Raw genomic sequence first — 82861 nt, 5'->3', positions numbered from 1 at the left:
GCCACACAGACCCTTGCCCAAGCAGACCAACCAAACTACCAATCACGACACCGCAGACTCTCGAATTGAACGAGGGACGCAAGGGGGGCAGGTCAGAACCAATAAGTGCGCCCGGAAAAAAGGCGGCCAATCTGGTATCGGCGCTTGCTGTCACGGGCGAAGCGCGCTGGAGTGGACGTTCATATGGCGCGCTTGCACGCGAGGGCTTTATGCGCAACCCGGTCGCGCACCGCGCCGTGCGTCTGATTGCAGAGGCCGCCGCAAGCATTCCCTGGCTGCTCTATGAAAGTGAAACCGCGATCAGCGAACATCCTATGCTCGTGCTGTTCAGAAAGCCCAATGCGCGGATGAGCGGAACCGATTTCCTAGAAAGTCTTTTCGGGCATCTTCTCCTGTCCGGCAATGCCTATATCGAGCCGGTTATCCTGAATGATGCTTTGCGTGAGTTACACCTTTTGAGGCCGGATCGTGTGCGGATCATCGAAGGGCGCGACGGCTGGCCGGAGGCTTATGAATATCGTGTTGGCAAGCAGGCCACGCGTTTTGCTGCAGATGGTGAAGGGCTTTCGATCCTGCATTTGCGGCTGTTCCACCCGCTGGATGATCATTCAGGATTTTCTCCGCTTTGTGCCGCACAAATGGCGCTGGACCTTCATAATGCAGCATCGGTCTGGAACAAGGCCTTGCTGGATAACTCTGCCCGCCCATCCGGGGCACTGGTCTATCAACCGCGCGATGGCGGCAACCTGACCGAAGAGCAGTATGAGCGACTGAAGCAGGAGCTGGAAGAGGGCTATACAGGCCCGGTTCGCGCTGGCCGTCCGCTGCTTCTTGAAGGCGGGCTCGACTGGAAGTCGATGGGACTTTCGCCGCGGGAGATGGACTTTACCGAGGCGCGAAACGGTTCAGCCCGGGATATCGCACTTGCCATTGGCGTGCCGCCAATGATGCTCGGCATTCCCGGAGACAATACCTATTCCAATTATCAGGAAGCCAATCGTGCCTTCTACCGCCTGACTGTGTTGCCGCTGATAGCCCGCACTGCCGCTTCGCTGACGGCATGGCTTGCTCCGGCCTATGGCGACGGGCTGACGCTGAAACCCGATCTCGATCAGGTCAGCGCACTTTCCGGTGAGCGGGATGCGCTTTGGAGCAGGGGTGCCGCCGCCGACTTCCTCTCTGATGCCGAAAAGCGTGAAGCCGTTGGATACTGAACGGACGCGATGAGGCCAGGTGTTTTCAAGACAACCATGACGGAGTGACCATGAGATATGGTGATAGCCGCAGCATGCCACGTGCGGAGAAGAAATATGCGGATCTGGCACTGACGGAAATTTCCGGTGACGGCAGTTTTTCCGGTTATGCCAGTTTGTTCGGCGAGGTCGATCTTAGCAAGGACATGATTGAACGCGGGGCGTTTTCAAAGTCGCTGAAGACGCGTGGCGCAAAAGGCGTGCGGATGCTGTTTCAGCACGATCCTTCTGAGCCGATTGGCCACTGGACCAAGATCCGTGAGGATGCCCGCGGACTTTATGTTGAAGGCGTCCTGTCCGAAGACGTGGCGCGGGCCAGAGAGGTTCATGCGCTCATGAGGTCCGGCGCGCTGGATGGACTGTCCATCGGCTTTCAGACCGTGCGCGCCAAGAACGACCCGAAATCCGGTGTGCGCCGCGTGTTGGAGGCCGATCTGTGGGAAATTTCTGTCGTGACCTTTCCGATGCTGCCTTCCGCACGCATCGCACAGGTGAAAGCGGCGGACGGTAACTTCCCGACAATTCGGGAATTCGAGCGATGGCTGACGCGGGATGCCGGCCTGAGCCGAAAGGCAGCGCGCCGGTTTTTGACTGGCGGCTATGACGCGCTCGTCAGCCGGCGGGATGCCACTGACGACGATGATAAGCAGGATGCACAGCTGCTCGGACTTTTGCGCCGGGCCAATCGGCTGCTGGCATCCTGAAAAGTGATACCCGAAACACAGGTAGCTATGAAAGAGGTTACTATGGTGAGAGCGATTTCTTTGCAGACGGCGCCGGAGATCAAATCCACGCCGGACACGATCCATCAGGCATTTGAGGACTTCATGTCAGGCTTCGAGGCCTTCAAGGATGCCAATGACCGTCGCCTTGACGAGCTGGAGAGCAAAATGGGTGAGGATGTCGTCACCCGCGAAAAGGTTGAGCGGATCAATCGGGCGATGGATGCTCAGTCCCGTTTGATAGACGAGATGCATCTGAAGAAAGCCCGACCTCAGTTGGGGCGGGGCATGAGCCTTGCTGCCAGCGAACACAAGATGGCCTTTGAAAACTACATTCGCCGCGGCGATGAGCAGGGCCTGCGCGCACTGGAAGAAAAGGCGATCTCAGGTGCAAGCGACGGTGATGGCGGCTATCTGGTGCCGGATGAAACCGACACGGAGATCGGACGCCGCCTGACAGCTATTTCGCCGATCCGCGCGCTTGCGACGGTTCGACAGGTTTCTGGCGCGGTGTTGAAGAAACCCTTCGTTGCATCCGGATTTGAAGCGGGCTGGGTTGGTGAAACCGCGACGCGGCCAGAAACCACAGCCCCGGAAATTTCTGAGCTGACCTTCCCGACAATGGAGCTTTACGCCATGCCGGCGGCCAGCGCCTCGCTGCTGGAGGATGCTGCGGTGGATGTTGAGAGCTGGATTGCCAGCGAAATCGATACCGCTTTTGCCGAGCAGGAAGGGGCTGCCTTCATCAATGGCAATACGGCTGCCACGCCGAAGGGAATTTTAAGCTACCCGACGGTTTCTGATGCGGCCTGGGAATGGGGGAAGCTTGGCTATATCGCCACCGGCGTTGACGCTGGCTTTGCCGCTGCTGCCCCTTCCGACGTGCTGATCGACACGATTTACGCATTGAAAGCCGGGCATCGGCAGAATGCGCATTTTCTGATGAACCGTAAAACGCAGGGTATCATCCGCAAATTCAAGGATGACGATGGTAACTATCTCTGGCAGCCTCCGGCTGGTGTCGGGCAGAAAGCCTCGCTGATGGGCTTTCCCGTTGCCGAGGCAGAAGACATGCCGGATGTGGCAAGCGACGCCATGTCGGTTGCCTTTGGTGATTTTGCGGCGGGCTATCTGGTTGTTGACCGCACCGGTGTCAGGGTTTTGCGCGATCCTTATTCTGCCAAACCCTACGTCTTGTTCTACACCACCAAGCGTGTTGGCGGTGGGGTGCAGAATTTCGAGGCCGTCAAGCTGATCAAGTTTGGCGAGAGCTGAGCGTAGAGACTTTACATCGACGTTTTCAAGAGCTCACCCCGGTGCATTGCGCCGGGGTTTTTGATTTGGCCGGAGGGGTTAAAAACATGACCTATGCGCAAATAACGCCGCCTTCCCAAGAGCCTGTTTCGCTGGAGGATGCAAAAGCCTTCATGCGGTTTGAAGGCACAGACGAAGATGATCTGATCACAGGATTAATCGCCACGGCGCGCCACTACCTCGAAACTGTGACGGGTGTTTCGCTGGTCACACAAAACTGGCGGCTATATCGTGACGGCTGGCCCCAAAGCGGGTTGATTGCACTGGCGCATGGCCCCGTTCGTTCGGTTGATACCGTGCGGGTTTTCAGTCGTGACGGCACTGCTTCGGAAGTCGATCTTTCTGCAGCCCGGCTGGATGGCGAAGCCCGACCGGCACGGTTTTATCTTCGGGAAATCATAAGCCGGGCAACTGGTTTCAATGGCATCGAAGTTGACTTTACCGCTGGCTACGGTGACGCGAGCGATGTCCCCGCCGCGGCAAGACAGGCAATTCTGCGCCACGTAACCCATATGTTTGTGTTTCGGGGTGCTATCGGTCCGAACCAGCAGCCGGCCGGTGTACCTGACGGTTATGAGCGGCTGATCGCACCATTGAAAACCTGGAGGCTGTGATGGCGGTTCAACCACTTGATCCTGGCGCATTCAGCAGCCGTCTGGACCTTCAGCGATCAGTTGCGACAGAAGACGGGCAGGGTGGCATCACGCGGTCATGGCATTCCATAACCAGCCTTTGGGCTGCCGTCCGGCCAATGACGGTTGCCGTGACTGAAGAGGCAGGCGGTGAGGTTTTCCGGTCCACACATGAGATCTGGCTCTACCGCCGCGAAGACCTTGAAAGTGGCCTTCGGTTTCGCTTTGGCGCACGCACCTTCAAGCTCAACAGCTGGCGCGACCCAGATGAAACAAAGCGATATACCGTCTGCCGCTGTGAGGAGGTTGGGGTATGATCTCAGCACAAAATGCTTTGCTATCGGCAATTTACACGCGGCTTGCCAGTGACGGTGACCTAACGGGTCTGATCGGCGCGAATGGAATATCTGACCGGCTTTTACCGCGTCCGAAACTCCCCGGCATTACCTTTGGCGAATGTACCAGCAGGGACTACTCCACCGATGCGACGTCTGGCGCGGAGCATCTTCTGACCATCGAAATCTGGTCAGACGCTCAGGGACGCAAAAAGCTGAATGTAATCGCCGAGCGGGTGCGCATGCTGCTGCACGATGCTCAACTGGAGCCTGAGGACACGGTGCTGGTCAACCTTCAGCACCGCTCTACCCGGATCCGGCGCGTGGTGAAGACCGGATATTTTCGGGCGGAAGCGCTGTTTCGAGCCGTCACCGAATGCAGCTGACACAGCCAAGTCTTTTAACACGCGCCTTGTGAATGCGCACAATAACGGAGTGTTCCATGACTGCCCAGAAAGGCAAGGACATGCTCGTAAAGCTGCACAATGGCAGCATTTACGAAACCGTGGCTGGACTGCGGGCCAAGCAACTGGCTTTCAACGAAGAAAGCGTGGATATCACCGATTCCGAAAGTTCCGGGCGCTGGCGCGAGCTTTTAGGCGGTGCCGGTGTTCGACGTTGCGGACTGACCGGTTCCGGCTTGTTCAAAGATCAGGCATCGGACGAGACCGTCCGTTCTGCTTTCTTTGCCGGTTCGCTGATCGAGGCACAGATTATCATCCCCGATTTCGGTTCACTGACAGGACCATTCCTGATGACTGCGCTGGAATATTCCGGCCAGCATAACGGTGAAGTGACGTTTGATCTGACACTGGAATCGGCCGGTGCAATCAGCTTTGGAGCGGTATCATGATGGAGTATTCAAGCGGACGGCGGGCCAACCGCCATCGAGGCGAGGTGGAGGCGGTGTTCGATGGTGAACGCCGCATTCTTTGTCTGACGCTGGGCGCTCTTGCCGAGCTGGAAACAGCTTTCGGGGCGGAAGGGCTCGTCGATCTCGGGCGGCGGCTTTCCTCCGGCAAACTCAAGGCGCGTGATCTCGTGATCATTGTGGCTGCAGGTCTTCGCGGCGGAGGCAATATTTTTGAGGATGATGAGGTTGCTGGCATGTGTCTCGATGGCGGAGTGGCAGGGTATGCCCGGCTCGTATCCGATCTTCTGAAGGTAACGTTTAACGGAGGGGATACGGTTTCCGCTGAAGAGGCGAAGTCTGTGCCGGACCCTTCCTAGCCGCAGCGGCAAACGCTCGCCCCACCGAAATCGTGCCGTTTCCCTGGTGCGCGGTTTTGCATACGGGGCTTTGCCAGCTGCGGCTTTCACCACTCCAGTTCTGGGCCCTGTCGCCGATCGAATTTGCGGCGATGGCCGGACACCTGGCACCTGCAACGACCTATCCGAACCGGCAGATGCTGAGCGAACTGATGAAGCGCTTTCCAGATGAAAGCAGGAGGTCTGACAATGGCGTCTGATGAATTTGATTTTTATGAGGTCACCGAGGGGGCATCCGCACTCTACGATGTTCTGAGCGACCTGGAGGCGCAGTCTGATAAATTTGCTGCATCCTTGACCGGTGCCATGAAAGACGCTGCGCTTAGCGGGAAAAGTCTGCAGAACGTTCTGAATGATCTGGGTAGGCGTCTCAGCGAAATTGCCCTCAATGCAGCACTCAATCCTTTGGAAAAAGCGATCTCGGGGCAAATCAGTGCGTTTTCTGAGCAGATGATCAGTGTCTTTGCGCATTCCAAAGGTGGAGTGCCGGGCAGGGTCACGCCCTTTGCTTCTGGAGGTGTGGTTTCAAGTCCGACCTATTTTCCAATGTCTGGCGGTCTTGGTCTGATGGGAGAGGCGGGCAGTGAAGCTATCTTGCCGCTAAAGCGGGGTGCAGACGGCAGACTGGGCGTTGCCGCATCCGGCGCTGGCGGCGGGCCTCAGATTGTCTTCAATGTCAACGCGCAAGATGTCGCGAGCTTTCAGCGCAGCGAAGGTCAGATCACCGCAATGCTTGCGCGGGCGGTGCGTTCAGGCCAGCGCAATATTTAGGAGAACTCCATGCCTCAGAGTTTCCACGAAGTCCGGTTTCCGCTGCGCCTTTCGCTTTCAACCAGCGGTGGACCGATGCGGCGGACGGACATCGTCAATCTTTCGAACGGGCGGGAGAGCAGGAACCAGCGCTGGCGTGACTCGCGCCGATCCTATGACGCGGGGTCGGCGGTACGGTCGCTCAGTGATCTTTATGAGCTGGTGTCGTTTTTTGAGGCGCGCAGCGGTCAGCTCTACGGTTTCAGATTTCGTGATCCCGTTGACTACAAGTCATGTGGCCCGCTTCAACAGCCCGGTGCTGCCGATCAGTGGATCGGTGTTGGGGATGGTGAAACCGGAAGCTTTCAGCTCATCAAAACCTATGGGGACGGTGCCGCTGCAAAGTCGCGAAAAATCGAAAAGCCTGTTGCGGACACTGTGAAAGTCACTGTCGATGCGGCGGTTATTCCGCCCTCATCCTACTCGGTCGATGAAACCACCGGCCTTGTGACCTTTCAGTCCGGAAACGTCCCGGCCTCCGGCGCGGAAATTTTTGCCGGTTATGAATTCGATGTGCCCGTTCGCTTCGATATCGATCAGATCAACATCAATATGTCTGCCTTCAATGCCGGGCATGTACCAAATGTGCCGCTGATGGAGATCCGGCCATGAGAACACTTTCACCAGGGCTAAAAACGCATCTTCAGGCCGATGCGACAACGCTTTGTTACTGCTGGCGGCTCATCCGGAAGGATGGGCATGTGCTCGGATTTACCGAGCATGACTGCGATCTTGGTTTCGCCGGAACAACATTCCTCGCGGCAAGCGGCTTTGCTGCTTCTGAAACCGTTCATGAGGAAGGATTTTCTGCCGTCAGCAATCAGGTTGCCGGAGGGTTTTCCAGCGCGGCTATTGATGAGGCTGAACTGGCAGCCGGTTCCTATGATGGTGCAAAGGTCGAAGTTTATCTCGTCAACTGGGCACGCCCAGAGGATCATCAGAGGCTCGACATTTATGAAATCGGCGAGGTGAGCCGTCAGGCGGGAGCATTCAAGGCCGAACTTCGGTCTGTCACGCATCGGTTATCACAGCCGCAGGGGCGCAGTTTCTCAAGGCGATGTGACGCGGAGCTGGGAGACAGTCGCTGTGGGGTTGATGTCGCGCATTCCGGTCTTCAGATGACGGGAGCGATCGCAGATGTTGACACTGAAACGCGACTGGTGGTCTCCGGTGGTGCGGTCTTTCCGAACGGCTTCTTCTCCTTCGGCGTTCTGGTCTTCGAAAGCGGTCAACTGGCCGGGCAGAAAGCGGATATCGAGGTCAACAAAACCGTTGGCGGGGCTATGCAGGTCGACCTGTGGCTTCCACTTGAAAGGGTTCCTGAAACTGGTGATGCAGTGCGCCTTGTCGCGGGATGCGACAAGGCATTTTCCACCTGCCGAAACAAGTTTTCCAACCAGCTGAATTTCAGAGGTTTTCCGCATATGCCGGGTGCGGATTTTGCCTATTCCTATGTGGATGGCGAAAGCACACATGACGGGAGCGTGCTGTTTAAATGATAACGCTTCAGCAATGCGTGGTGGCGGAGGCTGAAAATTGGCTTGGCACGCCCTATCGTCATCAATCCAGCTCTTGTGGTGTTGGTTGCGACTGCCTTGGACTGGTGCGCGGAGTTTGGAAAGCCGTTTACGGCGCCGCACCTTCAGTGGATTATCCCTATGCCGCAGATTGGGCCGAGTTCGGCAGTGAAGATCGCCTTCAGCAGGCCGCCGAGCTTTATTGCGGGATGCCCGTGTCACAGGACTTTATGATCCCCGGTGATCTGCTGCTGTTTCGCTGGCGACCGCAGTTTCCGGCCAAACATATCGGGATCCTGTCCGGGCCGGAGCATTTCATTCACGCCTATGAAAAAGCAGGTGTCGTTCGTTCGGCACTGGTGCCCGGTTGGCGCCGGAAGATTTCAGCAGTGTACCGGTTTCCCGTCCAGATTTAAGCATTGAGGTTTGTAATATGGCAACGATTGTCTTTCAGGCAGCAGGGGCGGTAATTGGTAGCGCCCTCGGGCCATTCGGCGCTGTTGCCGGGCGTGCGCTCGGAGCGATGGCTGGCAGCTTTGTCGACAGTCGCCTTTTTGGCTCGGCCGGGGCTTCAGTGCAGGGACAGCATCTTGCAACCGCCCGTGTTGGCGGGGTTGAAGAGGGTGTTGGCATTCCGCGTGTCTATGGCACGTCCCGGATTGGCGGAACGCTGATCTGGGCAACCCGATTTGAAGAAGAAGTTACCGAAGAACGTGCTGGCGGCAAAGCTTCCGGAACAACGGCTTCGAGCTTTGCCTATTTCGGCAATTTTGCTTTCGGAATTTGTGAAGGCCCGGTGGCTGCAATCCGTCGTGTCTGGGCGGATGGCCGGGAGCTGGATCTGAGCCATGTCGGGATGCGGTTTTATCGCGGCGATGATGAACAACTTCCCGATCCATTGATCGAGGCAAAACAAGGCGAGGGAAACGCGCCAGCCTATCGCGGGCTTTGCTATGTTGTCTTCGAGCGATTGCCACTGGATAATTTTGGCAACCGCATTCCCGTGTTGCAGTTTGAGGTACTAAGACCAACCGGAAGGCTCGAAAAACAGGTCAAGGCGATTGCAATCATCCCCGGCGCAACAGAACACGGTCTTTGCCCGTATCAGGTCACTGAATCCATCGGGAATGGCGCTCAGAGGATCATCAATCGCAATACACTGACGCGGGAGACCGACTGGGAAGCCTCCATCGATGAATTGATGGCACTGTGTCCGAACCTTGAGCGTGTCGCGCTGGTTGTAAGCTGGTTTGGTACCGATCTGCGCGCCGGAGAGTGCCGTATTTTACCGGGCGTTGAAACGGCGGCGAGAAATGCCGAGAGCAGCCCCTGGCAAGTGAATGGCATTACGCGTGAGAATGCCCATGTTGTGTCTCTCCATGAGGGTGGCCCGGCTTATGGCGGCACACCGAATGATGCCGGCTTGATCGCCGCGATTGCCGACCTTAAGGCGAGAGGGCTTAAAGTCTTTCTTTATCCCTTTCTCATGATGGACGTGCCGGAGGGAAACGGCTTATCGGATCCATATGGTGCAAGCGAGCAGGCGGCCTATCCCTGGCGCGGCCGGATTACCTGCGATCCTGCACCGGGTTTGCCCGGCACAACAGACCGGACTGCAGCTGCGCGTGCCGAGGTTGAACGATTTGTCGGAACTGCACAGGCTGGGCAGTTTACGCAGATAGCAGGTGGAATAGATTTTGATGGTCCGGAAACCGGCTACCGCAGAATGGTACTTCACTATGCGCATCTTGCCGTTGCTGCAGGTGGACTTGATGGCTTCATCATCGGCTCTGAACTTAAGGGACTGACATCGATCCGCGATGAGAATGATGCCTTTCCCTTCGTGGAGGCGCTGACCGATCTGGCGCATGATGTCCGCAGGGTTCTGGGCCCTCATACTGCTCTGACTTATGGCGCAGACTGGAGTGAGTATTTCGGCTATCACCCGAGTGATGGAAGCGGCGATGTTTATTTCAACCTTGACCCTTTATGGGCGAGCGATGCGATTACGGCCGTTGGTATCGACAACTATATGCCTCTTTCGGACTGGAGAGATGAGGATCTTGGCGCCGGAAACCCTGATGGCTTTCGTATTTGCGATGATCCCGATGGACTGGAAAGCCAGATCGCAGGCGGAGAGGGCTATGAATGGTATTATGCCAGCGATGCTGACCGGGCGGCGCGCCAGCGCACGCCGATCACCGATGGATCTGCGGGGAAACCATGGGTTTATCGCTACAAGGATATCGAAAACTGGTGGGCCAATCCGCATTTCAATCGTGTTGCCGGTGTCGAAGTTGGCGCGCCAACCGCCTGGCTTCCGAAGCAGAAGCCAGTCTGGTTTACAGAACTCGGATGTCCGGCTGTTGATAAGGGTGCATGTCAGCCAAATGTGTTTGGTGATCCCAAATCATCGGAATCCGCATTTCCCTATTTCTCATCGAGACGGCGCGCCGACGCCGAGCAACGCCGCTTTTTGGAAACGCATCTGAACTGGTGGGAAAACGGAAAACCGCCGGAAGGCATGCTTGATCCGGGATACATTTTTCTGTGGTGCTGGGATATCCGGCCATATCCGGCATTTCCGCGGAATGCTGAACTCTGGAGCGATGGTCGTAACTGGCTTACCGGCCACTGGCTGAACGGCCGGCTGGGGGCCACAACACTGGCGGATACGGTTGCCACAATTCTCCGGGATCACAGGTTTTCCGATGGTGATACGACGCTTTTGACCGGTGATCTTTCCGGATATCTGCAGGCCGATATTGAAACAGCGCGAAACCTGCTGGAACCGCTTTTGTTGCTCTATTCTGCTGATTGTATCGAACGCGATGGGCGCCTTATGTTTCGTTCGCGGTTGAGCGCCAGCCTGCCACCACGCGAGATCAGCATCGTTGCCGACCTTGATGATAAAGCACTCTGGCAGGAAACCCGTCAGCATGACAGCGATCTGGCAGGCGAAACGATTGTTTCGTATCTTGATGCCGACCATGACTATGAACAGGCCAGCGCCCGCTCGGCACGGATTGTCTCGGTCAACGACCGGATCTTGCGATATGGTCTTCCGGCTTCTCTGCCGGAAACGCAGGCGATGCAGCTGGCCGGCACTCTTCTTAGGGAAAACCGTATCTCTGCGCGCGGGATCACCTTCGACCTGTCGCCACAGGTTAAAGATCTGGAGGTCGGAGATGTCATTCGCCTGTCCGATGGTCCGGGCGGTCGCTTCATGGTTACAAAACTGGAGGCGGGTAAAACTATAGCCGTCGAAGCGCGGTCATTTTCACCTCTAAGCGGCAATGCTGTGCTACGCAATGACCGGCTCATGTCAGGCGAGACCGCTGCCGATGGCTTCGCGCCGCGCGTAGTTCTCATGGATCTGCCGCATTACACAGAAGGCGATGCAAGCGATTTTGCCCGAATTGCTGTTTTCGCAAAACCATGGCGACGGCTGTTTGTTTTGTCGTCTGCAACGCTTGAAGGCTATGCCGCTGATCGGTTCATTGAGCGACCCGCTTCTACGTCTACTCTTGTCTCGGATCTGAGGCCGGGTGCGACAGGGCGTTTCGATTTCAGCGTGTGTCTGGAGATCGATCTCGATTTCGGTGGGTTGGAATCTGCGCCAAAAGCTTCAGTGCTGGCGGGTGTCAACCGGATTGCCGTTGAAGCCAATAGTGGCGTCTTCGAGATCATAGGATTTCTCAACGCTACGGAGATTGCGCGTGGACGGTGGAGACTGGAAGGCCTGCTGCGCGGGCTTGCCGGGACAGAAGATGCGATGAATGCGCATGCATCGGCTGGCAGTCGCGCCGTCATTCTCAACGATGCTGTTGTCTCCATAGGCCTTAATCCGCGACATGCCGGACTGAGCCGGAACTATATCGTGACGACATCATACGGTGATATGGCGTCGGATGCGCCTTATGCATTTTCCGGCGGATTACGTGCGCAAACGCCCTTGGCGCCCGTCCATTTTCGGGCGAACCGTTCCGAAAACGGGGATGTTGCCTTCACATGGATCCGCCGAAGCCGGATTGATGCTGATGACTGGTCAGCCAGAGATATTCCGCTGGACGAAGATCGGGAACGCTACCGGATTGAAATTTTTAACGGCAATACGCCAATCCGGCAGCTCGAAACGGGCGAACCGAACTATCTCTATTCATCCGAACAACAGCAGGCTGATTTCGGCAGCCTGCCTGACGTGCTCTCGGTGAAGCTTTACCAGCTTGGCCGAAAGGTGCCGCTCGGCATTCCACAGAGCCGGCAATTTTTCCTCTGAAACTGACGCGACATGGAGATCCTTTATGGACGGTTCAAAGAAATGGTACTTTTCCAAAACAGTATGGGGCGCGCTGATCGCCGTTGCGGCTCCACTTTTGCAACTGGGCGGTGTTGAGCTTGACCCTTCCAGCCAGGGGCAGTTTGCTGAACTTCTGGTCGCCCTGACCGGTGCTGTCGGGGGGCTTCTGGCGCTTTTCGGGCGTGTTTCGGCGCGTTCGAGATTGTCTCGTTAGCTCCACAAGACGAAGTGGTCATGGGCTTCGGCTGGCCTGTGACCACAGTTTGTAGTCCAAGAAAAGCAATCTGTTCTCAGTTTACTTGTTTCGGCTATTCATCTTGCGTTAAGTCGGGTTCACCTAAAAATGCGCTAATAAAACGTCGATATACCGAGAGTGATTCCTATGAAATCCAGTCACAATGCGATCATCAGCTGCCTTCTTGCCGGTCTTTTGCTTTCGGCGACTGTTGTGATGGCAGATGCCGCAGATTGTGCAAACGCTGCTCGCCGGGTTGTCTCCAGCACCGGCGGCGAACTTCTTTCCGCCGTGCCTTCATCTGACGGAACGATGTGCACTGTGACTGTGATTGTAATGTCAAACGACGGAAAACCGCCCCGCAAGATAACCCGGCAGGTTCCTGCAAATTGAGCTAAGCTGCGATAAACTGCTTTTTTCTGGCCGATGAGAATGGAAGTGACGGAAGCCGAATGCGTATTCTGCTCATTGAAGATGACACCAACCTGAACAGGCAACTGGCGCAGATGCTCGCCGAAGCCGGTTATGTTGTCGATTGTGCCTATGATGGCGAAGAAGGGCATTTTCTGGGTGAAACAGAGCCTTACGATGCCGTCATTCTTGATCTCGGATTGCCCAGTCTCGATGGCGTTACTGTTCTGGAACGCTGGCGGGCGGCGGGGCGCAATATGCCCGTGCTCATTCTGACTGCGCGAGACAGATGGAGTGACAAGGTTGCAGGTATCGATGCCGGTGCTGACGATTATGTCTCGAAGCCGTTTCATATCGAAGAAGTGCTGGCGCGCATCCGTGCTCTGATCCGCCGTGCCGCCGGGCATGCATCCGCGCGGTTGCATTGCGGTCCGATCGAACTGGACGTCAAGGCATCCCGTGCGAGCATTGAGGGGCAGCTTTTGCGGCTGACCTCCCACGAATATCGCCTGCTGTCCTATCTGATGCATCATCAGGGTGAGGTGATTTCCCGCACTGAACTGACAGAACATCTTTACGATCAGGATTTTGATAGGGACTCCAATACGATAGAAGTTTTTGTTGGACGTCTTCGCAAAAAGATTGGCGCGGAGTGGATCGAAACGGTGCGCGGTCTTGGGTACCGTATGCAGGCCCCCGAATGAGACCCGCAAACTCGCTGACTTTCCGGTCGCTTGTGCTGACCACCGGCTGGTTTGTGATAGCGATTGTTGTCATCGCGGTTGTTATCTCGACGCTCTACCGAAATGCGGCAGAGCGTAGCTTCCGTAAACTGCTGGAAGCGGAAACATTCAATGTTGTGAACTCCGTTTCCGTGGATGAAAACGGAAAACTGCAAGGCTCGCCGCAGCTTGGCAACCTCAACTATCAGAAGCCCGGACAAGGTTGGTACTGGACAGTTGAGCCGCTCTATAATGGACCAAAAGACAAATTGACATCGCCGTCGCTCGGTGGCGCAATTCTGGATAAGAAGGACACGCAGAGCGTTCCTCTAGGAAAGGACTTCCGGCGGACTTACGTTATCAAAGACTATAACGGGAACGACCTTTCAGTGCTTGAGACCGTTGTATCCATGGATGAGAAAGATCGTCGGATTCTCATCAAGGTGACGGGCAATCGTCAGGCGATCAGAGATGAGGTTCGCTGGTTTTCCCGGCGTCTTTATGCCGCCTTGGCCCTCTTCGGTATTGCCAGCGTTCTCGTCAATGGCATTGTCATTCTATGGGCCCTTCACCCTCTTGATCTCGCGCGCCGCGCTCTCAGACAGATCTCTGAAAATGGTGAGGGTGAGATGCGTGGCACTTTTCCCGATGAAATCCAGCCGCTGGCCGATGAGATTAACGGTCTTCTTGCCAACAATCGCGCCATCATCGAACGTGCCCGCATGCAGGTTGGCAACCTGGCGCATTCTCTGAAAACACCTATTGCAGTTCTGCTGAATGAAGCACAGAGCCTGAATGATAGTGGCGGCAAGCTGATTGCTTCTCAGATCGCTTTGATGCAGGCGCAGGTGCAGGCATATCTAAACCGTGCCCGGATTGCTGCGCAAACCCAGTCTGTTCTGACACGTTGTGAAATTGACCCAACTTTGGAACGCCTTGTCAGGGTTATGCGTCGATTAAACCCTGAAACCCGGTTTGATGTGAAAATTGCGCCTGGCCTCATCGTAGCAACGGAGCAGCAGGACCTCGAAGAAGTCGTCGGCAACCTGCTCGAAAATGCTGCACGTTTTGCGCGCTCCAAAGTCAGGCTCACCGCCTGCAGGGTTGATGCTGACGATCTGGATGGTGACTGGATTGAGATCACGGTGGAAGACGATGGTCCGGGCCTTTCCCCCGACGAAATCAACCGCGCGATGAAGCGTGGTCAGCGTCTGGACGAAAGTGCATCCGGCTCGGGTTTGGGATTGTCCATTGTTGATGATATTGTGCAGGCTTACGGCGGTACATTTTCGCTCAAGGGTATGAAAGGCGAGGGCCTTCTTGCGCGTCTTCAACTGCCCGCGAAAGGCAAGGCTAAAAAAGGCCCAACTATGTAAAAGTGCCCAATCTTGCCATAAACTGGTTTTAGGCCGAAACAATTCGGAGCGGGTAGCAGCAGTGAAGCCGAGTTGGTCTTGTAGTGCGGATGTTTACGTGGACCGGTGTTCAGGTGCGGTGTGTAAGTCCATGAGATGTTTTTCTGGTGAGAAAGCAGGTTTGAAAGTGAGACTTAGTCTATTATCGATCACGTGTGTGATTTTGCTCGCTGGATGTGCATCCACAGTAGTGACGACTGTGAATGCCCCTGTCGAGAATACTTCGCAAGTCGTGACGGATGCGCCAGCAGGTCTCATTCAAAGAACGGGTGTACCGCTTTCTCCCAATGATGTGGCTAAAGCTCTTCAGGCTGAGCAGTATGCGCTTTCCACCGCTCCAGCCGGTGAAGTTGTAAATTGGCAAGGGCGCGACGCACGCGGCAGCGTGACGGCTGCCAGTCCATATCAGGTCGGCGAACAAAATTGTCGGCAGTATACGCAACGTATAATTGTCAATGGTGTTGAAAGCGTAGCACGTGGCGCTGCGTGCAGGGACGCAAGCGGTCGTTGGGCATTGCTTACCTGATGGCGTTGATTTGATTGTGCGGAATTTTGCGCAGAAACAGATCAATGAACCGTTTGTGTGTTGGAAAAATCGACATGGTCGCTTACGACAGCAAAATGGGTTTTGTTGTTTTAGCCATCATTGTCACGTTCGCGGTATCTTTTGCCGTGATTCTTCCGCTTGTTCTGCGCACACGAGATGTTTCTGAACAGCCGGAAGCACGCGGTGGCGACGTTTATCGCGATCAGCTAAGGGAGCTTGAGCGTGACAGGTCTGATGGACGAATTGATGATGCATCTTTTCAGGCTGCCCGTGCAGAGATCGCGCGTCGTCTGATTGCTTCAGAAAAGGACCGTCCGCAATCGGCCGGAGGTCTTTTGCGAGATCCTGCAGATCAGCATTTGAACACTGTCCGGGCACGATGGCTGACTGCGGGAACGATCGTTCTGGTTTTTATTGTCGCCGGAATCGCCTATCCGCTCATCGGATCACCTTTAGCGCGCGATCAACCGCTTTCTCAGCGTATTGATTCCGACAATCCTGATCTGCCGGTTCTTATTTCGCGTGTCGAACGTCATCTTGCGGAAAATCCGGACGATGGACGTGGATGGCAGCTGCTGGCACCGATCTATGCACGTCAGATGCGTCTTGAAGCAGCACGGAATGCCTATGTAAACGCACTCAGAATCCTCGGTCCGGATGCGGACCTGCTTGTTGGTCTGGGAGAGGTGATTGTCACCGAATCATCGGGTATTGTCACCGACGAAGCGCTTGAGGTTTTCCGGCGTGCTGATGCATTGGATCCACCTGATCCGCGAGCCGCGTACTATATCGCATTGGCAGCCGAGCAGTCCGGTCAATATGCAGAAGCGCTGGAGCGTTTCAAAGCGCTGCGTGCGCAGGCTCCCGTTGATGCGCCCTGGATTGAGACGGTCAATCTGCATATCGAACGAAATCAGGCCCGTCTCGTTGAAGACGGGCGGCCTGCCACAGGCCCGGATGCCGAGGCAGTTGAAAATGCTCAGTCCCTTTCACAGTCAGAACGCGACGATATGATCAGGGGTATGGTTGACGGCTTAGCAGCCCGACTCGCAGAAAACCCCAATGACCTGGAAGGCTGGATGCAGCTTATCCGCTCTTATGCCGTGCTTGGGCAAGAGCAGAAAGCGAACGATGCTCTGGAGGAGGCCATGCAGGTGTTCCAAAACGATAGTGAAGCGATTTCACGCCTGTCCGGCTTCGCCGGTCAGCTCGGTATCTCCGGGGAGCAGCCATGAGCCGTAAACAAAAACGACTGACCGTAATTGCTGGCGGTGTGGGATTTATTGCAGTTGCTGTGCTGCTTGTGATGTTCGCGTTGAGCAGGACGGTTTCCTATTTCTATATGCCATCCGATCTGGTGACAAAGCCTGTTGAACCGCAAACCCGTATCCGGCTCGGTGGTCTCGTGGAAAACGGTTCGGTCATTCGTGGAAATGGTACGGAAGTGCAATTTGCTGTGACAGATGGCAATGGAAGCGTTGAAGTGCGGTACGCTGGAATATTGCCGGATCTGTTTCGCGAGGGGCAGGGTGTGGTAACCGAAGGACGATTTGAAACAGATGGCGGACCTTTTATTGCCGACAGCGTTCTGGCGAAACACGATGAGAATTATATGCCGAAAGAGGTTGCTGACCGGCTCAAGGAAGAAGGCGTCTGGGAAGACACGGGGGGTAAGCAGCCGTGATTGTTGAGCTGGGGCTTTTAGCGCTTTTACTGGCTTTGGCGACTGCTGCGGTAACGGCCATAGTCCCGTTCATCGGAGCAAAACGTGAAAGCAGACCGCTGATGGCTGTCGGCGTCAGCGGAACACTGGTTTTGTTCGGCCTCGTTGCATTTTCTTTTGCTGCCTTGACCAGAAGTTACATTGTTTCAGACTTTTCAGTGCGCAACGTCTGGGCCAATTCTCACTCACTGATGCCGTTGATCTACAAGTTTTCAGGTGTCTGGGGCAATCATGAGGGATCGATGATGCTCTGGCTGCTGATCCTGACCCTGTTCAGTGCGCTTGTTGCAGCGTTTGGCAAGAACCTTCCTGCCGAACTGAGGGCTAATGTGTTGTCGGTTCAGGCTCTCATAGCGACGGCGTTTCTGCTTTTCATTCTGTTGACTTCCAACCCGTTTGAGCGGCTTTTTCCTGCTCCGGGGGAAGGGCGTGACCTCAATCCGATTTTACAGGATGTCGGACTGGCAGTTCATCCGCCCCTGCTTTATCTCGGCTATGTCGGATTTTCTGTCTGTTTCTCATTTGCGGTTGCCGCGCTGATAAGCGGTAAAATCGATGCGGCTTGGGCGCGTTGGGTTCGCCCGTGGACCCTGCTTGCATGGGCTTTTTTAACCGCCGGGATTACGATGGGGTCGTACTGGGCCTATTACGAGCTCGGCTGGGGCGGCTGGTGGTTCTGGGATCCTGTTGAGAATGCTTCCTTCATGCCGTGGTTGGCAGGAACCGCCTTGCTGCATTCAGCACTGGTTATGGAAAAGCGCGAAGCTTTGAAGATCTGGACCATTTTGTTGTCGATCCTCACCTTCTCACTGTCATTGCTTGGAACGTTCCTCGTACGGTCTGGCGTTCTGACATCTGTTCACGCATTCGCCACCGACCCAACCCGTGGCGTATTCATTCTCGCCATTCTCGCCTTGTTTATCGGTGGTTCGCTTGCGCTTTTTGCCTGGCGTGCTCCTCTCCTGAAGGCCGGTGGATTGTTCTCTCCGATTTCACGTGAAGGCGCGCTTGTCTTTAATAATCTGGTTTTAACAGTTGCGACCGGGACAGTCCTGGTTGGCACGCTCTACCCGCTGCTTCTGGAAACACTCACCGGAGACAAGATTTCCGTCGGAGCGCCGTTTTTTAATCTCACCTTCGGCGTTTTGATGATCCCACTTCTGCTTGCTGTTCCATTCGGGCCAATGCTTTCCTGGAAGCGCGGAGACCTGAAAGCGGCTTCTGAGCGGTTAATGATTGCGGCTTTTCTCGCGCTCGTTTGTGGTGGTGTTTTCGTCTACCTGCACTCTGGCGGACCGGTTCTTGCTGTCTTTGGTATCGCGCTGGGATTTTACCTTATTTTTGGTGCGCTCACGGACCTTCGCTTTCGCTCTGGTTTCGGGCGAGTTCCATTTTCCAAAGCCTGGCCGCGCCTGAAAGGTCTTCCTCGATCCGCCTTTGGCACAGCACTGGCGCATTTTGGAATGGGCGTATGTGTGCTGGGCGTTGTGGCCGTTTCACTCTACGAAACCGAAACTGTGCTTGAAATGACACCGGGAATGCAGGTGGAGGCTGGTGGGTATCAACTGACCTATGAGGGGCAGACATCGGTTCGTGGCGCCAATTATGTCGACGATCTCGGCACTTTCTCAGTCGCCCGAGATGGTGCGTCCGTGGGTGAAGTTGCTTCTGCAAAACGTGTTTATCTGGCCGATAATACGCCGACAACAGAAGCGGGCATCATGACCTTCGGTCTCAGCCAGCTCTATGTTTCGCTTGGCGATGAAAGTCAGTCCGGTGCTCAGATCGTACGTATCTGGTGGAAGCCTTTTATTCTCTGCATATGGCTTGGCGGCGTTTTTATGGCGGTTGGCGGCTTCGTCTCTCTGACCGATCGTCGCTTGCGAATTGGCGCGCCTGCGCGGAATAACAAGACCTCTCGTGTTCAGCGGGCCGCGGAGGCAGCTGGATGATAAGGCGTTTTGTCGCTGCCGGACTATTGGTTTTTCTGACCGCATTTTCAGCCTTCGCAGTGAATCCGGACGAGGTTCTGGATAACCCCGAACAGGAAGCGCGTGCCCGTGCGCTTTCAGCAGAACTGCGTTGTATGGTCTGCCAGAACCAGTCAATTGACGCATCGAATGCGGAACTTGCACGCGATCTGCGGCTGCTGGTCCGTGCGCGGATCAAGGCCGGTGATACTGATCGTGAAGTGCTCGATTATGTTGTTTCCCGATACGGCGAGTTCGTTCTTCTGAAGCCGAGGTTTGGTTCGAAAACGCTTCTCCTATGGGGGGCACCAATCCTTTTATTCTTACTGGCGGCTCTCGTCGTCTGGCGGTTTTTACGTTCCGCGCATGCACCGGACAGGCCGCTCAGCCGACAGGAAGAGGAAAAACTCAAGCATTTGTTATCAAAAAACGACGCGGATTAACAATCCGTCATCTTGCGGACAGTCTTCTGTAAGGTCAGTCAAACTATATTGCCTTTATCCGATTGAAAGCGACGATCTGAAATGGTCTTAAAGGAAAAGGTAAACCTGATGTTTGATCAGTCCGTTGGACAGAATAAGCTCAAGCCCGTTTTGAAAGCCTCTGCAGCTGTCGGCATGGCCGCCGTACTGTTTTCCGCTGGGGCCCCGCTCGCAGTGGCGCCTGCGTTCGCCGACCCGGTTCATGTTCAGGCGCCTGAAGTTCCCGGTTTTGCCGATGTCGTAGATGCCGTCTCGCCTGCTGTTGTCTCTGTTGTGGTCGAAAGTGACATGCAGCCAGTCGCGCAGAATGATCAGAACTTCGGATTTGGTTTCGGCGGACGAGGTTTTGACAATCTTCCTGATGATCATCCGCTGAAACGTTTCTTCAAGGATTTTGGTGCGCCTAATCCGCCTGCAAAACCGCCGGAAAGAAAGGGCCGTCCTCGTCCGATTGCACAGGGCTCAGGCTTTTTCGTGTCCAAAGATGGCTACCTTGTTACCAATAACCACGTGGTGAGCGAAGGAGACAAATTCTCCGTCGTCATGGATGATGGCTCCGAGCACGATGCCAAGCTGATCGGAACAGATCCGCGCACTGACCTTGCGGTTCTCAAGGTCGATGCCGACGAAGACTTTACCTATGTAAAGTTTGCTGATGACACCAATCTTCGTGTCGGTGACTGGGTCGTTGCTGTCGGTAACCCTTTTGGGCTGGGGGGAACCGTTACGGCGGGTATCGTCTCGGCTATGGGGCGGGATATCGCTTCTGGTCCTTATGATGACTACATCCAGATCGATGCGGCTGTTAACCACGGGAACTCCGGTGGCCCTGACTTTAACCTGAATGGTGAGGTTGTGGGTATTAACACTGCGATTTTCTCACCGTCCGGTGGCAATGTCGGTATTGCGTTTGCGATCCCGTCGCATCTGGCACAGGATATTGTCGCTGACCTCATTGATGATGGGCAGGTTCAGCGCGGCTGGCTTGGTGTTCGGATCCAGCCAGTGACGAAGGATATCGCCGAATCAATAGGCCTGGCCAAGGCTGAAGGCGCCTTGATTTCGGAGCCGACCGCTGACAGCCCCGGTGCCAAAGCCGGACTGCAGCAAGGCGATGTGATCACGGCTGTGAACGGTGAAGTGGTTGAAGATGCCCGCGCACTTTCCCGCAAGATTGGCATGATGGACCCGGGACAGGAAGTCGAGCTTTCAGTCTGGCGTGACGGGAAATCACAGACGATCAACGTGAAGTTGGGTGACTTCCCCAGCGAGGATGAACTTGCGGCTGCTGAAGGCAATGGTGGTGCTGCCGCCCAAAGCGCGCTGATGGAGCAGCTGGGCTTTGAGGTGCAGCCTGCAGACGATGGCAGAGGTGTTGTCATCACAGCTGTTGATCCAAATTCGGATGCTGCCGCCAAGGGCTTGAGCCAGGGGCAGAAGATCCTGAGTGTCAATAATAAAGATGTTTCTTCGGCCGATGATGTTCTTAATCAGGTGAAGGCTGCCGCTGAAAATGGTCGCTCACAGGCCCTTTTCCAAGTGGAAACCGAAAATGGCAATATGTTCACCGCTTTGCCGACGTCGAACGGTTCGGGAAGCGAAGAGTGATAATTTGAGAAGACAGACAAAGGCGCGCAATTGGCGCGCCTTTTTTTGACCGGAGTGTCAAAATGCCCGTGGAACAAACCAATACTCCAGCTTGTGCGTATGATCCCAAAGGCGATAGTGTCGCCAGTATGCGTATTCTTGTGATTGAAGATGATCTGGAGGCTGCGGCCTATCTGACCAAGGCTTTTCGCGAAGCTGGTATTGCCTGTGAGCATGCCGGTGATGGCGAGAGTGGTCTGTTTATGGCGTCGGAATATGAGTATGACGTTCTCGTTGTCGACAGGATGTTGCCGCGACGGGACGGTATCTCCGTCATATCTGCTCTAAGGGCGCGCGGTGTCCATACGCCTGTCCTGATACTGTCCGCACTTGGCCAGGTTGATGATCGTGTTGCAGGTTTGCGCGCAGGCGGTGACGATTATCTGCCGAAACCATACGCGTTCAGTGAACTCCTGGCCCGGGTTGAAGTGCTTGGCCGCCGCAAGGGCACGCCTGATCAGGATATGGTCTATCGTGTTGGCGATCTTGAGCTCGACCGCCTGTCGCATGAAGTTCGCCGCGCTGGTCGTGAAATTACGCTTCAGCCCCGCGAATATCGTCTTCTCGAATATCTTATGAAAAATGCCGGGCAAGTCGTTACCCGTACCATGCTGCTGGAAAATGTCTGGGACTATCATTTTGATCCTCAGACGAATGTGATTGACGTTCATGTATCCCGGCTGCGCTCGAAGATCGAGAAGGATTTCGATAAGCCATTGCTAAAAACAATCCGTGGCTCCGGCTATATGATCAAAGATGATGGATAGCAGAATCTGATGATTGCCCGCTTGCGGCTTATGTTCAAATCAACGGCCGTTCGGCTTTCGGCGGTCTATATCCTGCTGTTTGGCCTCTGCGCTGTGGTGATGGTGTTTTATGTCACAGCCGTGTCTGAGGGCCTTGTTATGCGTCAGATGCGCCATTCTCTCGACCGGGAGATTGCGCAACTCGATCTGGCTTTCAGCACCGGTGGTGTGCGCAAGCTGTTCAATATCGTCGAGCGACGCGCACGGCAGCCCGGGGCAAACCTGTATGTTCTTGCAAGTCCGCAGGGCGAAATCCTAGCCAGCAATGTTGCCTCGCTTCAGCCCGGCGTGATTGGCAATACCGGCTGGGTTCCCAGTTCTTTTCGCTATGAGCGTTTTGCCGAAGAAGACCGTCCATCCAGACAGAATGTCGCAACCGGCTATGTCATGGTTCTCGACAATGGCATGCGCCTTCTAATCGGCCGGGATCTTGGTGATCCTGAGCGGCTTCATATTGTGGTGCGGCAGGCTTTGTTGCTGGCGCTTTCGATTATGGGCGTCGGCGCACTGATCATCTGGTTTGCGATCGGTCGAAACGCGCTCAAGCGCATGGATAGAATGTCGCGTGCCAGCGCTCGGATCATGGCCGGTGACCTTGGCCAAAGACTGCCAGTGACCGGATCAGGCGATGAATTCGACCGGCTTTCGGATTCTCTCAATCAGATGCTTGACCGGATTGTGAAGCTCAATGAGGGACTGAGGCAGGTTTCTGATAATATTGCGCATGACCTCAAAACGCCGCTGACCCGCCTGCGAAACAAGGCTGCAGATGCGGCGATTATGGATGATGAGGCTGAGCGCCGGGTAGCGCTGGAGGGCATCATCGCTGAGTCCGATCAGCTTATCCGCACATTCAACGCACTTTTGATGATTTCGCGCGTTGAGGCCGGCTCACTCGCTGCCGAAATGTCGCCGGTTAGTCTTTCTGCCATCGTGGAAGACAGCGTCGAGCTTTACGGTCCCGTTGCGGAGGAAGCAGGGTTGACGCTTTCGTGTGACTTTGCCACCGATATCGTTGTGAACGGCAACCGTGAACTCATCGGTCAGGCATTGTTCAACCTTCTCGACAATGCCATAAAATATGCGGCGGATGGTGAAGAAACACGCGTTATTTGCCTACAGCTGAAACGTGAGAATGGTCAGGCGTTTTGCATTGTCGCCGACAATGGCCCCGGAATACCGGCCGATCAGATGGATGATGTCAAGAAGCGCTTCGTTCGCCTTGATGAAAGCCGCTCAAAACCAGGAACCGGTCTCGGACTTTCTCTGGTCGAGGCCGTAGCGAGCATGCATCAAGGTCATTTTGAGTTGGCCGAGGCTGCGCATTACTGTCCGGATATGAATGGACTCGCCGCGATTCTGTCTTTTCCTCTCGCTGAGGCAAAACAGTCCTGATGCTGATTTGTCTTCCTCGGTTGACGGCTTGCATTGGCTTTGAAACGCTTTATGCAGATCGATGACGCTTGGTACGGACGGAGGAGCGAGACCGGTCATGAAAGAATTCGCGCAACTTGATCTTTCGGCGCTCAGTGACGTGCCTGTGCATCCCTTAAATCAGGATGTTTTTGAACGTTTCCTCGCCGAGATCGTAGCCGCAGCATCAACTCATGCGCTTCCCGAAGCGTTGGAAAAGCCATCCGAAGTGTTGCCGCAGTTTCTGGCTGCCGCCTTTTCATTATCGCCTTATCTTGCAGACTGCTTTCGCGCGTCTCCTGCGCTTCTCGATGAAGTCGACAAGCCTCTTCTCCCGCAAGTGGAACAGCAGATCGATATCGCGCGCAATTCCTGGAAACAGGACAATGAAACGGCGCCAAGGTCAGACAGCGCGATCATGCAAACGCTGCGTCTGGCGAAGCGGCGTGTGGCTTTTCTGACCGCCCTTGCTGACCTCGCCGGATTGAGCTCGCCGGAGCAGACGACCGCACTCCTGAGCGATTTTGCAGAAGCCTCAGTCGCTGCGACCGTCGATCATCTTCTGTTTTCAGCCGGGGCCGAAGGTCATCTGGCGCTTCAGGACATGAAGAACCCATCTCACGCTTCGGGTGTCGTTGTGCTTGGTATGGGCAAGCTGGGTGCGTGCGAACTGAATTACTCTTCCGACATCGATATCGTCGTGTTCTTTGAGCCGGAAGCGCCAGTCGTCAAAGACAGTGATCGAGTTCGATCCTTGTTTCCGCGCCTGATGCGTCGTCTTGTCCATATCCTTCAGGAGCGAACAGGCGACGGCTATGTTTTTCGTACTGACCTTCGCTTAAGGCCTGATCCGGGTTCAACAGCGCTGGCGATCCCGGTTGAGGCGGCGTTGCTTTATTACGAAAGCCGCGGTCAGAACTGGGAACGCGCAGCCTTTATCAAGGCGCGACCCATCGCCGGCGATCTCAAAGCCGGTGAAACCTTCATGCGCGAAATGGTGCCGTTTATCTTCCGCAAGTACCTCGATTATGCGGCAATTTCCGACATTCATTCCATCAAACGGCAGATCCACGCCCACAAAGGATTTGGGCTTGTTGCTGTCAATGGTCACAATGTGAAGCTCGGCCGGGGTGGCATCCGGGAAATTGAGTTTTTTGCGCAGACCCAGCAACTTATAGCCGGTGGCCGCATGCCGCAGCTGCGCTGCCGGCGGACCGTCGATGCGCTCAACGCCTTGCGCGAAGCGCGCTGGATCGATGCCAAAACCTGTGAAGAGCTGACCGACGCTTACTGGTTCCTTCGGAGTATTGAACATCGTATTCAGATGGTTCGCGATGAGCAAAGCCACATTCTTCCCGACGATGATGCCGAGCTCCTGCGCATTGCACATATGAGCAGGTATGAGAGCTATGAAGCCTTCTCGAACGCCTTGCTGCATGCTCTGCACACCGTTGAGAGGCGCTACGCCCGTCTGTTTGAACGGGAGACGACACTTTCCGGTGAATCCGGAAATCTCGTGTTCACTGGTGAGGATGATGATCCGGGAACGCTGGAAACTCTCAAAGGCCTTGGGTTTGAACGGCCAGCCGATATCGCCCGGATCGTGCGCAGTTGGCACTACGGCCGCTATCGCTCCACGCAATCAACAAAGGCGCGCCAGCGGTTAACCGAAATCATGCCGGATCTCTTGAAAGCTTTTGGTGAAAGCCGCCGTGCTGAAGAAGCTTTTTCGCGCTTTGACCGGTTTCTTGCTGGTCTGCCCGCAGGCGTTCAGTTGTTCTCACTCCTGAAAAACAATATCGGAATGCTGCGTCTCGTCGTCGAAATCATGTCGGCGGCTCCAAGGCTGGCCGAGATCATTGCCGACAGAGCCCATATTGTCGACGGTATGCTTGACCCGGCTTTGATGACAGAGTTGCCGACGCGCGAATATCTTTCGCGCCGCCTTGATGCCTTTATGAGCGGGGTTGTGCTTTATGAAGAGCGGTTAGATCGGTTACGCATTTTCGCAGCTGAACAGCGCTTTTTGATTGGCATCCGGCTGATGACGGGCGCGATTAATGGTTTTGCTGCCGGTAAGGCTTTTACAACACTGGCCTCGCTGGTGATCGGTGAAGCACTCGATGGCGTCTTGGGGGAAATGAAGTCAGCCCACGGCGAGGCAGATGGACAGCGTGTTGCCGTGCTTGCCATGGGCAAACTCGGGAGCGGAGAACTGACTGCCGGTTCGGATGTTGATGTCATTGTTCTTTATGATTGTGACGATCCGCTGGGGCAGACTTCAGGACCCAAACAGCTGGAAGTGCCGCGCTATTTTGCGCGTTTAACCCAGAGGCTGGTGGCTGCCCTTTCTGCACCAACAGCCGAAGGTGTGCTTTATGAAGTCGACATGCGTTTGCGACCTTCCGGGAATGCCGGTCCACTGGCGACCCGGATATCCGCCTTTGAAAAATATCAAAGGAATGATGCCTGGACGTGGGAACACATGGCCTTGTCCCGTGCACATCCGATATGTGGCGATGAAGCGTTGATGGCCGATACATCTGCTGTGATCAAGGAAATCATGGCGTTGCCGCGAGAGCGCCCGAAGTTAATTGATGACATTTCATCCATGCGGGCCAGGATCGAACGCGATAAACCGGCAAAAAGTATATGGGATCTGAAGCTTATTCCCGGTGGATTGATCGATATCGAGTTCCTTGCACAGTATTGTCATCTGGCGGCTCCGGATGCAGTCAAGGCAGGACAGGCTGAACCACTCTCCACCGATGATGTGCTTGCAACCTATGGCGCGCAGGTCATGAGTGCGGGCGATATCGAAACATGCCGAAAGGCGTTGTCACTCTATACAGATATAGCCCAGTTGACGCGTGCATGTCTGACAGAAAGGTTCGATCCGGAAAACGCCCCGGCAGGCTTGCTGGAGCGGGTGTGCAGGCTGGGCGATTGCCCTGATGTGAAAGCTCTGGAGGCGCTGATCCGCGACACCTCCGGCGGGGTTCGGGCGGTTTTCAAGCGGATTTCGCCACTGGCTTCCAGTTCTTCTGAACACTGATGCGAACCGCTCAGACCGAAGACTGACCCGCTGCGGCCTGACGGCGGATGATGACACCGGGAGTGTGGTCGCACTTGAGGTCTGCTTCTGCCTCGAGTGTTTCAGCCAGAGCCTTCAGCCTGTTGCCGCCATCACGAATGCACTTTGCGTATTCGGTAACCTTGCCAGACGATACTTTCGCGCTTTCTGTTTCCACCAAGAGCAGCTCCGAAAAGCCGAGAATGGCTGTCAGGCTGGTCCGCAGATCTGCTGAATGTCGTGTAAGGGCGTTTTCCGCCAATCCTTCCTTGCCCCGTGCATGGCTATGCTTGAGCGAAAGGGTCAGCGCTGCGGTTTCCTGTTCCAGCGCACGGCGCGATGCTGCCAGTGTATTGACCTTGTCGCGCAGACGAACCTGTTCTGCCTGAAGCCGGATCTGGCAGGCTTTGAACTCTGTAATATCCATGCCGATAGCAAGTGTTTCACCGGAAGCAATGCAGACCTCAGAAACCCTGAGCCATCGGCCATCGGCGGTTTTGATTTCACAATCCGCGGAACCTTCACAAACCGAGCGCCGGACGAGTTGCTGCTCAGTCGAGTCTGATTTCTCGACATCACTGCGGCAAAGCGTGTCGATTCTGGCTGGCTGAAGGTCATGAATATCGCAGAAGCTTTTGTTCGCAGTCAGAAGTTTGCCATCAGGCTTCCAGAGCGCCAGAGCATGAGGAAGAGCGTCGAAGACGGACTTCAGCTGCGCTGCTTCATGCAGTGCGTTGCGTTCGCGGTGGTGAACCTCGCAGGCCCTGATCGCTGCACCAGCCAGCGTCATGACACCATTCTTCATTGATGCATGGGCACGCAGCTCAAACCGTGCATATCGACCATCATGCTGCCTGAGACGCAGACTGTGTTGCACCAGGCCTTCCGCTGACGGATGCAGGTGATGGGCAAGACCGATGCGGTCTTGCGGATGAATACGCTTTAGAAGAAAACGATAGGAATAGTATCCGGCTTTGATACCTTCACCAAGTACAGCGGCTGCAGAACTGTCCAGCCAGGCGCTCCTGTTTTCCGGCGAAAAGGCCCATAGCCCCGTTTCGCCGTTGGCAAGCATCAATCCGCGCTTTTCCGCTTCTGCGCTGACTTCATCCACAATGGAGCCATTCTTAGCCAGCTGCGCGTAATAGGCGTAGAGGACGACGAGCAGCAGAACGGCCGTGGCTGCGAATAATGTGACATTAAGATTGATTTCTGCACGCCAGAGGGAATGCATGTTCTGCAATGAATGCATCGCGATAATGAGGCTGCCGTCATCGCCCACTAGTCTTGGAACTACCTGATAGGACGTGCCCTGAAAACTGATTTCACTGGCATCTTTTTCCTCACCAGATGCATGGGGCACCATCAATCCGGGAAAAGCGCCGGAAAGTGTGCGGCCGATAAACGAGCGTGCCTGGCCGGTGGCAGCAAAGACAACACCGGAACTATTAACCAGAACCAAATCCGTTTCGCCGCCCATCCCAATCTCTGTGAGCGTATCTTCAAGGATGATTGTTGCCGCCTGCTGGTCGGGTTTGGAAGTCAGCGCTGTCTGTTCATCGAGCGCCAATGCGGCCAGTGCCGCCACCGCTTCAGTGGAGTGAAGCACCGCCGCTTCCATGCGAACGTGACTTGAGAGAAGCGAGAAGCCTCTCGTCAGCGCGACGCAAATCAAAAACATGATGATGAGAACAGGGATCGCTCTTCGGAGTATCGCTTCAATGCGACTCTTCTCCATTGCCACAGGCAACCGCCAGGTGGAAACGTGGCGATCATCTCCCGCAAAAATCTGCTCTCCACTGAATTGAGAGCGCAACTTCCCGTTGACTGTGGGCGTGCCCCACATGTCCGATCTCTTCATTTGTTTGATTCCCTCGTGTGATTCGCGAAGCCGCTCTTGCGAATCTACCCTAGTGAATCAAACGTGATTCGCCTTGTCCAGTGCCGGACGGAAAGCTTTTGTTAACCATATATCAAAAAAGGATTTTTTGTGATCTGAGCATTCTCTGTTTTAGCCCCTTCGCGCCATTTTGGGCACGAAGGGACATTTTATGCGGACTCAGAACGGTTGTATTTGCAAGTGCCGATTCACTTTTTCAACATGCGGTCGATAATATCGCGTAAGTTGCGTGAAAGGTCATCGTGGCTCGCTATACGTTCAAGCTCGATCAGGGCTTTTTCCCGGCGTGTCTTTTCGAGGGCAGAGAAGGAGCGCATGGCAGTCATCAGACGCGCCGTCAGGGTGGGGTTGCGCTTGTCGGAGGTCAGAATGAAATTCGCAAAGAAGCTGTAGGCAGCGCCATCAGGGCGATTGAACCCGCTCGGATTGGAAGAGGCAAAGGCGCCTACCAATGCGCGGACCCTGTTCGGGTTCCCGATATCGAATGCGGTGTCCGACATAAGGTTCTGCACACGTTCCAGCGCATCCGGTCCAGCGATTGTTGCCTGCGTGGTAAACCACTTGTCGAGAACCAGCGGTTCACGCGCAAAACGTTCGCGATAGTCCTCTAGCGCGGCCTTCGTTTCTGCCGCTCCGGTGAACTGGTGTGCCAGAATACGCAGAGCCGCGATGCGATCTGTCATATTCGTCGCACGGTCGTAAGCTTCTTTGGCCGGAGTTGCGTCGCCATTTGCAGCCGCCAGATAAGACAGAGCGATATTGCGAAGGGCGCGTTTTCCAGCGCTTTCAGCATCTGCGCTGAACGGTGCATCTTCCGCCGGGCTTACAGACAAGGCTGAAAAGGCTTTATGTCCGGCTTTGGCAACCGCATCGCGCACCGTGTTCCGAGCGAGGTGGATCGCGTCAGGATCGATATCCTGCCCGATCCTTCGGCCGATATCCAGCTCGGAAGGTAGCGTCAGTGCCAGCGCCTTGAATGCTGGCTCAAGAGCATCATCTTCTGCAAATCCAGTCAACGTGTCAGTCAGCGCCGGATCGACCGGGATTGTCTCGCCCGACTGGCAGGCGCGCGTCGCTGCGGCCAGCGTGTTGAGCGCAAGTGTGTTAACTGCATCCCAGCGCGCAACAAGATCACTTTCATGTTGTGCGATCCGAACGAGATCTTCTTTCGGAAGATCATATTCGATCTTCACAGGTGCTGAGAAATCGCGGTTCAACGACACTGCCGGTCTTGCGCCAAGGCCCTCGAAAACGAAAGTCTGATGCTCTTTGGTCAGATGAAGAACATCATCTCTGCGTTCACCACCGCTCACAGAGCTGGGTTCCATGTCATCACCGTTCGGGCCGATGAAACCAGTTCTGAGCGGAATATGGAGCGGCTTCTTCTCCTTTTGCCCTGGTGTTGATGGTGTTGACTGGCTGAGTGTCAGGGACAGCCGTCCCACCTTCTCATCATATTCACTGGATGCGGTGATTTCCGGCGTCCCGGCCTGATGATACCAGAGTGCAAAATGCGACAGGTCGCGTCCGGTGGCGTCCTCAAAGCATTTCAGATAATCCTCGATGGTCACAGCGCCGCCATCGTGACGCTCGAAGTAGAGGTCGAGCCCCTTGCGGAAATTATCCTGGCCAAGAATCGTGGCAATCATCCGAGAAACTTCGGAGCCTTTCTCGTAGACGGTGGTTGTGTAAAAGTTGTCGATCTCCAGATATTGCGTCGGGCGGACAGGATGCGCCAGCGGGCCGGAGTCTTCGGGAAACTGATGGGCCCTTAGAAACTTGACCTCCTCTACGCGAATAACGGAACGCGAACGCTGATCGGCCGAAAACTCATGCTCACGGTAAACTGTAAGCCCTTCCTTCAGGCTGAGCTGGAACCAGTCTCGGCAGGTAATCCGGTTTCCCGTCCAGTTGTGGAAGTATTCGTGAGCGACAACGGCTTCGATCCTGCCGTAGTCGTCGTCTGTCGCTGTTTCAGGGTCTGCAAGGATCAGCCGGTCATTAAAAATGTTCAGCCCTTTGTTTTCCATCGCACCCATATTGAAGTCAGAAACGGCAACGATCATGAAGATATCGAGGTCGTACTCGCGACCGAAACGCTCTTCATCCCACTTCATCGCGCGCTTCAATGAGTTCATCGCATAGCCCGCGCGGCCTTCTTTGCCGTGCTCGACGAAAAGCCTGAGTGTGACATCACGCCTCGACATGGTCGTGAACTTGTCTTCGATCATCCCCAGGTCGCCCGCGACGAGTGCAAAGAGATAAGCGGGCTTGGGGAAGGGGTCGTGCCACTTGGCCATATGGCGACCGTCTTCCAGCTCTTTTTGCTCAACAAGATTCCCGTTTGAAAGCAGGAGCGGACTGGTCGCTTTGTCGGCAATGATGGTGACGGTGTAAACGGCGAGAACATCCGGACGGTCGTAGAAATAGGAAATCCGGCGAAAGCCTTCTGCCTCGCACTGCGTGGAGTAAATGCCATTGGTGCGATAAAGACCCAGCAGTTGTGTGTTCTCTGCCGGTTTAATGCGCGTCTTGACCGTGAGAGTGAAAGGCTCATCGGTCGGCAAATCGTGGATAATCAGCTTGTCATGCTTTTGTTCATACCGTTCGGGCAAAAGAGGTTTACCATCAAGGGCCAGCCCTGAAAGCGCCAGACTATCGCCATCCAACACCAATGGCGCTGACTGATCGGCGCCACCCCGGCGATAAAACCTCATTTCACTCCCAACTGTGGTCAGGTTTTCACCAAGCTCAAAAATCAACTCGACCGTTTCAAGGACGAAATCAGTGGGGCGGTAGTCTTCCAGATAAACCGTCCGGTCATCGTCAGCACGCATGGTATTCCTCATTCTCTTTTCTGGGCGGGCTGCCCAATCAATTATGCCCTTCAGGTAGGCATTCATCGGCGCATAACAAAACGCCGATTGATGCGGAAAGCAAATTCTTAGCGGTTTTTCGGCGTAACCCTGCCAAATCCGCCAAAATAGGCGTAAGAGAGCCAGAGCGTGTTCCGGCTGTTTCTCTGATGAATGAAGTTTCCCCGATGCCAACAGATCCCAATCCAAGCCCATTGCGTGGAATCACTCTCAAGCTGATTTCAATCGTCGCTTTTCTCTGCATGCAGACCTTCATCAAGCTTGCAGGCAGCGGCATTGCGCCGGGTCAGGTCACTTTTTTCCGGTCACTTTTCGGGATCGTTCCAATCATCATCTATCTCGGGTGGCGCCACGAGCTTAAAGGTGCATATCGCACGAAACGGCCATTCGGGCATTTTCTGCGCAGTCTGATCGGGATCACGTCCATGGGTATGGGCTTTTATGGTCTGATGCACTTGCCATTGCCGGAAGTCATTGCGCTTGGATACACGACTCCATTGCTCTCTGTCGTTTTCGCCGCTCTTATTCTGGGAGAGGTTGTCCGGGTATACCGCTGGTCTGCCGTCGGGGTCGGGCTTTTTGGGGTGATGATCATTTCCTGGCCGAAGCTCACCTTGTTCAGACAAGGTGGTATGGGGGCCGAGGAAGCCTTTGCAGTCGTCATGGTATTGGTGGGTGCCGCGCTCGGGGCGATGGCCATGATCCAGGTCCGACGCTTGCTTGTTACAGAAAAAGGCCCGACGATCGTTTTGTATTTTTCGACCTTTGCCGCGGTACTTTCTCTGCTGTCATGGCCTTTTGGGTGGCAGCCGCTGTCTGCTCAGGCGATTTTCTGGCTGGTAGCTGCGGGGCTGTTTGGCGGTGCCGGCCAGATTCTCATGACGGAGTCCTATCGTTTTGCCGATGCCTCGACGATCGCACCATTCGATTACAGCTCTATCATCTTCGGGATCGTGATCGCGTTTTTTATCTTCGGCGAGATTCCGACGCTGAATACGCTGACCGGCTCTGTTTTTGTTGTTGGTGCGGGGATTTTCATTATCTTCCGCGAACACAGGCTTGGCCTTGAACGGCGCAAGCTGCGGCGCGTCACGCCATCGCAGACGCCGAACTGAGACGAAGCTTGGAACTCAGGCCTGCTTTTCCGGTTCGTCTTCCGTTTCGGCATAGACGTTCGGCTCGTACTCTTCTTCATAGTCGACAGCAAAACTGCCTGCCGGGTCTGTGCCGCGCATGGGAACCGCGACGGCCTGAAAGTCAGACCGCTCTTCCGGTGTCACCATCGGGTTGCCGTGCCAGACACGCCACGCGGCGAAGGCTCCATAGCCGAAGAAACCCAGCGCCAGATAGAGCATGAGGCCGCGCGGGCCGCCGATTTCCATGGCTGCACCACCAACCAGCGGACCGGCAATTGTTCCAAGACCGTATAGAATCATGAGTGAGCTGGAAATTGTTACGAATTCGCTTGGGTCTGCGCGGTCATTGGCGTGAGCGACGTTCAGAGCATAGATCGGGTACAGCATGGAGCCGACCAGAAACGCCGTCCCATAGAGAAGGTAAAGCGTCTCGGCCGACAAAAAGAACATAAACGTCGAGGCTAGCATGCCAATGATGCCGCAGGCGATCATGACATAACGGCGGTCGGTTCGGTCGGAAATGCGTCCGATCGGAACCTGACCTAAAGCACCACCGGCAAGGACAAAGGCAAGGAGTGTTGCGCCCTGTGCTGTCGTAAAGCCGCTTTCGGTGGTGTAAACGCCGCCCAAGCTGCCCCATGCACCGGCAAGAACACCTGCCAGAATGGCCCCGGCAAATGCAGCGGGCGACCGTCTGTAAAGTCTGCCAACACCAAACTGTGCCTGGGCAATCGGGGCTGGAGACTGGGCCGTTGACAGTGCTGTGGGCAGGATCGCGATGGCAAACACCATGCCGCAGACGATGAAAAGTGACGTGTTGAGCGGGTCTCCCAGCGGCACAAGATATTGCCCGCCAATCGAGCCGCCGAGCGAAACCACCATATAGAGCGCAAAGGCGGTTCCCCGCGTTTCATTGGTTACGCGCTCATTGAGCCAGCTTTCGATGACAAGATAGCATCCGGCAACAGCAAAACCTGAAACAGCGCGAAAAATGATCCATGCCTGCCACACGACGACCAGCGAACTGATCAGGATTGAAACGGTCAGGAGCGTGATCAGAGCGCCGAAAACACGCACATGACCCACTCTGAGGACGAGTTTCGGCGTGATAATACAGGATAAAGTAAAGCCGACCGTGTAGCCCGTCGCGGTCATCGAGATCAGGAAGGGAGACCAGTCTTCCGCAACGGCTCTGACTGGAAGCAGATAGTTCATAAGCCCGTAGCCGATCATCATCAGCAGAGTTGAAACCATCAGGCTTGTGACGGGGATCAGGCTGGCGAACATCGTGCCTCCAATTCAAACGCAGATTCGGTGTCTGCCGCTTCGGTATTCTCGGTAGACCGAACCGCAAAGAAGGTCTGACAGGGTGCTTCGATCTGTATCAATCGTTCTTTTGAAGCCCTAGCTTTTCCGGTGTTTGGGTTCAAGCGTGGAATTGTCATAAGTTTGTTTCGGGAATTTGGCAAAGGGCTTGCCTACATGCCAATTTCGTGATCCCGCTGAATATTCGGCCTATGCGCAAAGTACCAAAAGAAGAAAAATGTCGCTAACTGTCCAGCAAATTGCAAGCAATCCGGCATTTCTGCCAGCTCTTGCTTCATTCGGTATGCAGATGAAGGATGTTTATGTCCGAAATCAGAGGCTTGCGGGAAATTTCGGGTTTCACCGGAGATGGCTTATGAGCCAGGCAGCTTTGGCGCTTTACCTAGATCCTGCTGATACATTGACCGTTTCACGTCTCGTTGAAGTGTTGAAAGACCTCGGTGTGGCGAGCCCGAACACGATCCGTGATTTCATGACTGAGCTGGAGGCCTATCATTTTATCGAGCAGGATCCTGCATTCGAAAGCCGTCGACCACGATATTGGAGGCCGTTACCTGTCGTAATCGAGGTCCTGGTTGAATGGTTTGCCGCCAATCTCGCGATACTTGATCGGTTGGACGGCCAGGATCGCGTCCGTTGCTTCATCAGCGCGCCAGACCAGATTGCCTGTCTTCAGCCTCGCTTTGCCCGCAGTTGCATTGCGGACCGACGGTGGCTTGAGCCACCTGAACGCGTCGCCTTTCTGCAGAGATCGATTGCCGGTGGACTGGTTATGGACCATATCGCTCTTCTTACTGTCTGCGCGAAGCGCGAGGACGACCGGTTTATGGTTACGGCCATAGATGCTCACGCCATTGCGTCCGAAGTTCAGATATCCCGCACGCATCTGCAGCGCACACTGAAAAAGGTTATAGAAGCGGGCGGTTTGGGCTGGCAGGGAAAGGCTTTTGAAAGTGATATGTGGGTCGACGGTGCTTTCATTGACGAATATTGCGGCTGGCAGGCTGTCAAATCGCATCACCTTTCGGTTGCCTTTGCCGTGCTCAGCCAGAATTAGCTGAATATCGCTTCATCGCTGAAACTTTTCAAAGCGCAAATCCGTAATGCGTTTCGTCGCATCTCGGATTCTGTTCGGATGTGGTTTAAAGTGCATTTACCTGATTGCGCTAATAAAGCCTGATGGAGCCGCTGCTGTATCACCTGATTTTTGCAGATCAGCGGATTCCTCAAGTTTTCTGATGCGCACAGGGGCATAAACGGATGATGATGATGACGTTTGAGAAGCCACATATGCGAGAACAGACACCTGTGGTCAGAAAGGCGATCGATGGTCTGCCCGAAGCTGTCATTTTGACTGATAGCGCTGGCTTGATCGAACTCTCAAACGAGGCCGCTCTGCATCTTCTGGGTGCTGAGGCAAAGGATCTCGTCGGGCAGCCATTCACCTCTTGGCTTTCTGAAGACGATGCTGTGGCTTTTGAGGCGGCGATGGTGAATGTGCGCTCCGGTGAGCCCGGGCAGAATCTTGAAGAGATCTCCGCATTCATCAACCGCCCTACGATGAATCGCGTCAAACTCTCGGTTGCGCGGATGCGTCACAGAAAAGGCCTCTGTGTTGTCGCCCACCGTATGTTCTCCCATTCTGAAGAGGGGAAACCACAAGGGGTGGCAGACGAGGGTGTTGCTCAGAACGGAATGTCAGAGGTAACGTTACCGACACAGGTTGAGGAAGCGAAAGAGCCTTCTCGCTTGCGCATGCCCAGGATCACCGAAACGGATGAAAGCTGGGTTTCATTTTCTGCGATGCCTGAAGATGGTGACAGTGACAGGGTTCACCCGCACGAACCACAGAAAGCATATTCAAGTTCTGAACGAGATCTGTTCGCTGTCTTTGAAAGTGAGCGTGAGCGCAGGCAACGCCCTGAAGGCGTGCCAACTGTCTCGCCATCTGCCTGTCTGCGTCAGGTGGTTTCGAAGCGCCGTAAGGATGCGATATCTGAAGCAGTGCAGATCATGACGATGGTCGAGGAAGAGATTTCTGACGTCGCTCTGGATGAGGAATATCTCAGCCAGCTGTTCGATACGCTCGTGGAACGGCTGATTGTCGTCAGCCCTCCTTATTGTGATGCGGTGGTCGAGGTTTCCCGGGTCGGCGGGAACGGTTTCAGGGCTCGTTTTTCCGATATTGGGCGAGGTTTGACAGAGGATGAAATGCGCATGCTCGCAGAGCAGCCAGACCTTGTTCTATCCGCTTCCCACAGTCTGCTTTTAAAGGCCCAGCAATTGTCTGGCGACCTGGGGCTGGATATGCGTTACAGCACGTCCGTTGAGGCCGGCACATCGGTAGAGATCATTTTGCAGGACTAAGAGCGAACCACATTTCAAAAGAAAGCGTGTCTTCATCAATGCGCGGTTGCCGCGCGGCATTGAACAGGCGTATCGCGTCACGCTCTACCAAGGGTTCCTCTGCCTTGATAACAAGAGCCAGGGAGCGGTTGTGGCGTCTGATGAGACTATTGTTACCGATGAATAATGTGGAAAACCTTCCAGAAGAAGCGCGAGAGGCAGGCATATTGCTGGAAGCTCATGCGCGGTCGACACGCGACAAGACGATACGTTCTTTCCCGATTTATCAGGCAGAAACCTGTTGCGACAAACGCGAGTGTCCGGGACAACCACGACCAATCAGGCGCACAATGATGAGGCGCCTGAAAGAAGACTTTAATGTTTAGGCACCGACGGCACGCAGCGTCGGGCGGATAGCGCCGGCATCATGATGACGGTCAGAGCGGAAAAAGCCCTTCGCAATCGCGCGATCGATGCCGCGCTGGCCATGATAGCCATTGGTCGACCGTCCAAGTTCGAGAGAAAAGCGATTGTTCTGCATCAGAGAAGCGTCCATGTCTTCATAGGGTTTCATTTGCCTTGGATCCTGTTTTAAACATCCTCCCAAGACATGACCAAATATCGTTCATGCAAACGTTTTGAGCAATCGGGTTTGGCGTGAGGCAGCCATGCGCGGCGTGCATGGCACTGGGTTTCAGGAGAAAAACTCTGTCATTCCAGGCTTTTGCGAAAAGACTGCAAATCTTGCCAGGCGCGTTTTTTGTTCGCTGGAGCCGCCAGCAGCTCGGAAGGTGCGAATGAAACCAATGTCGGTATGGTCTGGCCCGAAACAGGAAGGCTGTGCCATTGTCCGCGGAGATCGAAGACGGTTTTCTGCCGGTCAATCAGCAAGCGACATGCAAAATTTCCCATCAGAAGCAGGACACGCGGACTGGCCAGTGTGATTTGCCGGCTTAGAAAGGGAACGCAGATATCCGCCTCTGAAATTGTTGGGCTGCGGTCGCCGGGGGTCCGCCATGGAATTGCTGTTGTCACGCCGATGGCTTCACGCGAAAGGCCAATCGCTGCGAGCATGCGTTCAAAGAGAACCCCTGCGCGTCCCGAAAGGGCCTGCCCTACGCGATCATCATCGCCTGATGGAAAGCCGCAAATCGCCAGAATTCCGCTTTCCGGCATTGTTTCCAGACAAATGGTTGATCGGGCATTGTGCTTGAGATTGCATCCGGAAAATGACGAAAGAACCTCTTTCAGTTCGCCGAGTGACCGTGCGCTTTCGGCAGCGAAACGGGCGTCGGAAACGGCTTTTTCATCCGGTATGGTCGCGGATGAAGCCGTCGCCGGTGCGGCAGGCTGCGCTGGCGTTTTTGCCGGAGCGCTCGCACGATTTTGCGATATCGAAGGTTGGGTTGTTTGCTGGCGCGCTGACTTTACGTCGCTCTGTGGCTCCACTTCAACGAGCCGGTTAACAGGCATGTCTTCGACAAGCGAATCAACACCCGCTTCTGCATAGAAGTGCAGAAGCGCAGCAGCTTCGCGTGGTGTCAGTTCGTTCGCCTTGATCATGGCCGGTTTCATAGCATGCGCAGTGACCAGCGCAAATGCTGCAATCAGATTGCGTGGGTTGCGCCACCATCGCAGCGGATCAGGCTGCCGGTGACATAGCTTGCCGGCTTTGAGCAGAGAAAGGCTGCAACGTTGGCGAACTCCTCCACGCGGCCGAGCCTTTGTGCAGGGATCGACGCAAGCGAAGTCTTCCGCACATCTTGCAGGCTTTTGCCACTGCGTTCTGCGTTGGCGTGATCCAGCTCATCAATCCGGTCAGTATGGATGCGGCCGGGAAGGAGGAGATTTGTCGTAATACCGGAGGCTGCCACTTCACTCGAAAGTGTCTTGTTCCATCCGACAAGAGCGGAGCGCAGTGTGTTGGAGAGCGCCAGATTCGGAATTGGTTCGACAACACCACCGGAGGCAATTGTCAGAACACGGCCCCATCCTTTCTGCTTCATTTGCGGAATCACCGAATTGGTCAGGGTGATCAGCGAAAGAACCATGCTGTTAAAGAAGTTTGTGAGCTTTTCAGGCGTCATCTCTGCAACAGTGCCCGGTGTCGGACCACCTGTATTATTGACCAGAATATCGATCCCGCCGAGCTTCTCCTCCGCGGCCTTCAGCAGTTTTTCTGTACAATCCGGAGCTGCAATGTCGGCGACCACAAAATCGGCCTTGCCCTTTGTCGTTTCATTGATGCTTTTGCAGTTGGCCGAAAGGCGATCTTCTGTGCGGCCACACAGGAGGACATGAGCGCCCTCTTTTGCCAGAGCTTCGGCGACGCCTGCACCCAGACCCCGCGACGACGCCAGAACGACGGCTTTTTTGTCTGCAATGCCAAAATCCATCAGAAAAATCCTTCGTTGAAAATGCCGCATGAGAGGTGAAAAGGCGGCGCTTTATGATTTGATGCTACATTAAACGCGCAAGGCGTCGCGTTTCAATCAATAACCGGCGCGTCGGCATGTGCCTGATCAAATGCGCCTGTGAAAAGTTGAGATATAAGGCTGGCGGCGTTACGACTATTTACAGACGTTCGTTTTTTGCACAATAGTGCAGAAACATAACCTATAGGGAAGGTGAGGAAAAGCATGGCAGAAGCTTTGCCGGAACGCGAAAGCATGGAAGTGGATGTTGTGATTGTCGGTGCAGGCCCTGCTGGTCTGTCAGCCGCTATTCGACTAAAGCAGATCAATGAAAATCTGGTGGTCGTCGTTCTGGAAAAGGGCGCAGAAGTCGGGGCGCACATTCTCTCCGGTGCGGTGGTTGACCCTGTTGGCATAGACAAACTTCTGCCCGGCTGGCGCGAGGAGGGGGGGCACCCCTTCAAGACGCCGGTCACAAAAGACAAGTTTCAGTTTCTTGGCCCGGCCGGTGCTTTGTCACTTCCCAATTTTCTTATGCCGCCGCTGATGAACAATCACGGAAACTATATCGTTTCTCTTGGTAATGTCTGTCGCTGGCTTGCCGAAAAGGCTGAGGCGCTGGGGGTCGAAATCTATCCCGGTTTTGCAGCCAGCGAAATCCTTTACGATGATAATGGTGCCGTTATCGGGATTGCGACCGGCGATATGGGCGTTGAGCGCGATGGCACGCCGGGGCCGAACTTCACGCGCGGCATGGCGCTGCTCGGGAAATATGTGCTGATCGGCGAGGGCGTTCGCGGGTCGCTTGCCAAGCAGTTGATCAGGAAATTCGGCCTTGATGAGGGACGCGAACCGCAGAAATATGGCATTGGCCTGAAGGAGCTCTGGCAGGTGAAGCCGGAGCATCATCAGCCGGGTCTGGTTCAGCACAGTTTCGGCTGGCCGCTGGATGGCAAGACGGGTGGTGGATCTTTCCTCTATCACCTTGAGGACAATCAGGTGGCTGTCGGTTTTGTGGTCCATCTGAATTACAAAAATCCCTACTTGTCTCCATTTGAGGAGTTTCAGCGTTTCAAGACCCATCCGGCAATTGCACCAACGTTTGAGGGGGCTAAACGCATTTCCTATGGTGCCCGCGCCATTTCGGAAGGCGGGTTGCAGTCCGTACCCAAACTCTCATTCCCCGGTGGCGCGCTGATCGGTTGCTCCGCTGGCTTTGTGAATGTGCCGCGGATCAAGGGGTCTCACAATGCTGTGCTTTCGGGCATGATGGCTGCGGATCGTGTTGCCGAAGCCATCGCGGCCGAACGTGCGAATGATGAAATCGCAGAAATCGAAAGTGACTGGCGTGATAGTGCGATTGGTCGGGATCTTAAAAAGGTTCGCAATGTCAAACCCTTGTGGTCGAGACTTGGAACACTTGCAGGAATTGCGCTTGGCGGTCTGGATATGTGGACCAATACGCTTTTCGGGTTTTCAGTATTCGGCACGATGAAGCATGGTAAAACGGATGCAGCCAGCCTGGAACCGGCAGACAAGTATCAGCCGATTGACTATCCCAAACCGGATGGCGTCCTGACCTTTGATCGCCTGTCTTCGGTTTTCCTGTCTAACACCAATCACGAAGAGGATCAGCCGGTCCATCTGAAGGTTGCCGATATGGATCTTCAGAAGGATTCTGAATGGGCTGTCTTTGCCGGGCCTTCCAGTCGCTACTGTCCCGCCGGAGTTTATGAATGGGTTGATGAAGGTGGCGAGAAGAAGTTCGTCATCAACGCGCAGAACTGTGTTCACTGCAAAACCTGCGACATCAAGGACCCGAACCAGAATATTAACTGGGTGCCGCCTCAGGGCGGTGAGGGGCCGGTTTATCCCAATATGTGATGTCTTCATCTTTTGGTATTCCGGGAGGCATGAAAGTGCTTTCCGGAACCATTGAATGCGATTAAGCGTTCCATCGCGGAAACCAACCCGAAGGCAGATCATGCGTCTTAAAGGTATTCTCAATCGCGATGGCGGCACATTCAAGACAACGGATATGGAGGCTTTCTGCAGTCTCGCTACCGATGTGTTTGAGCACAATAATCACACATTTGAATGCACGATCGTAAATGGCAGTGATGTTTCTGACGCGCTGCAACAGGTCGCCGGTGATGACGATTTTGATGGCGTTATCGTCGGTGGCGGTGACGGTACGATTTCGCTGGCAACCGGCAGTCTGAAAGGAACGAACAAAGTTCTGGGCGTGCTTCCAGCCGGAACCATGAATCTGTTTTCGCGAAGTCTCGGGCTTTCGCAAAATGTCGAGCAGGCGCTAAGAGAGCTTGCCGCCGGCAAGCTTGCGAAGGTGGATGTGCCGACCATGAATGGTCGCCCGTTTATTCATCAGTTTTCTGCCGGTCTTCATGCCGCGATGATCAAGAACCGCGATCGCCTCGACTATCAGTCGCGCCTTGGCAAAATTTCGGCGAGCACGCGCGCTTGGTTCGATGTGCTGCGCATGGTTCCGGAATTTGAACTCTCTTATCAAACGCTGGAGGTTTCTGGCGACGGGGCGTTTTCCATGGCGCTGATCGCCAATAACCGCATTGATGCGAACATGCTGCCGTTTACCAATCGCCCCAGCGGCGGGGTCCTAGGCGTTTATCTGGTGAAGGCACTTGCCGGTGAAACTGTCACGGGGATCGCGTTGGATATTCTGTCGGGGCAGCTTCAGGAAAGCGAGGCAGTGATCCGGCTTGAGGCGCCGGAAATAACCCTGAAATTTGGCAACAAGGCCTCGGATCAGGCGCTTGATGGCGATATGATAGATCCTGAAATGAACGTCGTGATCAAACAGAATCCGGGTGTCTTGAGCGTTATCGTTCCTGCGGGCAGCCAGTTGAACTGACTGCCCTTTCGGGTGGCTTACTGGAAAGCGGTTTCATAGAAGCTTCTGAGTTTGCGTGAATGAAGCCGCTCGGAGGGCATTTCCGAAAGCTTTTGTACGGCCTTGATCCCGATTTTCAGGTGCTGGCGCACCTGCGTTGTATAAAAAGCCGTCGCCATACCCGGCAGTTTGAGCTCACCATGTAGCGGCCGGTCGGAAACACAAAGAAGCGTGCCATAGGGCACACGGAAGCGAAAACCATTCGCCGCGATTGTCGCCGATTCCATATCCAGCGCGATAGCGCGTGACTGAGACAGGCGCTTGACCGGGCCACGCTGATCTGAAAGTTCCCAGTTGCGGTTATCGATCGTTGCGACTGTACCGGTGCGCATGATGCGTTTCAGCTCATAGCCTTCATAGCCGGTCACTTCCCCAACGGCAGATTCGAGCGCCTGCTGAATTTCAGCGAGCGCTGGGATCGGCACCCACACCGGCAGATCATCATCAAGCACATGGTCTTCGCGCACATAAGCGTGGGCGAGCACGTAGTCGCCAAGCTTCTGGCTGTTGCGAAGGCCCGCGCAATGGCCCAGCATAAGCCAGGCGTGGGGTCGTAAGACAGCGATATGGTCGGTGATGGTTTTGGCGTTTGAGGGGCCAACGCCGATATTGACCATCGTGATGCCACTATTGTCCGGGCGCTTGAGGTGATAGGCTGGCATCTGCGGCATGCGCACGCCTTCTCTTCCGCCTTCAGGTTCGTCTTGTCCCGGAAGCGTGATCACATTGCCGGGTTCGACAAACTCTGAGTAGCCTTCACCGCCATTAGCCATCACTTCGCGAGCATAGGCGCAGAATTCGTCCATGTAGAACTGGTAATTGGTGAACAGAACAAAGTTCTGAAAATGTGCAGCGCTGGTCGCGGTATAATGGCTGAGCCGCGCCAGCGAATAGTCGATCCGCTGAGCGGTAAACGGTGCGAGCGGCCTTGGCTCGCCGGCCTCCGGCTCATATTCGCCGTTCGCAATCAGATCGTCTGTGGTGTTGAGATCGGGCGTATCGAAAATATCGCGCAGTGGCACATCGGCAAGTGCGGCCAGATCCGCCTCGATATGCGTGTTTTCGCCAAATGCAAAATGCAGCGGGATTGGCGTTTCTGATTCTGAGACGATCACCGGCCCGCCGTGATTTTTAATCAGAAGGTCAAGCTGTTCGGTGAGGTATTTCTCAAAAAGAACCGGGTGGCTGATCGTGGTGGCGTAATGACCGGGTGATGCGACATGGCCAAAGGAAAGCCGGGAGTCGGTCAGGCCATAGCTTCCTGTTTCAATCATGACCTGAGGGTAAAAAGCACGATATCGGCCTTCAATGGGCGCACCGCCTGCCAGTGCCAGAAAAGCATCAATAACAAAACGCGTGTTCCGCAGGTAAAGCACCTGCAGTGCTTTGACCGCATCGTGAGCATTCGTAAAGCTCTTCGGCTCTGCCGGCTCTGGCGTAATGATCCTGGCGGTGATCGGTTCGTTTCTGCGCATAGCTTCCACCCTGCAATCGTTTGTCGGCGAAACCGGACTGTCATCCGTCTCACACCTTTTATCCTGATTATGTCACTCTATATGGGAGAGATATAGAGAAGGAGTTTTTCCATGACCACACCGATTGATCTTTATTACTGGCCTACGCCAAACGGCTTCAAAATCAGCATCTATCTGGAGGAAGTCGGGGCACCTTACAAAGTGCATTATGTCAACATCGGCAAGGGCGACCAGTTCAAGCCGGAGTTCCTGGAAATATCGCCAAATAACCGGATGCCGGCGATCGTCGATTCGGAAGGGCCCGGCGGCAAGCCGATCTCTGTCTTTGAATCCGGTGCGATCCTTCAGTATCTTGGCCGCAAGTTCAGGAAATTCTATCCGGAGAACGAGCGTGAACGTGTCGCGGTTGAAGAATGGCTGTTCTGGCAAATGGGTGGGCTTGGCCCAATGGCCGGGCAGGCGCATCACTTCCGCAATTATGCACCGGAAAAGATCGAGTACGGCATTAATCGCTATACCAACGAAGTAAACCGTCTTTATGGTGTCATGGACAAACGCCTGTCTGAGGTTGAGTATCTCGGGGGTGATTACTCCATCGCAGATATGGCCTGTGTCGGCTGGATAAAATCGCATGAAGCGCAGGGGCAGAATCTGAATGATTTCCCGCATCTGAAGCGTTGGTTCGAGGCTCTGATGGCCCGTCCTGCGGTGCAGGCCGGTCTTGCCGTTGGCAAGGATGAAAGCGCGAAGATGAACCTGGCTGATGACAAGGATGCCCAAAGTGTTCTTTTTGGACAAAAGGCACGCTGAGTTCGCCTATATCGCCGCCAGCTCGATTGACCTTATATCAGATTATTGTGCTGGCGTATGAAAACTGATGGCGGTCAAGGACCGCCATCCAGATGGTGCTAGACTTTAAAGATGGTCAGCGTGTTCTGTTATGACGTCTTTAACAGAAGGGGCAGCTTAAGGGACCGTTGCGATAAGGTAGCGCGGCTTAAATCCTGCCTCTGGCTGACGGCCGGTTCGGGAGGAAACCATGTCTGGCATCTTGCGAAAATGTACAATGCTTTCTGCGGCCGCGTTGTTGACGCTTGCAGCGCCAGCAAGCACAGGCGCTTATTCCGGTGAAGTTTATACGGTCTGCCATCTCGATCCACATGGCGACAATTATCTTTCTCTTCGCAGCTGTGGCTCTTCAAAATGCAATGAAATCACCCGGCTTGGTCCCGGCACTTTTGTCCTGACGCTGGAGCCGGCAGCAACCAAGGGCTGGCGTGAGGTCATGGTTATGCGTTCGCTTGCAGAAATGGATAACCCGACCGGACCGATGGGTTGGGTTTACGGAAAATATATCTGCTATGTGGATTTGACAGAGGGCTGAAATCTCTAGCCGATCTCAGAAACGACCTGCGGCAGGGTTTCGGCGAGAATTTCCATCTCCCGGTTCGGAGCCGCACTGATGCGAATGCAGCGGTTTAGCGGTGCAACGCCCGGCATACGAATAAACACACCGCGCGCGCCGAGCCTATTCACAATGGCACGTGCATAGTCGCCGTCGCGCCCACAGTCGACAGCCACAAAATTGGTTGCTGATGGCAAAGCCTTGAAACCATTTGCTTCAGCAATGCGGCCAATCTGGGCTCGCGATTCGTGTATGCGCGCAATCACTGTCTGAAGATAGGCCTGATCGGCAAGTGCGGCTTCAGCCGCGACCATGCTCAGGCGCGTCATACCAAAATGATTGCGAATCTTGTTGAATGCGGCAATTGTACCTTCGGTGCCGATGGCATAGCCCACGCGCGCGCCTGCAAGGCCGTAAGCTTTTGAGAAAGTACGGAAACGCAGCACATTTGGCATATTGATCAGTCGGTCAATGGATGGAAACGCTTCTGCTGGACCACATTCACAATATGCTTCATCCAAGATCAGAAGACAGGTTTCCGGCAGGGCTTGTGCGAAGCGCACAACATCGTCTTCGTTCCACCAGCTGCCCATCGGATTATCAGGATTGGCGAAGTAGACGACCGTTGCATCGTTTTTACGAACTGAGTCGAGCAGGCCATCAATGCTCTCACGATCTCCTTCATAGGGAACCGTGACAATACGACCGCCAAAACCGTCAACATGATATGCAAAAGTGGGATAACCGCCCAGCGGCATCACAACCGGGGTGCCCTGAGTGATCGTCAATCGGGCTGTCATGCCAAGCAGACCATCAACACCTTCGCCAACCATAATGTTCTCAGGCTTGCAGGCCAGATGCTCGGCAAGTTTATGGCGGAAGCTGAAATGTTCCGAATCACTGTACTTCCAGACATCTCCCGCAGCCTGCCGGGTTGCCTCAACAACAGAAGGAGCGGGTCCGAAAGCGCTTTCATTCGCTCCGATCCGCGCACGAATTTCAGTGCCTGTCTGACGTTCGAGCGCTTCCGGTCCGACAAAAGGGACGGTCGCTGGCAGGGAGTTGATAAGGTCGGTAATGCGGCTGAAAGCGTCCATGAAACATTCTGCTGTGCGGTTGGTTTAAAAGCGCCCAACATAATCATCGAACGCCCAAATGCAAACGGCGCCTTTCGGCGCCGTTGACAGTCATTCAACCTTTTATTTGGTGATCAACGAAAAGCGCGTGATGCGATGCGCTCGATATCGCCAGGGACCAGGCCGATATCCTTAAGTTCGTAATCAGTCAGGTCGCGCAGCTGCGCGCGTGTGCGACGGTAGCTCAACCACTGCCGTGTCAGGCGGATGGGGGACATGGGTGTTTCCTCGATTTTTTAGAAGTTCATACTTTTCTTTTGCGAAAGCATATATCGAGAAACGCCATGAAGGTGGAGTGCAAAGTTTAAGCAACTGATATGCATTTATACAGGGTGATGCATAAAATATGAGCTGCATATCAATTCTGCCTGTTTTGTGTCCTGTTTTAAGGGAGCACAAAAAAAGCCCGGCGCAGAGCGCGTAGGGCTTTTGAATGCAGGTCTGGCGCCTGCCGTCACTTGAAAGGCTGGTTCAGAATGCAGCCTTGCGAGCGACGCGGCGGATATCTTCACGGTTGATGCCGAGGTCGGCAAGCTCACGGCCGGACATACGGTCGAGCTCAGAAACGGTCTGACGGTACTTGATCCAGTTGTTGAAAGAACGTGCAACGCCCATAATTATTTCTCCTGTTTACTGATTTGCCGGACTGTTCCGGCGCTTCATCATCTGTTGAACCTGATATAGGCAATTCTGTTTGAGGCAGGCAGTGGGGTCTTGGTAAAGCGGCTATGCGTTAAGCGCATGGCATGCAACTGGCAGCTTTGTTGTGCCTGTCGCTGGCGAGAAACAGCTTCGGCTTAAGATCAAGATTTGAGGTTTTGGCCGGAAGAAAAGACAAAAAATAACGCTCACCGGGGGAGGAGGATCCGGTGAGCGTCATTTGCTTTGGTCGACGACTGGGAGGAGGAGCGTCGTCAACCGATCGAAGTGCGTTGGGAGGAGGAGTACGCATCTTCGAATTTCGTACCCGGTAGTCCGGGCTTCAGCGGCCTCGCCGCTTCGTTGATTTTTTTATAAACGCAGAATGCGAAAAAATGGAGTGTCATCTCGTCATATAAGACATGCATTTTGTGCATATCATCCTGAAGACCCATATATATAAGCGTCTTTAGTGGTCTTTCTGCCGGGAATCCGGTTGATTTCTCATGAAGTTGATAAAATGCTCTGCGCTCATCGGGCGGGAGAATAAATAGCCCTGGCCAATATGACAGCCAAGGTTTTTCAGAATTTCTGCATGTGCCTCGCTGGTGACCCCTTCGCAAATCACTTCTATCTCAAGAGAATTCGCTATGTTCACAATGGTCTGAATGACGAGTGAGCTTTCCGGCTGTGTTGTGATTGGTTCAATGAGCTGTCGCGCGATCTTGAGGCGGTCAGGGCGCACATTCATCAGGCCGACAAGCGAAGCATTGCCGGACCCGAAATCATCAAGATCGATACTGATCCCCTTGTTTCTGATCTCCTGAATTGTCTGCAAAAGGCTGTCATCGGCATGTTCGAATGATATCGATTCCAGAAGTTCGAAATGCAGCTTTTCTCTTGGAAGGTCACAACGTGATACCTGAGCCATGAGTTCAGGCATTTGCAAACGTTCTGCTGACACGTTGACCGACAGGCCTGGAATATTCACGCCGGTCTCCAGGCAGTCGCGAAGCAGATCCGTAGCCTGATTGAAGATGATCTCATCGATCTTTCGAATGATGCCAATACTTTGGGCAGCTTCCATGAAACTGTCTGGGGACAAAATTCCGCGTACTGGGTGCCGCCAGCGCGCCAGAGCCTCAACGCCGATGACATGCATCGTATTCATATCAAAGATGGGCTGGAAAAAGGCAGTGATCTGCCCCCTGTCGATGGCCTCCAGAAGCTCATCTCCCAGTTTTTTGCCAGCCAGCGTTTTAATCTTGAGATCTTCGGTAAAGAAGACAGTTCGCCCGCGCCCCAGCTTCTTGGCCTCGTATAACGCGATATCGGCCTTGATCAGCAGGTTTCCCGGTGTCTCTGTCGCATCCTGCACACTTGCAATCCCGATGCTTGCGCCGATGCGACAGGGGCGGTTGTTGATCTCGACCGGTTTGGCGAAAGCGTCGATGATGCTCCTGGCGAGTTGGTCAGCATTCGTCGTCGATGGAAGGATCATTATGAACTCGTCGCCACCCGTACGGGCGAGAAAGTCTTCAGGAGCGAGGTGGTTCGAGAAGGTCTGAGCGGCAAATTTAAGCACATCATCGCCGAAGAAATGCCCCATCGTATCATTGATGGATTTAAAGCCATCAAGATCAATGATCATGATTTTCGTGTCGTTGAGCAGGGCGCCAGTTGCGCGCATGGCTTCCAGACGTTCTTCAAACTGGCGACGGTTTGGTAGACCTGTCAGAGAGTCGTGATAAGCAATTTCTTCCAGTTGGTGCCAGGCATCTTCCAGATCTGCGTTTCTGGCTTCGGCCGTGGCCTTGGCTTCGGTCAACTCCTTTTGGAGCGCGACATCGGCGGTCACATCCCAGTTGATGCCGACAAATTGCTGGCGCCCACTGGCATCGCGAAAAGCATTGCCAGCAGACCTGATATATTTCTCCGTGCCGTCTGGCGTGATAATCCGGTATTCGCTGGTAAAACCGTTGTTGCGGGCCGTGTCCTTCCAACTGAACTGCCGGAACCGCGGCTGATCATCCGGGTGAAGGTAGGCCAGCCATTCTTCGAATGTTTGATGATCTCTTGTGCGTTCACGGCCGTAAATCTTCAGGATCTGGTCATCCCATGTCTGGGAGTTGGATTCGACGTCGTGCTGCCACATCCCGATCTCTGACGCCTTCAGTGCGACGTCCAGTTGTCTGGACAGCGTTTCGACCTCGCCTCTGGAGTCTTCAAGATGGCGGCTGTTGCGAAGGTGAGCGCGCGCCATAATAATAAGTCCGACAAACGGTGTCGTGTAGCCGATCAGCAGTAGAATAATGATCGTTTTGAGTGTCAGTGGCCAGTTATTGGGTCCATTGGCCAGCGCTCTTGGCGAAAGACGAATCGTCCATGTTGCATTGGCAGAGGTCAACTGTCGCGAAACCGGTTCTGCATCCGGCGAGACCGCGGAGCCGGTTGAGGCTGTGACGGTGGCATTTTGCCCCGAGCCGGTTGCTACCGTGAACTGCGCCCATTGTTCGAGTTCAAGAAAACCAACAGCCTCGAGAATTGGATGAACGCCGATGACAAGATTCAGGACATTTTCATTGTTGGCGAAACGGTAGACGAGAACTTCATTGCCATTTTGGAGCGTGTAAGGACCGAGAAAGACAGGGCCTGACGATCCACCAGATGACTGCGCCTCCAAATCGATGGGAACACCCGCGAAACCTGACGGAAATGTCATCGTCTGTCCGGCGTGCTGAATGATGACGGCACTTATCCAGGGCGTCGTTGACAACAGCTTATTGATATCGCTGCCGAATTGTTCCGGTTGATTGCGAGCGGCAACTTCAAGGCTTGCTGCCATTGACGAGCCGAGATTTTCGATCTGCCCCAAAACGGTACGCAGGGCTTTCTCGAACCCGGCTAGCTGGGTTTCAGCCTGTGCCCGCCGCTCGGCACGCAACGCGTCCCGCACAGCCAGCCCGCCAATCACAGTACCGGCAGCAAGCGTTATCATGAAAAGTGCCATCAGGATGGCGAAAACCTTGATGACTGCTCTTCTTGTCTGTCGGCGTGTATTCGTTGCGCCAGCCATGCGCTGTCCCCGGTTCCGATGTTCGATGCCGTGCGGACGAAGTTTACCTCTGGCCGGTTCTTCTGACTATCCGTTATGGCGCACGCAAATGTTTTATTGCGGTGGCTTCAATATCAGGCTGGTCGCAGCTTTCTTTGTGAGCTGTCTTGCCAGGCCGCGAAGCGACCGAGTTTTTATTCTCGCCTATGGAATAGTCTGACCGGTTGAAGCCGTCAAACACCGTGTGCGCGAAATATTGGGGCATCCGGGAAGATAAATCTTCTTATGAAGATTTGAACCTTGCTTTCAGGCTGTCGTTTAAACACGCCAGGTGTTCTGGCATGACCTCATAGTAAAGCCGTGCAGTTTTGCTGTTGCGCCGGGTAATCTTTAAAATCGCTGGGGCCGTGCAGAGCATGTTCACAGCTCTCAGTACAATCGCGTGTTCCAGCTCAAGTCGCGTCGCCGCGCTCCGGCTGTCGCATGCGTTTCCGGTTATCGCCATAGCGACAATGGCTGATGCCAGCGGGTCATCTTTCAAACGCGGAACAGCGTCGCGAAGCTGACGGGCAATCCCTAGTTCGGTCTTGAAATCCTGCATGGTTCAGGCAACGGCTTCTGTCTGCGCGATTTTCAATCGTACCGGTATCGATTTTGACGTCGGAGTTTCGCTCAGATCACCAAAGCTGGAGAGTGGCACAAGCACGTTGAGTTCTGGAAAATAGCCAGCCAGACAGCCACGCGGGATATCATAGGGGATCAGCTTGAAGCTACGCGCGATGCGTTCGACGCCATCATCATCCGGCCCTTCAATATCAACGAACTGATGCGCGCGGGCCCCCATATCTGTGATATCAGCCGGATTGATGAAGATAATGCGTCTTTCGCCATAAACGCCACGATAACGGTCATCCATGCCATAAACTGTCGTATTGTACTGGTCATGGCTGCGAACCGTCTGCAGCGTAAAATAGTCTTTCTTTTCGCCGCGCTTCTGAAACACAGTGGATTCCGGCAATGCGCAATCGCAGAAATTCGCAAGCCCGGTGTCGGTATCCCATTTTCGTTCTGCTGCGCTGTTGCCCAGATAAAAGCCGCGTGGCTGGCGGACGCGCTTATTGAAGTCTGAAAATCCAGGAATCGTTTTGGCAATGTAATCGCGAATACGATCATAGTTGGCGCTGAGCGCCGGCCAGTTGACCACATCCGTGCCAACAGTCGCGGCGGCTATTCCAGTCACAATCGCGATTTCCGATCGCAACTGAGGTCCGGCAGGTGTGTTGATGCCTGCAGAGCCGTGGATCATGCTCATCGAGTCTTCGACTGTGATCAACTGCGGCTTTCCGTCAGGCCCAAGATCGATTTCGGTGCGGCCAAGGCATGGCAGGAGATAGGCATTCCTGCCCGGCATCGTATGGCTTGCATTGAGTTTCGTGGCGATCTGAACCGTCAGCAGTTGTTCACGCAATGCGTTTTCGATCAAACTGCTGTCTGGAACCGCACGACCGAAATTTCCACCAAGCCCAACGAAGGCACGTGCCTTGCCAGCCAACATCGCGCCAATGGCTCCGATCGTGCTGTACCCATGCTCGCGCGGTGCTTCGAAACCAAAGGTTTTAGAAAGAGCATCCAGAAAGGCTGCCGGCGGTTTTTCGTTAATGCCCATGGTCCGATCCCCCTGGACATTCGAATGGCCCCGCACCGGGCAAAGGCCAGCGCCGGGGCGACCAATCTGCCCGCGCAACATCATGAAGCTTGCGATTTCACGGATCGTGATGACCGAATGTTTATGCTGGGTGATACCCATCGCCCATGTGCAGATGACATTGTCCGCGGAAAGATAAATGCGAGCGGCTTTCTCAATTTCGGCGCGGGAGAGTCCGGATTGCGCTTCGATATCTTCCCACCGCGTCTGGTCGACCTCGGCAATATAGGACTCAAATCCCTGGGTGTGCTTTGCGATAAAGGCTTCATCAATCAGCGGACCGTTTCCATCGGAGCGGCTTTTCCTGTCGGCAGTGATGACGGCCTTTGCCATGCCCCGGAAAACCGCCATATCGCCGCCGAGGGCTGGCTGGAAATAGTCACTGGCAATCTTCTTGCTGCCGTTTATGACCATTTCCATCTTTCGCTGCGGATCGGCGAAACGTTCCAGGCCGCGTTCCCGCAACGTATTGAATACGGCGATCCGCGCACCGCGTTCAGCCGCACGCCGAAGGTCTCCGAGCATCCGGGGATGATTCGTTCCTGGGTTTTGACCGACCACGAAAATGGCATCTGCCTTTTCGAAGTCCTCCAGTCTGACGGTGCCTTTGCCAATGCCGATCGCCTGCTTCAACGCAACGCCAGAAGCCTCGTGGCACATATTGGAGCAGTCCGGCATATTGTTTGTGCCGTAAATCCGGGCAAAAAGCTGATAGACATAAGCCGCCTCATTGCTGGCACGGCCAGAGGTGTAAAAGAGTGCTTCGTCAGGTGTGTCCAAACTGTTCAGAAGCTCTCCGATCTCATGGAAGGCTGTCTCCCAGGAAACAGGCTCATAGTGGTCGGTTGAGGCGTTGTAGCGCATCGGCTCGGTCAGCCGCCCTGAGTTCTCAAGATCATGATCGCTCCAGGTTTTCAGCGTGCTGACGCTGTGCCGGGCGAAAAAAACCGGGTCTGCATGACGTTCTGTGGCTTCCCAGGAAACCGCTTTGACGCCGTTTTCGCAGAACTCGAAAGATGAGCCATGCTCCGGATCGCCCCATGCACATCCCGGGCAGTCGAAACCATCCGGCTGATTGGCCTTTTTCAGCGCGTTCACACCGCTCAGCGGAGCGCCACTGGACAACAGGAACTTTCCCGAGGCGATCAGCGCTGGCCAGCCGCCCGCCGCCTTTGACTTATGTCCGGAGTTTGGATCCCGTTCCATGATGCGCTCCTTGAGTTTCGTCAAGATCGTAGATGCGCTTCCAAACAGTCGATTTCAATAAAAAAACGCCTTCAGTGTGGGGCGGGCATGGTTTTTCGCGGTCGTGTTTCTACATGCTTAAGTGCAAGAATGAAGCGGAGCTTGTAGACGCGGGCGAGAAAGCTCGCTATCGCATCTTCAGATCCTGCTCAGCGGTTGGAGGGAGGCCGCCGGAGCCAAAACAGCATTGCTGACAGAACGAGGTCTCTCACGATGAGCCATCTGGACGAAGAGTTGCAGGAACCTGTCGATCGCCGCGAGCCGACGCCTGAAATCTATAATGAAGAAGGCTCTGTGCGTACCGAGTTTCTGGAAGCCGTCGAAGCGGCCATAGCCGGAGCCGATACAGAATTTCTGCGTGAAAATATCGCAGGGCTTCATGAATCAGAGATCGGTGATGTTATTGAAGCTCTGCCGCAGGAAGCCCGGCCTGAACTGGTACGGCTTCTCGGCGATGAGTTCGATCTGACCGCCCTTACTGAGGTGGATGAAGCTGTCCGTCTTGATATCATCGCGGGACTGCCTGCTGAGCAGCTCGCTTCTGCCATCAGCAGCCTTGAATCTGATGACGCGGTCTACATTCTCGAGGATATGGACGATGAAGACAGGGATAAAATCCTGTCGAAGCTGTCGTTTATCGAACGCATTCGCCTGACGCGCTCGCTGGACTATCCGGAAAGCTCGGCCGGGCGCCGTATGCAGACAGAGTTTGTTGCTGTGCCACCGTTCTGGACCGTTGGTCAGACGATTGACTATATGCGTAAGGAAGATGACCTGCCCAACAGCTTCTCGCAGATATTTGTCGTTGATCCGACTTTCCGTCTTCTTGGCGCCGTCGATCTCGACAAAATCCTGCGCACAAAGCGCAAGACCAAAATTGAAGCGATCATGCGCGAGACCAATCATCCGATCCCGGCCGAAACGGATCAGGAAGAGGCTGCGCAGCTTTTCGAACAGTATGACCTTCTGTCCGCTGCAGTGGTTGACAGCAATGAGCGTCTTGTCGGTGTTCTCACGATTGATGACGTCGTTGATGTCATCCACGAGGAAGCCGAAGAAGACATCATGCGCTTGGGTGGTGTTGGTGACGAAGAACTTTCGGACAATATCAAAACAGCGGTTCGCTCGCGCTTTGGATGGCTGCTGATCAACCTGGGAACGGCGTTCATGTCTGCCAGCGTGATCGGGCTTTTCGATGAGTCGATCGAGAAGATGATTGCTCTTGCGGTGTTGATGCCGGTTGTGGCTTCAATGGGCGGTAACGCCGGAACCCAGACGATGACAGTGACAGTGCGCGCACTGGCAACCAAAGATCTCGATATTTACAATGCGGCGCGGATTATTCGAAGAGAGGCCGGGGTCGGTATCTTCAATGGTGTGGCTTTTGCAATTCTGATCGCGCTTGTCGCCGGCTTTTGGTTCCAGAACCCCGAGCTGGGCGGCGTGGTCGCAACGGCCATGATCATCAATATGTTTGCTGCTGCGATGGCCGGAATTCTGATACCACTTCTGCTTGATCGTGCCGGAGCCGACCCCGCGATCTCCTCGTCTGTCTTTGTCACCACGACCACCGATGTGATCGGCTTTTTCTCGTTTTTGGGAATTGCCACCTGGTGGTTTAATATCTAATTTCGATAAGAAATCATCTGCTTATTTTTAGAAGTTAATTTTTCAGGAATGCCGAATGCAGAATAAATTTTACTCCATCACGGAGCTGACGCGCGAATTTGATGTGTCAACGCGAACCTTACGCTTTTACGAAGATGAGGGGCTGCTTCAGCCCGAACGTCGCGGGCGCACACGCCTCTATAGTGAAAGTGAGCGCCGTTTGGTGAAAGAGATTCTGCTGCATCGGCGTATTGGCCTGACGCTGGCTGAAATCAAGGAAGTGATTCAGCTTTTCCGCAATCCTCCGCGTGAGGCTGAGCAACTGAAGGATTTGATGGAGAAGATCAAGGCCCGGCGCGAGGATCTGCGTCGCAAGCGGCGTGACATTGAGGAACTCATGAGTGAACTCGACAACGCCGAAGAAACCTGCCTTGCGCGATTGGCGGAAATCGGCGTCGGTACCTGAGCCTTTCAGGAGACTTTCATTTTATTCCGGTTGCTGAATGCTGCAACTCATTGCAATGCGCCCGAGTGCCACGCGGTCATCGTCATCCGTGGCACCACGCATCAGCGGGGTGAGGAGTTTTTCGTCTTCCAATGCGTTTAATGTGCAGGCGCAATAGGATTTGCAGAACGCCTGGTCGTCTGAAAGCTCACAGCTTGTCTGGCAGCTCGAAAGGTAGGCCTGTGTTACATCCGGTGGGGCGAACATACTGACGCTCCAGACAAGGCCGAACAGAACTGGCTGGTGCAAAAGGTAAAAAATCAGGCTGTGGCGTCCAAAAAAGCTGAGTATGCCTTCCTTTTTTGGAAACTGGCGCTGGCGTTTCAGCCAGGCGAGACTGAGTTTTGAAACTGCAATACCCGCCAGAAACGGTGCAAGCCATGGGATGAGTGGTACATAATCATTGGACGGTGGCGGCTGTTGTGCCATGCCGATCCATGCCAGCCAGCTCGGATCAAGAAATTCAAAACGAACATAATGCGGCAGCGCATACACGACGATTGCGGCGGCGAATGTCAGGAGAACCGGCGCTCTTACAAAGAGCAGGCCAATAACACTGGCGGCTGCGATATTATGCAGTATGCCAAAATAGATCACGGCGCCGGGTGTCGTGAAGTACGAGGTTGCGGATATGGCCGCGCTGGCGGCAACAAGAATGATAAGCCGCTTTGAAAATGAGGTCAGCCGCAGGCTTTTGCCATGGGCCATGTAAAGGCTGTAACCGGCAATGAACAGAAAGCTTCCGGTGATCATATGCGCAAATATTGCCCATCCGCCCGTTGTTGACAGACCGGAAGGCACATAGCCGAAATAATCAAGATCCCATGTGAAATGGTAGATCGCCATGGCGATCAATGCGACGCCGCGTGCAGCATCAAGCAGATGAATTCGTTTCGCGGGCGTCGGAATGGTGGTGGTCTGTTCTGTGCTGGTCATATAGCCTTGCGCTTTCCGCTGTCGATCCCGTTGAGGATAGCGCGGCGTGCTTCGGAAAAATACTGCCGCCGAGTGAGAATCAGGAAAACGAACGCCGTCGTCCCGATAAAGAAGTAAGGGCCGAGAAACCAGCCGAGATAGCCAATGGAGAGAAAGATGGCTCTAAGACCGGCGTTAAAGTGGCGGGCTGCAATGATGTTTACCTCCGCCACCATTTCTGCTTTTCGCTCCGCTTCTGCCTGGTCGCTTTCTGTTTCCTGCACCATTGGCAGAGTACCAAACAGGATCGTATTGTAATTGAAGAGCCGGTAGGACCATCCGAATTTGAAAAATGAATAGCCAAAGATTGTGGCTAAACCACCAGCCTTAAGCTCAAAGGCGGCACGCGAGTTTTGAAAAAGCACCGGCAGATCCTGAAACAGGCTCTGCGCTCTGTCCGCTTCGCCTATCAACGCAAAGCAGCCGCCAATGGCGAAAATCGAGGTGGAGGCGAAGAAGGCGGTCCCGTTCTGGAGACCGGAGAGAATCTGTGTGTCGATCATCTTCCAGTCGCGGGTCAGCGAATTCTTCATCCATGCTTTCCGGTGGGCATACATGGCTTCAGTGAGGCTTGTTCTGCGAACAAGGTTGAAATGCCCGGTAACCAATTTGTCAAAAACGAACCAGGTCAGCAGAAAAAAGGCCAGTGCAATTGTATCAATCGTGGTCATGGCAAATGCCTCGAAAATAATCGGCCAAACAGGCCAAATTGCAGAAAGTGTTGCCTAAAAAGCAGCCGCAGAAGCCGATACCATCTCTTTCAGGTGTCAGCTTTGACAATTGCCATGGGTCATTGCAAGCGGTCGACGGCCGGTATGCATATTTTTCTTGGCTAGCCCATTGCAACGCATTTCACATTTTAATAAAGCGGTAACTCTCAGCGAGCACTCCTCCCATTGCCTGCTTGCTGGATTAAGACAATCGGAGTTGATATGGAAGACACCGCACGTAAATCCTGCTGGGGGGTAACCCTGCGTGCCGTTGTAGGCGTCAGTGCTATTCTCGGACTTGCCTATCTCTTTGTTGCCGTTTGACAATCTGAAAAATGACATTCTGATTGCCAGGAGGTGGTCATTTCAAACGGCATTGCCTTAAAAGAACAAGTTCACAGTTGAGACCGTGCGGTTTAACCGCACGGTCTTTTGCTGTTGGGTGTTATCTGAAATAGACTTGCTGGTGCAGGCTGACTTTCAAATCCAGTGGAATGAATTTGACATTTGAATCCCGCCTGCCGCCAGTGATAGTTTCAAATGTCAAATTCGAAAATTTCCACTAGGAACATAAGCTTAGCTAGTGGTTCTTTTGATTCCGGCATTTGGATAAGCGCGTGCGGAAAAGGGCACCAAATGCCGGAATCGAACCACTAGGTGAGGGGCATGCGAAGGCTTGTGTCGCTGATCGTTTTTGCAATGTCGGTTATGGGAACGCGGTCTGTTTTCATGAAGCCTGTAATCACAAGAAGATTAAGCCTGAAAAGGAGGTGCGCCGGTGTTTCTTTCGGTATTTGAAGTTTTTAAAATCGGTGTCGGCCCGTCAAGCTCTCACACAATGGGTCCGATGTCGGCAGCCGCACGGTTTCTTGATCTTCTTGCCTCGAATGATTGGCCTCGTCCGGCAGGTGCCATCGTCAAACGTATTGGTGTCAGTCTTCATGGGTCGCTGGCGTTTACAGGCGCTGGCCATGCCAGTGATCGGGCGGTCATTCTTGGGCTGGCAGGTGAAAAGCCGGATACCGTCGATCCGGATGCCATGGAAGATATCATCTCAAAAATTCGCAACAGCGGGCAGATCGAACCTCCGGGGCATCCACCTTATGCTTTTGATTTTGAAAATGATCTCACCTTCAATCGCACGGAGAAACTTGCGGGCCATGCAAATGGTATGGCCTTTTATGCCTATGATTCAGATGATCAGATTCTTCTGCGGCAGGTCTACTATTCCATTGGCGGTGGTTTTGTTCTGAGCGATACGGAACTGGCTGAATGGAAGGCAATGAAAGATTTTCCCGCGGGCGATAAGACAGAGGACATCCCGTTTCCGTTTGAAACAGCTGCAGAAATGCTTGATATGGCAAAGCGTTCAGGCATGACGATCGCCGGAATGAAGCGCGCCAATGAAGAGGTCCGGATGTCGCGCGCGGATCTGAACCGGGGGCTGGATCAACTTTCAGGTGCCATGAACGACTGTATCGATCGAGGCTTGCGTGGTGAGGGCGTGCTCCCAGGTGGTCTGAATATCAGGCGGCGGGCCGGCAGCCTCTATGACAAACTCTCCGGAGCGCGGCTTTCCAACCAGTTTGACCCGATGATGGCGAATGACTGGCTGTCTGTCTTTGCCATGGCCGTTAACGAAGAAAATGCTGCAGGCGGGCGGGTTGTCACAGCGCCCACCAATGGTGCTGCGGGCGTTGTTCCCGCGGTGCTGCGGTACCTTACTGAATTTCAGTCTCCGATGGGGGAGAGTGCCGAAAGAGATTTTTTGCTCACGGCTGCTGCAATTGGCGGGATCATCAAATCGAATGCGTCGATCTCAGGTGCTGAAGTCGGCTGTCAGGGGGAGGTGGGATCGGCTTCTGCCATGGCTGCGGGCGGACTGGCCGCCGCTATGGGGGGCACACCGGAGCAGGTGGAAAATGCGGCTGAAATTGCGCTGGAGCATCACCTTGGCATGACCTGCGATCCCGTTGCGGGGCTCGTTCAGGTGCCCTGTATTGAGCGCAACGCTTTGGGTGCGGTCAAAGCGGTGACTGCTGCCTCGCTGGCGCTGAAAGGGGATGGCACGCATTTTGTGCCGCTGGACAACTGCATAGAGACGATGCGTCAGACCGGCAATGATATGCATGAAAAATACAAGGAGACATCGACTGGCGGCCTCGCAGTGAACGTGGTTGATTGTTAGGGCACTGAGCGCATAGTTGCAGTCTTTGGCAGCTGAACAAAGTTTGTGGGTTATTGCTTGCGTAAAACGTTCAAAATGCCTTGACGAATCCGGGCCTGCGCGCTTCATAAGGCCTCATGAGCCTTCACCTTTTAAAATTATGTGTTGGAGCGACTGCCGTTGATGATCTGCGTGGGTGGGTCTCAGAACGCTCCATGGCAGCAATTGCAGCCGGTCTTGAACCGCATACCGTTCACACGACACGCATGACGCCAAAACGCAGGGAAGAGTTGCTGGAAGGCGGTTCTCTCTACTGGGTCATTGGCGGGCAAATCCGTGCGCGTCAGGAATTGCTGGAAATCGGTAATCACACAGACGGGCAGGGGATTGAGCGCTGCGACCTGGTTCTTGCCCCACAGGTCATTGATACTGTCCCGGTGCCGCGAAAGCCATTTCAGGGGTGGCGGTATCTCAAAGCCGAAGATGCACCGCGCGACCTCGATGTCGGTGAGGGCGGTGAAGAAATGCCTGACGAGCTGCGTGCGGAGCTGGCTGCACTCGGGCTGCTTTAAGCTTTTTTCCTTTAATATGAAAAAAGCGGACCGAACGGCCCGCCTTATTGTCTGAAACGTCTGCTGTTCTGCTTTAATGGAGGATCTGACTGAGGAACAGCTTGGTTCGTTCGTGCTGCGGATTGTCGAAGAATTCAGCCGGTGAATTCTGCTCAACAATCTGCCCCTGGTCCATGAAGATCACGCGGTTTGCCACCTGACGGGCGAAGCCCATTTCGTGGGTCACGCAAAGCATGGTCATGCCTTCTTCGGCCAACCCGACCATTGTGTCGAGCACTTCCTTGATCATTTCCGGATCGAGGGCCGATGTCGGCTCATCGAACAGCATGATCTTCGGGTTCATGCACAGCGAGCGGGCAATTGCCACACGCTGTTGTTGTCCGCCGGAAAGTTGTCCCGGATATTTGTCAGCCTGTTCGGGAATTTTAACCCGCTCCAGATAATGCATGGCGATTTCTTCCGCCTGCTTCTTCGGCATTTTGCGCACCCAGATCGGAGCCAGCGTGCAGTTCTCCAGAATGGTCAGGTGCGGGAACAGGTTGAAGTGCTGAAACACCATGCCGACTTCACGCCGGATTTCATCGATCTTTTTAAGGTCGTCGGTCAGTTCGATATTGTCGACGATGATGTTGCCCTTCTGGTGTTCCTCCAGACGGTTGATACAGCGGATCATCGTCGACTTGCCCGATCCCGAAGGTCCGGCAATAACAATGCGCTCGCCCTTCATGACCTTGAGGTTGATATCGCGCAGAACGTGAAAGTCGCCATACCATTTGTTGACGTGGATCATCTCGACCGCGACTTCGGTATCCGAGACGACCATGTGTGAAGTGTCTACAGTGTGAGCCATTGAGATTAACCTTCAGAATCTAGTTCCGGTGCCCGGTGTCGAGGTGGCGTTCCATGAAGCTGGAATAGCGCGACATCGCAAAGCAAAAGATGAAGAAGACGAAACCGGCGAAGATCAGGCCGGTGATCGGCGTGACCGGTGAAGCCCAGGTTGAGTCGGTGAAGTTGAATTTGATGATGCCGAGCAGATCGAACATGCCGATGATCGATACCAGCGACGTATCCTTGAAGATCGAGATGAACAGATTCACGATCGCCGGAATCACAAGCTTGATCGCCTGCGGAAGAATGATCAGCCGCATGGTCGGCCAGTATTTGAGCCCCAGAGACGCCGCACCCTCAAACTGTCCTTTCGGCATCGCCTGAAGCCCGCCGCGAATAACCTCGGCCATGTAGGCGGAGATAAACAGCGACACACCAACGATGGCACGCAGGAATTTATTGATGGTCATGCCTTCCGGCAGGAAGAGCGGCAGCATCACACTGGCCATGAAAAGGATCGTGATCAGCGGCACACCACGCACAACTTCGATGAAGATGATGCTGAGTGTTCTGATGACCGGCATTTTTGACCGGCGGCCCAGAGCCAGAATGATCCCCAGTGGCAGTGATACAGCAATGGCAAAGTAAGACAGGATCAGAGTGACCATCAGGCCGCCCCAGTCCGAGGTGTCGACAATCGGCAGGCCGAAAACACCGCCATAAAGCAGGAAGAATGAAACAACCGGCAATGCCAGAAAAAGCAGGAAGGCGTTCCATCCCTTATAAGGCATTTTCGGCATCAGCATGGGGATGAGCAGAATGGTGAACAGGGCGCCCACGAGTAACGGACGCCAGAACTCTGCGTCCGGATACCGGCCGAAAATGATCTGATCGAATTTGGCATTGACGAAGGCCCAGCAAGCACCACTCCAGCCATCGGGCTGGATGCCACCTTGCGCAACAGTGGCACAGACGGAACGGTCCGGACCGGACCAGGATGCATTGATGAACAGCCATTCGACGACAGGCGGGACCGCCCAGACCAGAAAAATGATGGCAATGATTGAAAGAAGCGCATCCTTCGGGGTTGCAAACAGGTTGGCCCGAAGCCAGCGGGCAACACCGCCATCTTTCTGAGGCGCAGGCTGTTGTGCCTGCATTTCCTTGCGGACATATGCGAGATCATGCACCATCTTATCTCTCCACCAAGGCCATTTTGGCATTGAACCAGTTCATGAAGATTGAGGTCAGAATGCTGAGTGTGAGATAGATGATCATCCAGATTGTCACCACTTCCACGGCCTGTCCTGTCTGGTTTAGAACCGTTTTTCCGACTGCGACGATATCCGCATAGCCGATGGCAACCGCCAGTGATGAGTTCTTTGTCAAACTGAGATATTCACTCGTCATCGGCGGAATGATGATGCGCATAGCCTGCGGCACGACCACCAGACGTGTGACCTTGCGCGGGTGTAAGCCAAGCGCATTTGCAGCCTCTGTCTGTCCCTTGGCGACGCCGAGGATGCCGCCGCGGATGATTTCTGCCATGAACGCAGCGGTATAAAGTGAAAGTGCCAGATAAAGCGACATGAACTCAGGGCCGAGAACCGCGCCGCCCTGCAGGTTGAAACGTCCTTTCACCGGGATGTCGAAGGTAACCGGGCCACCTGCAATAAAGTAGGCGATCACCGGAAGGACGATAAAGAGTGCAAGGCTGGCCGAGAAAGTCGGGAATTGCTGCCCCGTTTCCATCTGCCGCCGTTTGGCCCAGATATTCAACGCGACGATAAGGCCAATCGCGATCAAAACGGCAATGCCGATGATCCATGAGCCCGGACCGAAAACCGGAGCCGGGAAAGCCAGACCGCGATTATTCAGAAACATATCCACCGGCAATGTCAGAGAGTCGCGCGCCGAAGGCAAAAGGGCCAGAACGCCGGTATAGAAGAAGAAGATAACGAGAAGCGGTGGAATGTTGCGAAAAACTTCGACATAAACCTGGCTGAGTTTTGCAATCAGCCAGTTGGAGGAAAGACGCCCGACGCCGATGATGAAGCCGACAATTGTCGCCGTGATGATACCGGCCAGCGAAACAATGATGGTGTTGACGATGCCAATCCACAGTGCCCGGCCATAGCTCATATCATTGTTGTATGAGACGGGTGTCTGCGCAATATCGAAACCGGCGCGATTGTCGAGAAAACCAAAACCGGAGGCAATGCCGGCATTGTGCAGGTTTCTGATCGTGTTGTCGGTGACCCACCAGACAAAGCCAACGACCAAAATGACCGTTACGAGCTGGTAGACGAAACCTCTGACAGCAGGATTGTACAGTAGGGCGGTGGCCCGCGTTTCCCGAAAGGGAGCGTTGCTTGACGATTCAGCCATTTTTTCCCCGGTTGCCCGTGTTGGGCTATTTTTATTGAAAGCACAGGGCAGAAAACTGCCCCGTGCAAATTCCGAGATAATATGAAGCTATGAAGCTTAGCGGATCGGCGGGCCGTACTGCAGACCACCATTGGTCCAAAGCGCGTTCAGACCACGTTCAATCTTGAGCGGGCTACCCTGGCCGACATCCTTGTCAAAGACTTCGCCGTAATTGCCGACAGTCTTGATGATATTATAGGCCCATTTTTCGTCGAGACCGAGGTCGGCACCCATCTTGCCATCCGGCTCGGTGCCGAGAAGGCGCATGATGCCCGGATTGTCGGAGGTTTCTGCGATTTCATCGACGTTTTCTGACGTGATGCCGAACTCTTCAGCGTTGAGCATGGCAAAGTGCGTCCAGGTGACAACGTCACCCCACTGGTCATCACCCTGGCGCCAGGCCGGACCAAGCGGTTCTTTCGAGATGATTTCCGGCAGAATCATATAGTTGTCCGGGTCGGTAAGCGTCAGACGGATGGCATAAAGCCCCGACTGGTCCGTTGTATAAACATCGCAACGGCCCTGATTGAAGGCGTTGTTAACGTCTTCCAGCGCTTCAAAAACGACCGGATTATATTCCATGCCGTTGGACTTGAAGTAGTCCGCGAGGTTTAGTTCCGTTGTTGTGCCGGACTGAACGCAGACGGCCGCCCCGGAAAGTTCTTTCGCCGATGATACGCCGAGATCCTTCGGAACCATGAAGCCCTGACCGTCATAATAGTTGACGGTACGGAAATCGAGGCCGAGTGAAGTGTCGCGCGAAAGCGTCCATGTCGTATTACGCGTCAGAACGTCGACTTCGCCGGACTGCAACGCCGGAAACCGGTCGGTCGCGGTCAGAGCAACGAATTTGGCTTTGGATGGATCGCCGAAGATGGCCGCAGCGATAGCACGGCAGTAATCAACGTCCAGTCCGGACCAGTTCCCCTCACTGTCGGGCGCGGAAAAGCCCTGAAGGCCCGTGCTCACGCCGCATGTGACGAATCCCTTCTCCTTGACGTCGTCGAGCGTCGCGGCCGATGCGGCGTGTGCCCCAAAGCCGAAGACTGCTGCGCCGATAGCGGCTGACAGAAGCGTCTTTTTCATTTTCCCAACCTTTGTTTTATCATTGAAAAGTAAAGCAGCCATTCCCCAAGACTAGTCGCAATCTGGAAGGGGTGTCGGCTGCTGCCCGGCAAACCCCTCGGTGCGAGCTCCGGTATCTCATGCGTAATTTTCCAGATGGTCAAGACTTGGTTTCAAAAATCGAACCGAATTGTTTGAAAACGTCTACTTTCGTATAATTTTTAGGCAGTGTTTTAAAAGTTAATCATAAAAATGACTGCGAATCTGGCACGAATTTCTGACGAAAAGTAATATCTTTTCATCGGTGTACCGCTTCGTACGCTCGCTTGACTTGACCGATCCGTCATGACGATTCAAAACACTGTTCTCTGACGTCTTCTTCAACAGTGTGAATTGATCTCATGTCCCAGAAAAATGATGCGGCATCCAAGGCCGGAAACAATACCAGGCTCGCTCATGGCGGCCATGACCCGCAATCCTTTCACGGCTTTGTAAATCCACCTGTTGTTCATGCCTCCACGGTTCTGTTCCCTGACGTGGAAACAGCCGTTTCCGGTAAGGCGAAATACACCTACGGCACCCACGGAACGCCGACGACGGATGCGGTTTGCCAAGCTTTCAATGAACTTGAAAACGCGGCTGGAACGCTTCTCTATCCTTCTGGTCTGGCCTCAATCACGATGCCATGGCTTGCTGTCCTGTCACCGGGTGATCATATCCTGATTACCGATTCGGCCTATGATCCGGCCCGCCGTTTTGCCGATCAGTACCTGAAGCGCATGGGCATTGAGGTTGAGTATTATCACCCTGATACCGGCGCTGAGATCGAAAAGCTTTTTCGTCCGAACACCCGTTTGCTGCACACGGAAGCGCCTGGCTCTCACACATTTGAGATGCAGGATATTCCGCTGCTTGCCGATATCGCGCATTCGAAGAACGCTATTGTTTCGATGGATAACACCTGGGCCACACCGCTCTATTTCAGGCCTCTCGATTTTGGCGTTGACCTGTCGCTGAATGCGGCAACGAAGTATCCGTCCGGCCACTCCGATATTCTGATGGGTACCGCCTCGGCCAACGAGCGTTATTTCGAGCAGCTCTACGATAACTATACCTGGATGGGGTTATGCGCCGCGCCGGACGATGCCTATCAGATTTTGCGCGGCCTCAGAACCATGGGTGTCCGGCTGGCGCATCATTATCAAAGTGCTCTTGAAGTGGCGCACTGGCTGGAGCAGCAGCCGGAGGTTTCACGCGTTCTCCATCCCGCACTTGAAAGCTTCCCCGGTCATGCGATCTGGAAACGGGATTTTGCCGGTGCCAGCGGTTTGTTCTCCATCGTTCTGAAAGCGGCAGAGGGGGAGTTTCGTGCCAAGCAACACGCCTTTATCGACGCACTTGAGATATTTGGTATTGGTTACTCATGGGGTGGTTATGAATCGCTGGCTGTTCCGTCCAGTCTGGCAAGCCGAACGGTCTGCAAAGGTCCTGACGATGGCCCGGTTATCCGGCTGCACATCGGGCTTGAAAATGTCGAAGACCTGATCGGTGATCTGGAAAAGGGGCTGGCCGCTGTCCGCAAGAGCTGAATACCAGCTTCGCTTTCCTGCATCAAAGCGCTGAAAACAGAGCCTTTTCAACGGCTCGGTTGTCAGCGCTTTTAACCAGTGTTTCGCGGTGCCTCCAGGCGGACGCACAGGTTCTTAACTCTCAGATTTTGTCGACTCCATAGGGCTGATAGCCATAAAGCCAGTCGAAATCAGCGGCCAGTGACGCCGGTGAACGGAAAGCCAGAACAAGATCACGGGCAAGCCGTGTCGGCCCTGAAGCATGATAGGCGAAACGGTTGAAATTCGTTCTCTTCTTCAGCTTTTCCAGCCTCGGTTTGCGGTGGGCAACAAAGGCATGGAACGCTTCGGTCACTTCTCTTTCTTTGAGGAAGGCAGAAAGTTCAAACGCGTCTTCAATCGCCATGGCTGCGCCCTGGGCAGAAAATGGCATCATCGCGTGAACGGCATCGCCGATGACGATCGTGTCGCGTTCATTATGCCAGTTTCCATCACCGACTTCATAAAGTGGCCAGAAGGTTGGTGTCGCGCGGGAGAAGAGTGATTTCAGTGCGGGATTCCAGTCGCTGAAATGCTGATTCAGCGCAGATTTCCAGCTGCTGTCCACTTCGGTGTGCCAGGCTTCACCAGCGCTGGCGCCAGCGGCAATGGCGACCAGATTGAACCCGCCGACATCGCGTAAAGGATAGGCGACAAGGTGCGCCTTTCTTCCCATAAAAGCCGTGACTGTGTCACGGTCGAGAATGCCGGGTGCATCTTCCGATGACAACACAAAGCGCCATGCAATATTGCCCGAGAAATGCGCTGTCGGCGCATCTGAGATCTGGCGGCGGCTGTGAGACCACACACCATCCGCGCAGATGATGACATCCGGGGTTTTGTCTGCAATTGCGGACACAGATTCCATGTCCGCGCGGTCAATGCGCGCACCGAGTTTCAGTTTGCAGCGCGGCTCATTCAAGACCGTATTCTTGAGAGCGGCCTGCAGGGTGGAGCGATGCAATACGCCGTAAGGCGCATGCCAGCGCGACCGTGAATCGCCAACCGGCACGTAAGCGATCTGCCTGAGACTGCGACCAGAAGCAAGCGCAACGCGCTCAGGCTCACGCCACTGCGGCACAAGCCGCTCCAGAGCGCCGATTTTGTCCAGGCAACGCGCCGCATTTGGCGAAATCTGCAGGCCAGCACCGACTTCTGCCAGATGGTCGGCCTGTTCGAAAATTTCACTCGAGATGCCATGACGTGCGAGCGATAAGGCAGCTGTAAGGCCGGCAATACCGGCCCCGATAATTGCTGCATGCCCGGCTTTCATTGACCTGTCCTCCCCCGCAGTTTCAGACTTTTACCGATCAGGCGGCAATGACACGATAAGCGCAGCCGGGCGGGTTCGTTTCTTCGCCCTTTAATGCCGGGTTGTACCGGTAGAGCGTGGAACAGTAGGAACAGACCGCCTCGTTTTCGTCTCCCATATCAATGAAGATATGTGGATGATCGAAAGGCGCAGATGCGCCAACGCACATGAATTCCTTCACACCAACTTCGATAACGCGGTGTCCTTCATCATTTTTGAAATGGGGGATCGCATGGCCAGCCATATTGGTCTCCGATTGCTTGAGCTTTTGGTCGCGACACTATAACTCTTCGGCGCAAATGTGTAGTGCCTGTGGAGCATTGATCAGACTTTTGCATTGGTGCCAAAAGTCGCAGTGACAATGGGCCTTTCCTATCTCGTGAACGCGGAGCGCCACTGATGAACCTGAACCTCCCCGAGTTTCATTTTTTTGAAAACAGCGAGCTGCGGCTCGCCTATTTCGACGAGGGAGGCCGTGATGCACCGCCGATTCTTCTGATTCATGGCTTCGCATCAACTGCAAGTGTCAACTGGGTGCATCCGGGGTGGCTGAAAACCCTGACGGATGCCGGTTATCGGGTTATTGCCATTGATAACCGCGGTCACGGGCATAGCGACAAGCCGCATGACCCTGAAGCTTATTATCCGTCGCTTATGGCTGGTGATGCCTCCGCGCTTCTCAATCATCTGGAACTCGAACATGCGCACATTATGGGCTACTCGATGGGGGCGCGGATCGCCGCGTTTCTGGCTCTTGAGCATGCTGATCAGGTACGTTCGCTGATTTTCGGTGGCCTTGGCATCGGCATGTGCGATGGAGTTGGGGACTGGGACCCGATTGCCGAAGCGTTGCGCGCGCCTTCTCTCGATGTCGTCACCCACGAGAAGGGGCGGATGTTCAGGACATTTGCCGATCAGACGAAAAGTGACCGCATCGCACTTGCTGCATGCATAGAGACGTCACGGCAAAATGTTTCGCGAGACGATATCGGTAAAATCTCGGCTCCGGCGCTCATTGGAGTGGGGACGAAAGATGATCTGGCCGGTTCACCCCAGACCCTTGCAGGTCTGATGCAGAATGCGATTGCTCTGGATATTCCCGGCCGCGACCACATGCTTGCTGTCGGCGACAAGGTTTTCAAAAAGGCTGCACTGGAATTTCTGGAACGCGAAAGCTGAAAGATATTCTCAGCGCTGTAAGCAAAATGTGCAGTGCTGATGGATTTGTAATCTTGCGTTGATGATCTATATTCGCCGGACATTGTTATCTGCCGGAAACACAGGAGGCCATGATGGCCGCACGACCGGAAAAGACCAGCCGCGACCAGAATCTGAAATCCATTGACCCGATTTGGGCCAGTCTGAGGGCCGAAGCCGAACAGGCTTTGGAAAAGGATCCGATTCTGGCGGCGTTCCTGTATTCGACGATACTCAATCACAAGTCGCTTGAAGACTGTGTGATCTATCGGATCTGTGAACGTCTGGATCATCCAGATGTTCAGGCGATTCTTCTCAGACAGACATTTGATGAGATGTGTGCGGACTGGCCGGAGTGGGGCGATATCCTGCGTGTTGATATTCAGGCTGTTTATGACCGCGATCCCGCCTGCACACGTTTCATGGAGCCGGTGCTTTACTTCAAAGGCTTTCACGCTATCCAGACGCACCGCCTGGCGCACTGGTTGTGGAATACCGGGCGAGAGGATTTCGCGCTTTATCTGCAAAGCCGCTCATCAAGCGTTTTTCAGACTGATATCAACCCCGCAGCGCGGATGGGCAAGGGCATTTTTCTCGATCATGCAACCGGCGTGGTGATTGGTATGACGGCCACAGTCGGTGACGATGTGTCTATCCTGCAGGGGGTAACACTTGGCGGCACGGGCAAGGAAACCGGTGACCGGCATCCGAAGATTGGCCATAGTGTGTTGATCGGGGCAGGGGCGAAAGTCCTTGGAAATATCGAAATTGGTCACTGCTCTCGCATTGCTGCTGGGTCAGTCGTTTTGAAACCTGTTCCGGAAAACAGCACAGTGGCGGGCGTGCCTGCCAAGGTGATCGGGACGGCCGGTTGTTCCGACCCTGCGCGTTCGATGGATCAGCTGATCATTTCGGAAAACTGACCAAAGCAGCGACGTGTCGCATAAGGAAGACTGCGGAGGAAAATCGTCCGCAGGGTTTGCATCGCCGTTTGTTGCATGGCACAAGCGCACCAACCGACAGACCAAACGGAGTTTCCACCTTGAAGCCTGATGAAATCAAAAAGCTCGACGCCTATTTCAAGCGCATGTTCGGTCCTGCATTTGCGGTCAGGGCGCGCCCGCGTAAAGATGATTCCTGCGAAGTTTATCGTGAAGATGAGTTCGTTGGCGTTGTCTATCTCGACGACGAGGATGGCGATCGCTCCTTCAACTTCTCGATGGCAATTCTGGATGTCGATCTCGACGGTTGAAGCCTTCTTTGGGATCGGAAAAATATTCCGAACAGCGCCGGAGGACAGATATGTCTTCCGGCGTTTTGCGTTTGCGGGACAGAGCGCTTTGGGGGAAGAAAAAAGCCGACCCGGAAAGGGTCGGCTAAAAACTTGGCTTTAAATATCAAAAGGTCAATAAAAGTCTTTGAACAAGAACCTCGATAATAGTGTGGGCAATAGCAAAAGCTGATCTGAAATCTCAACAGAAGACCGATGCCCGGAAGGGTGCCGGCTTCTGAGCTTGCCCAAGAATTCAGATAAGCTAAAAAGATCACGCTTTGATGACAAACCGGGCTTGCGTTTCTCGTGAATTCCCATTTTGTATGAGCGTCACGCATCTATCCTTCATTTGAGAGGTCCACTCCATGCCGCCCATCACCGAGGTTCTGCAGCTTGTTGTTCTTTTGATTCTGGCAGGTGGTGTGGCTGGATTTCTGGCCGGACTTTTTGGTATTGGCGGCGGCGCTGTTCTTGTCCCCGTCTTTTATCAGGCCTTCGCGCTGGCTGGTGTCGATGAAGCCGTTCGCATGCAGCTTTGTGTTGGTACGTCGCTTGCGATCATCGTTCCAACATCTCTGAGGTCGTTTCAGGCGCATTATAGGCGCGGTGCTGTGGATATGAGTGTGCTGCGCCGGTGGGTGGTCGCTGTGCCTTTGGGGGCCGTGTTGTCGACCTTTGTTATCGCTTATGCGCCCGCAGATGTTCTGAAAGGCGCATTTGCAGTCATCACGCTGCTGATTGGGCTGAAGATGCTTTATCGCAAGTCTTCGCAATGGCGTCTTGGCAATGATCTTCCTAAGAACCCGGCGCTGTTCGGCTGTGGTACACTGATCGGGCTTTTGTCTGGCCTGATCGGTATTGGCGGCGGCACGCTCAACAACACATTCATGACGCTTTACAACAGACCGATGCACCAGGCCGTTGCGACCTCATCGGGGGTCGGAATCCTGATTGCACTGCCGACCATTGTTGGCAACATCTGGGGGGGCTGGGGGCGTGCGGGCCTGCCTCCGCTTTCAACCGGGTTCATCAACTGGGCCGCCGTGCTTCTGATTATTCCGATCACAATGCTTGTCGCCCCCCTCGGTGCAAAGGCAGCTCACGCGCTCACAAACCGCCAGCTGAGTGTACTTTTCGGGTTGTTCCTGCTGACAATTTCTGCACGCTTCTTCTATGCACTGATGTAATCGATTGTCAGTCCGTAAGGCGCAGTTCATCCGCCCGCATATCGACGGATGAAAGGGTGGACAGGAAACTCATCCCCAGCAGGCTTTCGGAAAGCCGGCCCTGGCTTGCCACCATTGCCGGGACGTTGCGGCGGGTAATGCCGCCGATTGTCACTTCATCCAGTTTCACCGGCGCGGCCATCGCTGTGCCGTTCGCAGTTTGAACCATCACGGTATAGCTCAGCGAACTGGCTGCTATTCCGGCTTTTTCCGCATCCCGTTCAGTGAGGGTAATGCGGCTTGCGCCTGTGTCGACCATCATGGGAAGTTCCGTTCCGTTGACGCGGGCTGAAACCTGAAAATGTCCGTCGCGACGCTTGCCAATGACCACCTGCTGCCGACCGTCGGACGCGGTGGTGGTTACGGCCATGCCAGGCACAAGACCACCCATCAGCCGTGTGCCGATATCCTGAAAATCGTGTCGGAAGATATAGCCCATTGCCACAACCAGAAGGATAGCGATCCAGATCAGGAGGTTTCTGACCATTTCCCCCATATCCCGCCGGCTTTGCAGGAAACCGGCTGAAACGAGCAGCAGGATCGGCACCAGCCAAAGCCCTTCAGCAAAATCGTCGCTGTTCATCCCAAGCGTCGTGCCGTCATTGCCAGTGACCATCAGCATGATTGTGCCAATCGCGACAACAGCCGTCAGAATCCAGAAAAGGCGCACAGGCGGATCTCCTTTGTGTCCCGTCTAAAGCCTTGCTGGAATATCGGGCTTCAGAGGAAAATGGCAAGGGTTGCAAGAAAGACGCACTCGCCGATTTGTGCTGTGGCGCCCAGCGTGTCTCCGGTATGGCCGCCAATGCGCCGATTCGCGAAACGCGAGAACATAAACGCTGCGACGCCGGAAGCCAGAACGGCAAGGCTGACCGCCGGAATGGAATTGGTCAGGACAGCAAGAAGCGCGAGCAGCAAGAAAGGGGCGAAGAGGCCTGAAAGCAGTGTGCTAAGAACGGGCTGGCCGAGTGCTGCGGCCGCGCCGTCTTTTTTTGCTGGCGGAATGAATGACCAGTGCGCGAGCATCAGCGCACGTCCGGCCGAAGCACCACAGATCAGCGCACCGACAGCAAAGCCTGTGCCCGACGACCCCGCCAGATGGCTAAGAGCGATGAGGCGAAGTCCGACCGAGAAAACGAGTGCCAGCACACCATAAGTGCCGATGCGACTGTCTTTCATGATCGCAAGTACATTTTCTTTGGACTTGCCACCAAACAGACCATCCGCGCAATCGGCCAGACCGTCCTCGTGCAAAGCGCCCGTGACGAGAACGTAGAGGCAAAGTGCCAGAAATACGGAGAGTGCGGTGCTGCCGCCAATCGTTGAAATGAGCAGAAGAAGAGCGGCAGAAGGCAGAACGGCGAGAACTGCTGCCAGCGGGAAGGCCCATGAAGCATCAGAGCCAGAATGTTCCTGATAAAACAGGCGTTCGGGAACCGGAAGCCGCGTCAGAAACGCCGTCGCCTCGGCAAGGTCTGAAATGAGGCCTCTTTTTTTCAAGTGGTTCTTTCCCGTTTGTCGGATTGATTTTTCCGGCTTTATGTTGAGAACCGGCTTATTGCAATTTATGAAACCTATCAAATTCATTTCCGGCGGAAGACTGCGTCGTCCGCCATGCCCGCATTGAGGATTTCCAGCCATGACTGCAAACGGCCAGCCTTTTGACGATTTTCGCGCTTTGCTTGAGGCCCTTCCGGGGGCTGATACATCGGCACTCTCCGCTGCACGGAAGCGAAATGGACTGCTTACCAAGCCGGAGGGTTCACTTGGCCGGCTTGAGGAGATCGCGATGTGGCTGGCTGCGTGGAGTGGCCGCACACCGGCTGTAAACAGGCCAATGGTTGCTGTTTTTGCCGGCAATCATGGTATCGCAGCCAAAGGTGTTTCGCCCTATCCGGCGACGGTCACACAACAGATGGTGGAGAATTTCGCGGCAGGCGGAGCGGCGATCAACCAGATCTGTGCGAATGTCGATCTCAGCCTGAAGATCTTTGACCTCGCACTTGATTATCCGACAGGCGATATCACGACGGAGGCGGCGCTCTCTGAGCGGGACTGTGCGGCAACCATGGCCTATGGCATGGAATCAGTGGCTGGTGGTGTCGATCTGCTTTGTCTCGGCGAAATGGGCATTGGGAACACCACGATTGCAGCCGCAATATGCTATGGCCTTTATGGTGGTTCAGCGGCTGACTGGGTCGGTCCGGGAACCGGCGCCGAAGGTGATATGCTGGAGCGCAAGATTGCTGTTGTCGAAGAGGCGGTCGCCTTTCACAAGGACCATCTCTCAGACCCGCTGGAGTTGCTGCGCCGGCTTGGCGGGCGCGAATTCGCTGCCATTGCCGGAGCCATCATTGCCGCGCGCATGCAAAAGGTGCCGGTGCTGCTCGACGGATACGTCGTGACCGCGGCGGCTGCGGTCTTGAAAGCGGCCAACCCTTCAGCGCTCGATCACTGCCTGATTGGACACGTCTCGGCAGAACCCGGACATCTCAAACTGATCCAGAAACTTGGAAAGACACCACTGCTGGCACTTGGTATGCGGCTGGGTGAGGGGACAGGAGCAGCACTGGCCGCAAGTCTCGTTAAATCTGCAGCGGCCTGCCACACAGGCATGGCGACGTTTGAGGAGGCTGGGGTTACGAACCGCAGTTCCTAAAGTAAAATCAGAACGCTATCATGTCTTAGAAGTGTCACGCATAAATGGCAGATTGCACCGGATTTGCGCCGCCTCTGGCGGCGCTTCTGTATCTGGAATGACAAATCCTGTCTGGATAGCGAAGAGGTAGACCCATGACGAACGGTCCCGTCAAAAAGGAAAAAGGCGTTCGTCATCTGATCGCTGCCAGCCGGTATTCTTTTCAGGGATTTGTGCGCTTGCTCAGAGAAGAGGCATTCCGACACGAATTGCTTGGGTTCGTGATTGGCGTGATCGTGTTTTTTCTGGCTGGCGCGACTGCGACACAGTTCATGGTCTTCATCATTCTGATGTTCGCACTTTTTGCAGCTGAAGCGCTGAACACGGCGGTCGAAGAACTGGTCGACCGTGTCTCGCCGGAGCGTTCGGTCGAAGGCAAGCACGCCAAGGATCTCGGGTCTTTTGCGACATTCTGCCTGATCTGCTGCAATTTTATTTATGCAATTGCCGTCGTTTTTTTCTAGTGGAATGAATTTGACATTTGAATCCCGCCTGCCGTCAGTGATCGTTTCAAATGTCAAATTCAAAAATTCCACTAGAAACATAAACTTGGCTAGCGGTTCTTTTGATTTCGGCATTTGGATAAGCGCGTGCGGAAAGGGAACCAAATGCCGGAATCGAACCACCAGGGTTCAGCCAGCTCGCCCTTCCATGCCTGTGCATTAAGGCCGTATGTGGCGGTAAACCAGATCTTCCGGTGCCGGGCGATCTGCAGCATCATCGCGCATAGCGCCAAGGCGCTCTGCGAGCCGGATTGAGCGCTGATTGTCAGGATCAATGTAGCTTACAAGTGTTTTCAGTCCAAACGTGTTGAATGCCCAGTCGCGCATTGCCGCTGCGGCTTCACCAGCATAGCCTTTGCCTTCAGCGTGCGGATAGACGAGCCAGCCAAGCTCATGTTCGGGAAACAGAGGTCCGGCATTAATGGCGACCTGACCAAGACAATCGCTTTTGTCTTTCAGATGGAACATCAATGCGCCGTGACCGAACAATTCCCATTGTGCAACATCGTGGCAGAACATCCCCCAGGCTCCGGAAACAGAATGCGGTCCGTTCATGAAACAGGCACGTTCAGACTGCATGAGCGCGCAATAATCCGGCCAGTCCGCCATCGCGACCGGTCTTAGGTGGAGCCTTTCCGTTTCGATTTCTGGGTAAGTCGTCATTCGTTTTCGTCAATCTCTGCTAACTTGGAGGCGACTGGTAAGTATCGCCCGATGCTTTAAGCCGCATTCGCCGCTTCACGAGCGCGTTCTCGAGCTTCAGTGTCGAGTGCGGCGACAATTTCCGCTTCAATCAGTGCATCCAGTGCGAGCGCATCAGTGCTGTCGTCATTGGCACCTGAATGGTGCCATTGGCTGGCTTGGCTCACAAGGCTTTCAGTCGCGGTATCGGGTGTGGCCTCCAGAGAAAGGTCGGACGCCTCAATTTCCAGACTATCGGCTTCAAATGGCAAAGTTTCTGCGGGGCGTACCGGCATTTTCAGGCCGGTTTTACTGTCCTCAAGCATGTCAGCCGGACAGGGAGCAACGCGCTTCATCGGAAAGCTGACGACAGCCAGTGTGCCTTTGCCGGGTTCAGATTCAAGCATCAGCTCGGCCTCATGTGCCAGGGCAAGCTGGTGAACGATGGAAAGACCGAGGCCAACGCCTTCGGTTTGATGCGCATCGGTGCCGCGCTGAAATGCAATCGTGGCATTTTCCAGCGTGTCATGATCCATGCCGCTGCCATAGTCACGAACACAAAGCAGCTGCCCGCCGTTTTCCGTCCAGCCTGAGCCAATGACGATTTCAGTATTGTCCGGCGAGAACTTGATGGCGTTTGAAAGCAGATTGACGAGGATTTGTTTCAGGGCGCGCTCATCGGCAAGCAGCGGTGCCATGTTGTGATCGTGCTCGTGAAATATCCTGATCGAGTGCCGCTCGGCTTCCGGGCGCACCATGGCAATTGAGGCTTCCACGATATCGGCGAGGTAGATCGTCTGTTCGTGGAGTGAATAGCCGCCAGCCTCCAGCCGTGACAGATCCAGAACGCCATCTATCATATCGAGCAAATGGCGCCCGGATCTGTGAATATCATCAACGTAACTGGCGTAATGGGCATTGCCGACCGGCCCCATCATTTCGTCTTTCATGACCTCGGAAAAGCCGATAATCGCGTTGAGCGGTGTGCGAAGGTCATGCGACATTGCCGCCAGAAATGCCGCCTTCGAGCGGTTGGCGGTACGCGCGGCACCTGCCGCCGTTTCCGTCTGCTTGATGCTGAAAGCCAGTGCCTGATTGACAGCGTCTTTCTCGCGTTCTGCTTCGTGAAGCGCTCTGGCATTTTCATGCAGCTTTGACTGTATGAATGCAATGAAAACCACCACCAGAGCCAGAATGGTCGCAAAGGCGACATCTGCCGGGCGTTTTTCTAGAAATGCGGCGATGCTGAACGTCAGGATCGATGGTGCAAACACATGCCATGTCGCATGGCGTATCAGGGCTGCACTGAGCGTAAGCGAGGTCAGGGAAACCAGAACCATCGCGCCTTTGAAAAAGGGGAAGGCAACTGCCGAGCAACTGTCACACGGAAACCATGCCAGAAGTGCCCAGCCACCTGATACCAGCCAGAGTGCTGCAGTGATCTGGATGGACCATTTTTCAAGCGAAACTGTTTTTCCTTCGAGATTTCTGGCTTTTCTGCAGATGCCGTAACCTGCAACTGCCAGCGCAAGTGCTATGACTGCCCAGGCAACGATCATGGTGGCGGGGTGCCCGAGATAGAAGAGCCCGCCGGTCGCGATTGCGATCAGGGCCATAGTCACAACGATATTGTTTTCCACGCTCAGAAGCTGATCTCTAAGTGCGTTCGGGTCATTCGTAGCAACGCTCTCTCCGGCCGCCTCGTGAAGATGCGCCGGTTTCAGTGTTAAGAACCGATGTGTCGCGTGTGTAAGACCCGTCATTGCTTTGAACCGTTGCAGCATGGCTTCCCCGTCTTTCCATGCTTTCCACCTTAAGAACGAATTGTTAAGAAATGCTTCCCGTCAACACTTTGTTAGCCTTGTTTTTTAAGCTGGCGGTAACAGGTTTAAAACCGGATCGCCCTTATGCTTCCTGCAGGAGACGATTTGCGCATCAAAATGAACACCGAAGAGCTGGCCTGCAGAATCAAAGCGTGCCGGATATGTCGCGACAACCCTTCCGGTGGTTCGGAAAAGCGCTTGCCGCATGAGCCCCGACCGGTTGCGACGCTTTCTTCCTCCGCCAAAATCCTGATTGCAGGGCAGGCGCCCGGACTGCGTGTGCACGAAAGTGGCTTGCCTTTTAACGACCGTTCCGGCGATCGGCTTCGTGACTGGCTCGGTGTTGACCGTGACGCGTTTTATGATCCGGACCGCTTTGCAATCCTGCCAATGGGGTTCTGCTTTCCGGGGTATAATGACAAGGGGCATGATTTGCCGCCACGCAAAGAATGCGCTCCAGCATGGCGCATGGAAGCTATGTCAGCCATGCCACAGCTGCGTCTGGTGATTGCGATCGGACAATATGCACAAAAATGGCACCTTGGTGCCGGGTGCGAGAAAACCCTGACGGAAACTGTTCGGCAATGGCGCAGATTCTATTTCACCAATCAGGAACGGCGGGTTTTGCCTCTGCCGCACCCGAGCTGGCGCAACACTGCCTGGCTGAAGAAGCATCCATGGTTCGAAGATGAAGTGCTACCCGTTTTGAAAACGGCTGTCCGTGAACTGGCTGACTGAAGACAGACTTCCAATCCGTTCAGAATCTGCTATGAAAAGAATAAATTTTCATGGAGAGGTTAAATGGATCGTCTGGACAGAAAAATTTTGCGCCTTTTGCAGTCCGACACAACGCTTGCGGTGGCCGATATCGGAAAGAAGGTTGGGCTTTCGACGACCCCTTGCTGGCGCCGGATCCAGAAGATGGAGGAAGAGGGTGTCATCAAAGGCCGCGTGGCGCTCCTCGATCCTGAAAAGGTGAATGCAAACGTCACCGTGTTCGTCGCCATCCGAACCAATACGCACTCGGTGGAATGGCTGCGCCGGTTCTCAGAGGTTATCGCCGGTTTCCCGGAGGTTCTTGAATTTTACCGGATGAGCGGTGACGTCGATTACCTTCTCCGCGTCGTCGTTCCTGACATTGGGGCATATGACGCTTTCTACAAAAAGCTCATCGAGAAGATTGAGATCCGGGATGTGTCATCATCGTTTGCGATGGAGCAGATCAAGTTTTCGACAGAACTGCCGCTTGACTATATGAAGCTGGAAAGCGGAAAAAACGGTGACTGATTGGTTCGCACTCAATCCTGAAGCCTGAAATTCTGATTGCTAGGAACAGACGCATGAAAGTCGTGTGGCAGGCCGGTTCAGTAAAAGGCTCCGTGAAATGAAGCAGCAAGTGCAGGGGGAAGGTGCCGCGCACGGCGATGAGAAGGGTCCGCTGGGCTTCATCACATTCCGCAGTTACCATCATCAGGGCCATCACATCATCTGGCGTGCCCGCGATCACAGGAAAGGCCTCAGGCCGCGTGACCGCCTGATTGCAGCCGATGAAACACCAATCTGGCAAAGCTATGGCTACAACTGGGTTATGGGGCTGATCTTTGCCACAGGCTCGTTCCTTTTTATGCTGGGCAGCGTTATGGCGCTGATGCCAGAGCATATAATGAAGATCTCGGCGCTGACGGCGAACATCACCTTTTTTGCCGGATCTATCCCGTTTACCACGGCAGGCTTTCTGCAGAACTTCCAGGCGGCCAATGCCAAAGTCTTTTCATTGGAAGACGCGTCGAGTGGTGCTCGCATACGGCCAGCTTTGCTGGGATGGCAGCCCGGCAGTCTTGGCTGGCTGAGTGCGATCACCCAGTTCGTTGGCACGATTGCGTTTAATTTCAATACGTTTGATGCGATCAAGGCACCGGCTGGCTGGGTGGCTCAGGATGTTGTGATCTGGCTTCCGGGCATGATTGGTTCGGTGCTGTTTCTGGTTTCTGCTTATTTTGCGGTGATGGAAACATGCCACGCGCATTTTGCCTTCAAGCCAAAAGAAATCGCGTGGTGGATCGTAATGGTGAATTTCGTTGGGTGTATCTTCTTTATGGTCGCCTCCACGCTGGCCTACGTTCCACACGGTCAAGAAGCTGACTGGATTGTTCCGCTCTCCAACGCCAACCTTTGGGCTGGTGCTTTTTGCTTCTTTGTCGCAGCGGTGCTTTCCATGCGAGAGGCGCGACTGGCCATGTCCGAATGAACCCTTCAAGGTTGCGGGTTTACGGACTGCCAAAATTTCTCTATTCAGCGACTTCGCTTAGTTCGCCTTTCTTTATGAAAGGCAATGACGTCCACCCGCATTCGTTGGCGGGACTGGCTTAAGGAGTGACATATGTCTGACCAGATTTCCCTTACTTTTCCTGATGGCTCAAAGCGCGAATACGAAGCTGGCACCACCGGCCACGACGTTGCTGAGTCTATTTCCAAGTCGCTGGCCAAGAAAGCCGTCGCGATAGCGCTTGATGGCGAGCTGCGCGACCTTGCCGATCCGGTTGCCGACGGTCGTATTGAGATCGTAACGCGCACGGATGACCGTGCTCTGGAACTGATCCGCCACGATGCAGCGCATGTGATGGCTGAAGCTGTGCAGGAGCTGTGGCCTGGCACACAGGTAACCATTGGCCCCGTTATCGAAAACGGCTTCTATTATGACTTTGCCCGTGAGGTTCCTTTCACGCCTGACGATCTGCCCAAGATCGAAAAGAAAATGAAGGAAATCATCAAGCGCAACGCTCCCTTCACCAAGGAAGTCTGGTCGCGTGACAAAGCCAAGCAGGTTTTCGCGGAGAAAGGGGAGGCCTACAAGGTCGAGCTCATCGACGCAATTCCCGCTGATCAGGATGTGAAAATCTATCACCAGGGTGACTGGTTCGATCTTTGCCGTGGTCCGCATATGACGTCGACCGGGCAAATCGGCGAAGCGTTCAAGCTGATGAAAGTCGCCGGTGCATATTGGCGCGGTGACAGCAATAATCCGATGCTGACCCGTATTTACGGAACCGCGTGGGCCGACAAGAAGCAGCTTGATGCCTACCTGAATTTTCTTGAAGAGGCTGAAAAGCGTGATCATCGCCGTCTTGGGCGTGAGATGGACCTCTTCCATTTTCAGGAAGAGGGACCGGGAACGGTTTTCTGGCACTCCAAGGGGTGGCGTATGTTCCAGTCACTGACCGCCTACATGCGTCGCCGCCTGGAAGGTGACTATGAGGAGGTGAATGCCCCGCAGGTTCTTGATACGGCACTCTGGAAGACCTCTGGTCACTGGGAATGGTATCGCGAAAACATGTTCGCCGTTTCCTGTGCAGATGAGGAGGCTGAGGATAAACGCGTTTTTGCGCTGAAGCCGATGAACTGCCCGGGGCATGTTCAGCTCTTCAAGCACGGGCTTAAGTCTTACCGTGAACTGCCTATCCGGTATGCCGAATTCGGTGTTGTTCATCGCTATGAGCCTTCCGGTGCTATGCATGGTCTGATGCGTGTGCGTGGCTTTACTCAGGATGATGCACATGTGTTCTGCACCGAAGAGCAGCTCGCCGAGGAATGCCTGAAGATCAACGATCTCATTTTGTCGGTTTACGAGGATTTCGGATTCGGCGAGATCGTTGTGAAGCTGTCGACCCGCCCGGAAAAGCGCGTTGGATCCGACGAAAGCTGGGATCATGCCGAAGCCATCATGACCGAGGTTCTGAAGACGATCGAGGAACAGTCGGGTGGCCGCATCAAAACCGGGATTTTGCCGGGTGAGGGCGCATTTTATGGTCCGAAATTCGAGTATACCCTGAAAGATGCCATCGGCCGTGAGTGGCAGTGCGGCACCACGCAAGTGGACTTCAATCTGCCGGAACGTTTCGGTGCATTCTATATTGATGCTGCATCAGAAAAACGCCAGCCGGTGATGGTGCATCGTGCAATTTGCGGATCGCTTGAGCGTTTTCTTGGCATCCTGATTGAAAACCATGCCGGTCACATGCCGCTCTGGTTTGCGCCGCTTCAGGTCGTTGTTGCAACAATCACGACGGAAGCTGACGACTATGGTCGCAAGGTCGCCAAAAAACTTCGGGCGGCTGGTCTTTCCGTGGAAACTGACTTCCGCAATGAGAAGATCAACTACAAGGTCCGCGAACACTCGGTCGGCAAGGTTCCGGTTATTCTGGTGTGCGGCATGCGTGAGGCGGAAGAAGAAACCGTCAATATACGCCGTCTCGGTTCGCGCGATCAGGTTTCGATGTCGCTGAATGATGCCTTGGCAATGCTTGTAGATGAAGCAACGCCGCCCGACAGGAAGCGCTTGCTTGCTGAAGCCGCTGAGTAACGGTGAGAATGAAAAAAAAGGCCGGGGCCCAGTGCTCCGGCTTTTTTATTCGAAGCAGATGACCCTTTTAACGGTGCGCTTGAGAACTCTTTCTGCAACCATCCTGAAAGCGCGCAGGCGGTCCTTCATTCTGTTCTTTGCGATCTGCCACGGCGAGCATCCGTAAGACTTGTCGGCGCATTCCGTCTGATTTCCGATGTCTGATGTGAGTTTCTGGTACAGGTTTTCGGGTATACCCCTCAGATTGTCCTGCCCGACAATTGCAGGATCGAGCTGGAAAACCCGAATTGCAGGTTTTAAGGGAAGGCGGGGGTCAAAGAGCAGAGCATCGACGCCGAATGAGAGCTTGCCGCTATTGGTGAGCAGACACTTTGCGCCTTCGCGCGAAACAATATAGCCAGCAGCGCCATAGTGTCTTCCGGCGAGCCTGAAAAGCTGTCTCGTTTCAAGCGGATGCGATTCATTTTTGTAGAGCCTGATCGGTGTGCCCCAGGTATCGAGCTTTATGACATGGGCCTTTTCGGGGAAACAGTCTTTCGCTGTTTCAAGCAACTCCGCGATCCCTCTGCCCAGATGAACGTCATCTTCGAAAATCGCGGCAAAGGGCTCTGCAGTTTGCAGGAACTTTGACCAGGCCAGCTTGTGACTGAGATGGCAACCGATATGTGCGCGGTTCAGCTTATAGCAAAGTCCGTCCGGATAAGCCCGATGAAGCCGGATATCATCATCTGACAGCGTTTGACCGTCTACAGCTTCCACGCGCTCGAAGCTTAATCCTGCCTGTGAGAATTCACCACTGATATAGCGAAGACGATCAGTGCGGCGTGCAAGGTTTATAACATAAGCTTTCACCGCAATGTCCCGGTTGCAAATTACAGATTGTATCAATCTGTAATTTCATCGTCCATTGTGGCTTTGTCAAGGTTCAGAATTAACTCGACATTCTGTGCAGGGCCGGGACTGACGGTGAATGACTTTTCGTACACATCCTGCTGATTACGCGCGATAGCGGTATAATTCCCTTCCGCCAGGATCATGGACGGAGATGCGATTTTGCTTTCCAGAAGCATATCGCCGGAAGCGCCCAGAACCGTCCACGCCGTATCGGCGATCGCTTCGTTCCCGCTTTTCGAAACCAGTTTAAGCGTTACGACTGCAGCTTTCTGTTTCAGTGTCGCCTCGATCACCTTGCCTGCTCTGACATTCAGGCGGGCCTGGGTTTCAGCATTTAAGCTGCCGTAGGTGGAAACAATGTCATACGTTCCGGCACGCAGGCGAACGATTGTGTCCGGTTTTATGTCGTCGAGCACCAGATTGCGGTTTTCGCCTTCACCGCTGTAAATCGCAAAGCGCAATTTTTCTGGGTCCGTCGGGCGGTCGTCTCCAAGAGTAGCCTGCAATACGAGGCCACCGGCATTCAGGTCGAAAGACAGTTCTTCCGTCTCCCCCGCATTTTTCAGTGAAACCTTGCGCGTGGTTGAGGCATACCCGAATGTGCAATTGATGAAATAGGTGCCTGCCGGCAGGGTCATTGTCTGCGAACCGCCTTCAGCCGAGGCAACCAGAGAGAGCTGACCATCGGCATCCGGAATAGTTTCAAAGACCCGCCAGACGAGGCCATCTTCAATCGGCGCTCCGTCCTCACTGAGTGCGGCCTGAAGGGAGACCGAAACACTTTCCCTTTTTGCTCCTCCCATTTGCGCGAAGGGTGATGTGGTCTGCGCCGTGGCTGATGTCAGCTGCACAAATGCCAGCAGAACAGACGCCAGAAACAATGTTGATGTTGTTCTCAGAAAGACGCGGATAGGTGAAGGGTGAGGGTACATGCTGTTCGCCGGTTGACTTGCCTGTCGGAAGCGTTCACTTCAGAAGACATCATTCTGACCGTCTTAATGGCGGCTGTCATGATGCCATTTGTTCGTTGCCTGCTCCAACAAAAACTCGTCGAAGAAGCGGCGTTTTGCCTGTGTACTGACCTGAATTTCGTGGCATTTTCAAGGGTGCGGGCCGTAAATTGCGTGAATGAGGTTTGTCTTGAACTCCAAAAATCCCGAACTGATCTCTTTTCTGAAAAGCCGTCGCTCGACACCCGTCCTTCAACTTGATGAGCCGGCGCCGGTTCGTGAACAGGTTGAAGAGATGCTGACAATCGCGTCGCGTGTGCCGGATCATGGTAAACTGGCCCCATGGCGCTTTATTGTTTATGCGGGAGAAGAACGCGCAAAGGCTGGCGACGCACTTGCACAAATCGTCATGTCCGATGATCCTCAGGCGTCAGATGAACGGCTTGCGCTTGAACGTGGCCGCTTCACACGTGCACCACTCGTGATCGGGGTTATCAGCCGGGCTGCTGTCCATCCCAAGATCCCGGAATGGGAACAGATCATGTCTGCTGGTGCTGCGTGCCATAATCTGCTTTTGGCAGCGAACGCTTTTGGCTACGGTGCAAACTGGCTTTCCGAGTGGTATGCATTCGATAATCGTGCCTGGCCAGCGCTTGGCGTAAAAGAAACAGAGAAGGTTGCAGGTTTCGTGCATATCGGCACGCGCACCGAGGCTCCGTTTGAACGTGTTCGCCCTGCGCTGGAAGATGTTGTGACCTGGCGCGGAGCATTTTAAGCCATGTTTTATGAAACCGGTGAAAATCGCCACGGCCTGCCGCATGATCCATTCAAAGCCATTGTATCGCCGCGACCGATCGGCTGGATCGGATCGCGCAGCGCGGACGGACACGATAATCTCGGACCATACTCTTTCTTCAACGCTGTGGCGGACCAGCCAAAAGTCGTAATGTTTTCGTCAAGCGGCATCAAAGACAGTGTACGCAATATCGCGGAAACCGGCGTTTTCACGGTCAGTCTGGCAAGTCGGGATCTTGCAGAGCAGATGAATATCTCATCCGCTCCGCTGGCTGCCGAGGTCAGTGAGTTTGATGCCGCGGGGCTGACCGCGGTAAACAGCAGACTGGTTAATGCGCCGTTTGTCGGTGAGGCATATGCGGCGCTGGAATGCCGGATGACAACGATTATGGATCCTCCGACGCTGGACGATGCAGCTTCCCCCAACAAGCTCGTTTTCGGCCAGGTTGTGGCCATTCATATTCGTGACGAAGCGCTGAAAGACGGGATTCTGGATATG

The 82861-nt window shown here is 54.4% G+C and carries 76 protein-coding genes (1 of these 76 running past the window's edge); 49 read left to right on the top strand and 27 right to left on the bottom strand.

Annotation, left to right across the window (positions count from 1 at the left end):
- The first annotated feature begins 101 nt into the window (after window positions 1-101).
- The 25 genes from EDC90_RS07875 to EDC90_RS07750 all read left to right on the top strand — a co-directional run bounded on the left by EDC90_RS07875 (window position 102) and on the right by EDC90_RS07750 (window position 26578).
- Window positions 102-1214, top strand: coding sequence for a phage portal protein (locus tag EDC90_RS07875; protein WP_245510983.1), 1113 nt, complete (start codon window positions 102-104; stop codon window positions 1212-1214).
- A gap of 50 nt (window positions 1215-1264) precedes the next feature.
- Window positions 1265-1957, top strand: a complete 693-nt coding sequence (locus EDC90_RS07870) for an HK97 family phage prohead protease (RefSeq protein WP_132310255.1) — start codon at window positions 1265-1267, stop codon at window positions 1955-1957.
- A 42-nt stretch (window positions 1958-1999) separates the two neighbouring features.
- Complete coding sequence (locus tag EDC90_RS07865) at window positions 2000-3250, top strand: phage major capsid protein (RefSeq protein ID WP_132310253.1); 1251 nt, start codon at window positions 2000-2002, stop codon at window positions 3248-3250.
- An 86-nt stretch (window positions 3251-3336) separates the two neighbouring features.
- Entirely contained in the window at window positions 3337-3903 is a 567-nt protein-coding gene (locus tag EDC90_RS07860) for a head-tail connector protein (RefSeq protein WP_132310251.1), read from the top strand.
- Window positions 3903-4238, top strand: a complete 336-nt coding sequence (locus EDC90_RS07855) for a phage head closure protein (RefSeq protein WP_132310249.1) — start codon at window positions 3903-3905, stop codon at window positions 4236-4238. Before EDC90_RS07860 ends, EDC90_RS07855 begins: the two co-directional genes overlap by 1 nt.
- Window positions 4235-4642: a DUF3168 domain-containing protein gene (locus EDC90_RS07850; RefSeq protein ID WP_245510981.1), complete on the top strand. Its 408-nt coding sequence runs from the start codon at window positions 4235-4237 to the stop codon at window positions 4640-4642. The genes EDC90_RS07855 and EDC90_RS07850 overlap by 4 nt, the downstream gene beginning before the upstream one ends.
- A gap of 56 nt (window positions 4643-4698) precedes the next feature.
- A complete protein-coding gene (locus EDC90_RS07845; RefSeq protein WP_132310247.1) occupies window positions 4699-5109 on the top strand; it encodes a phage major tail protein, TP901-1 family in 411 nt (136 codons plus the stop codon).
- On the top strand, window positions 5106-5486 hold the full coding sequence (locus tag EDC90_RS07840) for a gene transfer agent family protein (protein ID WP_132310245.1): 381 nt from the start codon (window positions 5106-5108) through the stop codon (window positions 5484-5486). The genes EDC90_RS07845 and EDC90_RS07840 overlap by 4 nt, the downstream gene beginning before the upstream one ends.
- A gap of 32 nt (window positions 5487-5518) precedes the next feature.
- Entirely contained in the window at window positions 5519-5725 is a 207-nt protein-coding gene (locus EDC90_RS07835; RefSeq protein WP_281015398.1) for a rcc01693 family protein, read from the top strand.
- Window positions 5715-6296 (top strand): phage tail tape measure protein, encoded by a 582-nt coding sequence (locus tag EDC90_RS07830; protein WP_132310241.1) that lies wholly within the window; start codon window positions 5715-5717, stop codon window positions 6294-6296. Before EDC90_RS07835 ends, EDC90_RS07830 begins: the two co-directional genes overlap by 11 nt.
- Before the next feature lie 9 nt (window positions 6297-6305).
- Window positions 6306-6947 carry a DUF2460 domain-containing protein gene (locus EDC90_RS07825; protein ID WP_132310239.1) on the top strand — a complete coding sequence of 214 codons (642 nt, stop codon included), beginning with the start codon at window positions 6306-6308 and terminating at the stop codon, window positions 6945-6947.
- Window positions 6944-7834, top strand: coding sequence for a DUF2163 domain-containing protein (locus EDC90_RS07820; RefSeq protein ID WP_132310237.1), 891 nt, complete (start codon window positions 6944-6946; stop codon window positions 7832-7834). The genes EDC90_RS07825 and EDC90_RS07820 overlap by 4 nt, the downstream gene beginning before the upstream one ends.
- Window positions 7831-8268: an NlpC/P60 family protein gene (locus EDC90_RS07815; protein WP_132310235.1), complete on the top strand. Its 438-nt coding sequence runs from the start codon at window positions 7831-7833 to the stop codon at window positions 8266-8268. The genes EDC90_RS07820 and EDC90_RS07815 overlap by 4 nt, the downstream gene beginning before the upstream one ends.
- 17 nt (window positions 8269-8285) lie before the next feature.
- Window positions 8286-12131, top strand: a complete 3846-nt coding sequence (locus EDC90_RS07810) for a baseplate multidomain protein megatron (RefSeq protein WP_132310233.1) — start codon at window positions 8286-8288, stop codon at window positions 12129-12131.
- Between the two features lie 25 nt (window positions 12132-12156).
- Entirely contained in the window at window positions 12157-12366 is a 210-nt protein-coding gene (locus EDC90_RS07805) for a hypothetical protein (protein WP_132310231.1), read from the top strand.
- A gap of 473 nt (window positions 12367-12839) precedes the next feature.
- Window positions 12840-13502, top strand: coding sequence for a response regulator transcription factor (locus EDC90_RS07795; protein WP_132310227.1), 663 nt, complete (start codon window positions 12840-12842; stop codon window positions 13500-13502).
- Window positions 13499-14896, top strand: coding sequence for a sensor histidine kinase (locus EDC90_RS07790; RefSeq protein ID WP_132310225.1), 1398 nt, complete (start codon window positions 13499-13501; stop codon window positions 14894-14896). The genes EDC90_RS07795 and EDC90_RS07790 overlap by 4 nt, the downstream gene beginning before the upstream one ends.
- A gap of 639 nt (window positions 14897-15535) precedes the next feature.
- The gene (gene ccmI, locus EDC90_RS07785) at window positions 15536-16717 is read left to right on the top strand and encodes a c-type cytochrome biogenesis protein CcmI (protein ID WP_165972778.1); all 1182 of its coding nucleotides are present in this window, start codon (window positions 15536-15538) and stop codon (window positions 16715-16717) included.
- Window positions 16714-17166, top strand: coding sequence for a cytochrome c maturation protein CcmE (ccmE, locus tag EDC90_RS07780; protein ID WP_132310221.1), 453 nt, complete (start codon window positions 16714-16716; stop codon window positions 17164-17166). Before ccmI ends, ccmE begins: the two co-directional genes overlap by 4 nt.
- On the top strand, window positions 17163-19157 hold the full coding sequence (locus tag EDC90_RS07775; RefSeq protein WP_132310219.1) for a heme lyase CcmF/NrfE family subunit: 1995 nt from the start codon (window positions 17163-17165) through the stop codon (window positions 19155-19157). Before ccmE ends, EDC90_RS07775 begins: the two co-directional genes overlap by 4 nt.
- Window positions 19154-19618 (top strand): cytochrome c-type biogenesis protein, encoded by a 465-nt coding sequence (locus tag EDC90_RS07770; RefSeq protein ID WP_132310217.1) that lies wholly within the window; start codon window positions 19154-19156, stop codon window positions 19616-19618. Before EDC90_RS07775 ends, EDC90_RS07770 begins: the two co-directional genes overlap by 4 nt.
- 108 nt (window positions 19619-19726) lie before the next feature.
- On the top strand, window positions 19727-21265 hold the full coding sequence (locus EDC90_RS07765) for a Do family serine endopeptidase (RefSeq protein WP_132310215.1): 1539 nt from the start codon (window positions 19727-19729) through the stop codon (window positions 21263-21265).
- A 128-nt stretch (window positions 21266-21393) separates the two neighbouring features.
- A complete protein-coding gene (locus tag EDC90_RS07760; RefSeq protein WP_207903873.1) occupies window positions 21394-22071 on the top strand; it encodes a response regulator transcription factor in 678 nt (225 codons plus the stop codon).
- A 12-nt stretch (window positions 22072-22083) separates the two neighbouring features.
- Entirely contained in the window at window positions 22084-23505 is a 1422-nt protein-coding gene (locus EDC90_RS07755) for a sensor histidine kinase (protein ID WP_132310267.1), read from the top strand.
- Window positions 23506-23602: 97 nt separating this feature from the next.
- A complete protein-coding gene (locus EDC90_RS07750; RefSeq protein ID WP_132310211.1) occupies window positions 23603-26578 on the top strand; it encodes a bifunctional [glutamine synthetase] adenylyltransferase/[glutamine synthetase]-adenylyl-L-tyrosine phosphorylase in 2976 nt (991 codons plus the stop codon).
- A 10-nt stretch (window positions 26579-26588) separates the two neighbouring features.
- Here the strand turns inward: EDC90_RS07750 and EDC90_RS07745 are convergent, their stop codons facing one another.
- The gene (locus EDC90_RS07745; protein WP_132310209.1) at window positions 26589-28457 is read right to left on the bottom strand and encodes a PAS domain-containing protein; all 1869 of its coding nucleotides are present in this window, start codon (window positions 28455-28457) and stop codon (window positions 26589-26591) included.
- Window positions 28458-28684: 227 nt separating this feature from the next.
- Window positions 28685-31333: an aminopeptidase N gene (gene pepN / locus EDC90_RS07740; protein WP_132310207.1), complete on the bottom strand. Its 2649-nt coding sequence runs from the start codon at window positions 31331-31333 to the stop codon at window positions 28685-28687.
- Window positions 31334-31539: 206 nt separating this feature from the next.
- Here pepN and EDC90_RS07735 point away from each other — a divergent pair, with 206 nt between their 5' ends.
- Entirely contained in the window at window positions 31540-32487 is a 948-nt protein-coding gene (locus tag EDC90_RS07735; RefSeq protein ID WP_132310265.1) for a DMT family transporter, read from the top strand.
- A gap of 15 nt (window positions 32488-32502) precedes the next feature.
- On the opposite strand, the gene EDC90_RS07730 is transcribed toward EDC90_RS07735, so the two are convergent.
- A complete protein-coding gene (locus EDC90_RS07730; protein ID WP_132310205.1) occupies window positions 32503-33795 on the bottom strand; it encodes an MFS transporter in 1293 nt (430 codons plus the stop codon).
- 394 nt (window positions 33796-34189) lie between these two features.
- On the opposite strand from EDC90_RS07730, the gene EDC90_RS07725 reads away from it, so the two are divergent.
- Window positions 34190-34891: a hypothetical protein gene (locus EDC90_RS07725; RefSeq protein ID WP_132310203.1), complete on the top strand. Its 702-nt coding sequence runs from the start codon at window positions 34190-34192 to the stop codon at window positions 34889-34891.
- A 233-nt stretch (window positions 34892-35124) separates the two neighbouring features.
- Window positions 35125-36201 (top strand): PAS domain-containing protein, encoded by a 1077-nt coding sequence (locus EDC90_RS07720; protein WP_207903872.1) that lies wholly within the window; start codon window positions 35125-35127, stop codon window positions 36199-36201.
- Window positions 36202-36562: 361 nt separating this feature from the next.
- On the opposite strand, the gene EDC90_RS07715 is transcribed toward EDC90_RS07720, so the two are convergent.
- The 3 genes from EDC90_RS07715 to EDC90_RS07705 all read right to left on the bottom strand — a co-directional run bounded on the left by EDC90_RS07715 (window position 36563) and on the right by EDC90_RS07705 (window position 38576).
- Entirely contained in the window at window positions 36563-36754 is a 192-nt protein-coding gene (locus EDC90_RS07715) for a hypothetical protein (RefSeq protein WP_132310199.1), read from the bottom strand.
- Window positions 36755-36891: 137 nt separating this feature from the next.
- Window positions 36892-37743: a uracil-DNA glycosylase gene (locus EDC90_RS07710; protein WP_132310197.1), complete on the bottom strand. Its 852-nt coding sequence runs from the start codon at window positions 37741-37743 to the stop codon at window positions 36892-36894.
- A gap of 44 nt (window positions 37744-37787) precedes the next feature.
- Window positions 37788-38576, bottom strand: coding sequence for an SDR family oxidoreductase (locus EDC90_RS07705; RefSeq protein ID WP_132310195.1), 789 nt, complete (start codon window positions 38574-38576; stop codon window positions 37788-37790).
- 243 nt (window positions 38577-38819) lie between these two features.
- Here EDC90_RS07705 and EDC90_RS07700 point away from each other — a divergent pair, with 243 nt between their 5' ends.
- On the top strand, window positions 38820-40478 hold the full coding sequence (locus EDC90_RS07700) for an electron transfer flavoprotein-ubiquinone oxidoreductase (protein ID WP_132310193.1): 1659 nt from the start codon (window positions 38820-38822) through the stop codon (window positions 40476-40478).
- 100 nt (window positions 40479-40578) lie between these two features.
- A complete protein-coding gene (locus EDC90_RS07695; protein WP_165972776.1) occupies window positions 40579-41484 on the top strand; it encodes a diacylglycerol kinase family protein in 906 nt (301 codons plus the stop codon).
- 17 nt (window positions 41485-41501) lie between these two features.
- On the opposite strand, the gene EDC90_RS07690 is transcribed toward EDC90_RS07695, so the two are convergent.
- Complete coding sequence (locus EDC90_RS07690; RefSeq protein ID WP_132310189.1) at window positions 41502-42998, bottom strand: AMP nucleosidase; 1497 nt, start codon at window positions 42996-42998, stop codon at window positions 41502-41504.
- Between the two features lie 111 nt (window positions 42999-43109).
- Between EDC90_RS07690 and EDC90_RS07685 the strand changes: the two genes are divergently transcribed.
- Both EDC90_RS07685 and EDC90_RS07680 read left to right on the top strand, forming a co-directional pair.
- Entirely contained in the window at window positions 43110-43808 is a 699-nt protein-coding gene (locus tag EDC90_RS07685; RefSeq protein WP_132310187.1) for a glutathione binding-like protein, read from the top strand.
- A 229-nt stretch (window positions 43809-44037) separates the two neighbouring features.
- Window positions 44038-44382, top strand: a complete 345-nt coding sequence (locus tag EDC90_RS07680) for a hypothetical protein (protein ID WP_132310185.1) — start codon at window positions 44038-44040, stop codon at window positions 44380-44382.
- A gap of 5 nt (window positions 44383-44387) precedes the next feature.
- Here EDC90_RS07680 and EDC90_RS07675 read toward each other — a convergent pair whose 3' ends face one another.
- The 6 genes from EDC90_RS07675 to EDC90_RS07650 all read right to left on the bottom strand — a co-directional run bounded on the left by EDC90_RS07675 (window position 44388) and on the right by EDC90_RS07650 (window position 52144).
- On the bottom strand, window positions 44388-45500 hold the full coding sequence (locus tag EDC90_RS07675; RefSeq protein ID WP_132310183.1) for a pyridoxal phosphate-dependent aminotransferase: 1113 nt from the start codon (window positions 45498-45500) through the stop codon (window positions 44388-44390).
- A gap of 113 nt (window positions 45501-45613) precedes the next feature.
- The gene (locus EDC90_RS07670; protein WP_132310181.1) at window positions 45614-45757 is read right to left on the bottom strand and encodes a DUF1127 domain-containing protein; all 144 of its coding nucleotides are present in this window, start codon (window positions 45755-45757) and stop codon (window positions 45614-45616) included.
- A gap of 253 nt (window positions 45758-46010) precedes the next feature.
- The gene (locus tag EDC90_RS07665; RefSeq protein WP_132310179.1) at window positions 46011-46154 is read right to left on the bottom strand and encodes a DUF1127 domain-containing protein; all 144 of its coding nucleotides are present in this window, start codon (window positions 46152-46154) and stop codon (window positions 46011-46013) included.
- 493 nt (window positions 46155-46647) lie between these two features.
- Entirely contained in the window at window positions 46648-49254 is a 2607-nt protein-coding gene (locus EDC90_RS07660; protein ID WP_132310177.1) for a putative bifunctional diguanylate cyclase/phosphodiesterase, read from the bottom strand.
- Window positions 49255-49516: 262 nt separating this feature from the next.
- Entirely contained in the window at window positions 49517-49834 is a 318-nt protein-coding gene (locus tag EDC90_RS07655) for a hypothetical protein (RefSeq protein ID WP_132310175.1), read from the bottom strand.
- A 3-nt stretch (window positions 49835-49837) separates the two neighbouring features.
- Entirely contained in the window at window positions 49838-52144 is a 2307-nt protein-coding gene (locus EDC90_RS07650; RefSeq protein ID WP_132310173.1) for an FdhF/YdeP family oxidoreductase, read from the bottom strand.
- Window positions 52145-52396: 252 nt separating this feature from the next.
- Between EDC90_RS07650 and mgtE the strand changes: the two genes are divergently transcribed.
- Window positions 52397-53812: a magnesium transporter gene (mgtE, locus tag EDC90_RS07645; protein ID WP_132310171.1), complete on the top strand. Its 1416-nt coding sequence runs from the start codon at window positions 52397-52399 to the stop codon at window positions 53810-53812.
- Window positions 53813-53867: 55 nt separating this feature from the next.
- Window positions 53868-54257, top strand: coding sequence for a MerR family transcriptional regulator (locus EDC90_RS07640; RefSeq protein WP_132310169.1), 390 nt, complete (start codon window positions 53868-53870; stop codon window positions 54255-54257).
- Between the two features lie 21 nt (window positions 54258-54278).
- Here the strand turns inward: EDC90_RS07640 and EDC90_RS07635 are convergent, their stop codons facing one another.
- Window positions 54279-55232, bottom strand: coding sequence for a DUF1624 domain-containing protein (locus EDC90_RS07635; RefSeq protein ID WP_132310167.1), 954 nt, complete (start codon window positions 55230-55232; stop codon window positions 54279-54281).
- Complete coding sequence (locus EDC90_RS07630; RefSeq protein ID WP_132310165.1) at window positions 55229-55942, bottom strand: DUF599 domain-containing protein; 714 nt, start codon at window positions 55940-55942, stop codon at window positions 55229-55231. The genes EDC90_RS07635 and EDC90_RS07630 overlap by 4 nt, the downstream gene beginning before the upstream one ends.
- An 817-nt stretch (window positions 55943-56759) precedes the next feature.
- Here EDC90_RS07630 and EDC90_RS07625 point away from each other — a divergent pair.
- Both EDC90_RS07625 and EDC90_RS07620 read left to right on the top strand, forming a co-directional pair.
- A complete protein-coding gene (locus tag EDC90_RS07625) occupies window positions 56760-58169 on the top strand; it encodes an L-serine ammonia-lyase (protein ID WP_132310163.1) in 1410 nt (469 codons plus the stop codon).
- Window positions 58170-58285: 116 nt separating this feature from the next.
- Window positions 58286-58720 carry a DUF1489 family protein gene (locus EDC90_RS07620; RefSeq protein WP_132310161.1) on the top strand — a complete coding sequence of 145 codons (435 nt, stop codon included), beginning with the start codon at window positions 58286-58288 and terminating at the stop codon, window positions 58718-58720.
- A gap of 73 nt (window positions 58721-58793) precedes the next feature.
- Here EDC90_RS07620 and EDC90_RS07615 read toward each other — a convergent pair whose 3' ends face one another.
- From EDC90_RS07615 to EDC90_RS07600, 4 genes are all read right to left on the bottom strand, one after another.
- Window positions 58794-59570 (bottom strand): amino acid ABC transporter ATP-binding protein, encoded by a 777-nt coding sequence (locus tag EDC90_RS07615; RefSeq protein WP_132310159.1) that lies wholly within the window; start codon window positions 59568-59570, stop codon window positions 58794-58796.
- Window positions 59571-59589: 19 nt separating this feature from the next.
- Complete coding sequence (locus tag EDC90_RS07610) at window positions 59590-60711, bottom strand: amino acid ABC transporter permease (RefSeq protein WP_432419996.1); 1122 nt, start codon at window positions 60709-60711, stop codon at window positions 59590-59592.
- Window positions 60712-60745: 34 nt separating this feature from the next.
- On the bottom strand, window positions 60746-61939 hold the full coding sequence (locus tag EDC90_RS07605; RefSeq protein ID WP_132310155.1) for an amino acid ABC transporter permease: 1194 nt from the start codon (window positions 61937-61939) through the stop codon (window positions 60746-60748).
- A gap of 96 nt (window positions 61940-62035) precedes the next feature.
- Window positions 62036-63064 (bottom strand): amino acid ABC transporter substrate-binding protein, encoded by a 1029-nt coding sequence (locus EDC90_RS07600; RefSeq protein ID WP_132310153.1) that lies wholly within the window; start codon window positions 63062-63064, stop codon window positions 62036-62038.
- 380 nt (window positions 63065-63444) lie between these two features.
- Here EDC90_RS07600 and EDC90_RS07595 point away from each other — a divergent pair, with 380 nt between their 5' ends.
- A complete protein-coding gene (locus tag EDC90_RS07595) occupies window positions 63445-64632 on the top strand; it encodes a cystathionine beta-lyase (protein WP_132310151.1) in 1188 nt (395 codons plus the stop codon).
- A gap of 121 nt (window positions 64633-64753) precedes the next feature.
- Here EDC90_RS07595 and EDC90_RS07590 read toward each other — a convergent pair whose 3' ends face one another.
- Both EDC90_RS07590 and EDC90_RS07585 read right to left on the bottom strand, forming a co-directional pair.
- Window positions 64754-65923 carry an FAD-dependent monooxygenase gene (locus EDC90_RS07590; protein ID WP_132310149.1) on the bottom strand — a complete coding sequence of 390 codons (1170 nt, stop codon included), beginning with the start codon at window positions 65921-65923 and terminating at the stop codon, window positions 64754-64756.
- 37 nt (window positions 65924-65960) lie between these two features.
- Entirely contained in the window at window positions 65961-66206 is a 246-nt protein-coding gene (locus EDC90_RS07585) for a zinc-finger domain-containing protein (protein ID WP_132310147.1), read from the bottom strand.
- A 155-nt stretch (window positions 66207-66361) separates the two neighbouring features.
- Here EDC90_RS07585 and EDC90_RS07580 point away from each other — a divergent pair, with 155 nt between their 5' ends.
- The 4 genes from EDC90_RS07580 (at window position 66362) to EDC90_RS07565 (ending at window position 69619) form a co-directional block, all read left to right on the top strand.
- On the top strand, window positions 66362-67141 hold the full coding sequence (locus tag EDC90_RS07580; protein ID WP_132310145.1) for an alpha/beta fold hydrolase: 780 nt from the start codon (window positions 66362-66364) through the stop codon (window positions 67139-67141).
- A gap of 113 nt (window positions 67142-67254) precedes the next feature.
- A complete protein-coding gene (gene cysE / locus EDC90_RS07575; protein WP_132310143.1) occupies window positions 67255-68082 on the top strand; it encodes a serine O-acetyltransferase in 828 nt (275 codons plus the stop codon).
- Between the two features lie 119 nt (window positions 68083-68201).
- Complete coding sequence (locus tag EDC90_RS07570) at window positions 68202-68411, top strand: DUF3126 family protein (protein ID WP_132310141.1); 210 nt, start codon at window positions 68202-68204, stop codon at window positions 68409-68411.
- 386 nt (window positions 68412-68797) lie between these two features.
- Entirely contained in the window at window positions 68798-69619 is an 822-nt protein-coding gene (locus EDC90_RS07565; protein WP_132310139.1) for a sulfite exporter TauE/SafE family protein, read from the top strand.
- 7 nt (window positions 69620-69626) lie between these two features.
- Here EDC90_RS07565 and EDC90_RS07560 read toward each other — a convergent pair whose 3' ends face one another.
- Both EDC90_RS07560 and cobS read right to left on the bottom strand, forming a co-directional pair.
- The gene (locus EDC90_RS07560) at window positions 69627-70328 is read right to left on the bottom strand and encodes a retropepsin-like aspartic protease family protein (protein WP_132310137.1); all 702 of its coding nucleotides are present in this window, start codon (window positions 70326-70328) and stop codon (window positions 69627-69629) included.
- A gap of 50 nt (window positions 70329-70378) precedes the next feature.
- Entirely contained in the window at window positions 70379-71158 is a 780-nt protein-coding gene (gene cobS / locus EDC90_RS07555; RefSeq protein WP_165972775.1) for an adenosylcobinamide-GDP ribazoletransferase, read from the bottom strand.
- A gap of 139 nt (window positions 71159-71297) precedes the next feature.
- Here cobS and cobT point away from each other — a divergent pair, with 139 nt between their 5' ends.
- Window positions 71298-72317, top strand: a complete 1020-nt coding sequence (gene cobT / locus EDC90_RS07550) for a nicotinate-nucleotide--dimethylbenzimidazole phosphoribosyltransferase (protein WP_132310133.1) — start codon at window positions 71298-71300, stop codon at window positions 72315-72317.
- Between the two features lie 134 nt (window positions 72318-72451).
- Entirely contained in the window at window positions 72452-72820 is a 369-nt protein-coding gene (locus EDC90_RS07545; RefSeq protein WP_132310131.1) for a diacylglycerol kinase, read from the top strand.
- 198 nt (window positions 72821-73018) lie between these two features.
- On the opposite strand, the gene EDC90_RS07540 is transcribed toward EDC90_RS07545, so the two are convergent.
- Both EDC90_RS07540 and EDC90_RS07535 read right to left on the bottom strand, forming a co-directional pair.
- Window positions 73019-73522, bottom strand: a complete 504-nt coding sequence (locus EDC90_RS07540) for a GNAT family N-acetyltransferase (RefSeq protein ID WP_132310129.1) — start codon at window positions 73520-73522, stop codon at window positions 73019-73021.
- A 56-nt stretch (window positions 73523-73578) separates the two neighbouring features.
- On the bottom strand, window positions 73579-75303 hold the full coding sequence (locus tag EDC90_RS07535; protein ID WP_165972774.1) for a sensor histidine kinase: 1725 nt from the start codon (window positions 75301-75303) through the stop codon (window positions 73579-73581).
- 144 nt (window positions 75304-75447) lie between these two features.
- Between EDC90_RS07535 and EDC90_RS07530 the strand changes: the two genes are divergently transcribed.
- From EDC90_RS07530 to thrS, 4 genes are all read left to right on the top strand, one after another.
- Complete coding sequence (locus EDC90_RS07530) at window positions 75448-76101, top strand: uracil-DNA glycosylase family protein (protein WP_432419995.1); 654 nt, start codon at window positions 75448-75450, stop codon at window positions 76099-76101.
- Between the two features lie 63 nt (window positions 76102-76164).
- Entirely contained in the window at window positions 76165-76650 is a 486-nt protein-coding gene (locus tag EDC90_RS07525) for an Lrp/AsnC family transcriptional regulator (protein ID WP_132310125.1), read from the top strand.
- Between the two features lie 97 nt (window positions 76651-76747).
- Window positions 76748-77611 carry a hypothetical protein gene (locus EDC90_RS07520; protein WP_132310123.1) on the top strand — a complete coding sequence of 288 codons (864 nt, stop codon included), beginning with the start codon at window positions 76748-76750 and terminating at the stop codon, window positions 77609-77611.
- 132 nt (window positions 77612-77743) lie between these two features.
- The gene (thrS, locus tag EDC90_RS07515; protein ID WP_132310121.1) at window positions 77744-79723 is read left to right on the top strand and encodes a threonine--tRNA ligase; all 1980 of its coding nucleotides are present in this window, start codon (window positions 77744-77746) and stop codon (window positions 79721-79723) included.
- A gap of 45 nt (window positions 79724-79768) precedes the next feature.
- On the opposite strand, the gene EDC90_RS07510 is transcribed toward thrS, so the two are convergent.
- Window positions 79769-80575 (bottom strand): glycosyltransferase family 25 protein, encoded by an 807-nt coding sequence (locus tag EDC90_RS07510; protein ID WP_165972773.1) that lies wholly within the window; start codon window positions 80573-80575, stop codon window positions 79769-79771.
- Between the two features lie 32 nt (window positions 80576-80607).
- Window positions 80608-81549: a hypothetical protein gene (locus EDC90_RS07505; RefSeq protein WP_132310117.1), complete on the bottom strand. Its 942-nt coding sequence runs from the start codon at window positions 81547-81549 to the stop codon at window positions 80608-80610.
- A gap of 208 nt (window positions 81550-81757) precedes the next feature.
- Here EDC90_RS07505 and EDC90_RS07500 point away from each other — a divergent pair, with 208 nt between their 5' ends.
- Both EDC90_RS07500 and EDC90_RS07495 read left to right on the top strand, forming a co-directional pair.
- Complete coding sequence (locus EDC90_RS07500) at window positions 81758-82342, top strand: nitroreductase family protein (RefSeq protein WP_245510979.1); 585 nt, start codon at window positions 81758-81760, stop codon at window positions 82340-82342.
- A gap of 3 nt (window positions 82343-82345) precedes the next feature.
- Window positions 82346-82861: the 5' portion of a flavin reductase family protein gene (locus EDC90_RS07495; RefSeq protein ID WP_132310113.1), read on the top strand. Its footprint extends 84 nt past the window's final position; 516 of the gene's 600 nt are visible here — the first part of the coding sequence; the start codon lies at window positions 82346-82348; its stop codon lies beyond the right edge, outside the window.

It is taken from the genome of Martelella mediterranea (assembly GCF_004342225.1).
In the GTDB taxonomy this organism is placed as follows: Bacteria; Pseudomonadota; Alphaproteobacteria; order Rhizobiales; family Rhizobiaceae; genus Martelella; species Martelella mediterranea_B.
This window is presented reverse-complemented; position numbering and strand designations above follow the sequence as displayed.

Bases quoted from the DNA above. Each gene is read 5' to 3' on its own strand.
- EDC90_RS07595 (WP_132310151.1), top strand. From the start codon at position 63,445: ATGTCCCAGAAAAATGATGCGGCATCCAAGGCCGGAAACAATACCAGG.
- EDC90_RS07525 (WP_132310125.1), top strand. From the start codon at position 76,165: ATGGATCGTCTGGACAGAAAAATTTTGCGCCTTTTGCAGTCCGACACA.
- EDC90_RS07715 (WP_132310199.1), bottom strand. From the start codon at position 36,754: ATGAAACCCTATGAAGACATGGACGCTTCTCTGATGCAGAACAATCGC.
- EDC90_RS07805 (WP_132310231.1), top strand. From the start codon at position 12,157: ATGGACGGTTCAAAGAAATGGTACTTTTCCAAAACAGTATGGGGCGCG.
- EDC90_RS07750 (WP_132310211.1), top strand. From the start codon at position 23,603: ATGAAAGAATTCGCGCAACTTGATCTTTCGGCGCTCAGTGACGTGCCT.
- EDC90_RS07730 (WP_132310205.1), bottom strand. From the start codon at position 33,795: ATGTTCGCCAGCCTGATCCCCGTCACAAGCCTGATGGTTTCAACTCTG.
- EDC90_RS07600 (WP_132310153.1), bottom strand. From the start codon at position 63,064: ATGAAAAAGACGCTTCTGTCAGCCGCTATCGGCGCAGCAGTCTTCGGC.
- EDC90_RS07855 (WP_132310249.1), top strand. From the start codon at position 3,903: ATGGCGGTTCAACCACTTGATCCTGGCGCATTCAGCAGCCGTCTGGAC.
- EDC90_RS07760 (WP_207903873.1), top strand. From the start codon at position 21,394: ATGCGTATTCTTGTGATTGAAGATGATCTGGAGGCTGCGGCCTATCTG.
- EDC90_RS07590 (WP_132310149.1), bottom strand. From the start codon at position 65,923: ATGAAAGCCGGGCATGCAGCAATTATCGGGGCCGGTATTGCCGGCCTT.
- EDC90_RS07810 (WP_132310233.1), top strand. From the start codon at position 8,286: ATGGCAACGATTGTCTTTCAGGCAGCAGGGGCGGTAATTGGTAGCGCC.
- EDC90_RS07815 (WP_132310235.1), top strand. From the start codon at position 7,831: ATGATAACGCTTCAGCAATGCGTGGTGGCGGAGGCTGAAAATTGGCTT.
- EDC90_RS07860 (WP_132310251.1), top strand. From the start codon at position 3,337: ATGACCTATGCGCAAATAACGCCGCCTTCCCAAGAGCCTGTTTCGCTG.
- thrS (WP_132310121.1), top strand. From the start codon at position 77,744: ATGTCTGACCAGATTTCCCTTACTTTTCCTGATGGCTCAAAGCGCGAA.
- EDC90_RS07720 (WP_207903872.1), top strand. From the start codon at position 35,125: ATGCGAGAACAGACACCTGTGGTCAGAAAGGCGATCGATGGTCTGCCC.
- EDC90_RS07850 (WP_245510981.1), top strand. From the start codon at position 4,235: ATGATCTCAGCACAAAATGCTTTGCTATCGGCAATTTACACGCGGCTT.
- EDC90_RS07790 (WP_132310225.1), top strand. From the start codon at position 13,499: ATGAGACCCGCAAACTCGCTGACTTTCCGGTCGCTTGTGCTGACCACC.
- EDC90_RS07710 (WP_132310197.1), bottom strand. From the start codon at position 37,743: ATGATCAAGGCGAACGAACTGACACCACGCGAAGCTGCTGCGCTTCTG.
- ccmI (WP_165972778.1), top strand. From the start codon at position 15,536: ATGGTCGCTTACGACAGCAAAATGGGTTTTGTTGTTTTAGCCATCATT.
- EDC90_RS07580 (WP_132310145.1), top strand. From the start codon at position 66,362: ATGAACCTGAACCTCCCCGAGTTTCATTTTTTTGAAAACAGCGAGCTG.
- EDC90_RS07685 (WP_132310187.1), top strand. From the start codon at position 43,110: ATGACCACACCGATTGATCTTTATTACTGGCCTACGCCAAACGGCTTC.
- EDC90_RS07830 (WP_132310241.1), top strand. From the start codon at position 5,715: ATGGCGTCTGATGAATTTGATTTTTATGAGGTCACCGAGGGGGCATCC.
- EDC90_RS07820 (WP_132310237.1), top strand. From the start codon at position 6,944: ATGAGAACACTTTCACCAGGGCTAAAAACGCATCTTCAGGCCGATGCG.
- EDC90_RS07610 (WP_432419996.1), bottom strand. From the start codon at position 60,711: ATGCAGGCACAACAGCCTGCGCCTCAGAAAGATGGCGGTGTTGCCCGC.
- EDC90_RS07870 (WP_132310255.1), top strand. From the start codon at position 1,265: ATGAGATATGGTGATAGCCGCAGCATGCCACGTGCGGAGAAGAAATAT.
- cobT (WP_132310133.1), top strand. From the start codon at position 71,298: ATGACTGCAAACGGCCAGCCTTTTGACGATTTTCGCGCTTTGCTTGAG.
- EDC90_RS07640 (WP_132310169.1), top strand. From the start codon at position 53,868: ATGCAGAATAAATTTTACTCCATCACGGAGCTGACGCGCGAATTTGAT.
- EDC90_RS07770 (WP_132310217.1), top strand. From the start codon at position 19,154: ATGATAAGGCGTTTTGTCGCTGCCGGACTATTGGTTTTTCTGACCGCA.
- EDC90_RS07725 (WP_132310203.1), top strand. From the start codon at position 34,190: ATGAGCCAGGCAGCTTTGGCGCTTTACCTAGATCCTGCTGATACATTG.
- EDC90_RS07635 (WP_132310167.1), bottom strand. From the start codon at position 55,232: ATGACCAGCACAGAACAGACCACCACCATTCCGACGCCCGCGAAACGA.
- EDC90_RS07530 (WP_432419995.1), top strand. From the start codon at position 75,448: ATGCTTCCTGCAGGAGACGATTTGCGCATCAAAATGAACACCGAAGAG.
- EDC90_RS07840 (WP_132310245.1), top strand. From the start codon at position 5,106: ATGATGGAGTATTCAAGCGGACGGCGGGCCAACCGCCATCGAGGCGAG.
- EDC90_RS07700 (WP_132310193.1), top strand. From the start codon at position 38,820: ATGGCAGAAGCTTTGCCGGAACGCGAAAGCATGGAAGTGGATGTTGTG.
- EDC90_RS07670 (WP_132310181.1), bottom strand. From the start codon at position 45,757: ATGTCCCCCATCCGCCTGACACGGCAGTGGTTGAGCTACCGTCGCACA.
- EDC90_RS07680 (WP_132310185.1), top strand. From the start codon at position 44,038: ATGTCTGGCATCTTGCGAAAATGTACAATGCTTTCTGCGGCCGCGTTG.
- EDC90_RS07505 (WP_132310117.1), bottom strand. From the start codon at position 81,549: ATGTACCCTCACCCTTCACCTATCCGCGTCTTTCTGAGAACAACATCA.
- EDC90_RS07565 (WP_132310139.1), top strand. From the start codon at position 68,798: ATGCCGCCCATCACCGAGGTTCTGCAGCTTGTTGTTCTTTTGATTCTG.
- EDC90_RS07630 (WP_132310165.1), bottom strand. From the start codon at position 55,942: ATGACCACGATTGATACAATTGCACTGGCCTTTTTTCTGCTGACCTGG.
- EDC90_RS07650 (WP_132310173.1), bottom strand. From the start codon at position 52,144: ATGGAACGGGATCCAAACTCCGGACATAAGTCAAAGGCGGCGGGCGGC.
- EDC90_RS07690 (WP_132310189.1), bottom strand. From the start codon at position 42,998: ATGCGCAGAAACGAACCGATCACCGCCAGGATCATTACGCCAGAGCCG.
- EDC90_RS07620 (WP_132310161.1), top strand. From the start codon at position 58,286: ATGAGCCTTCACCTTTTAAAATTATGTGTTGGAGCGACTGCCGTTGAT.
- EDC90_RS07545 (WP_132310131.1), top strand. From the start codon at position 72,452: ATGACGAACGGTCCCGTCAAAAAGGAAAAAGGCGTTCGTCATCTGATC.
- mgtE (WP_132310171.1), top strand. From the start codon at position 52,397: ATGAGCCATCTGGACGAAGAGTTGCAGGAACCTGTCGATCGCCGCGAG.
- EDC90_RS07655 (WP_132310175.1), bottom strand. From the start codon at position 49,834: ATGCAGGATTTCAAGACCGAACTAGGGATTGCCCGTCAGCTTCGCGAC.
- EDC90_RS07865 (WP_132310253.1), top strand. From the start codon at position 2,000: ATGGTGAGAGCGATTTCTTTGCAGACGGCGCCGGAGATCAAATCCACG.
- ccmE (WP_132310221.1), top strand. From the start codon at position 16,714: ATGAGCCGTAAACAAAAACGACTGACCGTAATTGCTGGCGGTGTGGGA.
- EDC90_RS07845 (WP_132310247.1), top strand. From the start codon at position 4,699: ATGACTGCCCAGAAAGGCAAGGACATGCTCGTAAAGCTGCACAATGGC.
- EDC90_RS07660 (WP_132310177.1), bottom strand. From the start codon at position 49,254: ATGGCTGGCGCAACGAATACACGCCGACAGACAAGAAGAGCAGTCATC.
- EDC90_RS07765 (WP_132310215.1), top strand. From the start codon at position 19,727: ATGTTTGATCAGTCCGTTGGACAGAATAAGCTCAAGCCCGTTTTGAAA.
- EDC90_RS07795 (WP_132310227.1), top strand. From the start codon at position 12,840: ATGCGTATTCTGCTCATTGAAGATGACACCAACCTGAACAGGCAACTG.
- EDC90_RS07540 (WP_132310129.1), bottom strand. From the start codon at position 73,522: ATGACGACTTACCCAGAAATCGAAACGGAAAGGCTCCACCTAAGACCG.
- EDC90_RS07615 (WP_132310159.1), bottom strand. From the start codon at position 59,570: ATGGCTCACACTGTAGACACTTCACACATGGTCGTCTCGGATACCGAA.
- EDC90_RS07745 (WP_132310209.1), bottom strand. From the start codon at position 28,457: ATGAAGAGATCGGACATGTGGGGCACGCCCACAGTCAACGGGAAGTTG.
- EDC90_RS07825 (WP_132310239.1), top strand. From the start codon at position 6,306: ATGCCTCAGAGTTTCCACGAAGTCCGGTTTCCGCTGCGCCTTTCGCTT.
- EDC90_RS07735 (WP_132310265.1), top strand. From the start codon at position 31,540: ATGCCAACAGATCCCAATCCAAGCCCATTGCGTGGAATCACTCTCAAG.
- pepN (WP_132310207.1), bottom strand. From the start codon at position 31,333: ATGCGTGCTGACGATGACCGGACGGTTTATCTGGAAGACTACCGCCCC.
- EDC90_RS07605 (WP_132310155.1), bottom strand. From the start codon at position 61,939: ATGGCTGAATCGTCAAGCAACGCTCCCTTTCGGGAAACGCGGGCCACC.
- EDC90_RS07585 (WP_132310147.1), bottom strand. From the start codon at position 66,206: ATGGCTGGCCATGCGATCCCCCATTTCAAAAATGATGAAGGACACCGC.
- EDC90_RS07705 (WP_132310195.1), bottom strand. From the start codon at position 38,576: ATGGATTTTGGCATTGCAGACAAAAAAGCCGTCGTTCTGGCGTCGTCG.
- EDC90_RS07665 (WP_132310179.1), bottom strand. From the start codon at position 46,154: ATGGGCGTTGCACGTTCTTTCAACAACTGGATCAAGTACCGTCAGACC.
- EDC90_RS07520 (WP_132310123.1), top strand. From the start codon at position 76,748: ATGAAGCAGCAAGTGCAGGGGGAAGGTGCCGCGCACGGCGATGAGAAG.
- EDC90_RS07535 (WP_165972774.1), bottom strand. From the start codon at position 75,303: ATGACGGGTCTTACACACGCGACACATCGGTTCTTAACACTGAAACCG.
- EDC90_RS07675 (WP_132310183.1), bottom strand. From the start codon at position 45,500: ATGGACGCTTTCAGCCGCATTACCGACCTTATCAACTCCCTGCCAGCG.
- cysE (WP_132310143.1), top strand. From the start codon at position 67,255: ATGGCCGCACGACCGGAAAAGACCAGCCGCGACCAGAATCTGAAATCC.
- EDC90_RS07695 (WP_165972776.1), top strand. From the start codon at position 40,579: ATGCGTCTTAAAGGTATTCTCAATCGCGATGGCGGCACATTCAAGACA.